Here is a 114,973-nt window from a genome sequence, read left to right on the forward strand (position 1 = left end):
GCCAGGCGCCCCGGCCCCGGGGGCGGCGGCGGCCGAGCACCAGGTCGGCCTCGCCGTCGGCGATCGTGCGGACGAAGCCGGTGAGCAGCCCGGGGTCGAGGGAGGCGTCGCAGTCGCAGAAGCACACGAACTCCGCCTTCGCGGCGAGGAGCCCTGCGTGGCAGGCGGCGCCGAAGCCGCGGCGGGACTCGGGCACGACCACGGCGCCGAGGGATCGGGCGAGCTCCGCCGATCCGTCGGTGGAGCCGTTGTCCACGACCAAGGCCCGCCAGCCCGCGGGGATGCGGGCGAGGACCCAGGGCAGTGCATCGGCCTCGTTCAGACAGGGAAGGACGACGTCCACGGCCGCGTCGACGGCGTCCGCGGCCGTGTCCGGGAGGTTATCGGTCACGCATGTCACCGTAGGGAGCGGAATCCGGGAACGAGGCGATCGACTCCTTACGAAACGCGGACGGCGAAGCCGGGGCGGCTGAGCGGGGGCGACGGAGCGGGGTCCTCCGTACGAGACTGGGGCGCATGAGCACGCCAGCATCTCCGGCCCGGATCCTCGTCGTGGACGACGACCCGACCGTTGCGGAGGTCGTCACCGGGTACCTCCGCCGGGCCGGGCACTCCGTCGGCCACGCCGCCGACGGCCCCACCGCCCTCACCCTGGCCACCCGCGACACTCCCGACCTGGTCGTCCTCGACCTGATGCTCCCGGGCCTGGACGGCCTGGAGGTGTGCCGCCGGCTGCGCGCCGACCAGCGCGTGCCCGTGGTCATGCTGACGGCGAGGGGCGGGGAGGACGACCGGATCGCCGGACTCGAACTCGGCGCCGACGACTACGTCACCAAGCCGTTCAGCCCCCGCGAACTGGTCCTGCGGGTGGAGTCCGTGCTGCGCCGCAGCCGTTCCGGCACACAGCAGCGAGGTGGGGAAGAGGAAAGGCAGGCCCCTCTGCGGGCGGCGACTATCGTCGTCGACCAGGTTACCCGGCGGGCTTCCAAGGACGGCCACGAGCTGGCGCTCACCCTGCGCGAGTTCGACCTCCTGGCCCACTTCATGGCACGGCCGGGCCGGGCGCACACGCGCGAGGAGCTGATGCGGGACGTGTGGGGCTGGGACTTCGGAGACCTCTCCACCGTCACGGTGCACGTCCGCCGACTGCGCGCCAAGATCGAGGACGACCCCGCCGCGCCCCGGCTCATCCAGACCGTCTGGGGCGTCGGATACCGTTTCGAGACCGGCGGGTCCTCATGACGGACATCCTGCTCATCGCACTTTTCGCACTCGGCGGTGCGGGATGCGCCGGAGCGGCCGGGGCGGTGGCCCTGCGGCTGCTGCGGCAGCGGTCGGTCGCCGTCTCCCTGACGGTGGTCGCCGCGGTGGCCGTCACGGCCATGCTGGCCGGCACCCTCGCGGTGGCCCGGGCCATGTTCCTCTCGCCGCACGACCTCACGGTCGTCACCCTGGTCGTGGCGATGGCCGCCGTCGTGTCACTGGCGACCGCTCTGACAATGGGCCGCTGGGTGGTCGCCCGCAGCCACGACCTCGCCGTCGCCGCCCGGGACTTCGGCGAAGCGGGTGACTTCGCGACGCCGTCCGCCCCCGCCACCGCCGAACTCGCCTCGCTGGCCCGCGAACTCGCCTCCACCAGCGCCCGGCTGGCCGCCTCCCGGGAACGGGAACGGGCCCTGGAGACCTCCCGGCGCGAACTCGTCGCCTGGATCTCCCACGACCTGCGCACCCCGCTTGCCGGACTGCGGGCCATGGCCGAGGCCCTGGAGGACGGCGTGGCGGCCGACCCGGACCGCTACCACCGGCAGATCCGCACCGAGGTCGAACGCCTCGATTCCATGGTCGGCGACCTCTTCGAGCTCTCCCGGATCCACGCCGGCACCCTCGCCCTGACGCCCAGCCGCGTCTCCCTCCAGGACCTGGCCGCGGACGCCCTGCTGGGCGCCGACCCCCTCGCCCGGGAGCACGGTGTACGACTCATCGGCGAGGACATCGCGCACGTGCCCGTCGAGGTCGACGGCAGGGAAATCACCCGAGTGCTGGCGAACCTGCTGGTCAACGCCATCAGGCACACCCCCGCGGACGGCACCGTGGCGGTCTCGGTGGCCCGCCGGGAGGACTCGGCCGTGCTGTCCGTGACCGACGCGTGCGGGGGCATCGCCGAGGACGACCTGCCGCGGGTCTTCGACACCGGGTGGCGCGGCAACCCGGCCCGCACTCCGCCGTCCGGCGCCGGGCTGGGTCTGGCGATCGTACGGGGCATCGTCGAGGCCCACGCCGGCCGTGCGCACGTCCGCAACGTCCCCGGCGGCTGCCGCTTCGAGGTGACCCTGCCCCTCGCCTGACCGCCTTCATGGACGAGCCCGCGGACCTGTACGCGTCCGGCCGATGCCGTGGATGCGGCCTCTCAGGCGCCGGAGGGTACGACGTGGTCCCGGTCTTCGGCGGGGTGGCAGCAGTTGGCTCAGGCCGAGAAGGAGGAGGCCCGAGAGCAGCAGTGCGTTCCCTCCGAAGAAGCGGGCCTCACCGGACACGCCGGGGATGCTGGGCTACGGCTGCGGGCCGACGCTGTCGCACCCACGGACCGGACCCCGCCTTCGCACGGTCACCGGCCCACCGCCGCGAGGCTGGAGGTGGGACCGACGGCCGCCGCGAGGCCCCGTATCAGGCGGGGCCGGCCGCCGCCCGCTGCTCCGCGACGGCGAACTCCGCCATCCCTTCGGCAAAACCGACCTCCGGCCGCCAGCCCAGTTCCCGTCGCAGCCGTGCGGAATCCGCCGTGATGTGCCGGACGTCCCCGAGCCGGAACTCCCCCGTCACCACCGGCGCCGGCCCGCCGTGGGCTCGCGCGAGTTCCGCGGCCATCTCCCCGACGGTGTGCGGTTCCCCACTGCCCACGTTGTAGGCGGTGTGCCGACCGGCACCGCGTTCCGGGGCCAACGCCGCCAGAGCGGCCGCGTTGGCCCCGGCCACGTCCCGGACGTGGACGAAGTCCCGCCGCTGGCCCCCGTCCTCGAAGACCTGCGGCGCCTGCCCACGGGCGAGGGCCGATCGGAAGAACGAGGCCACGCCGGCGTACGGGGTGTCGCGGGGCATCCCCGGGCCGTACACGTTGTGGTAGCGCAGCGAGACCGCCGACCCGCCGGTGGCCCGGGCCCAGGCCGCCGCCAGGTGCTCCTGGGCCAGCTTGGTGGTCGCGTACACGTTGCGGGGGTCGACCGGGGCATCCTCGTCAACCAGTCCGGGCAGCAGTCCGTTCCCGCAGTGCGGGCAACCCGGCTCGAACCGGGCCCTCCGTAGATCCTCGACCGTACGCGGGCCCGGTCGGACCACGCCGTGCTCGGGGCACTCGTACCGCCCCTCGCCATACACCACCATCGACCCTGCCTGCACCAGCGTCCGCACGTCCGCGTCCGCCATGCCCGCCAACAGCACAGCCGTCCCGAGGTCGTTGCACGACACGTAGTCCGGCGCGTCCGCGAAGTCCTTCCCCAGCCCTACCATGGCCGCCTGATGGCACACGGCATCCACCCCCCGCAGGGCACGCCGCACAACGTCGGCATCCCGCACGTCACCGTGCAGGAACTCGGTATCGGGGAGCACCGGCTCGACCGGATGCGCGGCCGGCAGCAACGCATCGAGCACCACGGGCTCGTAACCCTCGTCCCGCAGGACGTCCACCACCTGTGCGCCGATGAATCCGGCGCCTCCCGTCACGAGTACGCGCATCCCTGCACGCTACGCACAGAAGGACCGCACGAGGGGTCCCACACCGTCCCGTAAGACTTCCGTCATCCTCACGGCACTCGATCGCGGGGGCACCGATGGCAGCAGGACTCGGCCCTGCCCCACTACGCCTCGCCGAGTTCCGCCGCCCCGAAGGAGACGTCGAACCGGTCGCACCAGATGGCGACGCTGGAATAGTCCGCCAGCGTCACGTCCGCCGGAATCGCGTAGTTCTGGTCACCCTTGTTCCCCTTGAGCTTGCCCAGGCTCACGTACTTGCCGTCGTCGAACACCCGCCAGCCCGCGACGCCCTCCTTCACTGGGGCGTCGGTCAGCCACACCCGCAGGTCGGGCCCGTTGCTCGTGTCCAGGCCCTCCAGCCGCAGCACGCGGGAACCGTCGGCGAGCCGGAGGATCTTCGCCGTTCCCTTCGTGTCGTGCTCGTGGCTGATGAACGAGCCCTCGGTCAGGGTCTGCGGCCCGCCCGCCGGCGAGGAGCCCCCGGACGCCGGGGCCGACGGCACGGCGTTCGACGACGCAGTCGTGGGTTCGGGCAGCGATTCCTTCACCGTCTCGTCCTGCCACAGCTTCCACGGCTGGAACAGGTACAAACCCACACCCAGCGCGACCGTCACCACGAGTGCGCCGATCCCCAAGAGCAGCCCGCGCCGCCCACGCCCCAGCTTCATCCACGACTCCCTGTTCCGCGCCCTGAGGGCGGTGTGCCTTCCGACAGCATTCAACGCGACGGCGTTCCCGCAAGCCATTACGACCGCATTACGGACGGCGGCCCGGCGGCCCACGGCATTCCGGCCACTCCCTCGGCCGGGGTCGGCCATTCCGATGCCAGGTGCCTCCGAAGGACTACCGCTGGTACGGACCTTGCAGACGGGAACGCAGGCGAGGCGCCCGCGCCCTCGCAAGCGACCGGATACCGAGCGGCGCACCGGTGTGCGTCAGGGGCGCAGGTCCCTCAGGCGGTAGCCGATGACGCCGGCTCCTGCGGCGAACGCGGCGACCGCGGTCATCAGGAGGGCCGCCGGCCAGGCGGGGGGCGCGTCGGGGACCGCGGCGAGGTGCGAGAACGGTGACATGTGTGCGACCCACGGCGGCAGGCCGGAACCCTCGGCAATGACCTTGAGCAGGAATCCCCCCACTGCGGGAAGCGATCCGACGGCGGCGACCGCGCGCGGCGCCCACCCGAGGGCGAGTACACCGGAGGCCAGGCAGAGGAACACGATCGGCAGTACGTTCCAGGTTCCGGACAGGGCGGAAACAAGGCCGAGGCGGGCACCGACAGCCGAGGTCCCGCCCCAGGTGGCGACGGCCGCGGTGGTGGTGAGGACGACGGCGCCCGCCAGAACTGCGCAGGCTTCGGCGGTCAGCAGGGCCGTCCGGGTGAGGGGCTGGGCGTACAGGAAGGTGAGGCGTCCGCTGGATTCGTCTGCGGCGAAGGCGGCGAGCCGGACCGCGGCGAACAGGCCGACGGGTACGGCCAGCAGCGCGAACAGGGCCGCGGTGTACCCCTCTGCTGTGGCGAGTCCGGTGAAGCCGGCCCGCGCGGCGAGTTCGGCGAACCTCGGGTTGTCGGCCAGGAAATGCGTCATGGACACGGCCAGTACGCCGATCAGGAGGTAGTAGGCGCCGACGCCGACCGCCCAGGCGGCCAGGGGCCGTGCCACCCGCCGCACTGCGAAGGCGTGGACCGAGCCGAGCAGCCTCGTGCGCGGGGCCCGGCCGGAGGCCGCGCGCAGGTGTCCGCCGCGGACGTCACGGCTCCCGGCGGCCTTCAGGGCCCCGACACCGAGTGCCGTGCACGCTGCGAGCAGGACCAGCAGCGGACCGGTGTGGTTTCCGTCGTACGGCCGGCTCAGCGCCAGCAGGCCGAAGGGCGACAGCCAGAGCAGCCAGGACAGTGCGTCGAGCCCCTCTCCTGCCATCCGCATGAGCAGGGTGAGCCCCAGCAGGGCCGCTGCCGCGCCGCTGGCCGCGGGACGCGTCGCGAAGACCTGGGCAGCCGCCGTTCCGGCGGTGGTGAAGAACAGCGTGCACAGCGCGAGCCCGGCGCCGTGCACCGCGGCGCCGCTCGTGGCGGCGCCGGCCGCGACCAGCCCGGCGAAGGCTGCCGAGCCTGCAACGAGTGAGGCGGTTGCCAGGACTGCGGTGTGGGATGCCACCAGGGCCGTGACGGTCACCCGCCCGGCCAGGAGGACGTCCCACCGGCCCGCGTCCTCTTCACCGCGGGTGATGCGCGTCGCGGCGAGCAGGGCCCACACCGCGAGGATGACTGCCAGTGCCGTCCCCGTGCGCCACACGGCGAACCCGCCGGCCTCGTCCAGGGCGACCGGTTCGCCGAAGAGGGTGCGGATGGCGGGGTTCCCGGCCAGCGTGCGCAGGGCTGCCGCATCCGCCGGGGTCCTGACGGTGCTCGCGTAGGCGGCGACCGTCACCGCCGACATCCCTGCTGCCACACCGATCACAGCGAGCGCGCCGCGCCAGGTCTGGCGCAGGGCCAGGACTGCCACCGCCCGCTCCGCCGAGCCGCCGCGGTCGAACCGTCGGGGCGTAGCGCCGGCGGTCGTCACCGCTCCTCCCCGCCGTAGTAGCCGAGGAAGATCTCCTCCAACGAGGGCTCCCGCACCGCGAGGCTGAGCACGTCCGCTCCCGCCAAGGCCTGCAGGGCGGCCCCCGGCGGGCCCGAGAGGATGAACCTGACGGAGGCCGCACCCGTCACCTCGACCTCTGCCACGCCGGGAACGCGGGTCAGATCCGGGGGCGGCCCCTCGAAGGAGACCGTCACCTCCGAGCGGTGCAGGCGCCTCAGCTCCGCCACGGCGGCGACATCGACGAGCCGCCCGGCCCGCAGGATGGCGACCTTGTCGCACACCGCTTCGACCTCGGCCAGCTGGTGGGAGCTCAGGAACACCGTCTGCCCGTTGCTCTGCGCCTCGCGGACCGCGTTGCGGAACTCGCGCTCCATCAAAGGGTCCAGACCGCTGGTCGGTTCGTCCAGCACGAGCAGGGGCGCCCGGGTGGCGAAGGCCGCGACCAGCGCCACCTTCTGCCGGTTGCCCGTCGAGTACGCCCGGCCCGGCTTGGCGGGGTCGAGGGCGAACCGCTCGACCAGCTCGTCGCGATAGGCCCGGTCGGTGCCCGGCCCCGTGCGGGCCAGCAGCTCCAGGATCTCGGCGCCGGTCAGCTGCGGCCACAGTGCGACATCGGCCGGAACGTACGCGAGGCGCCGGTGGGTCGCGGCGACGTCGGCCGCGTCGGTGCCGAAGACCCGGGCCAGCCCCGCGGTGGGACGGGCCAGCCCCAGGAGCAACCGGATGGTGGTGGACTTCCCCGCGCCGTTGGGACCGAGGAAGCCGAACACCTCGCCTTCGGCGACGGACAAGTCCAGCCCGTCCAAGGCCAGAACGCGGCCGTAGCGCTTGGTCAGCGACTCGGTTCGAAGGGGGTACGAGACCATGCCGGCCTCCCTGTTCGATGCGGCGGGCACACGGCCCCTCACCGCCGACCAGGCTTCCCGGCACTCCGTCAAAAAACATACTCGCCGCTCCCGGCAGCGGACAAGAAGCGGGGCAGCGCCCTGCGGAACGCGCAGCGGCACGATGCCGGTGCGGGCGGCTCAGCCGAGCAGCTCTGCGAATGCCTCGACGTCGCGTGTCTTGCCGGTGACGATGATGACGTCGCCCTTCTCGACGACGGTGTCGGCCGTGGCGTGCGTGAAGGCCTCGCCCGGCCGCTTGATGCCGACGACCGTGGTCCCGTACTTGGTGCGCACGGCGCTGTTTCCCAGTGGGACACCTGTGACGATCGCCGGGGCCACGGTCTTGACCAGCGCATAGTCGTCGTCGAACTCGATGAAGTCGAGCATCCGCCCGGTGACGAGGTGGGCGACGCGCTCGCCCATCTCGTGTTCCGGCAGGACGACGTGGTGGACTCCGAGGCGTTCGAGGATCTGGCCGTGCTGGCGGCTGATGGCCTTGGCCCAGATGTTCGGGACCCCCTCTTCGAGGAGGTTGGAGGCGATCAGGATGCTGGCCTCGATGTCGGTGCCGATGCCGACTACGACGCTGGGGAAGTCGTGCACCCCCAGTTGCCTCAGGACCTCGGCGTCCGTGCAGTCGGCCACGGCCGTGTGGGTGAGGGCGTCACTGTGCTTCTGGACGAGTGACGAGTCGGTGTCGATGCCGAGGACGTCCCAGCCTCGGCGGGTCAGCTCGTGGGCCAGGGAGCTGCCGAAGCGGCCCAGGCCGATGACGGCCACCCGCTGGTCGCCACCGAGTCTTGCGCGGCCTTCGGCAGGGCTCTTGCGGCGGCGCCGGCGCAGGGAGTTCAGGTAGTCACCCAATGACGGGTCGCTCCTCGGGTAGCTGGTAGCGGCGGGTCCGCTCGCGCAGGGCGAGCGAGGAGACCAGGGTGATCGGGCCGAGGCGGCCGACAAACATCAGGCCGATCAGGATCAGCTGGCCGGCGACGGGGATGTCCGCCGTGATGCCGGTGGACAGGCCGACGGTACCGAAAGCGGACACGGCTTCGAACAGCACCGCTTCGGCGGGGGCTTTGACCAGGGTGAGCAGGGCGAGGGTCGCGGCGATCACCAGGCCGATGCCCAGGAGGGCGACGGTGAGGGCCTGACGCAGGGCGTGGGGGGCCAGGCGCCGTCCCATGACGGTGGAGTTCGGCTCTCCACGGACCTCGGCGAGCATGGCGGCGGCGAGCACGGAGAAGGTGGTGACCTTGATGCCTCCGGCGGTGCCGGCACTGCCGCCTCCGATGAACATGAGGGTGCAGGTGAAGAGCACGGTCGACGCGTTCAGAGCCGCCATGTCGACGGCGTTGAACCCGGCCGTGCGGCTCATCGCCGAGTAGAAGAATCCGTTGAGGATCTTCTCGTCCCAGTCGAAGGCCCCCAGAGTGCCGCCGTTGGTCCACTCCAGGAGACAGGTCATGACCGTGCCCACGAGGAGCAGCCCCGCGCTGGTGACCAGGGTCAGCCTGGTGTGCAGCGACCAGTTGCGCCGCCCCGTGGTCCGCTTGCGGTTGCGGTGGCGGAGCAGTTCGAGGAGCACCGGGAAGCCGAGGCCGCCCAGGATGACGGCCGCGGCGATGGGCATCGTGATCCACGGGTCCCTCGCGTAAGGCGTGATGCTGTCCGCGTGCAGACCGAAGCCGGCGTTGTTGAAGGCCGACACCGCGTGGAAGAAGCCCGAGTAGGCGGCTTCCGCGTACGAGCGGTCGTAGCCGAACCTCAGTCGCAGGGCGAGGAACGCGCCCACGGCGAGCTCCACGGCGAGGGTGCATCCGGCCACCCCGAGGAGCACCCGGCGTACGTCTCCGATGCCGAGACTCTTGGTTTCTGCTGCGGCCGTGAGCTGCATGCGCAGGCGCAGCCTGCCGGAGACGAGGAGCGCGAGGAGGGAGGCCATGGTCATGATGCCGAACCCGCCGACCTGGATGAGGGCCAGGATGACGCCCTCGCCGAAGCCGCTCCAGTGGGTGGCGGTGTCCACCACGACCAGTCCGGTCACGCAGACCGCGGACGTGGAGGTGAACAGAGCTGTGACGGGATCGGTGGCGGAGCCGCCCGTGGACGCGGCCGGCAGCATCAGCAGCCCCGCGCCGAGGGCGATGACCACTCCGAAGGAGGACACCACCGTGCGCGCCGGGTGCGTGGTGAACAGCGACTGCCACACCCTGGCCACGTGTCCAGCCACTCGTCGGCTCCCTCACCACGGTCCCGGTCCCTGCTCCGGGTGTCAGGAATGCGTCAGGGACCGCGGCGGCCAGAGTACCCGGGCGCGGACCGGGCGGACGGAGCCGTAGCGGCGGTGACCGCACGTGTCGTCCGCCGGGGGATGCCCTCGGTTGGTCAGGGGGCCGCCGACGAAGCCGATGGCGACGGCGAGGCTCACGATGGCGCCGGCTTTGACACGGAGGGTACTGTCGGTGCGCCGCCCTCCCCCCTGCCGCTCCAGGGGCCGCAGCCACTGAGCATCGTGTACTCGGTGAAGGCCATGGCCACCGCCGCCAGTACCAGTGCCGTCGGCCACACCCACATCCCAAGGCGCCCGGCCCTACCGGTCACGAAGGAAGTCACGCCCATCATGTGCATCTGCTTCTCCTTCCCGTCGTGGGAGGCCCAACTGCGAGTACGGCCCTTGCTGCGGAGATAGACGGGCGGGTCAGCGCCGGTGCGCTACGGCTACGGCTCTGTCAGACCAGCCCTGACGGCATAGCGGGTGAGCACGACGCCCTGCACGACTGGTCCATGGACCGACCCTACTGCGGGACTGATGCCAACAGCAGGAGGCAGCACCCGCCTCTTGCACTTGGAGAAGAGCACCAGTGACGACGACCCCCAGCAACGACATAGCCCTGGCGCTGATCGCGCAGGACATCATGTTCTTGCGACGCTTCGCCCGCAGCATCACAGCCGCCCCACAACTGGCTGTCGTCCCGATCTTCTGCATGCACAACTACATGTGCCTGATCATCCACGAGTCCCACCGGGCGCTTCGCCACATCGCTCCCGACCTCTCGGACGCACTTGCCTACGACTACGCACCTGCCATCGAGCGCGCTCGGCAATCGGTCAAGCTATACGACGACAAGTACAAAGAACTGGATGACATTGGCGCCGACTTCCGGCGCATCGTCGACGAGCACCGCGAGGAGTTCCTGAACAATACCTGGCTACCGCTGGCCCGGCCGCTGGAAAAGGACCTCGTCCTGTGGCGTTTTCGCGGCAGGCTCGTCTCCACCTCCCACACAGCCAGCTTCTTCCTAGCCTTCCCCCCGCAAGCTTTCAAGGATTCCGAGATGCTTGGCGCCAAACTCCACGCCATCGCCGTGGAACAGGGCAGCTATATCGCCACAGCGGCAGACGGACTTCCTTGGGAAGGACAGTCATTTTTCGACACCGTGCAGGAGACGGACCTGACCAAGACAGAGGTACGTGCAGAGAAGTATTACCGTCGAAGCTTCGATCCGATCCTGCCAGAGGAGATCAAGGCCTCCCTGACAGCCATGACCTGTGCGCTAAACACGACCAGTGTCCTCGTCACCGACGACCGCAACCCCTCCTCAGCAATCACCTTGTGGAAGCTGCGGTACATCACGCTCCACCACGCGCTCTCCAGTCTCCGCAAGCTCGATGAAGAGTACGGAGCCCAACTCCGCCCGCCGGACCGATCACTGCTGAAGGGCATCCTCGACTCCCCGACAAGCAACCTGATCCTCCAGGCCCACGGAGGGTTCCGGAACACTTTGGTTCACTACCGCCCCTCATGGCACGTGCAAGAACGGCTTTCCCTCCAGGCGCCGCTCTACGGTCTCCTAGACGCCTATTTCTCTGTGGATGAAGCACAAGCATTGTACGAGCAACTCGCGGACCACACGGCTCATGTTGCCAGCCGCATGAGCGCCTGGTGCGAAAACTAGGTAGCCGCCAAACTGCCATGCAGGTCTGCCCCAATCACCGATCCCTCCCCGGCCCGGGAACAAACCGCGGCGATAATCCGGCAGGAATACAGTGCAGGCCCCTGGCCAACCCTCCAGGTGGCTCTGGAACCGGTTCGGCCGCGTTCGAAACCGCCCGAACCGCCAGCGCTGAACTAAGGAGACGAGGGCTGTCGCCGCCGTCGTCGTCCGGTGGATGACTGCACCGGTGTCGCTGGCGAGGACGGCCGGGCGCGGCCTCACCGACGTCGGGTTCCACGTGACAGAGGGCCGTTACGACACACCGGCACGGCCCTGCGCCAGCAACACGCGCGACTGCCGACTGGTGTGCCCCGTGAACAACCCAAGGGGCTGATGCTGACCGTTTGCTGACCAAAGCCCCGCCACCATGCCGCTGACCTGCGAAAACGTCCAGATGTCAGATGTGGGACTTGAACATGGTGCGCAGCATGATGGACTCCTAGAGGTGGCTCCCTGCCTGCTTTCTGCAGGTCAAGGGCGCTACGCAATCTACACGGCCGCGCTCCGCTGCGACCGCCGATGGAGCGCCGCACCAGACAGCCCCTCCTCAATGTCGTCGGGAATCCCGTAGAAGTCCACGACGAGGCGCCGGTCCCGCTGAACTACGTACCCGAAGCAACAGGGGCACCCCCGCCGCTCCCGCACCCCGCCGGCGGTCTCTCCTGACCGGGCGCCGTCACATGCTCTTCATGTCCTGTGCATGGTCCCCGGGCGGTGCCTCGATCCATGATCAGCGCACGCCCCCACCCGCCGTCGAGGAGCAGTCGCCCATGTCCAGCCGCCGTACCTTCCTGACCGGTTCGACCGCCGTGCTCGGCCTGACCGCCCTCACTGCCACCGTTGCCGGATCAGACCCGGCGGCGGCCTCGGCGGCGGCTCCGGAGACGGGGGACACCCCGGCCGGCCGGCCGCCGAACTTCGTCGTCGTCCTCGCCGACGACCTCGGGTACGGCGAACTCGGTTCCTACGGGCAGAAGTTGATCAGCACGCCCCGCCTGGACCGGCTCGCCGCCGAGGGACTGCGCTTCACCGACGCCTACTCCACCGCCGCCGTGTGCGCCCCCTCCCGCTGCTCCCTGCTGACCGGACTGCACACCGGCCACTCCACGGTGCGGGCCAACCCCTCCGCAGGCGGCCAGGGATCGCTCACCTCGGCCGACACGACGTTCGCCCAGGTGCTCCGGGCCCGCGGCTACCGCACGGCGCTGATCGGCAAGTGGGGCTTCGGACCGGAGGCGGCGGGCCAGGAGAGCCATCCGGCCGCGCGCGGGTTCGAGGAGTTCTACGGCTACATCACCCACGGCCACGCCCACGAGTACTACCCCGAGTACCTGTGGCACAACGACGCAAGGGAGCCCATCCCGGCCAACGCCGACGGTGCGAAGGCGGTCTACGCCCCCGACCTGCTGGAGCAGCGCGCCCTGGGGTTCATCGACGCGCACGCCGCCGAGCCGTTCCTGCTGCTGCTCACGCCGAACGTGCCCCACGCACCCAGCGACGTACCCGACACCAGCGCGTACGCCGGCCGCGGCTGGAGCGCCGCGAACGCGGGCCACGCGGCCCAGGTCAGCTACCTCGACTCGCTGGTCGGCACAGTGGTCGACCGGCTCCGCGCCCACGGGCTGGAGCAGGACACGGTCGTCCTCGTCACCAGCGACAACGGCCCCCACGAGGAGGGCGGGGTCAACCCGGACCTGTTCGACGCGAACGGCCCGCTGCGCGGCTACAAGCGCAACCTCTACGAGGGCGGCGTACGCCTGCCCCTCATCGCCTGGGGGCCCGGCCGCGTGAGCCGGGGCACGAGCGACCGTCCGACCCCGCTGACCGATGTGCTCCCCACCCTGGCCGAGCTCGGCGGCGCCCCCTCCCCGACCGATGTGGACGGGCTGTCGGCCGCTCCCCTGCTCGCCGGCAGCCCCGACTCGGCCCGCCACGGACACCTGTACTGGTTCCGCGACGAATGGGGCGTCACCAGCCGGGCCAACGCACAGGACGACAAGCGCGCCACATGGCTGGCCGAGGCGGTGCGCCAGGACGACTGGAAGGCCGTCCGCTTCGCCCCCGAACGGGACCACGACCTCCCCGACGACAAGTGGCAGGTCGAGCTGTACGATCTGGCCGCTGATCCCGGCGAGAGCCGCAACGTCATCGACAGGCACGCGGCCAAGGGCCGCGAACTCGTGGCGCTGATGCGCTCCTCCTGGAAGGACGCCTATCCGCGCAAGCCGTTCGGCACCCGGCTGACCCTGCCCCGGCTGGCCGTCCCCGGTGAGGCGTTCACCGTGACCGCCACGCTGGACAACGGCTCCGCACGGCCCTGGGCCAACGCCGTGCTCGCCCTGCGCGCGCCCACCGGCTGGACCGTGGCCCCCGCCTCCCCGGCCACGGCGGACCAGCTCGCCGCCGGGGGCCGTCTCACCGCCTCCTGGCAGGTGACCCCGCCCGCGAACGCCACCCCGGCGACCGCGTGGGCGCTGGTCGCGGAAGGCACCGCCGACGCCCCGTCCGGGCGGGTCCGCTACCCGGCGACGGGCACCGTCCCGACCCCGCCCGCCGCTCCCGTCCGCGACGCGTACCTCTCCGACCTCACCTGGATCAGCGCCACCAACGGCTGGGGGCCGGTGGAGCGCGACGCCTCCAACGGCAGGAACGCCGCCGGCGACGGCCCCCTGATCTCCTTCGGCGGTACGGCGTACCCCAAGGGCCTGGGCGTCCACGCACCCAGCGACATCGCCTACCACCTCGGCGCCGCCGGCCTCCGGTTCACCTCCCTCGTCGGCATCGACGACTTCTCCGCCAGGCAGAGCAGCGCGGGGGCCACCCGCGCCAAGGTCTACGGCGACGACCGCCTGCTGCTGACCACCCCCGTACTCACCGCGGCCGCCGGCCCGGTCCGTGTCGATCTGGACGTCCGCGGAGTCCGCGTCCTGCGCCTCGTGGTCGAGGACGCCAACAACCGCACGTCCTTCGACCACACCTCCTGGGCCCTGGCCCACGTCACGGCGGGGTGAACCCGGCGGCGCACGGGCCGGCAGACGAGCTGAACGCACCGTACGCGCGCACCAGCGCGCACCACGGCCACCCCGTCGTCCACCATCTGGGCGGCGCAGTGGCGGATCTCGCCACTCTTCCTATGAAACCGCAGGTCAGGGCAGTACACGGGGCAGGACTGGTGGCGCAATACTGTGGCAACACCACCGGCCCCGCTCTGCCGGTACGTTCCCTTCCATGCCAGCCGAACCCGCCCCCGCCGCCCGACCGGTCGCCGCCGCGCGACGCCGACATCCGCGCCTACGCGTCCCGCGCATCCTCCTGACCACCACGGGGGGCCGGGCCGCCGCGCCGTGCGGACCACCGCCCCACCGGGCTTCCATCCCAACGGAGTTCCGCATTTCACAGGCCGTACATGGACCGGCCCCTCCCCCGCCCCTAACCTCGGGGCATGCCAGCAGGAAGCCTTCCCGCTGTTCGACGCCGCCCCGATCCGGGCAGGCCGGAGAGCGCGCGGTGTCCGCCTGTCCGGTGCGGCGGCGAACCCGCCTCTTCGCCCGGCATCCCCGCCCCGGCGGCTCAACTCGCTTAGGACCGCACCCCCTTGCGCAACCCGGCCGGGTGCCCGCGGCACCGCCCGCGAGGCACCCGGCCCCACCGACGGAGCCCCCATGCCTTCCTGCTGCACCCCTGGACACGGAGGCGCCGCCACCGTCACGCCCGCCCCGGCACCACGGCCGACGGCCGCCGCGCAGCGGGCCGCCCGGGGGCTGATCGAGCTTCCCGGGGGGAAGTTCCTCATGGGCACCGACGACCCGGACGCCTTCCCCGCCGACGGCGAAGGACCGGTGCGCGAGGTCGCCGTCGACCCGTTCCGCATCGCCCCCGCGACGGTGACCAACGCCCAGTTCGCCGCCTTCGCCGAAGCCACCGGCCACGTCACCGAAGCCGAACACTTCGGCTTCTCCTTCGTCTTCGGCGGTTTCCTCGCCGAGGACGTCGCCGCCGTGTCTGCGCCGGTGGCCGCCGTCCCCTGGTGGCGGGCGGTCTCCGGTGCGAGCTGGCGCCGCCCCGAGGGGCCGGGCTCGTCCGTCACCGCGCGCCAGGACCACCCGGTCGTCCACGTCTCCTGGAACGACGCCCAGGCCTACTGCGCCTGGTCCGGCACCCGCCTGCCCACCGAGGCCGAATGGGAGTACGCGGCCCGCGGCGGACTCGAGCAGCGGCGCTACCCGTGGGGCGACAGCCTCGCCCCGGGCGGCCGGCACATGTGCAATATCTGGAGGGGCGAATTCCCCACCCTGAACACCGCGGAGGACGGCTACGCGTCCACGGCACCGGCGAAGTCCTTCCGCCCCAACGGCTTCGGCCTCTACAACGCCGTCGGCAACGTGTGGGAATGGTGCGCCGACTGGTTCGCACCGGACACCAGCCGCGTGATGCGCGGCGGTTCCTACCTCTGCCACGACTCGTACTGCAACCGCTACCGCGTCGCGGCCCGCAGCTCGAACACCCCCGACAGCTCCACCGGCAACACGGGCTTCCGCGTGGCCGCGGACCGCACCAGGCCCGGCCCCTAGGCCGTCCCGCACCGTCTGCACGGTCTGGCGGACGTCGTCCCCACTGACATATCGCCTATATCGGCGCACATTTCAGCGCCTGCTCTGACGGTTCAACAGAAATGCTGCCGCACAGTCCAAAACGGATCCAACCCTCTCTCAACTAGCCGCAATCAGCCATTTTTTATAGGTCGTCAAGCCAGACGATCTTCTATATCCTGCGAATTCCAGACGGGGGAACGTACTGGATGCGCAAGGGCGATTTCGGCGTGCCCGGACATCGGTGGCCCCCGTATGTCCACTCTCCGAGGAGTCACTCCGTGACCGAGCCACTGCGCAAGCGCAGGAACTTGGCGATAGCCCGCCTGCTCCAGACCTTCCTGATCGGCGCCGCCCTCGTGGCTGCGAACGTCGTCACCGCTCCGCCGGCCCAGGCGTACACGCACCTGTGCGGCCGCTTCTACGGAGTCAGCGGCAACGACCCGATCTCCTACCGCTATTACAACGTCACCACTGCTTACTACAATGCCTTCAACAGCGCCCAGGGCAGCTGGGACGCCAGCAGGGCCACCGGCTTCTTCCGGTACGAGGCGAACAACGGCGACCCGCAGGTCGAGGTGCACGACGCGTCGTACTCCTGGGGCGACTGGGCGCGCGCCTCGTGGTCGGGGTGCACGTTCGGCTACTGGTCGTACGACGAGGTGAAGGTCTCGTTCAACACCCGCACCATGGCGGGCCTGACCGCCCGCGAGAAGAAGATCGTGGCCACCCACGAGCTGGGTCACGCCTACGGTCTGAACCATGTCTCCCTGACCTGTTCGAACCCGGGTCCGGCCGTGATGCGCCAGGGCCAGGGCAAATTCTCGTGCGGCAGCGACGGACCCTGGTACGACGACGTCCAGGGCGTCCTGGCCAAGTACTGACGGCGACGGAGAAGAACCATGAAGAAGACCATGCGCGTCCCTGCGGCCATCGCCCTGTCACTGGGATTTCTGACGGCCTGCTCCGGAGCCGGCACCTCCGCCGGCGGCGGTGACGGCCGGCTGCAGGTGGAAGCGGACTACGCCCACTACGCCAGTGCCGAAGAGGTGACCACCGTCTCCGACATCGGCATCATCGGATCCGTGGCGAGCGTGCACACCAAGGAGTGCGACGACGGCGGCGAGTCGGGCTCCCAGCCGTCGCCCGGCCCGACCGCATCGGACTGGGTCGACCCGAACCCCGACCCCTCGGCCGCCGCGGTGCCGGACCCCACCACGCAGCCCGACGGGATCGCGGGCGATGCTCCGGCGAACACCTCGTGCATGCCGATGGTGTTCTACAAGGTGTACGTGTCGAGCATGATGAAGCGCGGTGCCGGAGTCAGCGACGGCGACACGATCATCGTCGGCAACATCGACACCGACGTGGTGTCGATGGCGGGCACCACACCGCTCACGGTGGGCAAGCAGTACGTGTTCTACCTGACGCAGCTGGCGGCGGGCGACCACCCCGGGATCAAGACCGTCCCCACGTTCTTCATCCCGGTCGGCGGCAACCAGGGCATCTACAACGTGGGCAAGGGCACCGTCACCCCGTCGTCGGCCAATATCGTGGCGCTCACGGCCGACGAGGCGCGCAAGAAGAGCACCGCCGGCGGCAAGGCGCAGCCGGGCAAGTTCACGACCACGGTCGACGGTCTGCGGAAGGCCGCCGCGGTGGCAGCGGCCAAGGAGAGCAGCAACCAGAAGCCGCGCTGACCCCAACTCCGCGCGCCCGTAAGCGTCCCGGCCGCCGCTCGGCGGCCGGGACGCTGCCGTTCCCCGGCCGGGACCGCGGGAAGGGCGGCGGAGACGGCCGGATTCACGGCCGCGCCGCCCCGCAGGGCCCGGTCAGGCCGCGGACTCCGCTGCGGAGGCGGCCAGTTCGGCGGCTCCGGGAGACGGGAGGGCGCGGAAGAGGTGGGGGGCGGTGTGGCCGGCGCGGGCGAAGGCGGCGGTGACGGCCGCCTCGACCGCGGGCACGGACCCCTCCGGGACGAGGGCGATCACGGAGCCGCCGAAGCCGCCGCCGGTCATCCGGGCGCCGAGGGCCCCGGCGGCGACGGCGGTGTCGGCGGCGAGGTCGGTCTCGGGGCAGGAGACGCGGTAGTCGTCGCGCAGGGAGGCGTGGCCGGCGGTGAGGAGGGGGCCGAGGGCGGCGGGGTCGCCCGCCGCGAGCAGGGCCACGGCCCGGCCCACCCGGCCGTTCTCGGTGACCACGTGCCGCACCAGCGGCCGCAGGTGTCCGGGCAGGCGGCTCTCGGCCGCGGGCAGGGCGGCGGCGTCGAGGTCGCGCAGGGCGCGCAGGCCGAGCAGGGCGGCGGCCTCCTCGCAGCCGGCGCGCAGGGCGGCGTACGCACCGTCGGACAGGTCGTGGCTGACCCGGGTGTCGATGACGAGCAGCCGCAGTCCGGCGGCGGCGGGGTCGAACGGCACCTGTCGGAAGGTCAGTTCGCGGCAGTCCATGAGGAGCGCGTGGCCTGAGCGGCAGCAGACGGAGGCGGCCTGGTCCAGGATCCCGCAGGGCACGCCGACGAACTCGTTCTCGGCGCGCTGGGCGGTCCGTGCGGTCTCCAGGGGGTCGAGGCCCAGTCCGTACAGCCCGTTGCAGGCGGCGGCGACGGCGCATGCGAGGGCGGCGGAGGAGGACAGGCCCGCTCCGCCGGGTACGTCGCTGTCGATGCGAAGGTCGAGTCCGCCGACCGGGTGTCCGGCCCGGCGGAGGGTCCACACGACCCCGGCGGGGTAGCGGGCCCAGCCGGTCGCGGACTCCGGTGCGAGACGCTCGAGTTCGAGGGTGTGGACGGGTCCGCCGGTGCGCGTGGAGTACAGGCGCAGCAGGGTGTCGGCGCGGCGCCGGGCTTCGACGCGGGTGGTGTGCGGGAGGGCGACGGGCAGGACGAACCCGTCGTTGTAGTCGGTGTGTTCGCCGATCAGGTTGATCCGGCCGGGGGCCTGCCAGCGGCCCTCCGGGGCGGCGCCGTACAGCTCCTCGAAGGAGGCGGCGGCGTCCGGGCCGGGAGTGGCGTCCGGGCCGGTGGCGGGGGCGGTCATACGGCGGCCTCCCGGAGGCGTGCGGCGGCCTGTTCGGGGGCCACGTCGTTGACGAAGGCGTCCATGCCGGATTCGACCCCGGCGAGGTGCTTCAGCTTGTTCGCGGCCCGGCGGACCGTGAACAGCTCCAGGTGGAGCGCCAGTTCGGAGCCGCCGGCCAGGGGGGCCTGGTGCCAGGCGGAGATGTACGGGGTGGGGCCCGCGTCCGGGCCGAAGAGGCGGTCGAAGCGGCGCAGCAGGTCCAGGTAGAGGCCGGGGAACTCCTCGCGCTCGGCCCCGCTCAGGCCGGTGAGGTCGGCGGTGCGGCGGCGGGGGTAGAGGTGGACCTCGTACGGCCAGCGGGCGGCGAAGGGGACGAAGGCCGTCCAGTGGGTGCCGTCGAGCACGGTGCGGCCGGTGTCGGCGCGTTCGGCTGCGAGCAGGTCCTCGAAGAGGTTGCGGCCGGTGGCCTCGCGGTGGCGCTCCGCCCGCGCGGCGGTCCGGGCGGTCCGGGGGGTGGTGAAGGGGAAGGCGTAGACCTGGCCGTGCGGGTGGGCGAGGGTCACGCCGATCTCGGCGCCGCGGTTCTCGAAGCAGTACACCTGCTGGACGCCGTCGAGGGCGGAGAGGCGGGCCGTGCGGTCGGTCCACGCGTCGAGGACGAGCCGGGCGCGGTCCTCCGTGAGGTCGGCGAAGGAGGAGTCGTGCTCGGGGGTGAAGCAGACCACCTCGCAGCGGCCGGTGCCGGGGCCCGCGGTGTGGAAGGGGGCCGCGCGGTAGAAGGGGGCGTCGCCAGGGCGGCCGGCGAGGGAGGGGAAGCGGTTCTCGAAGACGACGACCTCGTAGTCCTCGTCGGGGATCTCGCTGGGGCGCCCGGGGCGGGAGGGGCACAGGGGGCACTGGTCCGCGGGCGGCAGGTACGTACGGGACTGCCGGTGCGCGGCGATGGTGACCCAGTCCCCCGTGACCGGGTCGAGCCGGACCTCCGCCCGGTGCTCGGCCGGGTCCAGGGGGCGGGTGTCCCGGCTGCCGCGGGCCGGGTTCGCCTTCCTGTCGAAGTACACGAGCTCCCGCCCGTCGGCGAGCTTGGCGGTGGTCCTGATCACGACGTCCTCTCCAGGGGCGCGGGCGGGCTGCTGACCGTACCTTCGCAGCGTTCCGCAAGATTCAACACAATCAAACACAAGTAATCAGTATCAAACAAGAGGGAGCGCCGGTCGGGTACGGGGGCGGCCGCGGCCGGCCCCCGGGCAGCCGAAAGCCCCGCCGGGCAGCCGAGAAGCCCCGCCGGGCGGCCCGGCGGGGCTTCTTCGGTACGGCGTCGGGCCCCGGGGCAGGGGCCCGGAGTGGCGGGGCGGGGCTCAGGCGGCGGGCCGGGGCGGGTACTCGCGGGCGAGGACGGCCCAGAGGCTGGTGTCGTAGCGGGTGCCGCCGTACGACCAGGTCTCCCGGCTCACCCCCTCCAGGGTCATCCCGAGCCGCTCGGCCACCGCCGCGCTGCGCACGTTGTCGGCCCGGCACTGCCATGCGGCGCGGTGCATCCCCCGCTCCCTGAAGGCGTGGTCGAGCAGGATCCCGCAGGCCTGCGTGACCAGCCCGCGGCCCTCGGTGCCCGGTTCGAGCCAGCAGCCCAGCTCGCAGGAGCCGGAGGCGGCGTCGAAGGCGGTGAACATGACCCCGCCGCGCAGGGTGCCGTCCGCCCAGATCCCGAACAGGCGGGGGCCGTCGGCGGCCTGGCGCTCGGCGTAGCGCAGGAGGGTGGCGCGGGCCGCCTCGGGGCCCTCCGTGACGAACGAGGCCCCCACCCACGGCCGGATGTGCTCGCGGGCCCGGTCCATATGGGCCGCGAACTCCTCGGCGTGCCGGATTTCGAGCGGGCGAAGGAGGGCGCCCCCGCGCAGCGGGAGGGAGAACACGGCGGCCTCTCGGTCGGTCCGCGGCCGGGCTCCGGCCGCAGGATGGGGGCATGCGCACCACGGTGGTGAGTGGTACGCACCGTACCGCCCCCGCAAACCGCGTGACTCCCGCACCCCCCGCCCCCGATCATGGAGACGGCTTCCGGGACGGTCCCGGAGCGGCGGGAGGTACGGGGCATGGCACAGGACCGGAGCACGGGACCGGAGCAGGGTGCGGGACCGGAGCGGGACGCGGGGCCGGGCCGGGGCAGGGAACTGCGTGTGGACGGGGAGCGGTTCACGGTGACGGAGCGGGACGGCAGCCCCGGGGTGTACGACTTCGCCTGGGAGTCCGGCCCGAACGAGGGGTACGGGTTCACCTCGGCCGTCCACGGCGCCGACGCCCTCGACACCGGTGAACTCATCGATGCAGCGAGGAACTTCCTGGAGCAGGTCGACCCCGCCACGGGCTACATCGGCGACTGAGCAGGCCCGCGCCCTACTCCCCGCCCGGGAACCGGGCAGCCGGCGCCTCGCCCGCGAAGAAGGTCTTCGCGCGCCGCATCGCCCGCTCGTCGTCGCGGACCTGGCCCGGGCGCGAGCCGTTGCCCAGCAGGACCCCGCCGAAGTTCATCTTCATGTACGCCGCGGTGTGGTGGAGGGTGCCGGTCAGGTGGTCGGCCCGGACCTCGTCGCGGTCGGCCATGACCGTCACCCCCCACAGCGTGCGGCCCGCCATCCGCGCGGCGAAGTCCAGGCCGGGCACCGCGAGCCAGCCCGACCAGTAGTCGAGGTAGCGCTTGGCCTGGCCGGACAGGCTGTACCAGTACAGGGGCGAGGCGATGACCACGTCCGTGGCGGCCATGGTGGCGTCGAGCAGCTCCGCCTCGTGGGCGACGGGCTGCCAGTCCCCGCTCTCGTGCCGCCCGTCCTGGAAGTCGGGCAGGGGGGTGGCGGTCAGGTCCACCCAGTGCTGGGAGACCCCGGGGGGCAGCTGCTCGGCGGCGGCGCGGGCCAGGATCTCCGTATTGCCGTCCGGCCGGGAGCTGCCGGCGACGAAGAGGAAGGAGCGGGGGTTCTGAGTGCTGGTCATGACTGCTTGCTCCGCTTCGTAACGACGTTCGACTGATGTGCGTGCAACCGGGGCGCGGTCGCCGTGTATTCCACGGCGCCCGCCCGATATGCGGAGCATGTTCTTCCGCCACCCGGCGGATCCTGACCCGCCGCCACCCCTCCGGTACCGCGCGTAACCGCCCGCAATGGCGCAAAACAGCAGGTCGGGACACCGGTCCGGCAGAGGGGTTCCGTAAGCTCGGGCTCCCGCCGGGGCCCCACGCCCCGGCGGCCGATGACCAATCGCACTCACGTACCAGTCAGCCGAGGAAGAACGTGCCCCTGCCCCACTCGCTTTACCGCCGTACGGCCGTCAGCGCCGCCCTGCTCGCCGCCGTCGCCGGAGTCGTCCCGGCCACCGCCGCCCACGCCGCCACCGCCGGCAACCGCACGATTCAAGCCACTTCGGCCGGTTCCGCGGAGGCCTTCACCGCGCCCGCGGCGGCCCCCGGTGCCACCGACCCCGAGCCCGACCTGGAGGGCCTGGCCCAGGTCCTGCGCAACACCCTCGCCGCCGGCTCCCCCGGCGCGCTCGCCCGGTTCACCGGCCCGGGCGGGGTCCGCACGGAGGCCCTCGGCGTGCGGGACCGCACCACCGGCGACCCCATGGACCCGAAGGCGCGCTTCCGCATCGGCAGCGTCACCAAGACCTTCTCGACCGTCGTCCTGCTCCAGCTGGTCGGCGAGAGGAAGCTCGAACTGGACGTTCCGGTGAACCAGTACCTCCCGGGTCTGCTGCCCGACGACCGGATCACCGTCCGCCACCTGCTGACCCACCGCAGCGGGCTCTCGGACTACACGAACGCCATGTTCGCGAACACCGTCCCGGGCTTCGAGGCCGTGCGCAACCGCACGTTCACCTACCAGGAGCTGCTGGAGCTCTCCCTCAAGGAGCCCCGCACCACGGAGCCCGGCCTCGCCTACAAGTACTCGAACACCAACTTCGTGGTCGTCGGCATGCTGATCGAGAAGATCACCGGCCGTCCGGTCGCCAAGGAGTACGCGAAGCGCATCATCAAGCCGCTCGGCCTGAAGAACACCTTCTACGTGCACCCGCAGACCGCCATCAAGGGCCTGCACACCCGCGGCTACCTGCACCCCGACGAGGCCGGCGCCCCGCTGGTCGACTCCACGGAGCAGACCGTCTCCTGGGCGCAGTCCGCCGGTGCGATGATCTCCAACCCGGCCGACCTCAGCACCTTCATGTCGGCGCTGGTCCGCGGCAAGCTCCTCAAGCGCGCGCAGCTCGACGAGATGCTGACCGTCACCCCGACCGACACGACGAACACCCGCTTCTACGGGCTGGGCCTGCGCCGCTACGACCTGACCTGCGGCACCCAGGTCTTCGGGCACACCGGTACGGTGCAGGGCTTCTACACGTACGCCTTCACGACCCGCGACGGCCGCCGCAGCCTGACGGCGATGGCGAACACCTCGAACCGCGGGGTGGCCAACACGGCCCTGGGCGGCACGCTGGAGGCGGCGTTCTGCGGCAAGAAGCCGGCCGCGGCCGCCGCGAAGTCGGCGCGCGGGTTCTCGGTGGACCCGGCGGCCCGCGGGGCCGCCCTGGCCCCGGCCGAGGCGGACCTGCCGGAGCGGCACTCCCGCTGAACCGGTAGCGCCGGGCCGGCCTGAGCCTGCCGGTAGCGCTGCCGCACCCCTGGAGGCTTTCCCCTGCGCGGCGCGCGACGCGCGGGGGAAAGCCTTCGCCGCAGGTGGACCGCGGGCGCATCATGGCTTCTCGTCCGGGCCGCGCCGCTGGGGGACGCGGCCGGACGGAGGAGTCCGGGGGGACCTGTGAGACCCGCAACACCTGCTTCCGTACCTGCTCCCATATCTGCTTCCGTACCTGCTCCCGCTCCGGCCGGGCCCGCCCGCGGCCGGGGCGTGCTCGAAGGGGCCTTCGCCCTGCTGGAGGCGCTGCGCCGGCACGGCGGGCCCGCCGGGGTGACCGAACTGGCCCTGGCCTGCGGGGTACCGAAGGCCACCGTGCACCGGCTGCTGGACCAGCTGGCCGCCCTCGGCGCCGTCGAACGGCACGGCTCCCGCTACCGGGTGGGCCCCGAGCTCTACCGCATCGGCCAGGCCTGGCAGCCGCACCCCGGGCTGCGGGAGGCCGCGCGGCTGCCGCTGCACCGGCTGCGTGCGGCGACCGGCGGCAGTGTGGTGCTGACCGTGCTGCACGAGGAGCGGGCCCTGACCGTGAGTTCGGTGCCCGGCGAGGTGGAGCCGCTGGTCCCCGTGCGCAACGGGATCGCCTTCTGCCTGGACACCGCGGCGGGCCTGGCGGTACGCGGCCCCCTGCGGCCCGGTCCGGTCCTGGACCGGGAGGACATGCTGCCCGGGGTGGCCTGCGCGGCCGTGCCGGTGCGCGCGCCGGACGGGCGGCGGGTCGGGGCGCTGGCCGCGGTGGTGCGGGCCGGGCGGCGGCTGGAGCCGGTGGCGCAGGCCGCGGCCGAGGCGGGCGCCGCGGTCACCCGGCGCCTGGGGCGCGGGCCGCGCGACCCGGAGGGGCTGCCACCGGGCCTGGTGCTGTAGCCGATGGCCCGTCAGAACACCTTGCGCTCAGAAGCGTTCCACTGAGCGGGACGCGCGTAGAGCGGGGTCGGGGCGGGCGGGCACTGTGGGGGACGTGCCGGGGGAACGGCACTCCGCTCACCAGACATCGGGGGAATCCTCATGAACCGCACGGCCCGCCTCGCCACCGCAGCCCTCCTCGCCCTCGGCGGCATCGCCGGCTTCGCCGGGGCCGCCCAGGCCGAGCCCGTCGACTACGTACGGATCGAGCTGCTGGAGCTGACCTGCCACCGGCAGAGCGAGGGCGACCACGACGAGGCCTACCTGAAGATCACCGACGCCAACGGCAACCAGGTGAAGGTGTGGCCCGGCAGCGCCAAGTACCAGACGATGGGCACGAACTACGTCCGCTCGCTGACCGACGGGAACGGGAACGCCGCCCTGGTCCTGGGCAAGCAGCAGGCGCGCACGCTGACGCTGTGGGACGACGACACCACGAGCGGGGACGACAAGCTCGGCGCGACGCTGGCCACCGGCAGCGAGTTCGGCGGCGAGGTGCAGTACCGCTCGCTGGAGGGCTCCGGCGGGGTGTACACGATCGCGTACCGCGTGATCGACATCTGACAGCACCTCAGTCATGCGGCCCCGGGCGGCAGTTCACCGCCGGGGCCGCACGGGCTGACGTACGGTCAGCCCAGGATGGCGTACACCAGGGAGGCGCGGGCCGCCGCCTCCGGTGAGCCCTCCGCCGTGAGGGTGGCCTCGGCGAAGGCCATCCGCCTGCCGAGTTTGGTGATGCGCACGTCGATCAGCACGTCCGCGCCGACCACCGGGCGCTGGAAGCTGGTGGACTGCTGGACGGTGGTCATGGGCCCGTAGCCGCCGCGGGCCGCCGAGACGGCGATCACCGTGGCGGTGTCGGCGGCGGCCATCATGGCCTGTCCGCTGAGGCCGCCGCCCTCCCGGGCCAGCCGGTCCGACCAGGGCAGTCGCAGCACGGCGTGCCGCTCCCCCGTCTCGGCCACGGTCAGGCCGAGGTCGAGGACCCAGGGGGCGAAGTTCTCGACGAGGACCTTCTCGGCGTCGGCGGGGCTCAGCACGGGTGTCGGCGCGGAGTCCTGTGCGGGGGTCTGCGCGGGTGTCGGTGCGTCGGCGTGCGCGGGGGTCTGCGCGGGTGTCTGCGTCACACCGTGATTGTGGCGGCCCGGTGGGGCCGCCACAACGGCTTCCGCAGCCTCCGGCTACAGGCGGGCGGCCAGTTCGGTGCCCTGGCGGACGGCGCGCTTGGCGTCCAGTTCGGCGGCGACGTCGGCCCCGCCGATCAGGTGCGCGCTGATACCGGCCTCGGCCAGGGCCTCGTACAGGTCGCGGCGCGGCTCCTGGCCGGTGCACAGGACCACGGTGTCGACGGGCAGGGTGCGGGCGGTGCCGTCCACGGTGATGTGCAGGCCCTCGTCGTCGATCCGGTCGTACGAGGCGCCCGCGACGGTGGTGACCCCGCGGTGCTTGATCTCGGCGCGGTGGATCCAGCCGGTGGTGGTGCCGAGGCCGGCGCCGACCTTGGTGGTCTTGCGCTGGAGCAGGTGCACGCGGCGCGGGGCGGCGGGCCGCTCGGGGGCGGTCAGGCCGCCGCGCTGCCCGTACGAGGTGTCGACGCCCCAGTGCCGGAAGTAGACCTCGGGGTCCTGGGCGGCGCCCTCGCCGCTGTCGGTGAGGAACTCGGCCACGTCGAAGCCGATGCCGCCGGCGCCGAGGACGGCGACGCTCGCGCCGACCGGGGCCCCGTCGCGCAGCACGTCGAGGTAGCTGACGACCTTGGGGTGGTCGACGCCCTCGATCTCGGGGATGCGGGGGGTGACCCCGGTGGCGACGACGACCTCGTCGTAGCCGCTCAGCAGCGCGGCGTCGGCCCGGGTGTTGAGGCGGACCTCGATGCCGTGCTCCTCCAGCTGGGTGCCGAAGTAGCGGATGGTCTCGTTGAACTCCTCCTTGCCGGGGATGCGGCGGGCGATGTCGAGCTGTCCGCCGATCCGGTCCGAGGCCTCGAACAGGACGACCTCGTGGCCGCGTTCGGCCGCGGAGACGGCGCAGGCGAGGCCGGCCGGGCCGGCGCCGACGACGGCGACGCGCTTCTTGAGCCGGGTGGGGGCGAGCACGAGCTCGGTCTCGTGGCAGGCCCGCGGGTTGACCAGGCAGGAGGTGATCTTCCCGCTGAAGGTGTGGTCGAGGCAGGCCTGGTTGCAGCCGATGCAGGTGTTGATGGTCACGGCCCGGCCGGCGGCGGCCTTGTTCACGAACTCGGCGTCGGCGAGGAAGGGACGGGCCAGCGAGACCAGGTCGGCTCGGCCCTCGGCGAGCAACTGCTCCGCGATCTCCGGGGTGTTGATGCGGTTGCTGGTGACCAGCGGCACGCTCACCGCGCCCATCAGCTTGCGGGTCACCCAGGTGTAGGCGCCGCGCGGGACGGAGGTGGCGATGGTGGGGATCCGGGCCTCGTGCCAGCCGATGCCGGTGTTGATGATGGTGGCGCCCGCGGCCTCGATCTCCTTGGCGAGGGAGACGACCTCGTCGAAGGAGGAGCCGCCGGGGACCAGGTCCAGCATCGAGAGCCGGTAGATGATGATGAAGTCCTCGCCGACGGCCTCGCGGGTGCGGCGGACGATCTCCAGCGGGAAGCGGACGCGGTTCTCGTACGAGCCGCCCCAGCGGTCCTCTCGGCGGTTGGTGGCCGCGGCGATGAACTCGTTGATCAGGTAGCCCTCGGAGCCCATGATCTCGACGCCGTCGTATCCGGCGCGGCGCGCCAGCCGGGCCGCGCGGACGAAGTCCTCGACGGTCTCCTCGACCTCGGCGTCCGTCAGCTCGTGCGGCACGAAGGGGCTGATGGGCGCCTGGAGGGCGGAGGGGGCGACCAGGTCCTTGTGGTAGGCGTACCGCCCGAAGTGCAGGATCTGCATGGCGATCCGGCCGCCCTCGGCGTGCACCGCGCCGGTGATCACCCGGTGCTCCTCGGCCTCCGCCTCGGTGGTGAGCCGGGACCCGCCCTCGAAGGGGCGGCCGCGGTCGTTGGGGGCGATGCCGCCGGTGACGATGAGCCCCGCGCCGCCGCGGGCGCGCTCCGCGTAGAAGGCGGCGAGCCGCTCGAAACCGCGCTCGGCCTCCTCCAGGCCGGTGTGCATCGACCCCATGATCACCCGGTTCGGCAGGGTGGTGAAGCCGAGGTCGAGCGGGCTCAGCAGATGCGGGTACTGGCTCATCGGGGGCGCCTCCTCGCGCGGTGGTCCTGAGCCTGTTGTACCGACCGGTAACTAGTTTTGCAACTAGGTGCAGAATCGAGGAGCCCCCGGTCTCGCCCCCGCTCCCGCCGAAGGGCCGCCGCAGCGCGCCCCCCGGCACACCGCCGCACCGACCCCTGTGGCGGGGTTCACAGCCGCGGCGGGGCGGACGGGAGCCGGGGGGCGCCCTCCGTGGCCCGTGACCACCTGTTGTTACGATGCGCCCCAGCTCGCTCCCTCCGGAGCCCCGGGCAGGTGGGGGCACCGTGCGCGGCGCCCCTGAGGCAGTCCGTACGCACGCACGTCCCGGGGGGACCATGCACCACCAGCCCATGTCCCGACGCCTGCTCACGGCCGCTGCGGTCGCCGCGCTCGCGGGCACGTCCGCCGCCCTGCCGGGCGCGGCAGCGGCCTCTCCGGCGGCCGGCAGCACTCCGGCCGTACGGCCCGCGGCCGTGCCGCGCATCGCCGCCGGTGCGGAGGTCCTCACGGCCGGGCGCACCGGCTTCCTCGCCCACGAGACCGGTACGGGCACGCTGGCCTGGACGCGCTACTCGGACGGCCGGCGCACCGCCGTCGGGCAGGTGCCGCGCACGAGCACCCTGTACCGGTCCGCGGGCCCCTCGGACCTCGTCGTCACCGGCGCGTCCGGCGCCCCGGCCTCCGACCGGGACACCGTGCTGACCGTCCGCGACATGGCCTCCGGCCGCAGGACCGCGGTGGACCTCACGGCCCTGGGCGGGTACCGCTACGTCGAGGCGGCCGGGTCCGTGCTGGTCGTGGTCCGCGCGGGCGCCTCCGGGGCCCCGGTCAACCTGGTCGACGTGTCCGGGGCCCAGCCCCGGCTGCGCCCCGTCGCGGGTGTGCCCGCGGGGGCCCGGGCCGTGCGCGCGGGCCAGGGAACCGACGGCGCCCTGGTCCTGGAACTGTCCATGCAGGCGGCCCCGGAGACCCGCTACGCCGTGGTGGACACGGCCACGGCCCGGGTGACCGAGACGCGCACGGCTCCCTTCGCCTGGGGCGATACGTCTCTTTCCGCCGGGCACCTCGCCTGGTCCGGTTCCCTCGAAGGGCGTTCGGACGCCGCGGCCCTGAGGGTTTCCGCCCGGGGTTCGACAGCGGTGGCGACGATTCCGACGGACAAGGCGCGGGAGCGGCTGCTCGGCTTCGCCGGGGACTGGCTGGTCCACGGAACCGAGTCCGCCGCGGACAGCTTCCACAGCGGGGACGCGCTGCGCGCCCGGCCCGCCGCGGGCGGCCGGGACCGGGTCGTCCTCGCACACGCGAGCTCGCTGACCGCGGCACCCGGCGGCGCCCTGCTGGCCGTCGGCGGTACGTACGACCGCGGTGAGGGCCTGTACCGGATCGCGCCGGGCCCGGACGGCGCCCCCGTCGCCACGCTCGTGGCCTCCTCCGGAGCGCCGACGGCCCTCGCCGTGACGGCGACGGAGTTCCCCTCCGGCGCCCGCTGGGACCAGGGCCCTTCGTGGCCGCTGCGCTGGCGCCTGTCGCGGACCCGCGCGGAGGGGGAGGTCACCCTGCGGCACACCGCTTCGGGGGCCTGGATGCAGTTCGGCTTCGACAGGTCGGACGTAGACGTCTCGAAGCGGGTGACCGTCGACTGGGACCGCACGGCGATCGGGCCCGCCGGCCCGGTCCAGGCCCCCACCGGAACGTACACGTGGACCATGAGGGCCAAGCCGCTGCCGGGAACCGGGCCCGAGCTCGTGACCTCCGGGTCCTTCACGCTCGACCGCCGGCCGACCGTGCACGACTTCACCGGCAACGGCTCGGCGGACCTGCTGGCCCGGGACGCCGCGGGACGGCTGTGGCGGCAGGACACCGTCGCCTGGGGCGGCGGGCTGACCCACGGGCCCGACCCCCGGCAGGTGCCCGGCCCCTGGGCCGGCCGGGAGGTCACCGCGGCCGGGCTGCTCGCCGGGGGTCCGGCCGCCGACCTGGTGTCCCGCGACCGCGCGGGCGTGCTGTGGCTGCACACCGGCAAGGGCCACGGCACCTTCGCCGCCGCCTCCCGGATCGGCGCCGGCTGGGGCGCCTACGACCGCCTCACCGCCGCTTCCGACCTCAACGGCGACGGGCGGACCGACCTCCTGGCCCGGGACCGGTCCGGCGTGCTGTGGCTGTACAAGGCCACGGGCAGGACCGCGGCCCCGTACGCCGCGCGGACCCGGATCGGCGCGGGCTGGGGCGCGTACGACTCCGTGACGGCCGTCGGGAACGTGGCCGGAGGGGCGGCGGGCGACCTCGTGGCCCGGGACAAGGCGGGGGTCCTCTGGCTGTACCTGGGCCGCGGGGACGGTTCCTTCGACACCCGGATCCGGGTCGGCGCCGGCTGGGGCTCCTTCCGGGACCTCGTGGGAATCGGGGACCACGACGGCGACGGCAGGGACGACCTGCTGGTCACGTCCGGGCCTTTCGAGGACCACCACCGCGACGAGGTGTCGTACGTGTACCGGGGCACCGGCAACTGGCGGGCCCCCTTCGCCCCGAAGGCGGAGGCGGACCGCTTCTTCGGCGGGGACCCGGACACCACGTCCGTGCTCTGAGGTCTGAAGCGTCCGGCCGGTGCGCCGGTCATGCGGGGGCCCGCCCCCGCCTGACCGGCGGTCCCCGCTCCCCGACCGGTCGGCGCGCTACATCCGGTACTGGACCTTCTCGGCGAGCCTGCCGTCCTTGAAGCAGAAGCGGAACACGTCCTCGCCGCCGGTGGCGCCCTCGGCGTCGGTCTCGGCCACGTACCAGGAGCAGGTGGTGCCGGCCGGCTGGGCGGGGCCGCCGTCCTTGAGGGCGCCCTTGATGAAGGACTCGCCCGAGGGGAGCTTGCCGCGGACCTCGGCCTCGGGGTCGCCGACCTTCACGGCCGCGTAGACCTTGGGGTCGATGAGGGTCTCCCCGACCGCGTCGACGGCCTTGAAGAGGCCGAAGCCGAGGAGGGCCAGGATGCCGAGGCCGAGGACCCCCGCCACCGCACAGCCGATCAGACACCCGTTACGCCGCTCAGACACGCCCGTTCCCCGTTCCCTCTGCTTCGCTCGTTCGCCGGACCGTCGTTCGGTTCCGACGCTCCGACTTTCGCAGGCGGGCGGGGGCGGGCGTGTTCTCGAAAGTCGCGGTCGGGCGCAACGAACGTCTTCGGCCGGTCAGACCAGGTCGCCGGGGTCGGTGTTGGCCCCGCACAGGACCACGGCGGTCCGCTTGCCGTACGGCTGCGGCGCGCCGAGGACCGCGGCGTAGGCGGTGGCCGCGGCGTGTTCGACGGCGATGCGGTGCCCGTCCCACAGCAGCTGCCGCGCCGCCCTGATCGCGGAGTCCGGTACGAGCACGGTCTCGACGTCCGGGTTGCCGAGGGCCGCGGCCAGGGCGGCTTCCGAGACGCGGCGGGCGCCGAGGGCGTCGGCGGCGACCGAGTCCACGGGGACGTCCACCGGCCGGCCCGCCTCGACGGCCGCGTGGAGGCAGCGGCAGTTCTCGGGCTCCACGGCGACGACCCGCACGCCGTGTTCGCGGGCGGCCGCGGCCACGCCCTCGAAGAGCCCGCCGCCGCCGACCGAGACCACGACGGCGTCGAGGCCGGGCAGCCGACCGCGGATCTCGTCGACCAGGGTGCCCGCGCCGGCGGCCACGAGCCGGTCGTCGTAGGCCTGGCCGAGCAGGGCCCCGCTGCCGGCCGCGAACTCCCGGCAGGCGGCGACCGCATCGGCGTACTCCGCACCGGCCCGGCGCACTTCGGCGCCGTACGCGCGCAGGGCCCGCACCTTCACCGGCGGGGCGCCCTCGGGCAGGAACACGGTGGCGGGCACCCCCTCGCCGCGGGCCGCCCAGGCGCAGGCCAGCCCGGCGTTGCCGCCGGAGGCGATGGCGACGCCGGCCGCGGGGAGGGTGCCGGCGGCCCGGTGGGCGGCGATGAAGTTGCGGGCGCCGCGGGCCTTGAAGCTGCCGGTGTGCTGGAGGTATTCGAGGGCGAACCAGGTCTCGCCGCCGGCTCCGCCTGCCGGGGCGGGGGCGGGGGCGAGGGCGACGGGGCGGATGCGGCCGGCGATCCGGTCCGCGGCGGCGCGTACGTCGGCGTAGCCGAGCTGTTCCATGGCGCTCTCCTGGGGGTGGGTGCGGGGGTGCGGTGGACCGCGGGCGGCTCGGGGCGGGGGCTTGCGGCGGGCGGCTGGCGGCGGGCCGGTTCAGGCGGTCGGGTCGGCGGCGCGGATCAGGGCGCGCAGGGCCTCGGCGTGGACCCCGTGGTCCGTGAGCGCGGGCAGCAGGGCGGCGGTGTGCCCGCCGAGCACGGGGAAGCGCGCCGGGTCGAGGGCGGCGAGCGCCGCCCGGGAGGCCTCGGCGGCCCCCTGCGGGTCCCGGTGGTCGACGAAGGCGGCGCAGCCGAGGGTGAGCAGGTACATCTGCCGGTAGACGGCCATGGCGCGGGCCGGGTCGAGGCCCGCGGCGAGGCTGTCGGCGAGGGCGGGCTCGACGAGCCGGGCGAGCAGGTTGCGGCCGAGCCAGGGGCGGCTGCCGCGCAGGGCGAGGAGGCCCGGGTGGGCGGTGAGCAGCCGGTAGAGGGCGGTGAAGCGCAGTTCGCAGCCCTCGGCCCAGCCGGTGCCCGGGGGTACCTCGGGCAGCCGGGCCGCCAGGTGGTCCGTACAGAGGTCGAGGAGTCCGGCGAGGTCGGTGCAGCGGCGCTGGACCGTGGCGTGGGAGACCTGGAGCCGCTCGGCGAGGGCGCGGAAGCTGAGGGCGGCGGGGCCCTCCTCGTCGATCAGACGGAGGGCTGCTTCGGCGATGGCCCCGGGGGTGGCCCGGTCGAGGGCGGGTGAGCTGCGCGGCATGAGATACAACGTATCTTACGTCGTATCTGAACGGAACGCCGATCCGCACCCGCATCCGCACCCCGGCGTGCGGGGCCGGGGCCGGATCCCGTTAGCCCAACGTTCCCCTTCCATGCACCCGATTGCATCCACTCCGCCGCGCGCGGGGCGTGTCCTGCGGGGACGCATTGGACACTGACGCAGCGTCACCTTCCCCAACCCTCCCCTCCCGCTTCCGCTCCCCCCTCCCGCCCACTCCCCCGCCGGACCATCCGCCCCTGCGGGATCCGGCCGACGAACGGTGCGATGCGTGCGAACGATCCCCCTGCACAAGGCCGTTGCGGCCTCGGTGCTCTCCCTGTGCTGTCTGGCCCTCGGCTCCGGTCCGGCGGCCCCCGCGGGCGCGGCGGCCGCCGCGGCGCCGGGGCCGGCCGCCGCGGGCCTCCCCGCCCCCCCGGGCGCCGCCGCCCGGCCCGCGGCCTTCGACGACTCCGCGGCCGGGGCCGCCCTCCGGCGGCTCCTGCCGCGGCACGCGGCGCAGTTCACCCTCCTGCCCGCGGTGCGCGCCCCGGGGGCCCAGGACTCGTTCACGGTGTCCGGGCGGGCCGGCGCGATCGTGGTCCGCGGCACCACCCCGGCCACCCAGCTGACCGGCGTCGGCTGGTACCTCCAGCACGTGGCCCGCGTGGACATCGGCTGGCCGGGCGACAGCCTGGACCGGCTGCCCGCCCTGCTGCCCGCCGTGCCCGCGGCGGTCAGCCGCACCGCACGGGTCCCGCACCGGTACGCACTCAACGACACCGACGACGGCTATTCGGGCGCGTACCGCGGTTTCGCCGCGCACCAGCGCCAGATCGACCTGCTCGCCCTGCACGGCGTCAACGAGGTGCTGGTGCAGGTCGGCGCCGAGTACCCGTACTACAAGGCGCTCCAGCGCTTCGGGTACGGAGCGGCCGAGCTGCGGTCCTGGATCCCGGCGCCGGCCCACCAGAGCTGGTGGCTGCTGCAGAACCTGAGCGGTTTCGGCGGCCCGGTCACCGAGCGGCTCCTGGCCGGGCGGGCCGCGCTCGGCCGCCGGGTCGCGGACCACGTCCGCTCGCTGGGCATGACCCCCGTGCTCCAGGGCTTCTACGGGACCGTGCCCGCCGGGTTCGCGGAGCGCAACCCCGGGGCGCGGACCGTTCCCCAGGGCGACTGGGCCGGTTTCGAGCGGCCCGACTGGCTGGACCCGGCCGGGCCGGTCTTCGCGGAGCTGGCCGCCGCCTACTACGCCGAGCAGCGGGCGCAGTTCGGCGACAGCGCGATGTACCGGATGAGCCCGCTGCACGAGGGCGGGGCCGTCGGGACCGTGGACGTGAAGGCCGCGGCGGGGGCGGTGCAGGCGGCGCTGGACGCCGCGCACCCCGGGGCGCTGTGGGCCGTCCTGGGCTGGCAGGACGACCCGGTGAAGGAGCTGCTCGCGGGGGTGGACACGAAGCGGCTGCTGATCCTGGACGGGCTGTCGGACCGGTACAACAAGATCGACCGCGAGGAACGCTGGGGCGGGGTCCCGTACGCCCTGGGGACCATCTACAACTTCGGCGGGCACACCACGATCGGCGCCAACACCTCGGTCTGGCTGAGCCGTTACGAGGACTGGCACGCCAAGCCCGGCAGCGCGCTGCGCGGGACCGCGTACATGCCGGAGGCCACGGGCACCAATCCGGCGGCCTTCGACCTGTTCACCGACCTGGCCTGGGAGCCGGGGCCGCTGGACCAGAAGGCCTGGTTCGCGGACTTCGCGGCGCGGCGCTACGGGGGCGCGGACCCCCATGCGGCGGCCGCCTGGGACGCGCTGCGGCGGGGGCCGTACAGCAGTCCGGCGGGCTGGTGGTCGGAGGCGCAGGACAGCCTGTTCTCGGCGCGGCCGTCCCTGACGGCGGAGACGGCCGGGCACTGGAGCCCGAAGGTGATGCGCTACCCGCCGGCTACGGTGCGCAGTGCGCTGGGCTCCCTGCTCGCGGTGGCGCCGGAGCTGCGCGGGTCCTCGGCGTACCGGTTCGACCTGGTGGACGTGGCACGGCAGACGGTGGCCAACCGGTCGCGGGTGCTGCTGCCCCAGATCCGGGCGGCGTACGGGGCCGGGGACCTGGCGCTGTTCCGGGCCCGGGTCGCGGACTGGCAGGAGTGCGAGCGGCTCCTCGCCCGCATCACCGCGGCCGACCCGGAGTTCCTGCTGGGGAGCCGGCTGGCGGCGGCGCGGTCCTGGGGCTCCGACCGGGCGGAGCAGGACCGGTACGAGTACGACGTGCGCTCGCTCCTGAGCACCTGGGGCACCCGGAGCACGAGCGAGGGCGGCTTCCTCCACGACTACGCGAACCGCGAGTGGTCCGGCCTCGTGGAGGAGTTGTACGCCCCGCGCTGGGCGGCGTACTTCGCTTCGCTGGACCGGGCGCTGGCGACGGGGGCGGCGCCGCAGGAGATCGACTGGTTCGCCTTCGAGGACGCCTGGGCGCGGCGGACGACTGCGCACGCGACCGTCCCGCGGGGGGACGCCTACGCGATCGCCCGTTCGATCGCCGATGCGATCAAGTGAGGGGAGGTCACTCCTCCGTGGGAACTTCCGCTTCTGGCGCCGGAGTTGGCGGGGCCGTGCGGTTTGACTGTCGGACGGCAGGCTGCGGACGGCAGGTGGCGGGCGACGGACGGCGGCAGGGAGCGGGCATGTCGGAACAGCAGGGTCGCACCCCGGGGACGGGCGGCGCGGCGGACGAGCGGGCCGGGCGGGTCGTGGCCGACGCCCTGGAAGGCGTCATAGGCCTGCACAAGCGGGGTCCGCTCCCGCGGCCGGCCGCGGACCGGATCCCGGCCCAGCTGGCCTCCCGCCAGGCCCGCCGCGCGGCCGCCTTCCGCTCCGCGCCGCGCCAGGCTCCGTAGGCCGTCCCTTCCGGATCCCGGCGGGCCGGGCTGCGCACGTACGCGGCCCGGCCCGGCCGGGATCTCAGCACGCCGGGCCGCCGGCGTACCGGCGGCCCGGGTTCCAGGGCAGGGCGCTCCCGGGGGCTGTCCCGACCCCCGGACCCCGCCCCCCCCGGGGGGATTCCGAAGACGGGGTGACCAACCCCTACCCATGACCTGTCACATGTGAAATATTACCTGCGCTTCGCACGTCCCACGCACCGAAAGGACACGTACGTTGCGCAGACTCCTCGCGGCAGGAGCGGCGATATCCCTCGCCCTGCTCACCGCTCCCGCGCTCGCGGCGACCCAGGAACCGCCCGCCGCGGCACCGCCGCAGGCACCGGCGGCCTCCGGCCCCTCCCACGCCGAGGCCCCGCCGCCGGCCCCGCAGGAACTCCAGCGCCAGGCCCTGCGCCGGCAGGCGCTGGAGCAGGTCGCCGCCGGACGCCTGAAGAAGGCCTCCGCGAACGGCGCCCTCCCGCAGCGCGTCAAGGTCGGCAAGCAGTACGTCGAACTGGCCCAGCAGCGCAAGGACAAGATCTTCGTCATCCTGGCGGAGTTCGGCGACAAGGTGGACAACACCACCCAGTTCGAGGGCAAGCCGCGCTTCGGCGGCACCCCCGGCCCGCGCCACAACTCCATCACCCGCCCGCCCAAGGCGGACAACCACACCATCTGGCGCAAGGACTTCGACCGGTCCTACTACCAGAAGCAGTTCTTCTCCGCCGAGGCCGGCGCCCCGAGCCTGCGCAACTACTACCGGCTGCAGTCCTCGGGCCGGTACGACATGGACGGCTACGTCTCGGACTGGGTGCGGCTGCCCTGGAACGAGGCCCGGTACGGCACCGACAACTGCTCCGAGCCCGGCCAGTGCCGGACCAACTGGGACATGATCCGCGACGCCACCAACGCCTGGTACCACGGCGAGCGCGCGAAGGGCCGCACCCCCGCCGAGATCAAGGCGGAGCTCGCCGAGTACGACGTGTGGGACCGCTACGACGCGGACCGCGACGGCAACTTCAACGAGCCGGACGGCTACCTCGACCACCTGATGGTCGTGCACGCGGGCAAGGACCAGACCTGGGGCGGCGGCGACCAGGGCAAGGACGCCGTGTGGGCGCACCGCTGGTTCGCGTACTGGAACCAGGCCGGCGCGGCCGGTCCCGAGGGCAACAAGTCCGGCGGCACCCCGGTCGGTGACTCCGGGATCTGGGCGGGCGACTACCTCACCGCGGGCGAGAACAGCGGAGTGGGCCTGTTCGCCCACGAGTTCGGCCACGACCTCGGCCTGCCGGACCTGTACAGCTCCGACGGGGACAACAGCGTCAACTACTGGTCGCTGATGTCCGCCGGCTCGTACCTCGGCAAGGGCCGCAACACCACCGGCGACTTCCCCGGCGACCTGGACCCGTGGAGCAAGCTCCAGCTGGGCTGGCTCGACTACACCGAGGCGGACGCGGGCCGCAGGACGCGGGCCGTGCTGGGGGTCTCCGGCTACAACACCGAGGACCCGCAGGCGCTGCTCGTGCACCTGCCGCCCTCGGTCACCCGCACCGACCTCACCGACCCCGCCGAGGGCGGCAGCCAGTGGTGGAGCGGTACCGGCGACTTCATGGACAACACCCTGAGCCGGACCGTGGACCTCACCGGCGTGCCCGCTTCGGCCGGGACCCGGCTGGAAGCCCGCCTGTGGCACGACATCGAGCAGGACTTCGACTTCCTGACGGTCGAGGCCTCCACGGACTCCGGCCGCACCTGGACGGCGCTGCCCGGCACGGCCGGCGGCTCCCCCATCCCGGCGAAGGGCATCAGCGGCACCTCGGCCGGCTGGACGCAGCTCTCGGTCCCGCTGGACGCGTTCGCGGGCGCCCCGGTGCAGCTGCGGCTGCGCGTGACCTCGGACAGCAACACCCACGGCAAGGGCGTCACCTTCGACGCGCTGAAGATCGCCTCCGGCGGCCGCGAGCTGTTCGCGGACGGCGCCGAGCAGGGCGCCAACGGCTGGACCGCGGTCAAGTGGTCGCGCACCCAGGGCCGTACGGGCATCGCCGAGCACCCGCGGGCGTACTTCGTCGAGAACCGCCGCCACGTCGGCTACGGCGCGTACCTCAAGACCGGCCCGTACAACTTCGGCTGGGGCTCCGACCCGGTCCGCAAGGACTCCGTGGAGTTCTACCCGTACCAGCAGGGCGTGCTGATCTGGCTGTGGGACACCGCCTTCAGCGACAACACCACGAAGGCGCACCCCGGTTCGGGCATGCTGCTGCCGGTCGACGCCCGGCCCGAGGCGCTGCGCTACACCGACGGGACCCCGCTCAACGCCCGCGCGCAGACCTTCGACGCGACCTTCTCCCTCCAGCCGAGCGACGACGTGGTCTTCCACCGCAACGGAGTTCCGGTCCTGGTGCCGGAGCGCGCCGGGGTCCCGGCCTTCGACGACCGCAACGGCGTGTACTGGAACGCCGACCTGCCGCAGGTCGGCGTGAAGGTCCCCGACACGGGCACCCGCATCACCGTGGTCAAGGAGGCCGCGGGCGGCAGGGTCACCACGGTCCAGGTCGGCCCCTCCCGCTGACCCCCGCACGGCCCGTACCGCAGCTCTGAGCCCCTCCGGGGCCCCCGCCGCAGCCCGCGGCGGGGGCCCTGCCGCGTCCCGGCCGCCCGGCGCGGGCGCGCGGCCGGTCAGCCGTCCGCGCGGGCCGCCCGCACCCCGGGGTCGCGGCGCATCAGGGCGGCGTACAGACCCGCGGAGACGAGCATGCCCGCGGGCAGGGACAGGTCCGTGCCGCCGAGGGCCGCCGCGACCGGGCCCGTGTAGAGCGTGTTCACGCAGAGGGCGGCGGCGGTGACCCCGGCGGTGAGGGCGAGGGCGCCGGCCGGGTTGACCCCGCCCCGGTACCAGTACGGGCTGCCGCGGGTCTCGTCGCCCAGCGCGTCCCCGTCGTAGCGGCAGCGGCGCAGCAGGACGTCCGCGGCGTACACCGCCGTCAGCGGGCCGACCAGGACGACGATCAGCCGCAGTGCGCTGCCGACGGTGTCGAGCAGGCTGGAGGCGAGCAGCCCGTACAGGGTGAGGGCGACCGCGGCGGCCCCGTCGAACAGGACGCTGACCGTGCGGCGCACGCGCAGCCCGACGGCCTGGAGGGCGAGCCCGGCGCTGTACGCCGTGAGTGCGTTGATCGAGACGGTGCCGAGGACCAGGGCCAGCAGGAAGAGGGGGTAGAACCAGCCGGGGAGCAGGGCCTGCAGTGCGCTCTGCGGGTCGGTCATGTCGACGGCGGTGGCGGCGAGGGCGCCCGCGGAGCTGACGGCGATGCTGGGCAGGAAGGCACCGAGGGCGGTCCAGCCGGCCACGGCCCGCCGGGGTGAACTCCGGGGCAGGTAGCGGGAGAAGTCGGCGCTGGTGGTGTACGAGAGCGGGCCCGAGGCGGTCAGCGTGGCGCCCGCGACGAGCACGGCCCACAGGGCGGTGCCGGAGAGCGGCTGCGCGGGCCGGTACCCGAAGTCGGCGCGGCCGAGGACGCCGAGGGCGACCACGGCGAAGGCCGCGGCCAGGACCAGGGTGATCGGCAGGTACAGCTTCATGATCGTGGCGTGGCCGTAGACGCTGATGGCCAGCGTGAGGGCGGCGATGACGATGACGACCAGGACCTTGACGGCGGTGGTGGGGACCGCGCCGGCCTGCTCCACGAGGGCGAAGGCGGCGGCCGCGGCGGCGGCCAGGTTCAGGGCGAAGTAGCAGACGGAGACGAGCCAGCCGCCGACCGCGTTGTTCACGCGGTTGCCGACCACCCCGTAGACGGCCCGGGTGATCACCTCGCTGGGGGCGCCGGCGGCCGGGCCCGAGGTGGCGAGCAGGCCGGTGAGCAGCCAGAAGAGGTTGCCGACGACGATCACCGACAGGGCCTGCCAGAGGGTCAGGCCCATCAGGACCAGCGCGCCTCCGACGACGAGGCTGAGGTAGTTCACGTTGGCCGCCGCCCAGACGGGGAACAGGTCCCGCGGCCGGCCGTGCCGCTCGCCGTCGGGGATCCGGTCGATGCCGTGGGCCTCGATGCGGGCGGCCGGGCGGGGGAGCTGCGGGGCGGCGGCCGCGGCGGGGTCCGGGTCCGGGCCGGGAGCCGGCGGCCTGCCGGGGTCCGGGGGTATCGGGCCGGGGTCCGGGGGCGTCCTGCGGCACGGATCGGGAAGCGCGGACTCCATGGGTACCTCCGGGTGCTGGGCGGGCCCGTCTCACTTGCTTATTGGTCGCACACTCAATAGTGTCGGCAGCATGCCGTCAAGCGTCCCGCGCAAACGAGTTCGCAAAACCCCGGAGGCCCGGCGGGCCGAGATCACCGCCGCGGCCGCCGCCCTGGCCCTGGCCGAGGGGCTGGAATGCCTCACGCTGCGCCGGGTGGCCGACGAACTGGCCGTGCAGCCGGGGCTGATCAGCCACTACTTCCCCGCCGTGGAGGACCTGGTGGCCGAGGCCTTCGGCGCCGCCGCCGGCTCCGAACTCGACGCCCTGCTCCCAGCGGCCCCGGGGAGCGCCCCGGGGGACAGCCCGGGGGCCGCCGCGCCGGCGCCCACCGCCCGGCTGGCCCGGTTCCTCGCGCTGACCTCGGGCGAGGCCTACGACGGCATCAGCCGGCTGTGGCTCAACGCCCGGCACCTCAGCCGCTACCGCCCGGCGCTCCAGGAGCGGGTCGCGGTGCAGGAGGCCGCCTGGCGGGGCCGGATCGAGGAGGTGCTGCGCGAGGGCGTCGCACGCGGCGAGTTCCGTACGGACGACCCGCACGTGACCGCCATCCAGATCCTGGTGGTCCTCGACGGCCTCAGCGCCCGCGCCAACTCCGCCGACCCGGCCGGCGGCCGCGACCACGACCGCCCCGCGGCCGTGGCCCGGATGGCCGTCACCACGGCGGAGCGCGAACTCGGCCTGCCCTACGGCGCGTTGACCGCCGGTCCGGACGGCACGGACTGACCGCGCCCGGACCCGGACCGCATCCGCCGTACCCCGTCCCGACCCCGGACCCCCGACCCCGGACCCCCGACCCGGGGCCCCCGACTCAACCCCTCCCCCGCCCCGTACCCGGAGGCCCCCGTGCCCGCGCACCACCCCCCGCTCGTCCTGCTCAACGCCCGGCTGCTCGACCCCGTCACCGGGACCCTCCTGCAGGAGACCGCCCTGGCCGCCGCCGGGGGCCGGATCACCGCGCTGGGCGGGGACCGGGACGTCCGCACCCAGGCCGGTCCCGGCGCCACCGTCGTCGACCTCAAGGGGGCCGTGGTCACCCCCGGTCTGGTCGACGGCCACATCCACCCGGTGACCGGCGCCGAGCTGACCCACGGCCTGGACCTGTCCGCGTGCACCGACGTGCCCGCCGTACGGGAGGCCCTGGCGGGGGCGGTCCGCGGACTCGGGCCCGGCGACTGGCTGACCGGCTGGGGCCTGGACCCGAACGCGTTCGGTGACGGCCCCGTCTCCACCGCGCCCTTCGAGGCGGTGCTCGACGGCGTCCCCGCCCTGCTGCTGCTCTTCGACGCCCACTCCGCGCTGGCCAGCCCCCGCGCCCTCGCACTGGCCGGGGTCGACGGCCCCCGCCGTTTCGACCAGGCCTCCGCCGAGGTGGTGTGCGGTGCCGACGGCCGCCCCACCGGGCTGCTGCTGGAGGACGCCGCATGCGAACTGGTCGAGCGGATCGCCCCGCAGCCCACCCGCACGGAGCGCCTCGACCGGCTCGCGGCGGCCCTGGACCGGATGGCGGCCGCCGGGCTGACCGGCGGCCACGCCATGGACGCCAACGGCGACAGCCTCGACTTCTACCGGGAGCTGGACACCGTCGGCCGGCTGCCGCTGCGCCTGCGGGTCTCCCCCTGGTGCCAGCCGGGCACCGACGCCGACGGGGTCCGCGCCCTGATCGCCGGACAGGGCGCGGGCGGCGCCCTCTGGCGCACCGAGGGCGTCAAGATCTTCATGGACGGGACCATCGACAACGGCACCGCCTGGCTCGAACAGCCCGACTGCCACGGCGAGTCCGCGCACGCCTTCTGGCCCGATCCGCAGGTGTACACCCGGATCGTCGGCGAACTGCACCGCGCCGGGGTGCCCACCGCCACGCACGCCATCGGGGACGCCGCGGTACGGCACGTCCTGGACGCCGTCGCGCAGGCCCGGGCGGGCGACTCACCGGGCGCGGCCCCCGTCCGGCACCGGGTCGAGCACATCGAGACCGTGCCCGACGACACCCTCGCCCGCTTCGCGGAGCTGGGCGTCACGGCCTCCATGCAGCCCACCCACTGCTGCGAGTTCACCCGCGCCGACCACACCGACAACTGGTCGCGGCGGCTGGGCGAGGAGCGGGCCTCGCGCGCCTGGCGGTGCCGCGACCTGTGGGACTCGGGGGCGAACGTGGTCCTCGGCTCGGACTGGCCCATCGCCCCGTACCCGCCGCTGGGCGTGATGGCCGGCGCCCGGCACCGGCGCCCCGGCCGCGACCTGACCCGCGAACCCCACGGTCCCGAACAGGCCCTGACGGCTCTTCAGGCGCTCCAGGGCATGACCGTGAACCCCGCCCGGGCGGCGGGCGAGGAGCACGAGGCCGGGCGGCTGGCCCCCGGGTACCGCGCCGACCTGACGGTGTTCGCCGACAGCCCGCTGACCACCCCGGCCACCGAACTCGCGGCCCTGCCGGTGCTGTTCACCGCCGTGGCGGGCCGCCCCACGCACCGGGACCCGTCGCTCTGACGGGTGGGGTGGCCCGGCCGGTCCACCGCGCCCGCGCCGCCGAACCGGCTACAGGAGGAGCGGGTTGGGCAGCGGCAGGTAGTGCGGGGCGATATCGCGGGCGTCCAGCCAGCGCGAGAGCAGGTTCGCCTTGCCGGGGACGGTCGGGGTCCGCAGCAGGGCGTCGAGTTCGGGCCGTGCGGCCCGGCGGGCGCTGCGGGCGAACTCGGCGCGGGCGGCGGGCCACAGCCGTCCGGCCGCCGCCGGGTGCCGCCGGGCCAGGGCGCCCGCGATCTCGGTGAGGTTGTTGACGACCAGGCAGTACACGAGCCGCTGCCAGGCCTCCTCGCGGGGGTTGCGCGGGACCGCCCGGACGCCCTCCCCGTCGCGGAGGACCACGTGGACGGGCAGGCCGTCGGCGTCGACGGCGACCAGGGTGTTCTGGAGGTGGCACTCGACGGCGATGCCGTACCGGGCGTAGGCCCCGAGCACGGGCCGGACCACGCAGTGCAGGTACGCCGCCCACCAGCGCAGCGGGTCGGCGGCGCGGTCCAGGGGGCTGCCATCGAAGCCCTCCGCGAGGGCCGCAGCGAGGACGGCGGAGGTGCCGGGGGCGAGGCGGCCGCCGAGCCCCTCGCGGATCAGGACGGGGAAGGTCTCCTCCAGCCCGGCGACGGTGCGGTGGCCCGGCTCGTCCAGCCAGACGGCCGCCCCGGGGGAACCGGCTCCGGCGGGGTCCCGGTCCGGGCGGGCCGCCAGCTCGCGGAAGGCCCGGGCCGCCAGCGGGCCGGTCTCCCGGACGTGCCGCAGCTCGTACTGCGCGATGCGCCGCACGGCGTTCGTGATCTGCACGTCGAGGCTGAACTTGAGGAACAGGTCCGCGCCGGGCGCGGCCCCCGGCCGCTCGGGGCCGCCCGGCACGTGGACGGTGCGTACCGAGGCGGTGGCGGCGGCCTCCCACGGGGTGGTGCCGAGCCGGACCAGGCGGCCCTCGGCGAAGGCGCGCCGGACCTCGGGGCGGTGCCGGTTGAGGGCGAGCTGCCAGGGGTGGGCGGGCAGCAACCGGTACCCGGGCGGGGCCTGGCCCAGGCCGTCGAGGGCGCTGGTGTCGCCCGCTTCGGCCGCGCAGTCCTCGCGGACCCCCAGCAGGACCAGGGGGAAGCGCCCGCGGGCCTCGGGGGCGTAGCGCAGCCAGCCGGCGGGCGGGCCCGCAGTGGAGGCCTTGGGGGCAGGGTGGCAGGGGTGGCCCATGAGCAGGGCCTGTTCGGAGCGCAGCCACAGGTCGGCGGGCGGGGTGGTGCGGGCGCGGGCGGCGAGCAGGGCTTCGAGGACCTCCCGGCTTGCGGCCATCTCCGCGCCCATGGAGGGGTTCTGACGGCCAGTCAGTGCGGACATCTCGCGTGCGGCGACTGCGACCAGGTCCGGATGGGCGAGGGGCCGCCAGCGCCCGCCCTCCCACAGCTCGGGCCCGTACGGCCGTACTCCGCCGTGCACCCTCAGCAGCCGGCCCGTGGCCCGCAGCCGGTACACGGGCCGCGGGTCCGGGAGCCCGCCGCCGACCGGCCCCCCGCCACCCCGGGCGGGCGGGGCGCCTGCCGGGGCGCGGGCCGGCGCCGTCACCGCGCCCGCTCCCGCAGCCGCGCCCGCACCCGTCACCGACAGCGGCACCGGCCCGCGCTCCGCCAGGCCGGGCAGCGCCGGGGGCGCGGGATCCGGCAGCAGGTCCGCGGATTCGCGCAGGAGGCAGTTGAGCAGGGGCGGGAGGGCCAGGGCCTCCGCCCCGCGGGCGAACTCCGTCTCCATCGTGTCCTCACAGTAGGTGTGACCGGAAGCTGGTGCGGTAGGACTCGCGTATGTCGCGCACGTGCAGCACCGACGCCGAGCAGACCCTCGCGGCGGAGCTCGCCGCCGTCCGTCCGGACCTGTCGGACGCCTACCTGGCCGGGCTGCCCGCGGCCCGGGCGGCCGTACTCGCCCGGCTGTGGCGGGCCCTCGTCCACGAGCCGGTGCCGTGGGTCGCGCAGCGGGCGGCCGGTTCCGGTGCGGTGCGCCTGCGGCTGGCGGACGGGCGGTGGCTGGCCGGGCCGCCCCCGGACCCGTGGGCGACGGGCACGTCGGTGGCCGCGGTGGAGCTGGGCGGTACGGCGTACTCCGATCCGGTGGGGCTGCTGGCGGCCCTGGAACTGCCGGGCGGCGGGGGTGCGTTCGCCGCCGAACTGGCGCACAGCGTGGCCTCCCTGTCCCTGTCCCGGGCCTCCGCCGCGGCTGCCGCCGTGACCGCGCCCGGGGCCGGCGCCGTACCGCCCGCGGAGCCGTGGCAGTGGGAGCAGCGGTCCGCCGACGGGCACCCGTACCACCCCTGCTGCCGCTCCCGCCCCGGCTTCTCGGCCGCCGAGCAGCTGGCGTACGCCCCCGAGCACCGGCCCGTGGTCGCCCTGCTGCTGGCCCCGGTGGCCGGGGCGGCCGTGCGGGGGGCCTGGCCCGCGGAGCTGCGGGAGGGGGCGGCGGTGCTGGTCCCGGTGCACCCCTGGCAGGCGGCGCACGTGCTCGCCGGGCGGACCCTGCGCCCCGGGCCAGCCGCGCACCCCCTGCTGTCGCTGCGGACCCTGCGGACCGGCCCGGAATCCGGCTGCGGGCTCGGCCCGGACCTGCATGTGAAGACCTCCCTGAGCACCCGGCTCACCTCCTCCGTGCGCGATATCTCCCCCTACTCCGTCGAGCACGCCATGGCCACCTCCGAGGTGCTGGAGCGGGTCGCGGAGCGGCTCGGCGGGCGGCTGCACATCGCCCGCACCCTGGCCGCGGCCGGTGCCGGGGACCCCGCGCTCGCGGCGGTGCTGCGCGAGTCCCCGTACCGGTACGCCGATCCCGCGGCCGGGGAGGAGGTGGTCCCCGTGTGCGCCCTGGCCGACCGGCTGGCGGCGTACCCGCCCGGGGAGCGGCTGGAGCGGATCGCCGGATTCGCACGGCTGGCCCTCGGGACCTGCCTGGAGCTGCTCGGCCTGGGGGTGGCGCTGGAGGCGCACGGGCAGAACCTCCTCGTCGTGCTCGGCCCCGACGGGCGGGCCCGCCGGCTCGTGTACCGGGACCTCGCCGACGTCCGGATCAGCCCGGCCCGGCTGGCCCGCAGCGGCCTCCCGGCGCCGGACCTGACCGGCCGGCTGCTGGACGACGACCCGGCCGCGCTGCGCCGGCAGTTCCTCGGCTGCCTGGTCGGCGGGGCGCTGGCCCCGCTGGCCGGGGACTCCGCGACGCTGGGGGCGGTGCTGGCCGCGGCCGTCGGGGACCTCGGCGCCGGGTACCCCGGGGGCGCCGAGGACCTGCGGGCGCTGCGCGGCGGGCCGCTGCCCGCGAAGGCCCTCACGCTGAGCCGGCTGGACCCGGACGGCGGGATGCGGTGGACGGCGCTGCCCAACCCGCTGGCGCCGGACGCCGGGGGGCGGGGCGTACCCGCGGGCGCGGCGCGCGGCCGGGGATAGGGCGCCCCTCCCGGCCGGGGTCCGGGTGGCAGGGCCCGGTCCCGCGGCTCCCGCCCGGCCGCCGGTGCCCGGCGCTCAGGAGGCGGCCCGTCCGGGGCGGACCGGGAGGGTGTCCACGCTGTTGCCGATGAAGCTCGGCTGGTGGACGAGCTCCCCGTCGGGCACGGCGAGGTCGAGGTCCGGGAAGCGCTCGAAGAGGCGCTCCAGGGCGACGGCGGCCTCCAGGCGGGCCAGCGGGGCGCCCGGGCAGTAGTGGGCGCCGTGGCCGAAGCCCAGGTGGCGGGCGGTCCCGGGGGCGCCGGCGCCGCGGGTCACGTCGAAGCGGTCGGCGCCGGGCCCGTACGTCCTCGGGTCGCGGCCGGCGGCGGTGTAGCCGGCGAGGACGGGGGTGCCCGCGGGGATGACGGCGCCGCCCAGTGCGAGGTCCTCGACGGGGTAGCGGAACGGGAACCAGCTGACGGGCCCGTCCCAGCGCAGCGTCTCGTCCACGGCGTCGTACCAGTCCGCCGCGCCGGAGCGGATCAGGTCGAGCTGGTCGCGGTGGGTGCACAGGGCGCGGACGGCGTTGGTGATCAGGTTGAGTGCGGTCTCGTGCCCGGCGACGAGCAGCAGCCGCAGCGTGCCGGCGAGTTCGGCCTCGGAGAGCCGGTCCCCGTCGGCCTCGCGGGCCGCGATCAGGGCGCTGGTGAGATCGTCACCGGGGGCGGCGCGCCGGGCGTCGGCGATGGCGCCGACCAGGCTGACGAGTTCGCGTACGGCGGCCGCCGCCTCGGCGGGGGCGGTGTCCGTGGCGACGATGACCTTGTTCGACAGCTCGTGCAGGCGGCCGCGGTGCCCGGGGTCCACGCCGAGGAGTTCGCAGATGACGGCCATGGGCAGGGGCAGCGCGAAGTGGCGGCGCAGGTCCGCGGTGCCGTCGGGGGACGCCCCGGCGGCCGCGGCGAGGCCGTCGAGCAGTCCGGCGGTGAGCTCCTCTATCCGGGGGCGCAGCTCCTCGGAGCGGCGGGCGGTGAAGGCGTTGCCGAGGAGGGCGCGCAGCCGCCGGTGGTCGGCCCCGTCGGCGGTGTGCATGCCCTGGGCTCCGGCGAAGGCCCGCAGCGGCCAGTCGGCGGGTACGCGGCCGTCGTGCAGTGCGGTGAAGTGCCGGGCGGCCTTGGCGGCGCCGGGGTGCGCGAGGAACTCGCGGAGCTCCTCGTACCCGAGGACGAGCGCCCCGGGCACCCCGCCCGGGAGGACGACCCGGGCCACGGGGCCTTCGGCGAGGAGGCGCGCGTTGAGGGCGTGCGGGCAGCCGCCCGCCGGGTCGATGCGGTGCGGCGCGGGTGCGGATTCGTCTGTCACTCCATCAACAGTGCGGCCTCGGCGGGGGATTCATCAAGACCCGCTCCGGTCTGCGACGGTGTTCCCATGGAGTCCCTGCACGTGGTCCTGGCCACCCCGCTGCGCACGGTCTGGTCCGGTGAGGCGCGATTCGTCCTCGCCCGCACCCTCTCGGGCGATCTCGGCCTGCTGCCCGGGCACGAACCGGTCGTGGCCCGTCTCGCGGACGGCGGCCGGGTGCTGGTCCGGCCGGTGGACGGGGAGGCGGTACGGGTGGCGGTGAGGGACGGGGTGCTGTCCCTGGACGGGGACCGGCTGTCCGTACTCGCCCTGGAGGTCTCGGCGGCGGCGGACGGCGGGGCGGGAGACGGCGGGGCGGCGGGCTGAGTCCCCCGCCGCTCCCCTGTGCCCTGCGCCCTGTGTCCTGCGCGCCGCGCCCTCAGACCGTGAAGGGCCGCTGCCGGAGGAAGGCGGTGCCCGGCTGCCCCGCCAGGTAGAGGTTCGGGCTCTGGGTGGCGGGCAGCCGCTGCTGGATCCTGCGGTGGAAGGAGCGGTGGCCGCCCCGGAAGGCGCCCTCGTCCCAGACCTCGAGCAGCGCCCCGGTGAAGGCGCCGTTCACCGGGCCGTCGGAGGCCACCTGGTTGTCCTGGCAGGCGGAGATCAGGAGGGCGGCGGGCTCGGCGGCCCCGTCGCGGCCGCTGCGCAGCCCCCGCTGCACCTCCGCGAAGAACTCCCGGTCCCGCTCCCAGATCCGCTGCTGGCGCAGCTCCGGCATGAGGCGGACGGCGGCCGGCAGCTGCTCGGGGTCGCTGGTCTGGAACTGGGCCTCCATCGCCACCGGGTTCATGATCTCCCGCAGGGACTCGATGCCGGTGCCGCTGTGGCAGCAGTCCAGCAGGGCGAGGATCCGGACCCCCTCCGCGAAGCGGCCGAACTCCGCGTACAGCTCGTCGTCGAGGAACTGCCGGTCGTAGAGGACGAGCGTCTCGTCGAAGGAGTCGGCCTCCTCGTCCGGTCCGGGGGCGTCGGGCACCTGGCCGCCGTGGCCCGAGTAGGTGAGCAGCAGGATGTCCCCGCTGCCGAGGGCCGCGGCCGCCTTGCGCAGCTCCCCGGTGATGTTCTCCACCGTGCCCTCCGCGCCCGTGACCACGGTGTCGGAGAAGCCCGCGGTGCGCGCCAGGGCCGCCATGTCGCGGGCGTCGTTCTCGCAGGCCACGAGCCTGCCGTCCCAGCCGTCGTACTGCGCGGGGTCGACGGTGTTGAGACCGATGTGCAGGGAGAGTCCGGTGGGCACGGGGTGCCTCCTTGGGGGGCGGTGCGGTTGCGGGGGTCACGGGATGGGTTCCGTGGCCGGACCGGAGCCGAACCCGCCCGCCGCCGGTGCCGCCCGATCGGGCCTGCGGGGGCGGCGGGGCCCGTCCTACGGGGCGGCGCGCACCCGGCCGGTGCGGGGCGGGGCAGCCGGGCGGCCGCTGATCGGGTGGCACGGGCGGCGCGGCCGTGAGCGGGCCGGAATGCGCGGTACTGCAATCCTATGAACGCATCCGACCCCGCTCCCCGGAGCGCCCCGGCGGACACCCCGGACACCTCCCCCGCCGCGCAGCCCCGCGCGGCGCTGGCCGACCGCACCGGCTACGACGAGGGCTTCCTCGGCCCGGTCGTCCCGCTGCCGCTGCCCGCCGACCCGTCCGTGGAGACCGTCCTGCTGCCGTACACCCACTTCACGGTGGCCCTGCGCCCGGACCGGCGGCTCGCCGCCGCCACCGGCGTGTGCATCGAGGGGTCCCGGCTCCTGGAGGACGTACCGCGCGACGACGTGTGGGAGTTCGACCCGCGGCTGCCGAAGGCGCAGCAGGCCGGGAACGACGTCTACCGGGACAACTCCCTGGACCGCGGGCACCTGGTGCGCCGCCTGGACCCGGTCTGGGGCGCGGCGGCGGTGGCCCGCCTCGCCAACACCGACACCTTCTACTTCACGAACGCCGCGCCCCAGGCCGACGTCTTCAACCAGGGCAAGCAGCTGTGGCAGGGCCTGGAGAACCACCTCCTCGACCACGCGGCGCAGTTCGACCGCAAGCTGAGCGTGTTCACCGGCCCGGTGCTGCACGACTCCGATCCGCCCTACCGCGGGATCCGGGTGCCGCTGCGGTTCTGGAAGGTCGCCGCCTTCCTGCAGGACGGGGCCCTGGCCTCCGCCGGGTACCTCCTCGACCAGAGCCCCGACCTGACCCGGGACCGCGAGCGGGACCCGGCGGGCGCGAGGGCCGGCGACCCGCCGCCGCTGGGGCCCTTCCGGACCTTCCAGGTGCCGGTGGCGGACATCGCCGAACTGACCGGGCTGGACCTCGGCCCGCTGCCCGCCGTGGACCTGATGCCGGCGGTCCGGGCCCCGGAGCGGCGCTGGCGGCAGCTGGAGTCGTACGGGGACATGGACCTGGGGGCCCGGGGATGACCGAACCGCGCATCGTGTACGTGCACGGCAACGGCAACAAGATCCGCAGCGGGCTGCTCAGGGCCCAGTGGGACCGCGCCCTGTTCGGCACGGACATGGGCACGGCCTCGCGGATGGCCTACTGGGCGCCCGTACGGTACGGCAGCCCGCTGCCCGATCCCGCGCCGGACCCGCTCGACGGCGGGCAGGCCCCGCTGGAGGAGTCCCCGGGCGGCGGGCTGTCGGCCCCGCCGGAGGAGTTCGCGGCCCGGGTACTGGCGGAGGCGCGGGAGGAGGCCGGGGCAGGGGCAGGCGGAGCCGGGGAGGTGGCGGCCGGGGGCGGTGAGGAGGCGGCCGGTGGCGGGGGGGCCGGTGGGGAGCCCGGCCGGGCGGCGGGCGAGGAGGCGCTCGCGCAGTGGCTGCTGCGGATGACGTACTTCGCCGACACCCTGGCCGCTCCGCCCGGCGGGGATGCCGGGCTGGAGGCGCTGCCGCTGCCCCGCTTCGCCCGCGGGGAGGTGTTCCGGCTGCTGGTGAAGCACACCTTCAAGGACGTGCACGCCTACTTCTTCGGCGGGGCGGGCGAGGCGATCCGGGAGGTGGTCCGCGCCGAGCTGGACGCCGCCGCCGGGGGGCCGCTGGTCGTCCTCGGCCACAGCCTCGGCTCGGTCGCCGCGTACGAGGTGCTGCGGGAGGCCCCGCGGCCCGTCGAGCTGCTGGTCACGGTCGGCTCCCCGCTCGGGATCACCGAGATCCGGGACCTGCTGCGGCAGCCGCCGGCCGTGCCGCGCGGGACGGCGGTCTGGCACAACGCCTCCGACCTGCGGGACCTGGTCGCCCTCGACCACACCCTGCGCCCGGAGTTCGCCCCCGCGCACCTGGTCACCGACCACCTCGTCACCAACAGCAGCGGCAACCACCACGGCATCCGCGAGTACCTGTCCGCCGCCCCCGTGCGGGGGCCCGTACGGACCCTTTTCGGCCGCCTTGCACCGGAACAGACCGAGTGAAACCATGACAGGTATCAGTCAGTCCCCCTCCCCGCTCCGCTGGGGCGGCCGGGCAGGTGCGGTATGCCGCTCACCGATACCGAGTGGGACCTCGTCAAACAGTGGGTGCGGGACCATCTTCTGGACACCCCGGACCCCTACGTCCCGCTCCGGCAGTTCGCGTTCCCCGAGGAGTTCATCGGCGACCTCCCGCTGACCATGAGGAGCGGTGAGAACGCCGCGGCCCTCGTCCGGGCCTCCCGCCGCGATATCGGCGGGCAGTGCCGGCTGCTCGGGGCGCTGGTGCGGGTGGACGGGCTGAGCGTGCTGCCGGAGGGGCTCCAGGCGAGGGCCTTCCTCGACCGGCTGACCGAGGACGCCCGGCTGCACGACTCCCCCGCGGACTTCTACCTGACCTCGGTGCTCCGGGGCGGCTCGGAGGTCTTCATCGACCGCGCGGACCTGCGCAGGCGGCTGCGCGAGTTCACGGCCGACCCGCAGAAGACCGTCCTCGCCGTGGACGGCGAGCCGGGCAGCGGGCGCTCCTACACGTACGCGCTGATCCGGCACGTCGGACAGCACGCGGGCTTCCGGCCGGTCCGGGTCACGCTCTCGCCCACCTCGACGGCGGCGGGGGTGGTGCGGCGGCTGGCGGAGTTCGTGACGGACCACGATGCCGGCATCTCGCCGTTGAACCCGACACAGTTGAACGATCCACTGCCCTCGATCGACGACGCCGTGCACCGGATCGTGGCCCGCGCCACGGACGCCGACGAGGCCTTCTGGCTCGTCCTCGACGAGTGCGACAAGCTCGACCCCGGCTCGGACGTCTGGGACTGCATCGGCAAGCTCGCCCTGGCCATCTACGAGCACGCGCCGCGCCGCGAGCGGACGGTGCCCCGCCTGGTCCTGCTCGGCTACTCGGCGACGATGCGCCAACTCCCCTACGACATACGGAAGAACGAGTGCCGGGACACCGCCCGTCCGGTGGGCGGGCAGGATCTGCGGGAGTTCTTCGGGCAGTTCTTCGCCGGCGAGCCGCAGCCGGGCGCGGGACCCGCCCCCGCCGGACCCGGCCGGATCGCCGACCTGGTGGACCTGACCGTGCCGGCCGTGCTGGAGGCCGCCGCGGCCCCGGGCCCGGACGGCTACATGCGCAAGGTGTGCACGGCCGCCGAGGCCGCCGTACGGGCGTACCGCGGGCTGCGCGGGGACGAGGAGTACCCCGACCGGCTGCGCGCGGAGCTCGGCGCGGCCGCCGGCAGCGCCGCCCCGCCCTCCGCCCTGCGGCGCGGGTACCGCGAAGCCGCCTGCCTGCTGGCCCAGTTCGACCCCGTGGGGCTGCGCCTGCCCGGGGAGCCGGCCGCCACCGGCCGCGCCGCCCTCGAACTCGTCGACGACTGCCGGGCGCTGGGCGGCACGGACCGCGGCAGCGCCTGGGCGCTGCGCCAGGACGTGCGCGAGGAGGCCCTGCGGAGCCTGGCGGGTCCGGCGGCGGCCCGGCTGGCCCTGGAGGCGAACCTCGCCCAGAGCCCGCCCGGCCCCTGCCCCGAACGGGCCGCGCTCGCCCTCCTGTCCGGGAACCCGCCGCATCTGGAGGAGGCCGGGGTCGAGACCCTCGCCGACACCCTCCAGGCCGTCCTGTGGCTGTCCCTGGTCCCCGGCACCGCCGGGCTGCCCGCGGCCGGGGAGATCCGGCGGCTGCTGGAGCGGGCCCGGCTGGTACAGCCCCTCCAGCGCCTGGCGGCGGGCGCCTTCCACGGCCGCGCGGCCGAACTGGACGCCCTGCGCTCCTACGTGGGCCTGCCCCCGGACACGGGACCCCGGGCGGCGACGGGGGCGGAGGGCGGGCCGGCCGCCGACGGTGCACCCGGAGCCGGGGCGCCGGGAGCCGGGGAGGCCGCGGCACCCGTCCGCACGCACCCCGCGCGCCTGGGCTTCGTCCGCGCCGCCACCAGCGGCCCCGAGCCGCCGCTGGTGGTCCACGGGCTCGGCGGGATCGGGAAGAGCACCCTGCTCGCCCGGTTCCTGCTGGACGGGCTGCGCGACTTCGGGCCCGGATTCCCCTTCGCCTACGTGGACTTCGAGCGCCCGACGCTCTCCGTCCACGAACCCGTCACCATGATCGCGGAGATCGCCCGGCAGTTCGGGATGCAGCACCCCGCCCACCGCGCGGCCTTCGACGCGCTGGCGCACGAGTGCGAGGCCGCGGCGGCGGCCCAGCGGGCCGAGCAGAACGAGGTCGACGAGCTGTACCGGCTCTCCGCCACCCGCTCCGCACTGGGCCGGCTCTCCTCCTCGGGCCTGCACGCGGAGGCCGCGGGGCGCGAGGGCGATCTCGTGCGGCGGGTCGCCGCCCTGCTGGTGGAGGCCGTGGCCGCGCCCGCCGACCGGCCGGGCCCGCCGCTGGTCGTGGCGGTGGACTCATTCGAGGAGGCCCAGTACCGGGGCTCCCCGGTGATCGGCCGGATGTGGGCGATCTGGGCCGCTCTCCAGGAGGTGTACCCGCGGCTGCGGTTCATCGTCTCGGGCCGCGCCCCCGTGGAACACCCCGCCCGGCTGGCCGAGTTGAAGACCGTCGAGCTGGGCGAGCTGGACCCGCAGGCGGCCGTGGACGTGCTGCTGTCCAGCGGGGTGGAGGACCCGCAGACCGCGCGGGCCCTCGCCGAGCGGGTCGGCGGGCACCCGCTGAGCCTCAAACTCGCCGCGCGCGCCGCCGTGCTCGCCCGCGCCGACGGCACCCCCCTGGGCGAGCTCGTCGACGGGCTCCCGGCCCGGCGCCGCTTCTTCCGCACCGTCGACCGCCTGCTCGTCCAGGGCACCCTCTACGAGCGCATCCTCAAGCACATCGCCGACCCCGACGTCCGCGAACTGGCCCAGGCGGGCCTGGCCCTGCGCACCGTCACCCCGGCTCTGGTCCGCGAGGTGCTCGCGGAGCCCTGCGGGCTCACCGTGCCCGACGAGGCCGCGGCGCGCCGCCTGTTCGGGCTGCTGTCCCGGCTCGACCTGGTCGAGCCCGCGGGCCCCGAGGCCGTACGCCACCGGTCCGACCTGCGCGCCATCACCCTGCGGCTGGCCGACAACTCCCGTACGGATCTGATGCGGGCGGTGGGGCGGCGGGCGGTCGCCTACTACGCGGCCCGCGAGGGGCCGCAGGCGCGGGCCGAGGAGGTGTACCACCGGCTGCGGCTCAACGAGAACCCGCGTGAGGTGGAGCGCCGCTGGATGCCGGGGGTGGAGCGCTACCTGATCGGCGCGGAGCAGGACATGACGGCCCGTTCGGCCGCCTTCCTCGGCGGCCTCCTCGGCGGCCACACCCCCGACCGGGTCATGGAGGAGGCGGACCAGGAGGACTGGGAGCGGATCGCCGCCCGCGAGGTGGAGGACCTGCTCGTGCAGGGGTTCGTGGACGCCGCGGCCGCGCGGCTGGCCGAGCGCCGGCCGTGGACCCCCGGCAGCGCCCTGCACCCGCTGCTGGTCGAGACCCTGACCCGGCAGGGGCGGCGGGCGCAGGCGCGGGCCGGGGCCGAGGAGGCCGTGGACCGGGCCGAGGAGGCCGGCTGCGCCGAACTCCAGCTGGAACTGCTCCTGATGGCCGCGAAGCTGGCCGAGGAGGACGGGGACCTGGTGGATGCGGACCGGGGGCTGGCCGAGGCCGAGGACATCGCGGGGCGGCTGGGCCGGGACTTCGAGGCGATGGGCGTCCTGCTGGCCAGGTCCCGGCTGGCGGCCGCCTCCCGGGACGGGGACCCGGAGGCCGCCGCCGGCCGGCTCGCGCAGCGGCTGCGCGGGATCCCGGACGAGGAGCTGGGCCGCCAGCCGGCGCTGGTGCGGGCGGTGGCCGCGGAGGTCTCGCGGCAGGACCCGCAGGCACTGGACCACACCCTCCAGGTGGTGGGGCTGCCCGCGGCCGACGACGCGGTACTGGGCACCCTGGCGGAGGCGATCGGGCGTGCGGTGCAGGAGCAGCCGCAGCTGCGGATGGCGCTGCTGCGGATCCTGGAGGAGGCAGTGGACACCCCGGCCGCCACCCCGCACCCCCGGCCCGCACAGCCCAAGCCCGTCCAGCCCGTGCAGCCCGTGCAGCCCGTGCAGCCCACAACGGCGTTCCCCGCCCCGCCCCCGCCGGCCCCGGTCCGCACCGCGCCCCCGCCCCCGTACCCGACGGCGGCCCCGGCCGCACCCGCACCCGCCGCACCCGGCGCACCGAACGCGCCCGCACCCGCGCCGGTCTCCGCCCCGTACCCGTACCCCGCCCCCACTGCCGCCCCCGCTCCCGACCGGGACGGGCCGATGCCCGGGACCGCCGGGATCCTGCGGGAGGCCCGGCGGCTCGGGACGCTCGACGGGCTGGCGCGGCACCTGCTCGTGGTCCGGGACCACAGCGGGGCCCTCGCCGCCGCGGTGGCCGCCGCGATGGGCTCGGGCACCGCGCCCCCGCCCGCGACCGCGGCCCGCGCCGCCCCCGCCCCCGTCCTGCACCCCGCCGGAGGGAGCGGCCCTCGCGCGGCCTGATCCGAGATGGCAGGGACACCAGGGATGTTCGAGATGAGCGACGACGTGCGGTACCTCTCCCCCGACGAGGTCCTCCAGGTGCGCGACGCGGCCCTGGCGGCGGACCTCGCCGACCCCCTCGTGCGCCGCCTCCTGCTGGACGGGATCCTGCCCGCGTACAAGGGCGTCCTGCCCCACGTGCCCGCCCCGGGGCAGCAGGTGCACTCCGACCTCAACGAGATGAACCGCGTGGAGCGGCTCGTGGACGGGACCGTGCCGCTGGAGGTCTGGCTGCGCAACGCGGTGGCCCAGACCCCGGCCCGGGCCCCGCGGGCCGTCTTCCAGCAGGCCCTGGACAAGGTGGCGCGGGCGGCGGCCGGGGAACCGGACGTCCCGCTGCCCGCCGCCGCGGGGCCGGAGGCCAAGGAGGCCGTCGTCCACCTGGACGACACCGTGCCCTTCGCCTTCCTGCGCGGCGGGGAGCTGGCGGGGGCCTCGGTGGCCCGGATCAGGGTGCTGCCGTACCAGGGCGGTGCCCCGCTGCGGCCCGCCCTCCCGCACACCGGCACCGGCTGGCTGGCCGCCCCCGGGCTGCTGGTGACCAACCACCATGTGGTCAACGCCCGTTCGGCGACCGGCGCCGTACGCCCCGAGGCCGACCCCGTGGACCTGGAGCTGCAAGCCCTGGGCGCCCGGGCCCGGTTCGACTACACGGACGAGGAGGCGGACGGGGACACCGGGCCCCCACCGGGCGTGGAGTGCGCGGTGAGCGCCCTGCTCGCCTGGGACCGGGAACTCGACTACGCCGTCCTGCGGGTGGTGGACCCGGCGGCGCGGCCCGGACTGCGCGTGGCCGCCGCCCCTCTCGTAGCGGCCGGCGCGCCGGTGCCGGTGAACATCATCCAGCACCCCCTGGGCCGGCCCAAGCGGGTCGCCCTGCGCAACAACCTCGTGCACGAGGCCGACGAGCGGGACGTGTACTACTTCACGGACACCCGCGGGGGCTCCTCCGGGGCCCCCGTCCTCACGGACGACTGGACGGTGGTGGCCCTGCACCGGGGCACCCGGCGGGTCGAGGGCGTCGCCTTCCAGGGCCGGGACGCGGCCTTCGTGAACGTCGGCACCCAGATGAGCGCCGTCCTGCGGCACCTGGCGCAGCACTGCCCCGCGGTGCACGCCGAGATCACGGCGGCGCAGAGCGCGCCCGCCGTCACGACTGCGGCGGAGGTGGACTGACATGTGGCGCGGATCCCCCGTGGCGACCGGCCCCGAACAGGTCTTCTCGGACCTGCTGGAGGTGGCCGACCGCGTGCGCAGGAACCTGGACGCGGAGGTCGAGGAGTCCGGGCAGGAACTGCCGCCGGACGAGGAGGCGGCCGGGGAGATCGCCCGGTTCGCCCGCGAGGAGCGGGCCCGGGTGCTGCGGGCCGGGGCGGGCGGCCTGGAGAAGCTGGCCGCGGGCCGGCCCGGGGACGTGGACGAGGACGAGTCCTTCGGGATGGAGGCGATCGTCCTGCTGGAGGGCCGGCCCGCGATCCTGGTGCAGGGGCAGGACTTCGCCTCGCAGGAGGGCGACTGGGCGGTGCTCGACGGGGAGCGGGAGGCCATCCGGTCCTCGATCGCGCGCGTCGGGCGGGTGGAGGTGGCCGGGCACCCCGAACTGGACTGGCTGGGAACGGCGTTCCTCGTCGGACCCGACACGGTGATGACGAACCGCCACGTGGCGGCGGAGTTCGCCCGCGGCGACGGCTCCGGCGGGAGCTTCCGCCAGGGCATGTCCGCCCGGGTGGACACCCGCGAGGAGTTCGGGCCCGCGGCGGCGGCCGGGGCGCCGGAGTTCGCGGTGACCGAGGTGCTGGGCATCCACGCGGAGGTGGACCTCGCCCTGCTGCGGGTGGCCCCCGCGGCCGCCGACGGGAGCCCGCTGCCCGGCCCGCTGGAGGTGGCGGCCGATCCCCCGGAGGGACTGGAGGGCCGGCCGGTGTACGTGGTCGGGTACCCGGCGGCGGACGGCCGGCGCAACGAGCCCGAGGCCATGCGGCGGATCTTCATGGACGTGTTCAACGTGAAGCGGCTCCAGCCGGGCGCGGTGACCGGGCTGGCGGACGGGCAGCCGGTCCTCGGCCACGACTGCTCGACCCTGGGCGGCAACAGCGGCTCCCCGGTCTTCGACCTCTCCGGCCACCGCGTGCTCGGCCTGCACTTCGGCGGCCGCTTCCGGGTCGGCAACTCCGCCGTACCGCTGTGGCAGTTCCAGGACGACCCGCTGCTGGTCCGCGGCCGGGTCAACTTCGTCTGACCGGCCGGACGGCGCACAGGACACCGCCGGACGCCGCACGGACGCCACACGACGCCGATCCGCGCCGGAAGCGGAACACCGCCCCGGCCGGATGAACATCAGGTGGCGGGACCGCACGGGCGGGTCGCGCCGGGCTACGTTGGCGCCATGGCTGCTGTCAGCACCGGCCGCTCCGGCGGCCGCATCGGGGAGCTTGTGGAGGCCGGGGTCCGCGCGGGGGTGCACGGCGGCGCCGTGTGGGCCGTCGGGCGCGCCGGGGGCGTGCTGGACCGGGGCGCCGCGGGGCGGCTGCCGCGCGGGCCGGGCACGGAGTTCCGGTTCGGGGCGTCCGGCGGACTGGGGCAGGTCCTGGCCGTGTGGTCGGCTGCGGGCGCCCTCTTCGAGGAGGGGGCGCTGCGGCTGCACACCCCGCTGGCCCGCTCCTGGGAGCTGTTCCGCGGCCATCCGCTGGGGGCCGTGACCCCGCACCACCTGTTCACGCACACGGCGGGGCTGCGCGGGCCGGCGGAGGACGGCCTGCCGGGCGGGCCGCCGCACCGGCGGCCCAGCGAGGCCGTGGAGTACAGCGACCGCTCGGGGCACCTGCTGGGGAGGCTGGTGGAGCACCTGGCGGGGCGCCCGGCGGGCGAGGTCGCGGCCGAGCGGGTCTGGCGCCCCCTCGGCATGGCGGGCACCCGCTGGCACCCGGGCCCGGCGGGCGGCCCGTACGGCGGGGGCGGCAGCGGTACGGACCGCGGGCCCGCCGCCCCCGGGGCCGCGGGCGGCGCGCCGGGCGTGGCCACCGTCCTGGACGACCTCGGCCGCTTCCTCGCCCACCTGCTGTCCCCGCGTACGCCCTCCGCCGCCCCGGATGCGGATCCGGGCACGGTCACGGCGGCGATCCCGGACACGGACCCGACGGCGATCCCGACGGCGATCCCCGCCGCGGACCCGGCGGCGGGCACGGCCGCCCCCGCCCCCGGCCCGCCGGTCGGTTTCGGCGCCCCCTGGATCGCCGAGTCCCTGCGCATCCGCACCGGCGAACTCGCTCCGGCCCGGGGGCTGTTCTGGCATCCCGCGGCGACCGGGGGCGGCCGCCGGCCGGACCTGTGGGTGCACCACGGCAGCGGCGGGGCGGGCCTGTGGGTCCGGCCGGCCGCGGACCGCTGGGCGGTCCTGCTGACCGTACCGCCGCCGGGCGGGCACGACCCGGGTCCGGGCCGCGCGGCCCGCAACCGGCTGCGGGCGGACTTCCGGACCCTGGCCTTCGCCTGATCCACCCGGACGACCGGGCCGGGCCTCCAGGATCACCGGGATCCGGCGGCCCGGTCCCCCTCTCAGGCCGTGAGCACCGCCTTGCCCCGGACCCGGCCGCCCTGCACGTACCGGATGGCGTCGGCGGCCTCCGCCAGGGGGAAGGAGCGGTCGACGGCGGGGACGAGCACGCCCTCCTCGGCGAGCCTGCGCAGCTCCTCGATGTCCGCCGCGGACTCGGAGGAGACGAGCCCGCGCAGCCGCTGGGCCGTGAACAGCCCGAGGAGCACCGCCCGCAGGGTCCGGTCGGTGCCGCCGAACCAGCGGCCCTCCCCCTCTCCCCCGACGACGACCAGCGTCCCCTTCGGGGTGACGGTGCGGCGCAGGACGGGCAGCGGGCGGTTGCCCGCGATGTCGAGGACGAGGTCCCAGCGGCGGGAGCCGTCGGTGAACTCCTCGCGCGTGTAGTCGACGGCCTCGTCCGCGCCGAGTTCGCGGACGAACCCGGTCTTGGCGGTGCTGCACACGCCGGTGACGTGCGCCCCGTAGGACTTGGCGAGCTGTACGGCGTACGCGCCCACACCGCCGGCCGCGCCGATGACCAGCACCCGCTGCCCGGCCCGCACCCGGCCCGCGTCGCGCAGGGCCTGGAGGGCGGTGAGGCCGGAGATCGGCAGGGCCGCGGCCTGTTCGAAGCCGAGCGCCGCCGGTTTGCGGGCGAACCGGTCCTCGGGGGCGCAGGCGTACTCGGCGAACGAGCCCTCGCAGATGCCGAAGACCTCGTCGCCGACCCCGAAGCGGGTGACCCCCGCGCCGACCGCCGCGACCCGGCCCGACACGTCGCGCCCGCGGATGCGGACCTTGGGGGCGCGCAGCCCGTAGCCCATCAGCCGCAGCAGGTACGGGAGCCCGGTCATCAGGTGCCAGACCCCGGGGTCCACGCCCGCGGAGTGCACCCGCACCAGCACCTCCCCCGGTCCGGGGCTCGGCTCGGGCACCTCCCGCAGCTCCAGGACCTCGACCGGGCCGTAGCGGTCGTGCAGCACTGCCTTCACGGTGACTCCTCTGCGGGGCGGGCGGCACCGTCCGGGGCTCCGGGGTGCTCGGGGCTGTCGGTGTGGACGGCGTCCTCGGGACTCTCGGGGTACTGGAAGACCTGTTCGAGCGGGACGCCGAGGGTGCGGGCGATCTGGAAGGCCATCTCCAGCGTGGGCGAGTACCGCCCCTGCTCGATGGCGATCACGGTCTGGCGGGTCACGCCGATCCGGCGGGCCAGCTCCGCCTGCGTCATCTCGGCGCGGGCGAAGCGCAGGGCGCGGATGCTGTTGGTGACCCGGGTCGGCCTGGGCTTCACCACGGGTGGAAGCCCTTCCGGTAGGCGGCGATGCGGGCCAGTGAGGAGACGACCGCGGAGAGCGCGAAGGCCAGGTAGACGGCGTTGGCGATCCAGAAGTGGTCGGCCTCGGCGAGGGCCAGCACGAAGGCGGCGATGGCGCCGATGACCACGAGGGACTGCCCCGTGTACTCGGCGAACCGGCCGATCTCGCGGTCGCGCTGGTCGGGCCGCTGCCGCCCGTCGGGGTCGGTGAGGGAGACGGCGATGTGCAGGGCGGCCGCAGCGGCGGCGGCGCAGCCGATCGTCCACAGCAGGGCGGGTACGTACGCCGTCTCGGTGAGCGGGGCGCCGTCCGCCCCGCCGAGGACGACGGCGAGGTAGGCGCCGTACGCGACGACGGTGACGAGCGCCATGATCCAGGCGCGCTTCTCTTCCAGAGCCATACCGGGAATGTAAAGCGAGACAGACACCGTGTCAAAGATTCTTTACACGGGCACGGAAGCGCCGTCCGGGGGACGATGGACGCATGGGCCGCCCGGTCCCGGGCTGCCGACCCGCGGAGAGGAGTGACCATGGCCGGCTCCTACTGGCTGGACAGCGCACCCGCACCCGCCCCCCGCCCGCCGCTGCGGGAGGACGCGCGGACCGGGGTGGCGGTGGTCGGCGCGGGCATCGCCGGCCTGTGCACCGCCCGCGAGCTGGCCCGCGCCGGCCTCGACGTGCTCGTCCTGGAGGCGGGGCGCATCGGCTCCGGCACCACCGGGCACACCACCGGCAAGGTCAGCTCGCTCCAGGGGCTCTGCTACGCCCGGCTCACCGCGGACCGGGGCCCGGAGACCGCCTGGCAGCACGCGCGGGCCCAGCAGCAGGCCGTCGAACGGCTGCCGGAGCTGTGCGCGGAGCTCGGCGTGGACGCGCAGGCCGAGCGCTTCCCCGCGGTCGTGTACACGCAGGACCCCGACCGCGCGGAGGAGTTCCGGGCCGAGGCCGAGGCGGCGGTACGGGCCGGTCTGGACGCCCGCTTCCTGCCGGGCCCGGACGCGGGCCTGCCGTTCCCGGTGGCGGCGGTGGCCCTGGCGGGCCAGTACCAGTTCCACCCGCAGCGGTTCCTGCTCGGCGTGGCCGCCGACCTGCTGGCCCGCGGCGGGCGCATCCACGAGCACACCCGCGTCACCGCCGTCCACGACGGGGCCGCCTGCCGGCTGACCCTCGAAGGGGGCGCCACCGTCACCGCGGACGACGTGGTCCTGGCCACCCAGATGCCGGTGGCCTGCCACGCCTCGCTGCTGGCCCGGCTCTCGGTCCGGCGCGAGCTGGTGGTGGCCGCGGCGGTGCCGGAGGGCACCGCACCGCCCGGGATGTACCTGACCCCGGACCACCGCACCCGCTCGGTGCGCAGCAGCCCGTACGGGCCGGGGCGGCGGCTGCTGGTGGTGGCGGGCGAGGCCGGCGAGCCGGGGGCCGGCGGTACCGGGGCCCGCTTCGGCCGGCTGGAGGCCTGGGCCCGGACGCACTTCCCCGGCTTCGGCTCGGGGGCGGAGGGGGCGGCGGGCCAAGGAGCGGACGCAGCGGAGGACGGGGCGGCGGGCGGGGTGCGGCACTGGTCCGCGCAGGACGTGTTCAGCGCCGACGGGCTCCCGCTGATCGGGCACGAGCACCCCGGCACGGAGCACGTGTACGTGGCGACCGGGTTCGGCGGCTGGGGCCTGAGCGGCGGTCTGGTCGCCGCGGAGCTGCTGACCGCCCATCTCGCGGGCGGCCCGCGGCCCTCCTGGACCGTGGTGCGACCCGCGGCGGGTCCTCCCCCTGCGCGAGCTGCCCGGGGTGGTCCGGGCCCAGACCGCGGTGGCCCGGCACTACGCGGCCGGGTTCCGCCGGATGCACTGCCCCCACATGGGCTGCGAGCTGGGCTTCGACGAGGCCGAGCGGACCTGGGAGTGCCCCTGCCACGGCTCGCGGTTCGCCGCTGACGACGGCCGGGTGCTCCAGGGGCCGGCGACGCGCCCGCTGAACGTAGACGGAGCGGTCGGAGCGGTCGGTGCCGACGGAGCCGTCGGAGCCGACGGGCCCGCATCCGGGGGCACCGGCGGGGGCGGGGCCGCCCGGCCGGGGTAGGGAGTCCGTGACGGTGGCGGTCCGGCCACCGCGTACCGGAGGAAGGGGTGTGCACGCGTGCACGCAGACGAGGGGAAGCGCACCGTCTCGGCGGCGGAGCTGTTCGACGGGCTGGGCGCGGAGTACGAGGAGGCCTTCGCCGCCCTGCCGGGCCAGCACGAGGCGCTGGACTGGCTGACGGCCCGGCTGGCCCCCGGCGCCCGGGTGCTGGACGTCGGCAGCGGGACGGGGCGGCCCGTGGCCGACCGGCTGGTCCGGGCGGGCTGCGGGGTCACCGGGATCGACGTGTCGGCGACGATGGTCGCGCTGGCCCGGGAGCAGGTGCCGGGAGCCCGGTTCGAGCAGTGCGACGTACGGGAGTACCGGGCGCCGGAGGGCGGGTTCGAGGCGGTGTGCGCGTTCTTCCCGCTGCTGATGATGACCCGCCGGGAGGCGGCGGAGTCCCTGCGCCGGATGGCGGGCTGGCTGGCCCCCGGCGGGTACCTCGTGGCGGCGACCGTTCCGGCGGACGTGGACGGGGTCGAGATCGAGTGGATGGGCCGCCGCGTGGAGGTGTCGAGCTTCTCCGTCGAGGACTGCCTGCGGCGGCTGCGCGAGGACTGCGGCCTGGAGGTGCTGCACCACGCGGTGTCGGTGTTCCAGCCGGAGAGCGGGATCGCCGGCCCGGAGGAACACCTCTTCTGCTACGCGCGCCGCCCGCTCCCCGCGCCCTGACCCCCGGCGCCGGGCCGGGCGCGCGGCCGGGCACGGGCGGCCGGGCACGCGGGCCCGGCCGTCGGGCCGCGGCCCGGCGGGGGGAGCCGTACGGGCCTTCCCCCGCCGGGACGGTTCAGCTCGCGGTGCGGAACTCCTCCATGCGGTCGATCTCCGCGGACTGGGAGGTGACGATCGCCTGCGCCATGGCCTTCGCGGCCGGGTAGGAGCCCTTGGCGAGCTCGGTACGGGCCATCTCCACCGCGCCCTCGTGGTGCTTGATCATCAGCCGGGTGAAGGCCGCGTCGAAGGCCGGGCCCGTGGCCCCGGCCAGGTCGGCCATCTCCTCGGCGGTCATCATCCCGGCCGCCCCGCCCCCGTGGGCGGAGTGGTCGGCGGCGCCCGGTGCGGGCACCTCGGCGCCCCACTCCTCCAGCCAGCCGGTCAGGGTCCGGATCTCCGGGTCCTGGGCCTTCTTGATCTCCGCGGCCAGGGCCTTCACCTCGGGGGATCCGGCCCGGGTGGCGGCCAGAGCGGCCATCTCCACGGCCTGCCGGTGGTGCGGGACCATGCCCTGGGCGAAGGCGACGTCGGCCGCGTTGTGCCGTGCGGCCGCCCCGGCGGGGGCGGAGACGGTCGCGGTGGCGCCCGGCCGGGCCCCGTGGGTGCTGTGCCCCTGGCCCCCGCCCCCGGTGGTGCCTCCGCAGGCGGCCAGGACGAACACGGCCGCACCGGCGGCTGCGAGCGCTGCGGTCCTGCGGGCGGCGGTACGGCGGTCAGGGGTACGGCGGTCAGAGGTACGGAATCGGGTCGTGCTCATGGTGGTGGAACTCCTCGCTGCGCAGCCCGCCGACAGCGGGCGTGCGCGGGGTACGGATCACAGGTGCCGGAGCACGGCGGCCGGCCCGGAGGCGTCCGAGAGGGCCCGGCCGTGCGGGCGGTCCTATATCCGCAGGAGCTGGAGTTCCGACAGGTCGGGCGGCGCCCGGCCGGCCGCGGCCCCCTCCGGCACCGCGCCGGCCGCGGGCGCGGAGGCGTCGTCCGGGGCGGGCAGGGCGGGGAGCGGGGCGGGCGGGGAGTAGGGGGCCGCGACCCCGGTCGCGGCACAGGTGGCGTCGGCATGCCGGGCGTGGCCCGCACCGCCGGCCGGGTGCGCGCAGTCCCCGCCGGAGGACGCGGCCGGCGCCCGGAACGCGGAGTGCCCGGCGCCGTCGGGCGCGGCGTGCCCTGCCGGGGCGGCGGGGGCGGCTCCGGCCGGGCGCGTGCCCGGGCCCGAGGGGGCCGGGCCGAGGGCGTGCATGCCGAGGACCCCGGCCAGGACCAGGAGCACCAGCAGCACGAGGCCGGGCCCGGCGGGGCGTCGGCTCGTCGGCTGCACGGCGGTGGTCACGGGCCCATCGTACGAGCCGGGCCGCAGCCCCTTTCGCGTACCCCCCTCCCGTACCCCCCGCGCACCCGCGGGCCGGGGCCGCCGCCGGAGGGGTCAGGAATGGAGAAGCACGTCCGCGGCCGCCCGGATAGCGTGGCGGGGTGGGGCGCGTGCCGGCCGGGAGGGGCGGGGCGGGCCCAGGGCGGCGGAGGGCCGCCGGAGGCAGTTGCGGACGCGGATGGAGAGACGATGAGCAGCAGGGCCAGGGGCACGGGGACGCGGTCGGGCGGACCGCAGGTCGCCGACAGCCACGACATGATCCGGGTCCACGGAGCGCGCGAGAACAATCTCAAGGACGTCAGCATCGAGCTCCCGAAGCGCCGGCTGACGGTGTTCACGGGGGTGTCCGGCTCGGGCAAGAGCTCACTGGTGTTCGACACCATCGCCGCGGAGTCGCAGCGGCTGATCAACGAGACCTACCCGGCCTTCGTCCAGGGGTTCATGCCGAACCTGGCCCGGCCCGAGGTGGACGTGCTCGACGGCCTGACCACGGCGATCATCGTGGACCAGCAGCGGATGGGCGGCGATCCGCGCTCGACGGTCGGCACGGCCACCGACGCGAACGCCATGCTGCGGATCCTCTTCAGCCGGCTCGGCAGCCCGCACATCGGCCCGCCGAGCGCGTACTCCTTCAACACCGCCTCCGTGAAGGCGAGCGGCGGCATGACCGTGGACCGCGGCGCGGCGAAGACCCGTACGGAGAAGGTCACCTTCAGCCGCACCGGCGGCATGTGCACCCGCTGCGAGGGCCGCGGCTCGGTCTCCGACATCGACCTGACCCAGCTGTACGACGACTCGAAGTCGATCGCGGAGGGCGCGTTCACCATCCCCGGCTGGAAGTCGGACAACGTGTGGACGGTCGGCATCTACGCCGAGTCGGGCTTCCTCGACCCGGACAAGCCGATCCGCCGCTTCACCAAGCGGGAGATGCAGGACTTCCTCTACCGGGAGCCCACGAAGGTCAAGGTCAACGGGGTCAACCTCACCTACGAGGGCCTGATCCCCAAGATCCAGAAGTCCTTCCTGTCCAAGGACAAGGAGGCGATGCAGCCGCACATCCGCGCCTTCGTGGAGCGGGCGGTCACCTTCACCACCTGTCCCGAGTGCGACGGCACGCGGCTCAACGAGGGCGCCCGCTCCTCGAAGATCAAGAAGATCAGCATCGCGGACGCCTGCGCGATGGAGATCAGGGACCTCGCCGAGTGGGTGCGCGGACTGTCCGAGCCCTCGGTGGCCCCGCTGCTGGAGTCCCTGCGGCAGACCCTGGACTCCTTCGTGGAGATCGGCCTCGGGTACCTCTCCCTGGACCGGGCGGCCGGCACCCTGTCGGGCGGCGAGGCGCAGCGCGTGAAGATGGTCCGCCACCTCGGCTCCTCCCTGACCGATGTCACGTACGTCTTCGACGAGCCGACGATCGGCCTGCACCCGCACGACATCCAGCGCATGAACGAGCTGCTGCTGCGGTTGCGCGACAAGGGCAACACCGTGCTGGTCGTGGAGCACAAGCCGGAGACGATCGCGATCGCCGACCACGTGGTCGACCTCGGCCCGGCGGCGGGCACGGGCGGGGGGACCGTCTGCTTCGAGGGCACGGTGGCGGGGCTGCGCAAGGCCGGTACGGTCACGGGCCGGCACTTCGACGACCGGTCCGTGCTCAAGGAGTCGGTGCGCACGCCCACGGGCGCCCTGGAGATCCGCGGCGCCGACCGCAACAACCTGCGCAAGGTGGACGTGGACATCCCGCTCGGGGTGCTGACCGTCGTCACCGGGGTCGCGGGCTCGGGCAAGAGCTCGCTGATCCACGGCTCCGTACCGGCGGCGGAGGGGGTGGTCTCGGTGGACCAGAGCCCGATCCGCGGCTCCCGGCGCAGCAACCCGGCCACGTACACCGGGCTGCTGGAGCCGATCCGCAAGGCCTTCGCCAAGGAGAACGGGGTCAAGCCGGCCCTGTTCAGCGCGAACTCGGAGGGTGCCTGCCCCACCTGCAACGGCGCCGGGGTGGTCTTCACCGACCTGGGCATGATGGCCGGGGTGTCGAGCACCTGCGAGGAGTGCGAGGGCAAGCGGTTCCAGGCCTCGGTACTGGAGTACCGGTTCGGCGGCAGGGACATCAGCGAGGTGCTCGCGATGCCGGTGTCGGAGGCGGAGCGGTTCTTCGCCGAGGGCCCGGCCCGCACCCCGGCCGCGCACCGGATCCTGGAGCGGCTCGTGGACGTGGGCCTGGGCTACCTGAGCCTCGGCCAGCCGCTGAACACCCTCTCCGGCGGGGAGCGGCAGCGGCTGAAGCTGGCCACCCACATGGGCGACAAGGGCGGCGTGTACGTGCTCGACGAGCCGACGACGGGTCTGCACCTGGCCGACGTGGAGCAGCTGCTCGGGCTGCTGGACCGGCTCGTGGACTCCGGGAAGTCCGTGGTGGTCATCGAGCACCACCAGGCGGTGATGGCGCACGCCGACTGGATCGTGGACCTCGGCCCGGGGGCCGGGCACGACGGCGGCCTGGTGGTCTTCGAGGGCACCCCGGCCGAGCTGGTCGCGGCCCGCTCCACGCTGACCGGCGAGCACCTGGCGAAGTACGTGGGCGCCTGACGGGGCCGCCGTGCGCGGGGCCCGTACCGCACGGCGCGGTACGGGCCCCGCGCCGTGCGGCGGTTCAGTGCCGCCCGGCGGGTGCGTCGCCCGGGGCCCGGGCCGGGGCGGGCACGGGTCCCTCCTCCAGGAAGCCGCCGGACTGGTGCTGCCAGAGGCGGGCGTAGGCGCCCCCGGCGGCGAGCAGCTCGTGGTGCGCGCCCTGTTCGAGGATGCGTCCGCGGTCGAGGACCACGAGCCGGTCCATCCGGGCGACCGTGCTCAGCCGGTGGGCCACGACCAGGGCCGTGCGCCCCTCCATCAGCCGCCACAGGGCTTCCTGTACGAGGATCTCGCTCTCGGAGTCGAGGGCGCTGGTGGCCTCGTCGAGGAGCAGGACCGGGGCGTCGCGCAGGATGGCGCGGGCCAGTGCGACCCGCTGGCGCTGGCCGCCGGAGAGCTTGATGCCGCGCTCGCCGACCATGGTGTCGAAGCCCTCGGGCAGCCCGTCGGCGAACTCCGTGACGTGCGCGGCCTCCGCGGCCCGCCGGATCTCAGCCCCGGTGGCCCCGGGCCGGGCGAAGGCGATGTTCTCCCGCAGGGTGCGGTGGAACATCGCCGGGTCCTGGGGGACGTACGAGATCATCCCGCGCAGGTCGCACTGGCGGATCCGGCTGATGTCCTGGCCGCCGATCAGGATCCGGCCGGATTCGACGTCCGTCATCCGCAGCAGCAGCCGGGTGAGGGTGGTCTTGCCACCGCCGGAGCGGCCGACGAGCCCGATCCGGGTGCCGCCGGGCACGTCGAGGTCCAGTCCGTCGAAGAGGGGCGGCGCCCCGGGCCCGCCGCCCGCGTGGCCGAAGACCACCTTCTCGAAGCGGACCCCGGCGTCCCGCGGGCGCAGCGGCTCGGGCTCGGGCGGGTCGAGCACGGTGGGCGGGTGCAGGAGCAGCTCCGTGAACTGGGCGGCCTCCGTCATGGAGCCCTCCAGCCGGCGGTAGATCTGGTTGAACTCGAACATGATGCGGGTGGCGTTGGCGTAGTACGTGAAGGCGACGACCACGGCCTCCACCCCGTGGCTGCCGCCGGCGAGGACGACGGCGAGCAGCAGGCCGAGGCAGTTGGCGGCCACCGACATCGGGGCGACGAGGGTGTCGATGCGCAGGTTGCCGTAGTCCCAGGAGCGCAGCGTCAGGCGGCGGGACTCCGCGACCCGCGAGCGGTGTTCGGCGGCCTCGCGCCGCTCGGCGGCGAACGCCCGCACGGTGTCCATGTTCATGAGGCTGTCGGCCACGTGCCCCGACACCCGGGCGATGGCGGCCTCCCGCTGGTCGACGAGGGCCTGGCGGCGGCGGATCAGGGGGAAGACGCAGATCCCGGTGAGGGTGATGAGCGTCAACAGGCCGACGACGAGGAGGGGTTCGTACTGCCAGAGCACGACCGAGCCGAAGAGCAGCGGGACGAGGCTGCCCACCACGGAGAAGGTGAGGGTGTCGACGAACTCCTCGAAGCGGGAGGCGAAGCTGAGGACCCGCTTGGTCAGGGATCCGGCGAAGTTGTCGTGGAAGAACGAGGCGTCCTTCGCGAAGAGTTCGTCCATGCCGGCCACGTACAGGTGCTCGATCCCGCGGGCGTCGAGCCGGTTGAGGCAGTGGAAGGCGAGCCGCCACACGGCCTCGGAGACCAGCAGGACGGCCGCGAAGCCGAGGACGTACGGCAGGACGGCCCCCAGCGCGGTGCCGCCGCCGTCGGCGAGGCGGCCGGCGAGCTTGGCGACGAGGAGGGGGGCGATGTAGTGGATGCCGATGTTGCCGAGGGCGGGGAGCAGCATGGCCGGTACGGCGAACCGGCGCTGGCGGGCGAGCTCCCGCCCGTAGGAGCGCAGGGCGAGGAGCACGGGCCCCCTGCCTGGGGGACCTTCGGATTTTTCTGGCATTCCCGTCCGACTCCTGTTCTGTCGTGAATGTCCGGCAGGCCAGGAACGGCAGTGTCCCGCGCCGGGGCGGGCGCGGTCCACGGGTTTTCGACGCACGGGCGCGCCCCCGGAGCCGTGTCGGTACGGCCCCGGGGGCGCTGCGCGCGGCGGGCGTCAGACCCGGTCGGCGGCGATCAGCACGTACTGGAAGGAGCCGTCCTTGTACGAGTTGATGAAGGCCTCCTCGATACCGGTGACCAGGGAGGAGGTGGCCCGGAGCTCCCAGTAGGGCAGGGTGTCGGGGGTCAGGTCGATGACGGCCTGGGGGACGAGCCGGTTGTCGGCCATGGCGCGCAGGTACTCGCGGCGGGAGTGGATGTTGCACTCGAAGTGGGCGTTGATCTGGGAGACCCACTTGGAGGGCTGGCCGTAGCGCGGGTTCCAGCAGCCGGTGATGGTGACGTAGCGGCCGCCGACGGAGAGCACCCGGGAGTGCTCGGCCATCAGGTCGTCCAGGTCGACGTACATGCTGGACTCGTTGTTCCACGAGCCGGCCGCCTGGCCGGTCTCGAAGGGCATGTCGAGCATGTTGCAGACGCGGGAGCGGACGGATGCGGAGATGCCGAGCTCGGCGGCGCGGTTGTTGCCGAACTCCGCCTGCTTGGCGGAGAGGGTCACGCCCTCGACCTTGCAGCCGAAGCGCTGGTGGGCCATGACCATCGAGCCGCCGCGGCCGCAGCCGGCGTCGACGAGGGTGTCCTCGCGGCGGATGCCGCCGAGGTGGTCGAGGAGCACCTCGGCCTGGGCGGACTCCAGCCGGTGGAGCTCCGCGATCAGCTTCTTCTCGTACTCGCTGTCCTCGGTGTCGCCGAGGGCGGCGTGGTCGATCGCGCCGATGCCGTAGTGGTGGTGGTACAGGCCGTCCACGTCGCCGAGGCGGAGGTTGACGGGCCGGGCCTCGTGGTCCCAGTAGCGGGCGATATCGCCCTGGTAGGGGGTGGAGGGGGCCGCGGCAGGGGCGGGAATGAACGAGGAGGTGCTGACGGTGCTGGTCAAGGAAGGTCCCATCTCTACCAGAAGTCGGGCAGGCTGTATCGGTACGTGTTGCTGCTGTGCCAGTAGTGGTTGCCGTCGACCCAGACGGCCACGCCCCGGAGGAAGCGCAGGACCCGCGGGTCGGGGCAGGAGGCGGCCAGTTCGGCGGAGGCCGCCTCGAACTCGTGCATGAGGTCGTTGTGGACCACGACCGCCTTCAGGTAGGCGTCCTTGTCGGACAGGCCCTCCCGTCGGGCGATCACCACCGGCAGGTTGAGGTGCAGGCCGGGGCTGTCGAGTTCCTTGGTGTACGAGTAGAGGTCGTTGGCGAGGGTGGTGGCGTTGCCGGCGAGGGCGATGATCCGCTGCATGGCGGGCAGGGCCTGGAGGTCCGCCGGCAGTTCGTAGCCGCCCACCGTGTCGGTGATGGTGGGGCAGGGCCGGAAGTTGTTGAACTGCCGCATGGCCAGGTACTCGTGGACCTCCGGCACGTACTCCGTCTGCGCCCACGCCGCCTCGGCGAGGTAGCCCAGGTGGAGCCGGGCCATATCGTGCCGGTAGCGGTCGGCCTGTGCGGGCGTGGCCAGTTGGAGGAAGTACTCCATGGCCGAGCGGTACGCGCGCCGGGGGGCGTCCGAGAGCAGCGATGCCGCCCAGGCGGGGGCGTACTCCTTCGTGGTGTGGACCGGGTCGAGGGCGGTGTGGGCGAGCAGCAGCCGGCCGCCGAGTCCGACGGGGCTGCCGCCGTGGTCCTCGCAGTAGCAGTCGTCGACCACGTTCTCGGCCACCATCAGCCGGGTCGCGGCCATCAGGTGCTCGATCGTGGGCGCGTCCGGGTGGCAGGCGACCATGTACCGGCTGACGGAGAACCCGTCGAACTGGTCCTCCCACTCCGGCGGGTACGCCTGCACCTCGTCCACGGCCCAGCGCTTGATGCGGCGGCTGACCTCCTCGACCCGGACCGGGTCGGGTTCCGCCACCGGGTGGAAGTAGAGGCCGGGGATCGGTCGGCACTCCGCGACGGGCGGGGCCCCGGGCGGGTCTGCGGTGCTGAACTCCGCTGGTGGGGGCGGCACTTCGCACGGTCCGAAGTGCAGGCTCGCGGTTCCCAGGCCGCTGGGGCCGCGCAGGATCCGCTCCAGCGCGGGGTTCCCGGCGAGGGCCCGCGGAGCCGCGGCGGGCGCCCCGACGGGGGGTGCCCCGGGGTCCGCGGCGGGCGCCGCCGCCTCCGCGGCCGGGTCCCCGGCGGCCGGATCCGGTGACGGATCCGGATCCGGCGCCGGGGACGGCGACCCGGCCGGGGCCGGGATCCGGGTGCCGAACAGCATCGCGGACGAGGGCAGGCTCGATGGACGGGGGGAGAGCCCAGGATCGGGCATCCGTAGCTCCTAGAAGGGTGGTGGGCCGGCCCGGACCCCCGGGGTCACCGGGGGTGCCCGGGACGCCGGGCTCCGGGCCGGCTCGGCCGACCCGGGAGCTCCGGGCCCCGGGCGCACGGCCTGCGGGCGGGTCCGTCAGTCGCGGCGGCGGGCGATCTGGACGTTCTCCAGCACCCCGAGCGCGTCGGGCACGAGGATGGCGGCGGAGTAGTACGTCGTCACGAGGTACGACATGATCGCCTGCTCGCTGATGCCCATGAACCGCACCGACAGGCCGGGCTCGTACTCCTCCGGGATGCCCGTCTGGCGCAGGCCGATGACGCCCTGGTTGTCCTCGCCCACGCGCATGGCGAGGATGGAGCTGGTGTTCTCCTTGGAGATCGGGATCTTGTTGCACGGCAGGATCGGGACCCCGCGCCAGGCCGGGACCTGCTGGCCGCCCACGTCCACGTGGTTCGGGTAGAGGCCGCGGGCGTTGAACTCCCGTCCGATCGCCGCGATGGCCTTGGGGTGGGCGAAGAAGAACTTCGTGCCGCGGCGGCGGCAGAGCAGCTCGTCCAGGTCGTCGGGGGTGGGCGGGCCGGAGTGGGTCTGGATCCGCTGCTTGAAGTCGGCGTTGTGCAGCAGGCCGAACTCGCGGTTGTTGACCAGCTCGTGCTCCTGGCGCTCGCGCAGGGCCTCGATGGTCAGCCGCAGCTGCTCCTCGGTCTGGTTGTGCGGGCCGTTGTAGAGGTCGGCGACCCGGGTGTGCACGCGCAGCACGGTCTGCGCGATGGACAGCTCGTACTCGCGCGGGTTGAGCTCGTAGTCCACGAAGGCGCCGGGGAGTTCGGCCTCGCCCACGTGCCCGGAGGACATGGCGATCTCGGCCTCGCCGTGCTTGTTCTGCCGCTGGAGCGGCAGTGAGCTGAACCGCTCGATGTGGGCGTCCAGTTGGGGGGCCGTGGCCCGGATGGCCTCGAAGTCGGCGCGGGACAGGCTCAGCAGGGTGCCGGAGGTCTCGGCGGTGGCCGTGTAGTCCCAGACGGCGTCGGTGTCGAGCAGGGCGTTCTCGCCGTACTGGTCGCCGTCGGCGAGGACGGCGACGGCCACCTCGTCCCCGTACTTGCCCTCGGAGGTCTGGCCGATGCGGCCGTGGGCGATCAGGTGGACCTGGTCCGCGGGGGCCCCGCGCTGCACCAGCACCTCGCCCTGCCGGAAGTCGCGCTGCACGCAGCGGGCGGCGAGGGCGCTGAGCACCTCGTCGTCGTCGAAGCCGCGCAGCAGGGCCAGTTCGCCGAGCTCCTGGGGGATGACCCGGACCTCGGCGCCCTCCTGGACGAACTCGATGCGCCCGTCGCCGACGGTGTAGCTCAGCCGGCGGTTCACCCGGTAGGCGCCACCCTTGGTCTCCACCCAGGGGAGCATCCGCAGCAGCCACCGGGAGGTGATCTCCTGCATCTGGGGGGCGGACTTGGTCGTGGTGGCGAGGTTCCGGGCGGCCGCGGTCCCGAGGCTGGTCTGCCGGAGGGTCTCCAGCTGAGCCTCGGGGCTGGTGTCTACGGTCATCGGATGAGCTCTCCTTCATGGGGGCAGGGTCGGGCGAACCCGGGCAACACCGGTTAACTACAAGGAACTTGCTGGTAGTCGGCTGTGCGGGAAGAAGGAGGCGATGCCTCGCATTCCCTCCAGATCCTGAGGAACAGTAACGGCGGCTTCACCGCCAACTCCCGGAGAACAGAGGGCATTACCTCGATGCGGTGATCTTGGGTCCCGGAGGGTTTGTTTCGGTTTTCGTCAGGTTCCGGACAAGGCCGGATAGCGCCCTCGGCAGGCCGGGGCGCCCGGGAGTGCGCGGACCGGTCCGCGCGCAGGTCAGCGGGGTGCGGAGGCCGGCAGCAGCCGGGGCACGAGCCGTACGAGGACGACCATGGCGACCACCTCGACCAGGGTCTGCGTGACCACCGCCACGGCCGCGGGGGCGGCGAGGGCACCGGGCAGGGCGAGGGCGAGCGGGAGGACGACCAGGGAGTTGCGGGTGGCGCCGGTGAAGAGCACGGCGCGGCCGTCGGGGGCGTCCAGCCGGAAGGCGCGGGCGAGGGCGGGCCCCGCGCCGGCCATGGCGGCGGCGAAGAGCACGTAGACGGGGACCACGCGGGCCACCTCGGCGAGGTGGCCGCCGAGCCGCGGGGCCTGGGAGGCGACCACGGTGAACAGCGTGGCGGCCATCAGCGGGACCATGGCCGAGGTGGCCGTGGCGGCGGCCCGGCGGCCGGCCGGGCGGCGGGCGGCCCAGCCCTGGGTGAGCCAGGCCAGGGCGAGCGGGAGGGCGATCAGCAGGGCGAAGGCCTCCAGGAACGGCCCGGCGGCCACCACCCCGCCCGCCTCCGGGCCCGTGAACAGCCACAGCAGCGGGGGCAGGAGCAGCATCTGCCCGATCAGCAGCACCGGGGTCGCGGCCAGCAGCCGCCGGCTGCTGCCGCCCGCCAGCCCGGTGAAGACGATCACGTAGTCCACGCAGGGGGCGAGGAGCACCAGGAGGGCGCCGGTGCGCACGGCCTGGTCCTGGGGCAGGGGCCCGTCCGGGAGCAGCGGCAGCAGGGCGGCGACCACGGCCGGCACCACGGCGAAGTTCACGGCGAGGACGGCCCCGAGGAACCGGCCGGCCCGCAGCGCGTGCAGCAGCTCCCCGGCCGGGACCTGGAGGAAGGTGACGTACAGCAGGGCCGCGAGCACGGGGTTGACCGCGTGCTCCAGGACGGGCCCGGCGGCCGGGAGGCCCGCCCCGGCCGCCGCGCCCGCGGCGATGGCCCCCAGGTAGACGGCGACCTGGTGGCGCTCCAGCCAGGGCACGGCGCCCGGGGCAAAGTCCTGGTGCCGGTCCGGGTCCTGGTGCTCTGCCACTGGTGTCGCTCCGTGCGGTGCCGTCTCGCGGCCCGGTGCGGACCGCCGTACTCCGCACCGACCCTACGCGGCCGGGATCAGAAGAGGTGCCCGTAGTAGGTGGTGATGTTCGGCAGCGCGGCGAGGTCCTGGCGGCGGTTGCCGTGGTGGGTGAGGAGGTAGGTGATCCGCTGCTCCAGATCGTCCTTCCGCCCCGGGTGGAAGCCCGCGGCCCTGAGGATCTGGCAGAACTGCGCGATGTGCAGGAAGTGCGGGTGGACCCCGGCCCGGGGGCCCAGGGTGGCGACCGTGTCGGCCCGCCAGCTCGCCGGGAGCTGTTTCGGCTTGCAGTCGCCCACGCCGCCCTTGAGCCAGGCGCTGCCCGCCGTGTGGACGGCGTGGACGTTCTGGCCGAGGCTGGCAGTGGCTCCGCCGGGGACGGCCACGGTGCCCGGGGTGAGGAGGGTCGCCGTCAGCGACTGGACCCAGCCCGCCGTGCAGTACGACGCCCCCCACACGACGGACGGGAAGGCGCTGCTCTTCGCGAGGGCGGTGACGAGTCCGGTCGGGGTGCTCAGGTCCCCTCCGTACGAGAACTGCCAGGTCGCGACGCCCTGGGCGGCGAAGGCCGTGTACCCGCCGTTCTGGGGGTCGGCCACGAGGGTGTGGATGCCCTGGAGCGTGGTGTCCTTGCCGCCCTGCTGGAGCCAGCGCTTGACGGGGTGCTGGGCGTGGGAGACGTACAGCAGCCCGCCGGGGCCGACGCGCAGCCGCTCGCGGACGCCTTCGACGGTTCCGAAGACCGAACCGCCCTTGTACCGCAGGACCCCGTCGCCGTTCCACAGGTGCTGCGGGTTGAAGCGGTCCCGCGGCTCGCCGAGGGCGAGGGAGTTGAGGCAGGCCTGCGCCCCGGCGGCCAGCGAGGGCGAGGCGAGGGACGGCAGGGGCTGCTGGGCCGCGGTGAAGTCCGGCTTGGCGGGGTCGAGCTGCGGGAAGGCCTCGTGCAGGACCTCGTCGAGGCCGTTGCGCTCGTCCTCCAGGTCCAGCAGGAACCGCTGGAAGTGGTCGCACGCCGCCATGGCGCGCAGCTCGGTGGTGATCTTCGCGGTGTCGGGGGCCTCCCCGCCGAACCAGCGCAGGAGGTGGGGGTACGGGGTGGGCGGGGCCTGCGTGCTCATGGAGTTCCCTTCGGTCGGGGCGCGGCTGGGCGGCGTGGATCCGCAGCAGGCGGACTACGGGACCGTGTGGGGGGCGGAGCAGGGCGGGACAGTCGGTCACGCTACCGGGCGCGGCCGGGTCCGGGGGGCGGATCGGTCGGAACGGTCCGTCCGCGGGAGCAGGTACGCGAAAGGGCCGTGTCCGGAAGACTCCGGACACGGCCCTTCGCCACCGTGCGCCCCGCCGGTCACACCAGTTCGGGCTCCTTCTCGCTGCGCTGGCCGGGCAGCCGCGGCGCCGGTCCGGCGTCGGCGGGGGTGCGGTCCCAGCGGCGGGTGAGGCGTACGTACCCGTAGACCACGGAGGCGGTCGCCAGCAGCACCAGCGGGCCGAAGACCCACGGGTGGGAGGCCATCTCGGTGGACAGGTAGCGGGTGGCCGCGAGGACGGCGAGGAAGACGGCGGCGCCCCAGGCGACCAGCCGGATGCCGTCCCGGTCCCCGGCCCGGTCGAGGGTGCGCAGGGCCACCTCGATGGTGAGGGTGAAGACCACGCCGGTGACGATGTCGATGCCGTAGTGGTAGCCGAAGCCGAGCGTGGCGCCGAGGGTGGTGACCATCCAGAACACGCCGAGGAACTTGAGGGCCCGGGGGCCCTTCACGGCGTGGATGAGGATCGCGGTCGCCCAGGCGGTGTGCAGGCTGGGCATGCAGTTGCGCGGGGTGAACTCGTCGAAGGGGATCGGCTGCGGGGACGGGATCGAGGGCACGGTGTGCGGCCAGAGGTCGGCCACCGCCCACTGCCCGCCGTCGGCCCCGTAGGCGAAGATCGGGCCCACGACCGGGTAGACCATGTAGACCGCCGGGCCGACCAGGCCGATCACGAGGAACGTGCGCACCAGGTGGTGGACCGGGAAGGCGCGCTCGGCGGCCACGTGGCGCAGCTGGTAGAGGGCGACGGCGACCGCGGCCACCGCGAGCTGGATGTAGACCCACTCGAGGAGGTGGAAGCCTACGGTTCCGGTGGCCTCGACGATCCGGCCGACGACCCAGGAGGGGTTGCCGAGGGCGTTGTCGGCGGCGGCCACGTACGGGTCGAGCACCTGGGGGCGGGTCTTGGAGGTGATCAGCAGCCAGGTGTAGCCGGTCTTGCGGCCGGCCACCAGCAGCAGGGCCAGCCCCACCCCCTTGAGCAGCAGCATCCGTTCGCGGCCGGTGCGGCGGGTCAGGGCCACGACGGCGACGCCGAGGGTGACCAGCAGCGCGCCGTTGCCGAACATCATCTCGGCGCCGACGGCCCAGCGGACCAGCCAGAAGACCAGGTCGATGCCGACGGCAGCGCCGAGGGCGATGAACCGCTCGCGCCAGGTGAGCACCACCATCATCAGGGCCATGCTCGCGTAGAGCACCGTGCCGGACTGGGGTGCGAAGACCACTTCGCGGGCCTGCACGGTGAGCGGGCCGGGCTGCCCGTACCGCCGCGCGGCGATCTCCAGCGCCACGAAGAACCCGAGGGCCACCACGGCCACCGCGGTCCAGAGGACCACCCTGGTCCGCTTCGCCGCGGCCGTGCTCTTGTCGTCGCGCTCGCCGCTCTCGCCGTCTATTCGCGGAGCGTCGCGCGGTGCCTTGGATATCAATGCTTCAGCCGATGGTTGATTCGAAGATGATCACAATGAACCCGGACATGATATCGGGGGCGGCCCGGGAGGGGCCCGCGTCTGCCGGGGCCCTGTCCGGAAAACGACCGAGGGGCCGTTTCAGATGCTTCTGAAACGACCCCTCGGACCACGACTCTCACAAGTCGGGACGACAGGATTTGAACCTGCGACCCCTTGACCCCCAGTCAAGTGCGCTACCAAGCTGCGCCACGTCCCGATGCCTCACTGACCTGGGGTTTCCCCCGGACCGGCGGTGCAGGAAGAACATTACCCCACGGAGCGGGGTGCCCGGGCACCGGTGATCGTTCCCGTCCCGGAACGGGTCCCGCGGGGGCGGCGGTGCGGGGTGGATGATGGGGGCGTGGACGAGATCACGGGGACGGGCCGGGGGCCGGCCGCCGGGCGGGACCGGGACGGGGACGGGCGGGCGCGCAGCGCGCGGCCGCGGGACGGGCTGGGGCGGCCGCTGCCGTACGGGCAGCCGGGGGTGGCCCGGCAGCCCGAGGGGGTGGTGCGCAGTCCGCGCGCGACGCTGCGCGAGGCGCAGCGGCTGCTGGACGCGGGGATGCCCTTCCATGCGCACGAGGTGTTCGAGGACGCCTGGAAGTCCCGGCCGGCGGCGGAGGCCCCGCTGTGGCGGGGGCTGGCGCAGCTGGCCGTGGGGCTCACGCACGCGGCGCGGGGCAATGCGGTGGGCGGGGCGCGGCTGCTGCTGCGCGGGGCCGCGGGGCTGGAGGCGTACGCGGGCGGCCCGGCGCACGGTACGGACCCCGTCCTGCTGGCCGGGTGGGCGCGGGAGCTGGCGGGGCGGGTCCCGGCCGCTGCGGATCCGGTGGACGCAGCGGCCGAGGCTCCTGATCTGGGGCGTGCCTTCCGGAGTTAGGCCGTCCCCTCGGAGTTGGGCCGCCCCTTCCGGGGCCGGGCCGTCCGGTCCGGGGCCGGGCCGTCTCCCCTGGGGTCAGGCCGGGGTTTCGGCGGGCTCCAGCAGGTCCCAGCGGTTTCCGTAGAGGTCCTCGAAGACGGCGACGGTGCCGTACGGCTCGTGGCGGGGCTCCTCCAGGAAGCGGACGCCGGCGCGGGTCATGCGGGTGTGGTCCGTGGCGAAGTCGCGGGTGTAGAGGAAGAAGCCGACGCGGCCGCCGGTCTGGTCGCCGATCCGGGCGCGCTGGGCTTCGTCCTTGGCGCGGGCGAGCAGCAGGCCCGTCTCCGCGGCGCCCGGGGGCCGGACGACCACCCAGCGGGAGCCGTCGGGGCGCGGGGCGTCCTCGGCGAGGTCGAACCCGAGGGCGCGGGTGTAGAAGTCGATGGCCTCGTCGTAGTCGGTGACGACGAGGGCGGTCAGGGCGATATGCGAGGGCATGGGCCCATTGTGGCGGTACCCGGTCCGGGGTGCGGCGGCGGGCCCGCCGGGATCCGGACGGGGCGGCCCGGCGGTCCGGGACCTGGCGGCGGGGGGCCGGGCGGGATGGGGCAGACTCGGCCGGGTGAGAAAGTTCTATGTCATCGGCATCGGTGCGGGCGACCCCGAGCACCTGACCCTCCAGGCGATCAGGGCGATCCGGGCCACGGACGCCTTCCTCATCCTGGAGAAGGGCGAGGAGAAGGCCGGTCTGACCGGTCTGCGGCGGGACATGCTGGCGGAGCACGGGCGGCCGGGGCACCGGCTGGTCGAGGGCCGGGACCCGGACCGGGACCGCACCCCCGCCGCGTACGCGCCGACCGTGGACGGCTGGCGCAGTGCGCGGGCCGAGATCTTCGAGCGGTTCATCGCGGAGGACCTCGCCGAGGACGGCACCGGTGCCTTCCTGGTGTGGGGGGACCCCTCCCTGTACGACTCGACGCTCGCGATCCTGGAGGAGGTGACCGCGCGCGGCCGGGTGCCCTTCGCGTACGAGGTCGTCCCGGGCATCAGCAGCGTGTCGACCCTGCTGGCCCGGCACCGGACCACGCTGAACCGGGTGGGGCGGCCCGTGCAGATCACCACCGGGCGGCGGCTCGCGGAGGGCTGGCCCGGGGACGCGGACGACGTGGTGGTGATGCTGGACGCGCGGCACGCCTTCACCCGGTACCTCGACCAGGACCTCTACATCTACTGGGGCGCGTACGTGGGCACCCCCGACGAGATCCTGGTGCAGGGGCCGCTCTCGGAGGTCTCGGAGGAGATCGAGCGGGTCCGGACCGAGGCGCGGGAGCGCAAGGGCTGGATCATGGACACGTACCTGCTGCGGCGGCGCTGAGGCGGCTGCCGCGCCCTCCGGGTCCGGAGGGTGCGGCAGCCCCGGCGGCAGCGGCCGGCGTCAGCGGCCGGCGAGGATCTTGGCGAGGCCCGTCGCGAGGTGCTCGTACTCCCCGGGGCTGTTGTAGACCTGCCCGCAGATCCGCACGGCGCCGCCGCCCGGCCACCCGAAGCTGTTGATGCGGGTCCGCAGCCGGTCGAAGACCTCGATGCGCAGGGCGCGGGCCGCGTCCTGGTCCTCGGCGACCCCGGCGGGCAGCCGCAGGGTGCGCATGGCGACCCCCTCGCTGTACGGGAGCGGGACCAGTCCGGCGGTCTCGGCGAGGAGGGCGCTGCCGTAGGCGGCGAGGGACTCGTTGTGGGCGCGCACCCGGTCGGCGCCGAGCCCGGCGAGGAAGTCGAGTCCCTCGGGGGCGGCGAGCCAGTTGGTGTAGTCGGCGGTGGCGCGGTTCTCCACGGAGCGCGGGAAGCCGTGGTGGTCCTCCCAGGAGGGGACCAGGGGGCGGATCTTCGCGCGGTGCTGCGGGGCGACGGCGAGGACGGCGCTGCCGGAGGGGGCGAAGCCCCACTTGTGGAGGTTGCCGAACCAGAAGTCGGCGCCGCCGGCGAGCGGGTCGGGGAGCATCCCGAGGGCGTGCGCCCCGTCGACGACGGTGGTGACGCCGCGGTCGGCGAGGGCGGCCAGCAGCCGGGGGCCGGCGACGATGCGGGCGGTGGGCGAGGTGATGTGGTCGAGTACGGCGACCCTGGTGCGCGGGGTGACCCCGGCGAGCACGGCCTCGCAGACGGCGTCCTCGTCCGGCAGCTGCGGGTCGAGGACGACGGTCCGCAGGGGGGCGTAGCGGGCGGCGGCGGAGCTGACGGTGCCGTAGCCGTGGTCGGTCACGAGGATCTCTTCGCCGGGGGCGAGGTCCAGGGAGCCGAGGACGGTGTTGGCGCCCTCGGTGGCGTTGGAGACGAACGCGATGCCCGCGGGGTCGGCGCCGAGGTGGGCGGCGACGCGGCCGCGGGCCTCCTCGATGCGGTCGGGGGCGGTCAGGAAGAACTCGTCGGGGTCGGCGTACAGGCCTGCGCGCAGCCGGTCCTGGACCTCGCGGACGGGTATGGGGACGGCGCCGAAGGAGCCGTGGTTGAGGTGGCGGACGCCGGGGTCGAGCCGGAACAGTTCCGGCCCGCCGGGGAAGGCTGCGGGCGGCGTGGGGCCGGGGGTTGCTGCGGGCACGGGGTCTCCTGCCGGTTGCGGGGCGTGGTCTGCCGCAGACGATCATGCCCCGGCGCGGGCCCCGCGGGAAGGGCGGGCCGGGTCCGGGGACTGCCCCCGGACCCGGCCCGCCGTCACTGCCCGGCGTACGGGCTACTTCCGGCCGCTGGTGGCCGCGTAGTACTGGAGGTCCTGCACGCGGACGGCGTGCGAGGCCGGGTAGCGCAGGGAGACGGCCGCGGTCTGGCGGGCGCCGCGGACCACGGTGGCGGAGCTGGTGCCCGCGCGCAGCGGGTAGAGCCTGGCGTGCAGTCCGGCGGGGGCGTCGTGGGTGGCCCGGGCCGTGCCGACGGCCGTGCGGACGGTGGCGGGGGCGGTCAGGAAGCTGAGCACCTCGACCCGGTCGCGGGCGGCGGCGGAGCCGCGGCGCAGGGCCATGACGAGGGACTGGCCGCCGGTGGGGGCGGTGGCGGCGAACTGGACGCGGCCGCTGAGGTACACGGTGTCCCGGACGATCCTGGGCCAGCTGCCGGTCTTGAAGCGGGTGAGGTAGTACGAGGTCAGGTCGAGGTAGGCGTACCCGTTGTGCAGGGAGGGGGCGAACTGGCTGCCCTCGGAGTAGTCGTTCCAGGTGGTGAGCTGGACCCAGTCGGCGCCGTCGGCGATGGCGCGCTTCCAGGTGGCGCGCAGGGTGGCGGTGTTGCCCGCCTCGTCGTAGATGCCCTGGTTGGGGCGGGCGTCCTGCACGGAGACGGGCTGCATCCACTTCTTGCCGAGGGCGTGGGCGCGGCGGACGTCCTTGGTGACGCTCTCCTGGCCGACGTAGCTGCGGCTGCCCCATTCGGAGAACCCGTAGCTGATCGGGGTGAAGGCGTCGTGGTGGGCGCCGAAGTCGAGGAAGAGGGGCACGAAGGCGGTGCGGATGCCGTGCCGCTGCGCCAGCTGGCCGATGACCTGGGACCACCAGGCCGGTTTCTTGGCCTCGGCCTTGAAGGGGGAGACGACCAGGCGGCCGTCGGGGAGCCGGTGGGCGGCCGGTGAAGCGGCCAGCTTGGCAAGGGAGTCGGCGAGGGTGGCCGGATCGGTGTTCAGGGAGGTCATGTCCGGCATCAGCATGATCTTGAAGCCGGGGTCCACGGCGCGGGCCGCGGCCAGCAGCATGGTCGAGCGCTCCCAGTTCTTCCCCGAGAGGGAGAGCAGGTCGAGCGTGAACCCGTCGAGTCCCGCGGCGCGGGCGGTGCGGACCTCCTGCTTGAGGTTGGCGAGCTCCCAGTTGCCCGCCCTGGGGGCGGCCACGGGCAGCGGGCGGTCGCGCAGGAGGCCGCCGTAGCGCTGGTGCTTGCCGTTCTCCCCCGCGGGGTTGAGGTAGTTGCGGGAGTAGTAGTCGCGCGCCGTGGGGGCGTTGTCCAGGGAGAGCGGGTACGGGGTGAAGTAGTGCGCGAAGACGAGGCGCTTGCTCGCGCGGAGGGTGGCCGCGGCGGGCATGTCGAAGGGCAGGGTGCCGGCGGGGCGGGCGGTCTCCTCCGGGGGCGGCCCGCCGGGGTCGGGCGTGGCGCCGGGCCGGGCGGGGGTGCTCGGGGCGGGCCTGGCGGGTACGGGCTTGGGGGTGGCCCGGCCGCCGGAGCGGGGCGGGGGCTGCTGCGGGGTGGCCCAGGCCTCGCCTATCTCCGGTGCGGCCAGGCCGCGTTCGGCGCCCGCGGAGAAGGGGTTCCAGACCGTTCCGACGGCGGTGCACAGTCCTGCGAGGAGGAGGGCCGAGACCAGGAAGGCGGGCAGCGGCCGTCTGGCGCGCGAACCCCTGCGGCGGTGCGGCCGGGGCCTGGTCCGTCGTTTGACCGGATCGGCGGTCATCGTTCCTCCCGGGGGTGCTGTGAATATGCCTGCGTCGCCGGCATGTGCAGCAGTAGAGCGGATGCGCGCCGCCCGGACAACCGTTCTCCTGCGGGCCGGGCTTCGGCACGTACGTCACACGGACCACGGGGACTACGTCGGCCCCGGGGGTCGCGCGCCGGCCCGGCGGTGCCGGGACGGGCGCGTGATCAGCAGTTTACGGGCGGCGGGCGCGCAGGTATCCGGGGTGTCTACTGCCTTAGTGCGGTGGCCAGTTGGGCGCGGGAGCGGACGTCGAGCTTCTGGTAGATCCGGGTCAGTCTGGCCTCCACGGTCTTCACGCTGAGGAAGAGCTTGTCGGCGGCCTCCTGGTTGCTGGCGCCCTGGCTGACGAGGAGGGCGAGCTTGGCCTCGGCCTCGGTGAGGGCGGCCGTGCCGGCCCCCTGGGCGGCGCCGGGGCCGGCCGGGGTCTCGCGGGCCAGCTCCTCCCAGGGCCGGGCGCCGGCCTGCGCGAAGAGGTCGGAGGCGGACTGCAGGGCGGCGCGGGCGGGGGCGCGGCGCCGGCGCCTGCGCTCGACCCGGGACAGGGCGAGGAGGGTGCGGCCGCGCTCCAGGGGCAGTTCGAGGGCGGCGAAGCGGCCGGCGGTGTCCTCCAGCAGGGCGACGGCGGCGGCCGGGTCCCCGCAGGCGGACAGCCACAGGCCGCGGGCCCGGTCGAGGGCGGCGACCACGGGGGTGCGGCCCAGTTCCACGGCCACGGCCCGCACGTCCTCGATGAGCCGGGCGGCCTCGTCGGGGGCGTCGGCGGCCACGAGGGCCTCGGCGAGTTCGCCGTGCCAGCGCAGGATGGAGGGGTCGACGACCTGCTGGGCGGCTTCGAGGTCGGCCACGCGGCGCAGGGTGGCGACGGCCTTGGCGGTCTCCCCCAGGGCGAGTTCGACGAGTCCGAGTGCGTACAGGCTGCGGGAGAGGAAGACCTGGTCGCGCTCCTCCTCGGAGGCCTGGATCCCGCGCCGGGCGTAGGCGGCGGCGCGCGGGAAGCTGCCGCAGGTGGCCTCGGCCATGGCGGCGACGTACCAGGCGGGGCCGGGCGACAGGCCCGCCTGGATGGTCAGTTCGAGGGCGCGGCGGGCGTGTCCGGCGCCGGCGGCGCACCGGCCGCGGCGCAGCTCCACCTCGGTGAGGCTGCGCAGGACCTCGAAGACGTCCTCTGCGGAGCCGGAGCGCTCCACGGCGGGCAGCAGGGCGAGCAGCCGGGTGCGGGCGTCGGTGAGGCGGTCGTCGAAGAGGGCGTGGCGCACGGCGAGGTACTGCGGGGCGTTGCGCATGACGAGGGGGACCTCGGGGGCGGGCAGGGCGAGGGCCTCGGCGAGGATGTCCTCCGCCCCCGGGTCCCCGAGGATCCGGCCCATGCGGGCCCGTACGGTCAGGGCCATGGCCTCGGCGACGGTGTCCCCGCCGACGGCCGCGAGCGCCCCGGCCTCCGCAGCGGCGGCGCAGGAGCGGACGGGGTCCCCGTCGCTCAGGTTGAGCTTCCAGGACACCCGCAGCTGTACGGCGGCCAGCAGGGAGGGGTCGCCGGCGGCGTCGGCCATGGCGTGGGCGAAGGTCTCGTCGAGGTCGGCGAGGGCCTGCCCGGCGGCGTCGATGACGGCGAGGCGGGCGCGGACCCGGTCGGCGGGCGCGGCGTCGCGGGCCAGGACGGCGCGGGTGGCGCGGCGGGCCAGGTCGGCGCGGCCCGCGCAGCCGGCGTCCTCGGCGGCGCCGACGAGCCGGGCGAGCTCGTCGGCGGCCCGGTCCACGGGGGTGCGCTCGGCGGCGAGGAGGCCCAGCTCGGCGGCGAGGGCGCGGTTGCCGCGGCGGCGGCAGGCGGCCGCGGCGCGGGCGACCTCGTCGGCGAGGGCGGCGTCCGGGGCGTCGACGGCCAGGGCGCGGTGGCGGACGGCCTCCACGGGGTCGTCCGCGGCCGCGGCGAGGGCGGCGTGCCCGGCGGCCCGCTCGGGCCAGCCGGCGTCCGCGGCGAGGGCGGTGGGCAGGGCGCCGGCGGTGAACTCGACCCGGCCGTCCTCCCCCACGGTGACCAGCCCGGCGGCTTCTGCGAGGGCGAGTTCCGCTTCCGCTTCGGGGCGGCCGGCCCGGCGCAGGAGGGCGGTGGTGGGGCGGGCGGCGAGGGCGGCGAGCAGCAGGGTGGGGTGGGTGGCGGCGGGGGCTGCGGCGAGCAGCCTGCGGGCCACCTCGCGGGCCTGTCCGCCGACGGGCAGGGTGTCGGCGTGGTGGACCCCCTCGCGGGTCTCGGCGAGGGTGCGGCCGAGGGCGAGGGCGAGGCGGGGGTTGCCGCCGCTGGCCTGGTGGATGCGGCCGGCCAGGCGGGCCGGCAGTCCGTGGCGTACGAGCAGCTCGGCGACCTCGTCGGCGCCCAGCGGGGGGACCCGCAGGGCGGGGGTGGCGGGTCCGCAGAGGGACTCGGCGACCGGGGTGCCGCCCTGGACGCACTCGGCCGCGAGGACCCGGACCCGCGGCGGGGTCAGGCGCAGGGCGAAGCGCAGCAGGTCGGTGGTCTCCAGGTCGAGCCACTGGGCGTTGTCGACGACGATCAGGACCGGGTCGGCGGCGGCGAGGGTGCGCAGGACGGCGACCACCGCCAGGCGCAGGGCGACGTGGTCGCGCCCGCCCGCCCTCGGTGCTTCCGTTTCGCGCCGCAGCAGGGCGATGGCGGTCCGCTGGGGCCCGGCGAGGCGGTCGAGGGCCTCGGCGGGCACGGAGGCCATCAGGGCCGCCGCCGAGGCCTCCGGTATCCAGCGGTCCGCGGCCTCGGGGGCCAGTCTGAGCACCCGTTCGCCGCGGGCGGCGGCAGCGGCTGCCACCGCCGCGGCGACGGCGGTCTTGCCGGCTCCGGCCGGCCCGGTGAGGATCGCGCGGCCGTGCGTGGTCAGCGCATGCCCGACGGCCTCGATGAGGTCGCTTCTTCCGACGCTCGTGTCAGCGTTCCCCGTCGCCGCCACGCACAGCCACCAGCCTCTCCGGTTCCCTGTGCCGTTCCTGTGAGCGCTGAGGATACGAGGTCGGCCGCCGGGCGGGTCCGGATTGTGACGCAGAAATCAGTCGGGCGACCGGAAACGCCGAGGGACCTGCCGATACCGGGCGGTATCGGCAGGTCCGCTGGGGCTGTTGGTCCGTACTAATCCTGGATCAGACCTGGTCAGAGGTACGACTGGAAAATGATCACGGTCTGGCCGGGAAGGTGCGGCCGGGTGCCGTCCGGGCTCAGAAGCCGAGGCTCCAGGCGTCGATGTAGCCGGTGTCGGCGGCGGCGACGTCCTGCACCCGCAGCTGCCAGGTGCCGTTGGCCGGGATGGCCGAGGCGTCGACGGTGAAGGTGGTGATCACGTTGTCGGCGGCGTCGTTCGAGGAGTTCTGCAGGCGCTTGACGGTGCCGTTCGGGCCGACCAGGTCGATGACGAGGTCACCGCGGTAGGTGTGCTTGATGTCGACGTTGACCTTGAGCGCGGCCGGGGCGTTGCCGGTGCGGCCGGTGACGGCGATCGAGGAGGTGACCGCGGCACCGTTGTCCGTGATGTTCACGTTCGTGGTGTTCTCGAACGTGGGGGTGACCGGGCCGGAGGTCACGGCGTTGACCGTCGCGGCGGCGTCGGCCAGACCGGTGCCGCAGCCGCCGGTGCAGGTGCCGGCGAGCGGGCGGGTGTTGGTCTTGATGGCCGACTCGATCTGGGCCGGGGTCAGCTCGGGCTTGACCGACTCCAGCAGGGCGGCGAGGCCCGCGACGTGCGGGGCGGCCATGCTGGTGCCCTGGTAGGGCTCGTAGTTCTCGGCACCGGGGGTGGTGGCGCCCGCGTTCAGGGTGGACCAGATGCCGTTCTCGGGCGTGGTGATGGTGCCCGGGGTGTCGGTGCCGCGGCGGGTCTCGCCACCGGGGGCGGCCACGTCGATGACGGCGCCGTAGTTGGAGTAGAAGGAGCGGTCGCCGGTGCGGTTGCTGGAGGCGACGTTGATCACGTTGTTGCAGCTGGCCGGCGAGAAGTTCGCGGCGTCGGCGTTGCTGTTGCCCGCCGCGACGACGACGGTGGTGCCGCGGCCGACGGCGGCGTTGATCGCGTTCTGGTACGTGGTGCTGCAGGCGCCCGAGCCGCCGAGGCTCATGTTGATGACCTTGGCCGGGGTGGCGTTGGCCGGGACGCCGGAGACGGTGCCGCCGGAGGCCCAGGTGATGGCGTCGACGATGTCCGAGGTGGCGCCGCCGCACTTGCCGAGCACGCGGATGGGCTGGATCTTGGCGCTGTAGGCGATGCCCGCGACGCCCTTGGAGTTGTTGGTCGCGGCGGCGATGGTGCCCGCCACGTGGGTGCCGTGCCAGGAGGAGTCGCTGGCCTTGGAGTTCAGGCCGCACTCGCCGGCGGCGCTCCAGTCACCCGCGTCGGCGGGGTTGTTGTCGCGGCCGTTGCCGTCGCGGGCCGCGGAGGAGGAGCTGATGAAGTCGTAGCCGGCGACCACGTTCGAGGCCAGGTCGGAGTGGGCGACGTAGCCGGTGTCGATCACGGCGACGGTGACGCCGGAGCCGGTGGTCTTGTCCCAGGCTGCGGGGACGTTCATGCCGGCGGTGGGCTCGAAGAGGTCCCACTGGCGGGCGTACTCGGTGTCGTTCGGGGTCGCGGCCATGGCGTAGGCGCGGGTGTCGGGCTCGACGTAGGCGACGTCCGGGTCGGCCTTGAAGGTGGCGACCAGGTCGGCGACGTCCGCGGCGGACTGGGCGCCGCCCAGGTCGACGAGGGCGGCACCGGTGCCGAGGCGGCGCTCGAAGGCGACGTCCTCGCCGGCCTTGGCGCCCTTGGCCTCGGCGTCGGCGGCGGCGGCGGTGTTGGAGCGGGCCTCGGTCGCGGTGGACTTGTAGCCGACGATCAGGCCCTCGACGGGGGCGGTGGGCAGCGGGGTGACCGCCGCGGAGGCCGCACCGGGGGCGGCGGCAGGGGCAGTGGCAGGGCGGGACAGGGCCATGGAGGTGGTGGCCGTGCCGCCGATCAGGGTGGCGGAGACGGCCACCGCAGATATCAGCCTACGTCGTGATGCGTGCACGATGTTCCCTTCGCGGCCGTTTCCGGAACTGGCCGGAGCGGCCGGTTGGTGCGGTGTGGGAGGTGTGGTGCGGCCGGGGGGACCGGGGGCGGGCTCCTCCTCAGGGCCCGTCCCCGGTCACCGCTGGTCGCAGCGCTGCCCCTGCCGCATCGGCGGGGCGGGGGCAACGGCGGTACCGGGACCCGCGCCGGGCGGGGCATCCCGCCATGTGGGGTTGGCGGGTGTCCCGTTCGGCTGGAAAAGATCGCCGGTGCGCAGACAGTAGGCAACGCGCAGATGAACCCGATACAGGGAAAACCCTTGCCCGGCCCCTGCACCGACCCCTCGCGACTCCGACGGGGGTACGCATCTCCCGTGCCCCAACTGGGCTTCGGGGCACTCCTGTTGGACGGGAAGTGCCCGGAATGCGGACAACGGCGTCCGGTGATCGGACGCCGTTGTCTCCTTTCGCACACATCCGCGCATTGAGCGCGGATTTCCGGCCAGGGCCGGGGCGGGGCCGGCCCGGTCCCGGATCAGCCCTGCGGCGGCTGGAGCCGGCCGCCCAGCCAGGGCAGCACCTCGGGGTACATGCGCTGCCAGGTGTCGAAGTTGTGGCCGCCCGTCGGCAGGACGAGGGTCTCGACGGTCACCCGGGTGCCGCGGGCCGCCGCCGCGAACTGCGCCAGGTACGAGGGCGGGCTCAGCCGGTCCTGCCGCGAGGTCGCCAGGAACAGCGCGGCCTCGGGCGCCGGGCGCGCGTTGCGGACCAGCCACAGCGGGCTGTTGCGCTCCCTGAGCACGGGATCGGCCAGCACGTCGGGGTCCCCGCTCAGCGGATCGGGGTCGAGCGCCACCCCGGCCCCGAAGACCTGCGGGTACTGGAGGGGCAGCTTGGCCGCGCAGAACCCGCCCGTGGAGAAGCCCATGAGGGCGCGGGAGGCCGGCCCGTCGAGGGTGCGGAAGTGGTGGCCGACGAGGTCGGGGACGTCCTTCGCGAGCCAGGTGGCCACCTTCCGCTGCGGGGTGTCGCTGCAGTCCGTGTCCACCCCGCCCGGGTCGACCACCGGCATCACCAGCAGGGCGGGCGGGACCGCGCCCTGCGCGACGTACCCGGCGAAGGCCTCCGGCATGCCGCCCGCGTCGAGCCAGCCCTGCGGGGCGCCCGGTACGCCGTGCAGCAGCATCACGACCGGGAAGCGGGTGCGCTCCGCGCCGGGCGCGTCGTACTGGGGCGGGGTCCACACCAGCACCTGCCCGGCCAGCTTGGAGTGGGTGCCGCGGAAGGAGGTGGTGAGCACCCCGCCGCCGCTCGGGGTGAACCGCGCCCGGCCCACCGGCGGGCCCGTCATCGCCCCGGCGGAGCCGTCCCCGGGGGTGCCGAGCAGGTCGTCCCAGGAGGCGTAGAGCCCGTAGCTGTTGTTCATCCAGGTGGCGACGGTGGCGATGGCGGTGGCCTGGCAGACCAGGATCATCAGCAGGCGCACCGGCCAGCGGACCCAGCCGGGGCCCCGCAGCCGGCCCCACAGCAGGAGGGTGGCGAGCACGGCGAGGACCGTCGCGACGATGAGGAGGGCGAAGAACCCCGTGCTCGTCAGCTCCACCGCCGCCGCTCCCCTGCCTGTGCCGCCGTCCGCGTCTCCCCCGCACCCTGGCATCCGCGGGCGGCCCCGCGGCGGCGGCGCGCTGGAGGGGGCCGCCGCGGATGCCGCCGGGCGGGTCAGGCCTGCCGGGCCGCGGTGTACCGGTTGGCCGGGCGCGGCAGCCCGTAGTGTTCGCGCAGGGTGCGGCCCGTGTACTCCGTACGGAAGAGGCCCCGGCGCTGGAGCTCCGGCACCACCTGGTCCACGAAGTGCGCCAGTCCGCTCGGCAGCAGCGGCGGCATGATGTTGAACCCGTCCGCGGCGCCCTCGGTGAACCACTCCTCCAGCTGGTCGGCGATCTGCACGGCGGTTCCGGCGAACACCCGGTGGCCGCGGCCGCCGCCGAGCCGGGCGATCAGCTGGCGGACCGTCAGCCCGTCCCGCCGGGCGAGCTCGGCCACCAGGGTGAACCGGCTCTTGTTGCCGTTGATGTCCCGCTCCTCGGGCAGTTCGGGCAGCGGGCCGTCGAGGGGCAGGCCGGTCAGGTCGGTGCCCAGCATCCCGGACAGCTGGGCGAGCCCGTACTCCGGCACCTGAAGCTCCGTCAACTGCGCTTCGAGGTCACGCGCTTCGGCTTCGGTGGCGCCGATCACGGGGCAGATGCCGGGCAGGACGAGCAGCTCGTCCTCCGTGCGCCCGTAGCGCGGCAGCCGGGACTTGAGGTCCTTGTAGAAGGTCTGCGCGTCGGCGAGGGTCTGCTGCGCCGTGAACACGGCCTCCGCGTACTGGGCGGCGAACTCCTTGCCGTCCTCGGAGGATCCGGCCTGGACGAGCAGCGGGCGGCCCTGCGGGGAACGGGGCACGTTCAGGGGTCCGGCCACCTGGAAGTGGGTACCGCGGTGGGCGGCAGGGTGCAGCCGGTCGGTGTCGGCGTAGATGCCGTTCTCCTTGTCGAGGACGATCGTGTCGTCCTCCCAGCTGTCCCACAGCTTGAGCGCCACGTCGACGAACTCGCGGGCCCGCTCGTAGCGGACCCCGTGCGCGAGGTGCTCCTCGCGGTTGAAGTTACGGGCCTCGTCGACGGTGCCGGAGGTGACGATGTTCCAGCCCGCGCGGCCCCCGCTGAGGTGGTCGAGCGAGGCGAACTTGCGGGCCGTGTGGTACGGCTCGTTGAAGGTGGTGGAGACGGTGGCCACCAGTCCGACGTGCTCGGTGACCGCGGCGAGGGCGGACAGCAGCGTCAGGGGCTCGAACCCGCCGAGGGCGTTGTACCGGGCCTTGCCCCAGAGGGCGAGCCCGTCGGCGAGGAACACGGAGTCCAGCTTGCCGCGTTCGGCGGTCTTCGCCAGCTCCTGGAAGTAGCGCAGGTCCGTGACCCGCTCGGGGCGGGTGTCCGGGTGGCGCCAGGCGGCGTCGTGGTGGCCGGCGTTCATCAGGAAGGCGTTCAGGTGCAGGGTGCGGCGGGGGGCGCGGGCGGGGGCGGCGTCGGGGGTCGCGGTGGCGGCTGCGGTCATGGCGGGTCCTCGGGGTGTGCGGGGGCGGGGGTATCGGGGCGGGCCGGGGCGGCCGGGTGGAGGTGGTGGTCAGGCGCCGGCCGGTACGCGCCAGCTGCTCAGGCGGCGTTCGAGGCCCACCAGCACCTGGTTGAAGGCCACGCCGATGGCGGAGATCGTGATGATGCCCGCGTACATCTCCGGGATCGCGAAGTTGAACTGCGAGGCGTTGATCAGGTAGCCGAGTCCGGCCTTGGCGCCGATCATCTCGGCGGCGACGAGCACGAGGATGGAGACGGCCCCGGCCAGCCGGATCCCGGTGAACACCACCGGTACGGCCGCCGGGAGGATCACCTTGCGGAACAGGCTGGGCGTGGAGAGGTCCATCGAGCGGGCCAGTTTCAGCAGCGTGGGGTCGGTGTTGCGGACGGCGCTGATGGTGTTCAGGAGGACGGGCCAGAGGCAGGCGTACACCACGATCGAGATCTTGGACGTCTCCCCGATGCCCAGGAGCAGCACGAACACCGGCAGCAGGGCCAGGGCGGCGGTGTTGCGGAAGACCTCCAGCAGCGGGCCGAGGAGGTCGGCCAGCGGCCGGTACCAGCCGATGAGCAGGCCGAGCGGGACGGCGACGGCCACGGCGATGGCGAAGCCGCCGAAGGAGCGGACCAGGCTGGCCTGCGTGTGCTCGGCGAGCTGCCCGTCGCCCAGCAGGGCCCACCAGGCCCGCAGCACCTCGGAGAAGGGCGGCAGGAAGGTGGCGTCGGCCAGCCCGAGCCGCGGGGCGGCCTCCCAGAGCAGCAGCAGTGCGAGCACGGCCGCGGACTTCAGCCCGGCGGCCCCGAGGAGCCGGCTGGCCCGGCGCACGGGCGAGGGCCTGCGGTCCCGGGCGGGGGCGGCGTCGGTGCGAAGGCCGTTCGCCGCCGGGCCGGTGGCGGGCGCGGGGTCCGCCTCCGGAGCCGGGGCGCCCTCCGGCGTGCGGACGGGGTAGGCCGCTGCGGCCGGGCCGTCGGCCAGCCGAACGGAGTCGGGGGCCGGCCGGGGCGGAATCGCCACCGGATCCTCGGTGCGCACGGGGTCCTCGGTCCGTACGGGGTTCTCCGCCCGTACGGGGCTATCCGGTCGTACGGGGGCCGGGGAGCGGACCGGGTCGCGCTCCGTGCTCCCGGTCAGGTCGGTCAGGTCGGTCGGCTCCGTCAGGCCGGCCCGCTCGTCGCCGTCGGTCCGGGCGTCCGCCAGAACGGTGTCGGATGTGCTGCTCATACCGCTGCCTCCTCCTTCTCCAGCTGCTGGGCGCGGGCCACCTCGTCGTGGAGGAGGCCCCATATCTCGCGCCGGTAGCGCGCGAACTCCGTGCTCGACCGCAGGTCCCCGGTGGTGTCGCGGGATCCGAAGGACACCGGCACCACCTCCTTGATCCGGCCGGGGCGCGAGGTGAGCACGGCCACCCGCTGCCCGAGGTACACGGCCTCCTCGATGCCGTGCGTGATGAACACCACCGTCTTCCCGGTCCGCTCCCAGATCCGCCGCAGCTCGTCCTGGAGCGATTCGCGGGTCTGCGCGTCCAGTGCGGCGAACGGCTCGTCCATGAGCAGGACTTCGGGGTCGTACGCGAGGGAGCGGGCGATGGCCACGCGCTGGCGCATCCCTCCCGACAGCTCGTGCGGGTGCCGGTCCTCGAAGCCGGTCAGGCCGACCAGGTCGAGGTACTCGCGGGCCCGTCCGGTGCGCTCGCGGCGCGGTACGCCCGTGGCCTCCAGCCCGAACTCGACGTTCCCCAGGGCGGTGCGCCAGGGCAGCAGCGCGTACTGCTGGAAGACGATCCCGCGGTCCAGCCCGGGACCGGTGACGGGCCTGCCGTCGAGGAGGATCCGGCCGGTGGAGGGCCGGGTGAGGCCGCCGAGCAGGTCGAGCAGGGTGGACTTGCCGCAGCCGCTGGGGCCCACGACCACCAGGAACTCCCCCGCCGCGATCTTCAGGTCGATGCCCTCCAGAGCGGTGAACTCGCGCGGGGTGCCGCCATGTTCGGCCGGGCGGCGGTTCCTGCGGAGGCCGCTGCGGCCGCCGGCCGCCTTGACGGGGAAGGTCTTCCCCACGTTCTCGAACACGATCTCGGCCATCCGGTCAGCTCCCGCCCGCGCCCGCGGCGCCGTTGAACTCGTTGGTGTACAGGTCGGCGGGCTTCAGGCGGCCCTTCTTCACGTCGCCGCGCTCGACCAGCCAGTCGATCCACAGCTGGAACTCCTTGTCGGCGATGCGCCCGCCGCGGCCCGCGACCCCGTAGGAGCGCCAGTACTTGAGCGCCGAGGCGTCCTCGCTGCGGCCGCGCTTCTCGACGATCTGGGTCATCCGGGCGACCACCTGCTCGCGCGGGGTGCTGCGGGACCACTCGATGGCCTTGCCGACGCCGGTGACGAAGGTGCGCACGGTGTCGGGGTTGGCCTTGATGAAGCGGTCCGTCATGACGTACGTACCGGCGCTGAACGCGCCCAGCAGCTCGAAGTCGTTGAACAGCGGGCGCAGTCCGCCGGAGGCGAGGGCCTTGTCGCGGAGGATGCCGCCGAGGGAGCCGACCTGGATCTGGCGCTGGCGCAGGGACTGCTCGGTGTTGACGGGCGGAACGACGAGCGGTTCGACCCGGTCCACGTCGGAGCGCGAGAGGCCGCCCCGGGTGAGCCAGATCTCCAGCATGGCCTCGGCGTGCGCGCCGAGGGTGTTCATGCCGACCTTGGCCCGTGCGGAGGCCAGGTCGGCGGCGGTGCGCAGCGGGCTGTCCTCGCGGACGAAGAAGCCGTTGTACGCGTCCTTGTCGGAGCCGTAGTAGCTGATGACGGCCTTGACCGGGGCGCCGCTGGCGGCCAGCTTCACCACGGCGCCGTTGAAGGCCCCGCCGAAGTCGGTCTGGCCGGTGGCGGCGGACTGGATGTCCTGGGGGCCGCTGATGGTGTTGCCGACCCATTCGAGGGTGACGTCTCCGAAGTATCCGAGGTCCTGGGCCAGTTCGGGCAGGGTGACCGATCCGACGGCGCCCTGGTAGCGGAGCTTCTTCGTCTGCCCCTTGCCGCCGGAGCCCCCGGTGGCGGTGGCCTGGCCGCAGCTCACGGCGGCCGCCGAGAGGCCGAGGAGGGTGAGGAACTGGCGTCGGGAGGACGGGGTCAACAGGGGCGAGGGCATGGCGTTCCTTGTCGGGGCTGGGCGGGGCGTACAGGGGAGGTCGGGCGGTGGCGGTCAGGCGGTGGCGATCAGGCCGGAGCCCGCGTGGAGGGCGTCCGCGAACTCGTCCACGGCCTGGTACAGCTGGAGTTCGGCCTCGGGAGCCAGCACGGCTCCGTCCGGGCCGTGGGCCACCGCGGTGTCGAGGACGAACCGCCCCGAGACCACGTGGCGGGCGCCGAGCGCGCTGAGGACCGGCCGCAGCGCGTAGTCGATGGTCAGGACGTGGGCGAGGCTGCCCCCGGTGGCCAGCGGCAGGACGGTCTTGCCGGCCAGCCCGTGCTGCGGGAGCACGTCGAGGAAGGCCTTGAGCAGACCCGTGTACGAGGCCTTGTAGACGGGGGTGGCGATGACGATCCCGTCCGCCTCGGCCACCGCCGCCAGGGCGCTGCGCAGCTCGGGCTGCCCGGTGCGGGCGGCGAGGAGGTCGGCGGCCGGGAGCTCGCGGACGGCGAGGTGGCGGGAGTCGAAGCCGGCCAGCGGCGGCAGGCCGAGGACGTGTTCGGCCACGAGGGCGGTGCGGGAGGTCTGCGAGGGGCTGCCGGTGAGGGCGAGGAGTCTGGGCACGGGGACGGGCTCCTGGTTCGGAGGGCGCACGGCTGGCGGGCCGGCTGCGGGCACGGGGAGGAAGCGGGGAGGGGCGGGAGAACGGGAGGGGCAGGGCAGACGGGCGGGGCCGACGGGGGCGGGACGGCCGCCCCCGCCGGGGGCCGTCAGGCCTGCGCCGCCCCGGCGCCCGCGCCGACCGGCTCCGGCTCCCCCGCCGTGGAGGCGCCGGACGGGATCCCGAAGGACGGCTCGGGGACGGTCTCCGGCTTGAGGAGCACGGACGGGCGGCCGTCGGGGCCCACCGCGGTCTCGCCGTCGACGGTCACCCGGCGCAGGATGCGCTCGTGGTCGTCGGAGTCGTCCACGCCGTAGTGCTGGGTGGCGCGGTTGTCCCAGATCGCCACGTCGCCCTCCTGCCACTGCCAGCGCACCGTGTTCTCCGGGCGCTCGATGTGGGACTGGAAGAGGCCGAGGAGGGCGCGCGAGTCGGATCCCGTGAACCCGGCGATCCGCTGGACGAAGTTGCCGAGCAGCAGGGTGCGTTCGCCGGTCTCGGGGTGGACCCGGACCACGGGGTGCTCGGTGAGAAAGGCGGTGGAGGTGAAGACCTCGCGGTACTGCGCGAGCGCCTCGGGGAGGGCGTCGGGGCGCAGGGCCGCGTAGTCGTACTCGTTGGAGTGGACGGCGCGCAGCCCGTCGGAGAAGGCGCGCAGCGGCTCGGGGAGGTGGTCGTAGGCGGTGGCGGTGTTGGCCCAGAGGGTGTCGCCGCCGTACGGCGGGATGGTCACGGCCCGCAGGATGGAGAAGGCGGGGTAGGCGGGCACGAAGGTGACGTCGGTGTGCCACTGGTTGGCGCGGCCGCCGTGGTGGGAGTCGATGGCCAGGGCGTAGCGGCCGTCCGCGGAGGGGACGGTGGGGTGGGCGACGGGGGTGCCGAGGAGGCGGGCGAAGCCCTCGTGGGAGTCCTCGTCGAGGTGGTGCTGGCCGCGGAAGAAGACGACCTTGTGGCGCAGGAGGGCCCCGCGGACGAAGGCCACCTCCTCGGGGGAGAGGTCCGGGCCGAGGACGATGCCCTCGATGACGGCGCCGATGCGGCCGCCGACCTTGGTCGCGGTCGGTGCGGGGGCCCCGGGCTCGGGGGAGGCGGGTGCCGTGGGGGCGGGGGCGGGTGCGGTGGTGGTCATTTCCGTTCCTTTCAGGAGGTATCGCCGGGCGGTGGGCGTGCACCGCCGGGGTTCGTTTCGCTGCGGAAGTAATCGGGTGCCGCGGGACCCGGGCCGCGGCCCGGCGGATCTCGCCGGGGGTGCGGGTACGGGTACGGGGAAGCCGGTGGGCCGGGTACGGGGCTGCTGGAGTGCGGTCGTACGGGGCGGGTCTTCGTACGGGGCGAGTCTTCGTACGGGTCAGGACTTCGTACGGGCTGGTCGCCGAGCCCGGGGTGCGCCGCGTGCCGCGGAAGGGCGGCCTACGGCTGTTCTCGGACATTTCCGGCTGGGGCGGACGACCGTACGGACGCCCGCAGGGGCTGCCGTGCGGCGTCCCGTACCGGAGGTCACCCCGGTGGGGCGGCGGCGCAGGTAAGGGGCGGAGCCCCGGTGCGCTCAGCTACAGCGCGGGGCCGGACAGCGACGGCCCGGACACGCGGCCGGCGGGCGGAACTCGGCGCACCGGCGCTGTGTGTGGAGCCGCGGAAGGGAGGAGAACGTCGCGGACATGGCTCGGAGCGTGTCAGCGGGGCGGTTTCCGGTCAAGGCCGTTCCGGGGCCCCGGAAGGCGTCCCGCGGTGGTTCAATCGACTCGCGCACCACCGGGCCGCGAGCCCCCGGGCGGACCGTTCCGCACCCGGGTTGACCTGCGCGTTCCGCCCGGTCCGCCGGCTCCTGTCGGCCGGTTCCGGGCGGCCCCGCGCCCGGCCCCCACCCCCGCCGCCGATTTCACGGCGCCGCAACACCGCCGCCATCGCGCAACACACAGGCCATCGCCCCGACCGGAAGGAACACCGTGACGCTTGCCCCGCCCGGCCCCGGAACCGCCGGGGACCGCCGGCGCGAGACCAATGCCGCCACCGTCCTGCGGACCGTCCTGGACCACGGCCCGGTGGCCCGCAGCGCCGTCGCGCGCCTGTGCGGGCTCAGCCCGGCGGCCGTGTCCCGCCAGACCGCGGAGCTGCTGCGGCTGGGGCTGGTCCGCGAGCTGCCCGAGCAGGCGCCCGCGGGCGGGGTGGGCCGCCCGCAGACCCCGCTGGACCTGCACACGGGGGCGCTCGGCGGCGCGGTCGCCGCCGGGGTCCACATCGGCGTGCCCGCGTCCACGTTCGGGCTGGTGGACCTGCGCGGCCGGGTGCTGGCCCAGCGGACCTTCCCGCACGCGGGGTACGGGCCGCGGGACCTGCCGGAGCGGGTGTCGGGCGCGCTGGCGGGCTTCCTGCGGGAGTTCGGGGGCGACCGGCCGGTGCTGGGGGCGGGCGCGGCGCTCGGCGGCTGGGTGCGGCCCGCCGAGGGGACGGTCGTGCGGCACGAGTCGCTGGGGTGGCGGGACCGGCCCCTGGCCGCCGAGCTCTCGCGGGGGCTGGGCGGGCTGCCCGTACGGCTGGACAACCACGCCCGCGCGGTCGCCGAGTCCGAGATCCTGTTCGGGCGGCCGGAGGCCCGGCACAGCCTGGTGCACCTCTTCGTGGGCACGGTCGTCGACGCCGCGTTCGGCATGTCCGGGGTGATCCACGAGGGGCCCGGATCCGGGGCGGGCGAGGTGGCGCACCTGCCGGTGCCCGGCTCCCCGGCAGCCTGCCCGTGCGGCCGTACGGGCTGCCTGGAGGTGACCGCGTCCGACGCGGCGCTGGCCTCCGCGGCGGTGCGCCGGGGCATCGTGCCCGTGGCGGACCCGGCCCTGGTGGTGGACGCGGCGGCGGCCGGGGATCCGCGCGCCGACCGGCTGCTGCGCGAGCGGGCTCGGGCGGTGGGCCGGGCGGCCGCGCTGCTGCTCGACGTGTTCAACCCGGGGCTGCTGCTGGTCACCGAGCGCGCCAGCCTGGCCGACGCCGGCTACCTGGACGAGATCCGGGCGGCGGCGACGGGCCTGTCCCACGTCTGCACCGACCCCGGGCGCATCGCGGCGCCCCACGCGGGACCGGCCGTCCTGCCCGTCGCCGCGACCACCGTGCTGCTCGCGCCGCTCTTCCGCGATCCGGTGCGGATTTCCAGAGAGGTCAAGGTCACACCAGTGCGCTCTGCTGCGGCTTTAGTGCGCTGCCCTACAGTCTGAGCCATGACGGTCCTGCCTGACGACGGGCTTTCGCTGGCCGCCGAGTTCCCTGAAGCGACGCATGAGCAGTGGCAGCGCCTTGTTGAAGGCGTCCTGCGAAAGTCGGGCAAGGAAGCTTCCGGCGAGGCTGCCGAGGAGGCTCTGTCCACGACGCTCGAGGACGGGCTCAGCACCCGGCCCCTGTACACCGCGCGGAACTCCGCGCCCGATGCCGGTTTCCCCGGATTCGCCCCCTTCGTACGGGGCGGTCGGGCGGAGGGCGGTGCTGCGGTCGGCTGGGACGTGCGCCAGCGCATCGCCGGCTCCGACCCCGCCCTGGTCAACGAAGCCGCACTCGCGGACCTGGAGAACGGGACCACCTCGCTGTGGCTCCCCGTCGGCCCCGCCGGCCTCCCGGTCTCCGGGATCTCCCGCGCCCTGGAGGGCGTGTACCTCGACCTCGCCCCGGTGGTGCTCGACGCGGGCGCCGACACGGCGGCCGCGGCCCGCGAGCTGCTGCGCCTCTACCAGGAGCGGGGGGTGGCGCCGGAGGCGGCGCGCGCCGTGCTCGGCGCCGACCCGCTGGGCCACGAGGCCCGTACCGGCGAGGCCCTGCCCCTCGACGACGCGGCCGCCCTGGCCGCGGAGTGCGTACGCGACTGGCCGGGCGTGCGCGCCCTGGCCGTGGACGCCCTGCCGTACCACGAGGCGGGCGGCTCGGCCGCCCAGGAGCTCGGGCTGTCCCTGGCCACGGGCACGGCCTACCTGCGGGCGCTCACGGAGGCCGGGATCGGCCTCGAAGAGGCCTTCGGACAGCTGGAGTTCCGCTACGCCGCCGGCGCCGACCAGTTCCTGACCATCGCGAAGCTGCGGGCCGCGCGCCGGCTGTGGGCCCGGGTCGCGGAGGCCTGCGGCGCCCCCGCCGCGGGCGCCCAGCGGCAGCACGCCGTGACCTCGCCGGTGATGATGACCCGCCGCGACCCCTGGGTGAACATGCTGCGGACCACCGTGGCCACCCTGGCGGCGGGCGTCGGCGGCGCCGACTCCGTCACCGTCCTGCCCTTCGACTCCGAACTGGGCCTGGCCGACGCCTTCTCGCGGCGCATCGCCCGCAACACCTCCACGATCCTGCTGGAGGAGTCCCACCTCGCCCGGGTCGTGGACCCGGCGGGCGGCTCCTGGTACGTGGAGCGGCTCACCGACGAACTGGCCGCGGCCTCCTGGGCGTTCTTCCAGGAGGTCGAGCAGGCGGGCGGGATCGCCGCGGCCCTGCGCTCGGGCCTGGTCGGCGAGCGGCTCGCGGCCACCTGGGCCGAGCGCTCCAAGAAGCTGGCGAAGCGCCGCGAACCGGTCACCGGCGTCAGCGAGTTCCCGCACCTCGGCGAGAAGCCGGTGGAGCGCGAGCCCGCCCCGGCCGCCCCCTCGGGCGGGCTGCCGCGGGTACGCCGCGACGAGGCGTACGAGGCCCTGCGGGCCCGCTCGGACGCGCACCTGGCACTGACCGGGGCCCGGCCGCGGGTCTTCCTGGCCGCCCTGGGCCCGGCGGCCGCGCACACGGCGCGCGCCACCTTCGCCTCCAACCTCTTCCAGGCGGGCGGCATCGAGCCCGTGCACGACCCGGTGTCCGTGGACGCCACCACCGCCGCCGCGGCCTTCGCGGCGAGCGGGGCGGGCCTGGCCTGCCTGGTGTCCAGCGACGCCCTGTACGAGGAGCAGGCCGCCGGGGTCGCCGAGGCCCTGCGGGCCGGCGGCGCCCCTGCCGTGTACCTCGCGGGCAGGCCCGGCACCGGCGAAGGGGCCGTGGACGCCTACGTGTTCGCGGGCTGCGACGCCGTCGCCGTGCTGTCCTCCGTCCTCGACCGCATGGGAGTGGCGTGATGCGGATCCCCGATTTCTCCGGCATCGACCTGAACTCGGGCGCGGGCGCGTCCGGTTCCGAGGACCTGTGGCGGGCCGCGGTCAAGGAGGCCACCGGCACGGCCGCCGAGGACCTGCTCTGGGAGACCCCGGAGGGCATCGGCGTCAAGCCGCTGTACACCGGGCGCGACCTGGAGGGCCTCGACTTCCTGGACACGTACCCGGGCGCGGCCCCCTTCCTGCGGGGCCCGTACCCGACGATGTACGTGAACCAGCCCTGGACGATCCGGCAGTACGCCGGCTTCTCCACGGCCGAGGAGTCGAACGCCTTCTACCGGCGCAACCTGGCCGCCGGCCAGAAGGGCCTGTCGGTCGCCTTCGACCTGCCCACGCACCGCGGCTACGACAGCGACCACCCGCGGGTGACCGGTGACGTCGGCATGGCGGGCGTGGCCATCGACTCGATCTACGACATGCGCCAGCTGTTCGACGGCATCCCGCTGGACAAGATGTCGGTGTCGATGACGATGAACGGCGCGGTCCTGCCCGTGCTGGCCCTCTACATCGTGGCGGCCGAGGAGCAGGGTGTCTCCCCCGACAAGCTCGCGGGGACCATCCAGAACGACATCCTCAAGGAGTTCATGGTCCGCAACACCTACATCTACCCGCCGCGGCCGTCGATGCGGATCATCTCCGACATCTTCTCGTTCACCTCGCAGAAGATGCCGCGGTACAACTCGATCTCCATCTCCGGCTACCACATCCAGGAGGCCGGGGCCACGGCCGACCTGGAGCTCGCGTACACCCTCGCCGACGGCGTGGAGTACCTGCGGGCGGGCCGGGGGGCGGGGCTGGACGTGGACGCGTTCGCGCCGCGGCTGTCCTTCTTCTGGGCCATCGGCATGAACTTCTTCATGGAGGTCGCGAAGCTGCGCGCGGCGCGGCTCCTGTGGGCCAAGCTGGTCCGGCAGTTCGACCCGCAGAACCCCAAGTCGCTGTCCCTGCGCACCCATTCGCAGACATCGGGCTGGTCCCTGACCGCGCAGGACGTGTTCAACAACGTGACGCGCACCTGCGTGGAGGCCATGGCCGCCACCCAGGGCCACACCCAGTCCCTGCACACGAACGCCCTGGACGAGGCCCTGGCCCTGCCGACGGACTTCTCCGCGCGCATCGCCCGCAACACCCAGCTGCTCATCCAGCAGGAGTCGGGCACCACCCGGGTCATCGACCCGTGGGGCGGCAGCGCGTACGTCGAGAGGCTCACGTACGACCTGGCGCGCCGGGCCTGGCAGCACATCCAGGAGGTCGAGGCGGCCGGCGGCATGGCGCAGGCCATCGACGCGGGCATCCCGAAGCTGCGCGTGGAGGAGGCCGCCGCCCGCACCCAGGCGCGCATCGACTCCGGGCGCCAGCCGGTGATCGGCGTGAACAAGTACCGCGTGGACAGCGACGAGCAGATCGAGGTCCTCAAGGTCGACAACTCCTCCGTGCGGGCCCAGCAGATCGCCAAGCTGCGGCGGCTGCGCGAGGAGCGCGACGAGGACCTCTGCCAGGACTCGCTGCGCCGGCTGACCAGCGCCGCCGAGCGGGGCTCCGGCCCCGGCCTGGACGGCAACCTGCTCGCGCTGGCGGTGGACGCGGCCCGCGCCAAGGCCACCGTGGGCGAGATCTCGGACGCCCTGGAGAAGGTGTACGGGCGGCACGCGAGCCAGATCCGTACCATTTCCGGTGTGTACCGCACCGAGGCAGGGGAGTCGCCGTCCGTGGAGCGCACCCGGGGCCTGGTCTCCCGCTTCGAGGAGGCGGAGGGCCGCCGCCCGCGCATCCTCGTCGCGAAGATGGGCCAGGACGGCCACGACCGCGGCCAGAAGGTGATCGCCACGGCCTTCGCCGACCTGGGCTTCGACGTGGACGTCGGCCCGCTGTTCCAGACCCCGGCGGAGGTGGCCCGCCAGGCCGTCGAGGCGGACGTCCACGTGGTGGGCGTCTCGTCGCTGGCGGCCGGCCACCTGACCCTCGTACCGGCGCTGCGCGAGCAGCTGGCGGAGGAGGGCCGCGAGGACATCATGATCGTCGTGGGCGGGGTGATCCCCCCTCAGGACGTGCCCACGCTGCTGGAGATGGGCGCGGCGGCGGTGTTCCCGCCCGGTACGGTGATCCCGGACGCCGCCTACGACCTGGTGACGCGGCTGGCCGCGGACCTGGGCCACGAGCTGTAAGAGGCTGCGGATGCCACCGAGGATCGATCTCGATGCGTACGTGAAGGGTGTGCTCGACGGGAAGCGCGCGTTCATCGCCCGCGCGGTCACCCTCGTCGAGTCCACCCGCCCCGACCACCGCGTGCTGGCGCAGCAGTTGCTGACGCAGCTGCTGCCGCACGCGGGCAGCGCCCGGCGGATCGGCATCAGCGGGGTGCCGGGCGTGGGCAAGTCCACGTTCATCGACGCGTTCGGCACCCTGCTGACCGGGCGCGGGCACCGGGTCGCGGTCCTGGCCGTCGACCCGTCCTCCACCCGCACGGGCGGCTCCATCCTGGGCGACAAGACCCGGATGGAGCGCCTGGCGGTGGACCCGTCGGCGTTCGTGCGGCCCTCGCCCTCGGCGGGGACCCTGGGCGGGGTCGCCAAGGCCACCCGCGAGTCGATGGTCGTCATGGAGGCGGCCGGGTACGACGTGGTGCTCGTGGAGACGGTCGGCGTCGGCCAGTCCGAGACCGCGGTCGCGGGCATGGTCGACTCCTTCCTGCTGCTCACGCTGGCCCGGACCGGGGACCAGCTCCAGGGCATCAAGAAGGGCGTGCTGGAGCTCGCCGACGTCCTCGCCGTGAACAAGGCCGACGGCCCGCACGAGCGGGACGCGAAGTCCGCGGCCCGCGAACTGTCCGGCGCCCTGCGGCTGATGCACCCGGCGGACGCCTCCTGGACCCCGCCGGTGCTGACGTGCAGCGCGCGGGAGTCCACGGGGCTCGAAGGGGTGTGGGAGCGGCTGGAGCAGCACCGGGCCGTGCTCGACTCCACCGGCCGGCTCGACGGCAAGCGCCGCGATCAGCAGATCGAGTGGACCTGGGCCATGGTCCGCGACGAACTCCTGGACCGGCTGCGCAACGACCCCGCCGTACGGGCGGTCGCCCCCGGGCTCGAACAGCGCGTCAGGGAGGGCGCCCTGACGGCCACTTCGGCGGCGGAGGGGATCCTCGCGGCGTTCCGGGAGGGGCTGGGGGCGGTTGCGGGGACTGCGTCGGGGGCAGAGGCAAGAGCAGAGGCCGAGTAGTTCGTCCGCAGGCGGGGGGCCGGGGTGCGTGCACCCCGGCCCCCCGTTTCCTGCTGTCCGACCGCCGCCGCCCCTGCCTCAGGGCCTGGTGTCTGCCCCGGCGGCGCCGCCCGGCGGGCTCGCGCCCGCCTCCGCGTCCCGGAGCAGTGCGACCAGGGCCGTCCGGGCCCGGGCCACGCGGGATCTGACGGTGCCGACGGGGCAGCCGCCGATCTCCGCCGCCTCCGCGTACGGCAGCCCCAGCACCTGGGTCAGGACGAACGCCTCCCGGCGCTCGTCGGGGAGCAGCGCGAGCAGTTCGGCCAGGGCCACCCCGTCGTCGAACCCCGGCAGGCCGCGGGCCTGCGCCCGCTCGGCCGCCGACTGCCAGTCGTCGGTGTCGGAGAGCCGGGGGCGGGCCGCGACGTGCCGGATGCTGTCGATGACCGTGCGGCGGGCGATCGTCAGCAGCCAGGTGCGGGCGGAGGAGCGCCCCTCGAAGCGGTGGAGGCTGCCGAGGGCCCGCAGGAAGGTCTCCTGGGTGAGGTCCTCGGCGGCCTGGTGGTCCGAGCTGAGGTAGGTGACGTACCGGCGCACGTCGCGCTGGAGCGCCCGTACGAACCGGTCCACCGCCACGGGGTCCCCGCTGCGGGCCTCCAGCGCCCACCGGGTGACGGTCTCGTCGTCGGGGCGCTCCCGGAATCCGGCGGGGGTGGGGGTGCGCGTGGCGGTGAGCGTCGGGGCGAGTGCGCGGCCGGTGGGGCTGGGGGGTACGGCGGGGGCGCGTACCGGGACCGGGACAGGGTCGGGGGTGGTCACCGGTCCGGGGGCGGCGGGGGCTAAGCGGGTGTGCGGCCTGGTGGAGAGCAGGGCAGGGGTCATCGCCTGGTGTCCTTCACGGAGTTCCGGATCCGGACCGGTGCTGCGCGCGCGGGCGCGACCGCCGGCACGGGGTGCCGGGCGGCTGCCGCAGCGGCTGCGCAGTCGGTCCGGTGAGGGGTGTCGTGTCTTCGTCCGCGGGACGGGCACCCGGCCGCCGGGGCGGGGTACGGGTGTCCGGCTGCGGACCCGGCGCGGGTGTGCGTACGAGGGTGCGCGGGTGCGTACGCGGGTGCGGGCGTACGCGGATGCGCGTGCGCGTGCGCGGCGGCGCCGGGGATCCTGCCGCCGGATTCAGCCGGCGGCGGGCTCCACGGGCGGACCCCGGAAGGTGAGGGCGCTGGTGAGGAGGAGGCGGCGCGGGGCCGGGGCACGCCGGGCGCGGCGGCCGTGGACCCGCGGGCGGTGCGGAGTGAGCGCGGGGGCCGGGCGCAGCGGCGGCCTCAGGGGGGCCGCGAGCCGGGCCGCGAAGGCCCGCAGGATCCGGAACGCGGCCCTTTCGCCGTGGGCGAGCCAGAGTCCGCACAGGAGGGCGGCGAGCAGGTGGACGGCGAGCATTCCGGCGCCGCTGACACCCGTCCCGCCGAGCGCGGCGTCCGCGCCTGCGGGGGCGGACATGAGGTGGTCGACGAGGGAGTGGCCCGCGGAACCAGCCTCGGAGGCAACGGAGTTCACGGCGGTCGCGGATAACGCATCCCCGTGGCCGTGGTGGGCCGCGGCTGCGACGGCGACTGCGTCGGCGGCGGAGTCGGCACGGGTGCCCGCCGTGGTGGCGGACGGCCCGGGTGGGCGGTGCAGGAGGGTGAAGCAGGTGTGCAGGACGGCCTGGGCCGCGAGGGCCGTCAACAGGACGTGTCTCGGGCGCCGTTCCCGTCCGGCGAGGAACCAGGAGGGGAGGCCCACGGCCGCCACGGCCAGGGCCAGGGCCCAGCCGGGCACCGAGGTGTCCGCCATCCGGGCGTGGCCGAGCCCGGTGAGCAGCACGCAGACAGCGGCGAACACCGCTGCCCGTACCGTGCGGATCCCCCACCCTGCGCTCATGGCGGCCCATCCTCGCACTCCCGGCGGCCTGTTCGAAGAGGCCGACGGTGAAAGTCCGGTGGTTCGGGGCTACTTAGCCACCTGTGTCCTGTGCCACACCCGCCCCGCGGAACTCACCCCGCCCGCGGTACGACTCCTGTGCGGGCCGGAGTCCTGCCGGCCCCGCCCCATCCCCCGCACAGACCGCCCCGCCCGCCGACCGAGAGGAAGGGCCCCGTGGCCGCCGAGCCCGGCCCGCAGCACCCCGGCACCCCGCCCCCGCCGTCAGACACGGCCCGCTCCGCCACCCCCAGCACCCTGACCGCGCTGCTCACCTGCGCCATGGCCTGCTCCATGATGCAGCTGTTCCTGCTCGGCGCGCTGGGACCGCGACTGGTGGACGAACTAGGCCTCGGAACAGCTCTGTTGGGCCTCACCACCACCCTGGGCTTCGGCGCCGCCGCCGTCCTCTCCCCCGCCGGGGGCCGGGTCGTCGACCGGGTCGGGCCGCGCCGCTGCCTGATCGCACTGTTCGCCGTGTCCGCGGTGGCCCTGGCGCTGATCGGGGCCGCGCCAGGCCCGGGTGTGCTGCTGGCGGCCGTGGCCCTGGGAGGGCTCCCCCAGGCGCTGGCCAACCCGGCCACGAACCGTGCCGTGCTGGCCTGCGTACCGCCTGCGCGGCGGGGTGCGGTGACCGGACTCAAGCAGTCGGGCGTGCAGTTGGGCGCCTTCGTCGCGGGCCTGCCCCTCGCCGCCCTCGCCGGCCCGGCGGGCTGGCGCACCGCCGTCTGGGTGGCGGCCGGCGCAGCGCTGGCCTGCGCGGTGTGGACGGTCCGGGTCCTGCCTGCGGACGCCGCTGCTGGGGCGGGTGGCGCGGGTAGGGCAGGTGGGGTGGGTAGGGCGGCGGGTGGGTTCCTCCCCCGCGGGGCCATCGCCTGGCTCGCCGGCTTCTCGCTCCTCCTGGGGTGCGGGATCGCGTCGGTGAACACGTACGTCGCGCTGTACGGCACCCAGCGGCTCGGGTGGGGGCCGACGGCAGCGGCGGCCCTGGTCGCGGTCCTCGGCCTCGCCGGGATCGCGGGGCGGATCGGCTGGTCGCGGGCGGCCGGAAGGCCCGAGCGGGCGGTGTGGCTGCCCGGCGGGCTGGCGTACGGAGCCGTACTCGCGGCCCTGCTGCTGGCAGCCGCGGCCCGCGAGCCCTGGCTGGCCTGGGCGGCGGCCGTCGGCATGGGCGTGTTCGCGGTGGCGGGCAACGCGGTCTCGATGGTCCTGGTCATGCAGCGCGCCGCCCCGGGCCGGGCGGGCCTGGACTCGGCCCTGGTCTCAGCCGGTTTCTTCGCCGGATTCGCCCTGGGCCCCCCGCTGTTCGGCCTCCTCGCGGACGCGGACCGCTACGGGGCGGGCTGGCTGCTGGTGGCGGCCGAGTTCGCGGGGGCGGGCACCGTAGCCCTCCTCTGGGCCTGGCGCGACCACCGCCCGTCCAACCGCCCGGAAGCAACGGAAACGACGGAAGCAAAGGCATCCGGCCATGGCACAGCATGAGCCCCACTCCCCGGCCGCCGACGCCTTGCACGTGCCCGCTCCACAGGATCCGATCGGCGACTGGCGGACCGTTCGGTCCGGCGACCAGGACGACGGCGGGAACGACCGGCGGGCCGGTCACGAGGCGGGCGGTCGGGCCGGAGGCCGGACTCAGGGGCGGGCTGGCGGCCCGGGCGAGGGGCGGGCCGAGGGCCAGGCAGCTACCAGTCGGTCCGAGGGACGGGCTGGTAGTCAGGCGGGTGGGCTGTCAGGTGGGCAGGCAAGCAGCCAGCCAGGCGGGCAGGCGGGCGGGCAATCCGGGGGGCAGGCGGGCGGACAGTCAGGGGGGCAGGGCAGCAGCCAGACAAGCGGCTGGTGCGGCGGTCAGGCTGGCCGTCCGGCCGATTGGAATGCTGGCAGTACGCCCGGCGGTCCGGCCGACAGCCAGACCGGCCGTCAGGCCTGCGGCAGCGAACAGGGTACGCGCCGCGTGGGCCACTCGGGCCGCCTGCTGTCGGCCACGACCGATGACAGTGGATGGCGCTTCCGGCCGGAGGCGGTGCCTGCCGCCGGGGCTGGGACGGAGGGCGGAGCGGAGGCCCATGCCAGGGCAGAGGCCGGAGTCGGGTCGGGGGCCGGGGCCGGGGCGGAGGCCCCTGGCGGGGCGGAAGTAGAGACCGGGGCGGACTCCGGGGCCGGGGCGGAGGCCCGTGCCGGGGCGAAGGCGGACCCCGGTGCAAGGGCAGAGGCACGTACCAAGGCAGAGGCCCGCGCCGAGCCCGGTGCCGGGCCGGCTCTCGACGCCGTCATGGGCCGGGTGGGCCGCACCCTCCAGGCCGTCGGGGACCGCTTCCCCCTGTACGCCGATCCCGCCGACGGCGCCTGGACCACCAGCGCGCGCGGCTCGTGGACGGGCGGGTTCTGGGCCGGGCTGCTGTGGCTGCGGGCCCGCTACACCGGATGCCCGGCCGACCGGGCGGCCGCGGTGCGGGTGACCGCGTCGCTGGCCCGCTGGTGCGGGGCCGATACGGCGACCCGCGGGCTGATCCTCTGGTACGGCAGCGCGCTCGCCGACGACGAGGACTCGCAGCGGCTGCGCCGCCGGGCCGCGCTGGCCTGCCTGGACTCGTTCGACACCCGCCTCGGGCTGGTGCCGTGGGGCGCCGCCTTCGGCGGGCCCCGGCTGGTGGCCCGGGCCGACGCGGCGCCGGGGATGGTCCCCCTGCTCGCCACCGTCTCCCCGCAGGCCGCGGCCGACCACCTCCGGACGCACCTGCGCCTGTGCCGTGACCACGCGGCCCAGGCCCACACCCCGGACACGGGCTGGACCCCCCTCAACGACCCCGCCCCCGGCTGGTCCCGAGGCCGCGCCTGGCTCCACCTGGCGGCCACCGACGCAGACTGGCTGCCAGGAGGCGGAGGGCCCGGGGGGCTACCGGCCCACACCGCCGGTACGGCCAGAGACACCCTCCTCGCAGTCCCCCTCGCCGACACCGCCCACCCGAACGGCCCCGTCGACACCTCAGCCGCTGCCATCACCGCAGCGGCCCTGCTCAAATCCGGCGACCGGCCCGGCGCCACCTCCCTGGCCTCCACCCTGGTCGACCACCACCTGACCCCGGACGGCCGCCTCCTGAACGGCTGCTACGACCTCGCAGGCGCAGTGGCCGTCCGACACGAGCTGATCTGGGGAACCTTCTTCCTCGCCTTCACCCTCGCCTCACTCACGGGCCTGGCAGCGCCGGGGGAACTCTGACCACCCCACCCGGCACACCCCCGAGCCGGTTTGAGGCGAAGGGTCCGAGCCACCCCGAGTCCCACCCGACCCTGGCTATCCAGCCTCGCCGGCGTTTGAGGCGCGGGGTCTGGGGCGGAGCCCCAGTTTCGGGAAGGGGCGGGTAGGGGAATCAGCACCGCGCAGCGGCCCCCGCTATCCCCGGCCCACCTCTCTGACCCCTTACCCGGGTCGGGAAGGTTCTCCGGTGCCTGCTCGCATGTCTGAGGGTGCGGCCGTCCCGCGGCACCCTGTCAAGGGCGCTGCGCGTCGCTGCGCGATGGCCCTGCGGGCCACCCTTGACAGGCCACCACGGGACGTCAAGTCCCAGACTTGCCAGCAGCCACAGGAGAAACGCAGCAGGGGGACCAGGACCCCAGCCGGTCCGAATCGCCAGGCGAGCCAGAGCACCGGCCGACCCCCGCCCTCCGGGCGGAAAGACCACAAGCCGCGACGGAACGCTACACAGCCGCGGCCGTCTCAGCGGCCTCCGGGCCGCCTCAGGCTGGGGATAGGCCGCCACCGATCGCTACGCGCTCCGGCCAGCCGGCGGCCGCCAGACCGCCTCCGGCTGAGGTCAGTGCATCCGGACCGGTCGCCGCCCGGCTACCCGTGCTCTGCGTACCGCTGGCCGGAACTCCCGGTACGGGAAGGCCCGTTCAGCCCCGCAGTACCCTCCGCGCCACCGACGTGATGTGGAGTTCGTCCGGGCCGTCCAGGATCCGCGCCGCGCGGCCCGTGCGGAAGAGGGACGGGAGGGCCGTGTCGGGGCCAAGGCCGGCCGCGCCGTGGACCTGGATCGCGGCGTCGGCGACCCGCTGGAGCGTGCGCGCCGCCGCCACCTTCGCCAGGCCCACTTCCACGTGCGCGTCCTGCCCCGCCTCGATGCGGGCGGCGGCCTCGAAGACCAGGGGGCGGGTCGTGCGCAGGGCGAGGAGGGACTCGAACACGTGCTGCTGCACGAGCTGGAGGCTGCCCAACGGCCCGCGCGAGGTAGTGCGCGACATCGCGCGCTCGCACATCAGGTCGTACGCCCGGCCGGCCTGGCCCAGCCAGCGCAGCGCCCTCAGGGTGCGGCCGAGTTGGAGGCGCTCCCCCGCTACGGACAGGGCCTTGCCGCGGGTGCCGACGAGGTGGTCGGCGGGGACCTCGGCGCCGTCGAGGGCGATCTCGTACTGGCCGGTGGTGCCCAGGTACGGGAGTTCGCGGACGATGCGGAAGCCGGGGGTGGTGGTGGGGACCAGGAGGAGGGACAGGCCCTCGCGGTCGGCCGGGCTGCCGTCCGTGCGGGCGAGGACCGTGACCAGGTCGGCCGCGGCGGCCCCGCTGGTGAACCACTTGGTGCCGGTGATCCGCCACCCGTCCGCCACCGGCTCGGCGCGGGTGGCGGTGAGGAAGGGGTCCGTGCCCGGGGTGTCCGGTTCGGTCATGGCGTAGCAGGCGCGCAGGTCCCCGGAGACCAGCCGGCGGGCGTAGCGGTCGCGGGCCTGGGCGGTGGCGTGGCGGTCGAGCATGAGGGCGTCCAGGAGGGGGGCGGAGCCCAGGGCGGCGGGGCCGTGGTCGCTGGCCCCCTCGGCCTCCGCGATGTGGGCGTACGCGCCGAGGGGGAGGCCCTGGCCGCCCAGGTGGGCGGGGAGCGGGAGGGCCCAGAGGCCCGCCGCGCGGGCTTCGGACTGGAGGGTGGTGAGGGCCGTGGCGGCGGGCGGGCCGCCCGCGTCCAGGACGGGTTCCTGGGGGATGACGCGGGTGTGGATGAACTGCCTTACCTCGTGCAGGAGTTGTTCTGCTTGCGGCGGGCAGTGCGGGTGGCCCGCGTTCGCTGACATCTATTCCTCCAGCCTCCCGGGAACCCACGGGAACGCCTGTCCGACTGCTTGTTCCGTGGAACTGGTCGGGGCCACCGCCTCCCCGGTTCCCACCTGCCCGTACTTCCGGCTTCCCACGAGGGAGAGGCATGGCATCAGCAGCCACCACCCGTATCGTCCGCCCGCTCGACGGGCTGCGCCTGGGTCCCGCCCCCGCCGGGTCCGCCGCGGTCCGCCAGCTGGTCCGGCTCGGCGCCGCGCCCACGGGCGAGGGCGGCGGGGCAGAACTCCTGCTGGAAGGGGCCGGGTTCGGGGCCGTGGGCGCGCTCTGCGGGTGGGCCGACACCCCCGGCGAGCTGTGCGACGAGGCCACCGTGCAGGCGGCCACCGGGATCATGGAGGTGCACGGGCGGCGCGACGGCTCGCCGCGCGGGCTCGGCGTCGACTACGCCGCCACGGCCGCCGGGGTGCTCACCGCCCAGGGCCTGCTGGCGGGCCTGCTGGCGCAGGCGCGCGGCGGGCGGGTCGCACAGGTCCGCACCAGCGCGGCGCGGGCGGGGCTGCTCGCGGTGTCCCAGTACCTGGCTGCTGCGGGGGCCGAGGAGGGCGAGGCGGCCGAAACGGGGCCGGGCGGGCCGCCGTTCGTCTCGGCGGACGGGGTGCTGTTCGAGCTGGAGACGCTGGATCCCGGGGGGTGGGCCGGGTTCTGGCGGGCGCTGGGGGCTCCCGAGGCGTCCGTACGGGCCGGGTGGCGGCCCTTCCAGTTCCGGTACGCGACGGCCTGCGCGCCCGTACCGGCGGTGCTGCACGAGACGGCGCGCGGGGTGCCGTGGGAGCGGGTGCGGGAGGCCGCGCGGGCTGCGCGGGCCGACGTGTGTCCGCTGTACCCGCTGGGTGGGGGGATTCCCGAAGGGGGCGGGCCGTACGTCGAGTTGTGCGGGGGCGGGGTGCGGGAGGCGGGTGTGGGCGGGGTTGCCGCGCCCTCCGCCGGGGCGCCGTTGGGCGGGGTCACCGTGGTCGAGGCCGGACGGCGGATCCAGGCTCCGCTGGCCGCGCACCTGCTGGGGCTGCTCGGGGCCCGGGTGGTCCGGATCGAGCCGCCGGGCGGGGATCCGCTGCGGGGGATGCCCCCGGCCTGCTCCGGGGTCTCCGCCCGCTGGCTGGCCCTGAACCGGGGCAAGGACGCCGTCGAGGCCGACATCACCACCCCCGCGGGGCGCGGGCGGGTGCGTGAACTCGCGGCCGGGGCCGATGTGTTCCTGCACAACTGGGCCCCCGGCAAGGCGGCGGCGCTCGGGCTCGACCGGGACGATCTGGCGGCTGCGAACCCGGCTCTGGTGTACGCGTACACCAGCGGATGGGCGGACCGGGTGCCGGAGGCGCCCATGGGCACCGATTTCATGGTGCAGGCCCGTACCGGGGTGGGGGCCGCGGTCAGGCCCGCGGACGAGCCGCCCGCCCCCTCGCTGATGACCCTGCTGGACGTGCTCGGCGGTCTGCTCGGGGCCCAGGCGGTGCTGGCCGGGCTGCTGCTGCGCGAGCGGGCCGGCCGGGGGGTCCGCGTCGGGTCCTCGCTGCTCGACGCGGCCGACCTGCTGACCGCCGCGGCCCGGGAGCGGGCCGCCGCCGGGGCGGACCCCCGGCCCCCGGCCGGCCTGCGCCGGCCGCTGCGGACCGCCGACGGCTGGGTCGCGGCCTCCGACCGCTGCGCGACGGCGGCCGGAGCCCACGACCTGCGCGGTCTCGGCACCGCGGACGCGGTGGCCCTGCTGCGCGGGCAGGGCCTGGAGGCCACCGCCGTCACCACCGACCTGTCCCGGCTGCTCCGGGACCGGCGGCTGCCCGGTCCCATCGGCCGCGACCTGCACGGCGCCCCCGTCGTACCCGACCCCTGGAGCTTCACGTGACCGTGGAACTGCACGACCTCCTGCCCGCGGCCCTGCGCCGGTCCTGGGCCGTCGACGGCACCTGCCCCGACCTGGACCTGTACAGCCTCTACCGGGCCCGGCAGATCGCCGACCCGCACCGCACCGCCCTGATCGACGCCAAGGGCACGCTCTGCTACACGGCCCTCGACCGGAAGGTGCGATGTCTGGCCGCCGGGCTCTCCGGGCTCGGCATCGGCCCCGGCGACGTGGTCGGGGTCCAGCTGGCTGCGGGGCGGACGGCGGTGACGGCCGATCTCGCGCTGGCCGCGATCGGCGCGGTGGCGCTGCCCTTCCCCGCCGGGCGGGGCATCCGCGAGGCGCGCTCCCTGCTGGGGCGGGCCGAGGCGGTGGCCGTGATCGCGGCGGGTGAGCACCGGGGCTGCCGTCCGGCTGCCGAACTGCTGCCGCTCGTGGCCGAGTTGCCCGCGCTGCGGACCGTGATCGCGGCGGGTCCGCCGCAGGACGTGCCGGAGGGGGCCGTGCCGCTGGGGCGGCTGCTGCGCACGGACGCCGGGAAGTTCACCCCGGCGCGGCCGCACCCGGACTCGGCGGTGCGGATCCTGGTCTCCTCGGGCTCCGAGGCGGAGCCGAAGATGGTCGCGTACTCGCACAACGCCCTCGCGGGCGGCCGGGGGAACTTCCTCGGCTCCCTGATGCGCGAGGGCGAGGCCCCGCGCTGCCTGTTCCTGGTGCCGCTGGCCTCGGCCTTCGGCAGTACGGGGACGGCCGGGGCGCTGGCCCGGCACGGCGGGACGCTGGTCCTGCTCGACCACTTCACCCCGGACGCGGCGCTGGACGCCATCGCCGCGCACGCCCCGACGCACGTGCTCGGGGTGCCGACGATGATCCGCATGATGCTGGACCGGCTCGCGGAGGAGCCGCGCGAACTGCCCGCGCCCACCGCCCTGGTGCTCGGCGGGGCCCCGCTGGACGCGGGGACGGCGGAGGAGGCCCGCAAGGCCTTCGGCTGCCCGGTGGTGAACCTGTACGGCTCGGCGGACGGGGTCAACTGCCATACGGGGCTGGGCGGTACGGACAGCGGGGAGCGGGATCCGGGGCCGGGGGTGCTCACGGGGCGGCCCGATCCGCGGGTGGCGGAGATACGGATCGCGGTGCCGGGTGCCGAGGATGCGGCCGAGTGCCCGGCGGGCGCGGTCGGGGAGATCCTGGCGCGGGGTCCGATGACCCCCCTGTGCTACGTGGGCGATCCGGCGCTCGACTCCCGGTACCGGACCGCGGACGGCTGGGTGCGCACCGGGGACCTGGGGCGGCTGGAGGCGGACGGGAGTCTGCGGGTGGTGGGGCGGCTCAAGGACGTGGTGATCCGCGGCGGGGCCAACATCAGCCCGGCGGAGGTGGAGTTGGAGCTTGCGGCGCATCCGGCGGTACGGGACGTGCTGTGCGTCGGGGTGGCCGATCCGCTGATGGGCGAGCGGCTGGCGGCCTGCGTGGTCGTGCGGGAGGGGGCCGCCGCCCCCGGCCTGGCCGAGCTGGGCGCCTTCCTGGCCGGGCGGGGCCTTGAGCCGCGCAAGCACCCGGAGCGCCTGCTGGTCCTGGCGGAGCTGCCGCTGACCCCGGCCGGGAAGCCGGACCGCGCCGCCTTGAAGGAACGATTCGGCACCCTGGTGACGCAACCGGTCTAGAAGGGCCCGGAGGGGGCCGCCCGGACTGTTCCCGGGCGGCCCCCTTCCGTACCGGCTCCAGGAGCCTGATCTCCGTACCGGCCTCAGGAGCCCGAGCCCGCCAGGGCCTCCTTGATCTCGGCGGCCGCGTTGCGGTACACGGGCAGCAGGTCCAGGTCCGCGCCAGGGTAGTTGACGATGCCGATCTGCCGGGCGCCGGAACCGGGAAGTACGTCACCGGCGGACATGTGCGCATTGTCGAAGACGAACTGCGGCTTCTTCGAGGAGAGTTCGGCGAGCTGTCCGGGGGTGACCGCCTCGGGCCCGTACGTGCCGACGAGTGCGGCCCCCGCCAGCTTCGCGGACCAGGCCGTGAACACCTGGGCCACGGCCTGCGGCTGCCTGCCGCCCGGCCAGGCACCCTTCAGTTCGGCCTGGAGCCTGGCGTACTCGGCGCGGAAGGCCTTCTCCCACTGTGCGGCGGCGGGCGCCGTGCCGAACTCGGCACCCAGCTTCCCGACCTCGGCGGCCGTCTTCTCCACGTCGTTGTCGAGGTTCACCTCGATCAGCTCGGCCTGGGAGCCCGCCGCCTCCTTGATCTTCCCGGCGTACGGCTCGAAGGGCGCGTACAGCACGAAGTCGGCCTTCGCCACGGCCGCGAGGTCGGAGGGCTTGGGGTCGTAGTCGGGGGCGTGCTGCACCGACTGCGGGACGATGACGGTGACGTCCTTCGCCCCGGCGGCCTTGGCGAGCGCGCCCTCCCAGGTCGTGGTGGCGACGACCACCGGGGCCCCGGCGGAGCCGCTGCCCGCGGAGCCCTTCGCGCCGGAAGTGCCGCCGTCGGACTCCGCGCTGCTGCCGCCGCAGCCCGCCAGCAGGGCCAGGCCGGCGGTCAGTGCGAGGAGGGGAGCGATGCGGACGCGGGTGCGCGCCATGAGGTGGTTCTCCGTTCGGGTACGAGGTGGACGGCGAGGACCACGGCCCCGGCCGTCAGGACGAGGACCGGGCCGGGCGGCCAGTCCAGGGACAGGGCGAGGAGGAAGCCGCTCGCGTTCACGGCCACTCCGATCGCGACGGCCCACAGGGTGATCGAGCGCAGGGTGGTGCCCAGCCGGCGGGCGGCGAGCGCGGGCAGCAGGGTGAGGGCGTCGACGAGCAGCGCGCCCGTCAGCTTGATGGCGCCCGCGACGGCGACGGCGACGAGGACCAGCAGGATGAGCGTGAGCCGTTCCACGGGCACCCCTGCGGACAGGGCGAGTTCGCGGTCGTAGAGGAGCAGCGCGAGGTCGCGGCGGCGCCACCAGAACAGCGCGGGGACCAGCACCGCCAGGGCCCCGACCACGGCGAGGTCGGCGGTCCCCACGGCCAGGATGGACCCCCACAGCAGGGCGAAGGCCCCGGAGGCGTTGACCCCGGAGACCGCGAGGAGCAGCAGGGCGGCGGCGATGGCGAGGCTCATCAGCAGCCCCATGGCCCCGGAGAGCCCGTCGGGGGTGCGGGCCAAGGGGGCCACGCCCGCGCCGGACAGTGCGCAGGCCAGCAGGGCGCACAGCATGGGGTCGAGGCCGGTGAGCATGCCCACGGCGATGCCGAGGAGGGCCACGTGCATCATCGCGAAGCGGACCGGCATGATGTCGAGCCCGACGATGACCACGCCGACCACGGGCAGGGCGACGGCCGCCAGCAGCAGGGCGGTCCCGGCGCGCTGGACGGGTACGAGCTGGAGCAGTTCGGCGAGGTCGGCGGCCCGGGCGAGGGGGGCGGCGGTGTTCACGCGACCTCCCGCAGGGATCCGGCGGCCATTTCGAGGACGCGGTCGCAGCGCTGGGCGAGGGAGCGGTCGTGGGTGACGACGAGGAGGGTGACGGGCAGGGCCAGCAGGACCCCGGCGGCCTCCTCCTGGCCGTCGAAGTCGAGGGCGGCGGTGGGCTCGTCGGCGAGCAGCACCCCGGCCCCGGCGGCCACGCAGCCCACGGCGCGGGCCAGGTACATCCGCTGGAGCTGGCCGCCGGAGAGGGTGTGCAGGGAGCGGCCGGTGAGTTCGCCGACGGCCAGTTTGGCGGCGGCCTCGCGGGCCTCGGCCGGGGCGCCGGAGCTGTCGAGGAGTTCCCCGGCGCCGAGCGGGAAGCGGCCCGCGGCCGGCTTCTGGGGGATCCAGGCGCAGGCCCGGCGGCGCCAGGCCCATTCGGCGGCGGTGCCGGCCGGGCGGCCCGCCACCTCGATGCGTCCGGCGGCGGACCGGTGCAGGCCCAGGACGGCGCGCAGCAGGGTGGTCTTGCCCGAGCCGTTCGTGCCGGTGAGGGCGACCCGCTCGCCCGCCGCGATGTCGAGGTCGACGCCGCGGACGGCGTCCACGCGCCCGTGCCGGCAGCCGACCCCGCGCATCCGTATGTCCATCCCGCCGGCCCAGCCGGGGCCGGTGTCC

Annotated in this window: 89 protein-coding genes and 1 tRNA gene (1 of these 90 only partly in view); 39 read left to right on the forward strand and 51 right to left on the reverse strand. The window is 74.7% G+C overall.

Translation table 11 applies throughout. From position 1 onward, the window contains the following. Window positions 1-391, reverse strand: the 5' portion of a protein-coding gene (locus tag ACZ7JZ_RS12505; protein WP_470936943.1) for a glycosyltransferase family 2 protein. 344 nt of this gene lie to the left of the window's left edge; only the first 391 of its 735 coding nucleotides appear in the window; it begins with the start codon at window positions 389-391; its stop codon lies off the left edge, out of view. 125 nt (window positions 392-516) lie between these two features. On the opposite strand from ACZ7JZ_RS12505, the gene ACZ7JZ_RS12510 reads away from it, so the two are divergent. Both ACZ7JZ_RS12510 and ACZ7JZ_RS12515 read left to right on the forward strand, forming a co-directional pair. Continuing rightward, window positions 517-1,242, forward strand: a complete 726-nt coding sequence (locus ACZ7JZ_RS12510) for a response regulator transcription factor (RefSeq protein ID WP_470936946.1) — start codon at window positions 517-519, stop codon at window positions 1,240-1,242. Next, on the forward strand, window positions 1,239-2,345 hold the full coding sequence (locus ACZ7JZ_RS12515; protein ID WP_470936949.1) for a sensor histidine kinase: 1,107 nt from the start codon (window positions 1,239-1,241) through the stop codon (window positions 2,343-2,345). The genes ACZ7JZ_RS12510 and ACZ7JZ_RS12515 overlap by 4 nt, the downstream gene beginning before the upstream one ends. Window positions 2,346-2,664: 319 nt before the next feature. Here the strand turns inward: ACZ7JZ_RS12515 and ACZ7JZ_RS12520 are convergent, their stop codons facing one another. From ACZ7JZ_RS12520 to ACZ7JZ_RS12545, 6 genes are all read right to left on the reverse strand, one after another. After that, a complete protein-coding gene (locus ACZ7JZ_RS12520; protein ID WP_470936952.1) occupies window positions 2,665-3,729 on the reverse strand; it encodes an NAD-dependent epimerase/dehydratase family protein in 1,065 nt (354 codons plus the stop codon). Between the two features lie 122 nt (window positions 3,730-3,851). Continuing rightward, window positions 3,852-4,415 carry a DM13 domain-containing protein gene (locus ACZ7JZ_RS12525; protein WP_470936955.1) on the reverse strand — a complete coding sequence of 188 codons (564 nt, stop codon included), beginning with the start codon at window positions 4,413-4,415 and terminating at the stop codon, window positions 3,852-3,854. A 267-nt stretch (window positions 4,416-4,682) separates the two neighbouring features. Further along, window positions 4,683-6,311: a hypothetical protein gene (locus tag ACZ7JZ_RS12530; RefSeq protein WP_470936958.1), complete on the reverse strand. Its 1,629-nt coding sequence runs from the start codon at window positions 6,309-6,311 to the stop codon at window positions 4,683-4,685. After that, window positions 6,308-7,198: an ABC transporter ATP-binding protein gene (locus tag ACZ7JZ_RS12535; RefSeq protein WP_470936961.1), complete on the reverse strand. Its 891-nt coding sequence runs from the start codon at window positions 7,196-7,198 to the stop codon at window positions 6,308-6,310. Before ACZ7JZ_RS12535 ends, ACZ7JZ_RS12530 begins: the two co-directional genes overlap by 4 nt. Before the next feature lie 159 nt (window positions 7,199-7,357). Continuing rightward, complete coding sequence (locus tag ACZ7JZ_RS12540) at window positions 7,358-8,083, reverse strand: potassium channel family protein (RefSeq protein ID WP_470936964.1); 726 nt, start codon at window positions 8,081-8,083, stop codon at window positions 7,358-7,360. After that, window positions 8,076-9,449 carry a TrkH family potassium uptake protein gene (locus ACZ7JZ_RS12545; protein WP_470936967.1) on the reverse strand — a complete coding sequence of 458 codons (1,374 nt, stop codon included), beginning with the start codon at window positions 9,447-9,449 and terminating at the stop codon, window positions 8,076-8,078. Before ACZ7JZ_RS12545 ends, ACZ7JZ_RS12540 begins: the two co-directional genes overlap by 8 nt. A gap of 631 nt (window positions 9,450-10,080) precedes the next feature. On the opposite strand from ACZ7JZ_RS12545, the gene ACZ7JZ_RS12550 reads away from it, so the two are divergent. From ACZ7JZ_RS12550 to ACZ7JZ_RS12570, 5 genes are all read left to right on the forward strand, one after another. Beyond that, complete coding sequence (locus ACZ7JZ_RS12550) at window positions 10,081-11,175, forward strand: hypothetical protein (protein WP_470936970.1); 1,095 nt, start codon at window positions 10,081-10,083, stop codon at window positions 11,173-11,175. A gap of 809 nt (window positions 11,176-11,984) precedes the next feature. After that, window positions 11,985-14,225 (forward strand): sulfatase-like hydrolase/transferase, encoded by a 2,241-nt coding sequence (locus ACZ7JZ_RS12555; protein WP_470936973.1) that lies wholly within the window; start codon window positions 11,985-11,987, stop codon window positions 14,223-14,225. 651 nt (window positions 14,226-14,876) lie between these two features. Then, a complete protein-coding gene (locus tag ACZ7JZ_RS12560; RefSeq protein WP_470936976.1) occupies window positions 14,877-15,785 on the forward strand; it encodes a formylglycine-generating enzyme family protein in 909 nt (302 codons plus the stop codon). Between the two features lie 299 nt (window positions 15,786-16,084). After that, complete coding sequence (locus ACZ7JZ_RS12565; protein WP_470936979.1) at window positions 16,085-16,687, forward strand: zinc metalloprotease; 603 nt, start codon at window positions 16,085-16,087, stop codon at window positions 16,685-16,687. 18 nt (window positions 16,688-16,705) lie between these two features. Continuing rightward, complete coding sequence (locus ACZ7JZ_RS12570; RefSeq protein ID WP_470936982.1) at window positions 16,706-17,503, forward strand: hypothetical protein; 798 nt, start codon at window positions 16,706-16,708, stop codon at window positions 17,501-17,503. Between the two features lie 132 nt (window positions 17,504-17,635). Here ACZ7JZ_RS12570 and galK read toward each other — a convergent pair whose 3' ends face one another. The 3 genes from galK to ACZ7JZ_RS12585 form a co-directional block, all read right to left on the reverse strand. Next, window positions 17,636-18,838 (reverse strand): galactokinase, encoded by a 1,203-nt coding sequence (gene galK, locus ACZ7JZ_RS12575; RefSeq protein ID WP_470936985.1) that lies wholly within the window; start codon window positions 18,836-18,838, stop codon window positions 17,636-17,638. Further along, the gene (gene galT, locus ACZ7JZ_RS12580; RefSeq protein ID WP_470936988.1) at window positions 18,835-19,923 is read right to left on the reverse strand and encodes a galactose-1-phosphate uridylyltransferase; all 1,089 of its coding nucleotides are present in this window, start codon (window positions 19,921-19,923) and stop codon (window positions 18,835-18,837) included. Before galT ends, galK begins: the two co-directional genes overlap by 4 nt. Window positions 19,924-20,178: 255 nt before the next feature. Beyond that, window positions 20,179-20,733 (reverse strand): GNAT family N-acetyltransferase, encoded by a 555-nt coding sequence (locus tag ACZ7JZ_RS12585; protein WP_470936991.1) that lies wholly within the window; start codon window positions 20,731-20,733, stop codon window positions 20,179-20,181. Window positions 20,734-20,910: 177 nt separating this feature from the next. Between ACZ7JZ_RS12585 and ACZ7JZ_RS12590 the strand changes: the two genes are divergently transcribed. Then, entirely contained in the window at window positions 20,911-21,198 is a 288-nt protein-coding gene (locus ACZ7JZ_RS12590) for a hypothetical protein (protein WP_470936994.1), read from the forward strand. A gap of 13 nt (window positions 21,199-21,211) precedes the next feature. On the opposite strand, the gene ACZ7JZ_RS12595 is transcribed toward ACZ7JZ_RS12590, so the two are convergent. Beyond that, on the reverse strand, window positions 21,212-21,805 hold the full coding sequence (locus ACZ7JZ_RS12595; protein ID WP_470936997.1) for a flavodoxin family protein: 594 nt from the start codon (window positions 21,803-21,805) through the stop codon (window positions 21,212-21,214). A 302-nt stretch (window positions 21,806-22,107) separates the two neighbouring features. Between ACZ7JZ_RS12595 and ACZ7JZ_RS12600 the strand changes: the two genes are divergently transcribed. From ACZ7JZ_RS12600 to ACZ7JZ_RS12610, 3 genes are all read left to right on the forward strand, one after another. Then, window positions 22,108-23,436: a serine hydrolase domain-containing protein gene (locus ACZ7JZ_RS12600; protein ID WP_470937448.1), complete on the forward strand. Its 1,329-nt coding sequence runs from the start codon at window positions 22,108-22,110 to the stop codon at window positions 23,434-23,436. 276 nt (window positions 23,437-23,712) lie between these two features. Continuing rightward, on the forward strand, window positions 23,713-24,363 hold the full coding sequence (locus ACZ7JZ_RS12605) for an IclR family transcriptional regulator (RefSeq protein WP_470937000.1): 651 nt from the start codon (window positions 23,713-23,715) through the stop codon (window positions 24,361-24,363). A 141-nt stretch (window positions 24,364-24,504) separates the two neighbouring features. Continuing rightward, on the forward strand, window positions 24,505-24,966 hold the full coding sequence (locus ACZ7JZ_RS12610) for a hypothetical protein (protein WP_470937002.1): 462 nt from the start codon (window positions 24,505-24,507) through the stop codon (window positions 24,964-24,966). Between the two features lie 65 nt (window positions 24,967-25,031). Here ACZ7JZ_RS12610 and ACZ7JZ_RS12615 read toward each other — a convergent pair whose 3' ends face one another. Next, window positions 25,032-25,442, reverse strand: coding sequence for a PaaI family thioesterase (locus ACZ7JZ_RS12615; protein WP_470937451.1), 411 nt, complete (start codon window positions 25,440-25,442; stop codon window positions 25,032-25,034). 141 nt (window positions 25,443-25,583) lie between these two features. Then, on the reverse strand, window positions 25,584-27,599 hold the full coding sequence (locus tag ACZ7JZ_RS12620) for an FAD-dependent oxidoreductase (protein WP_470937004.1): 2,016 nt from the start codon (window positions 27,597-27,599) through the stop codon (window positions 25,584-25,586). A 350-nt stretch (window positions 27,600-27,949) separates the two neighbouring features. On the opposite strand from ACZ7JZ_RS12620, the gene ACZ7JZ_RS12625 reads away from it, so the two are divergent. Then, on the forward strand, window positions 27,950-30,184 hold the full coding sequence (locus ACZ7JZ_RS12625; RefSeq protein ID WP_470937006.1) for an FG-GAP repeat domain-containing protein: 2,235 nt from the start codon (window positions 27,950-27,952) through the stop codon (window positions 30,182-30,184). An 87-nt stretch (window positions 30,185-30,271) separates the two neighbouring features. Here ACZ7JZ_RS12625 and ACZ7JZ_RS12630 read toward each other — a convergent pair whose 3' ends face one another. The 3 genes from ACZ7JZ_RS12630 to ACZ7JZ_RS12640 form a co-directional block, all read right to left on the reverse strand. Then, window positions 30,272-30,643 (reverse strand): hypothetical protein, encoded by a 372-nt coding sequence (locus ACZ7JZ_RS12630; protein WP_470937008.1) that lies wholly within the window; start codon window positions 30,641-30,643, stop codon window positions 30,272-30,274. Between the two features lie 135 nt (window positions 30,644-30,778). Then, entirely contained in the window at window positions 30,779-31,723 is a 945-nt protein-coding gene (locus tag ACZ7JZ_RS12635) for a serine/threonine dehydratase (RefSeq protein ID WP_470937010.1), read from the reverse strand. A gap of 90 nt (window positions 31,724-31,813) precedes the next feature. Beyond that, a complete protein-coding gene (locus tag ACZ7JZ_RS12640; protein ID WP_470937012.1) occupies window positions 31,814-32,455 on the reverse strand; it encodes a TetR/AcrR family transcriptional regulator in 642 nt (213 codons plus the stop codon). A gap of 289 nt (window positions 32,456-32,744) precedes the next feature. Between ACZ7JZ_RS12640 and ACZ7JZ_RS12645 the strand changes: the two genes are divergently transcribed. The 3 genes from ACZ7JZ_RS12645 to ACZ7JZ_RS12655 all read left to right on the forward strand — a co-directional run bounded on the left by ACZ7JZ_RS12645 (window position 32,745) and on the right by ACZ7JZ_RS12655 (window position 37,949). Further along, window positions 32,745-35,009, forward strand: coding sequence for an alpha-N-acetylglucosaminidase (locus tag ACZ7JZ_RS12645; protein WP_470937014.1), 2,265 nt, complete (start codon window positions 32,745-32,747; stop codon window positions 35,007-35,009). A 128-nt stretch (window positions 35,010-35,137) separates the two neighbouring features. Then, a complete protein-coding gene (locus tag ACZ7JZ_RS12650) occupies window positions 35,138-35,350 on the forward strand; it encodes a hypothetical protein (protein ID WP_470937016.1) in 213 nt (70 codons plus the stop codon). 259 nt (window positions 35,351-35,609) lie between these two features. After that, complete coding sequence (locus tag ACZ7JZ_RS12655; RefSeq protein WP_470937019.1) at window positions 35,610-37,949, forward strand: immune inhibitor A domain-containing protein; 2,340 nt, start codon at window positions 35,610-35,612, stop codon at window positions 37,947-37,949. A gap of 107 nt (window positions 37,950-38,056) precedes the next feature. On the opposite strand, the gene ACZ7JZ_RS12660 is transcribed toward ACZ7JZ_RS12655, so the two are convergent. Next, window positions 38,057-39,577 carry a purine-cytosine permease family protein gene (locus ACZ7JZ_RS12660; RefSeq protein WP_470937022.1) on the reverse strand — a complete coding sequence of 507 codons (1,521 nt, stop codon included), beginning with the start codon at window positions 39,575-39,577 and terminating at the stop codon, window positions 38,057-38,059. 70 nt (window positions 39,578-39,647) lie between these two features. Between ACZ7JZ_RS12660 and ACZ7JZ_RS12665 the strand changes: the two genes are divergently transcribed. Continuing rightward, complete coding sequence (locus ACZ7JZ_RS12665; RefSeq protein WP_470937025.1) at window positions 39,648-40,340, forward strand: TetR/AcrR family transcriptional regulator; 693 nt, start codon at window positions 39,648-39,650, stop codon at window positions 40,338-40,340. A gap of 120 nt (window positions 40,341-40,460) precedes the next feature. Next, window positions 40,461-42,104 carry an amidohydrolase gene (locus ACZ7JZ_RS12670; RefSeq protein WP_470937028.1) on the forward strand — a complete coding sequence of 548 codons (1,644 nt, stop codon included), beginning with the start codon at window positions 40,461-40,463 and terminating at the stop codon, window positions 42,102-42,104. Between the two features lie 48 nt (window positions 42,105-42,152). Here the strand turns inward: ACZ7JZ_RS12670 and ACZ7JZ_RS12675 are convergent, their stop codons facing one another. Further along, window positions 42,153-43,886: an IucA/IucC family protein gene (locus ACZ7JZ_RS12675; protein WP_470937031.1), complete on the reverse strand. Its 1,734-nt coding sequence runs from the start codon at window positions 43,884-43,886 to the stop codon at window positions 42,153-42,155. Window positions 43,887-43,936: 50 nt separating this feature from the next. Between ACZ7JZ_RS12675 and ACZ7JZ_RS12680 the strand changes: the two genes are divergently transcribed. Beyond that, window positions 43,937-45,562, forward strand: coding sequence for an IucA/IucC family protein (locus ACZ7JZ_RS12680; RefSeq protein WP_470937034.1), 1,626 nt, complete (start codon window positions 43,937-43,939; stop codon window positions 45,560-45,562). A gap of 75 nt (window positions 45,563-45,637) precedes the next feature. On the opposite strand, the gene ACZ7JZ_RS12685 is transcribed toward ACZ7JZ_RS12680, so the two are convergent. Next, a complete protein-coding gene (locus ACZ7JZ_RS12685; protein ID WP_470937037.1) occupies window positions 45,638-46,903 on the reverse strand; it encodes a cytochrome P450 family protein in 1,266 nt (421 codons plus the stop codon). Window positions 46,904-46,969: 66 nt separating this feature from the next. On the opposite strand from ACZ7JZ_RS12685, the gene ACZ7JZ_RS12690 reads away from it, so the two are divergent. Next, entirely contained in the window at window positions 46,970-47,269 is a 300-nt protein-coding gene (locus ACZ7JZ_RS12690; protein ID WP_470937040.1) for a F0F1 ATP synthase subunit epsilon, read from the forward strand. Window positions 47,270-47,321: 52 nt separating this feature from the next. Here the strand turns inward: ACZ7JZ_RS12690 and ACZ7JZ_RS12695 are convergent, their stop codons facing one another. Next, window positions 47,322-48,176: a caspase family protein gene (locus ACZ7JZ_RS12695; protein ID WP_470937042.1), complete on the reverse strand. Its 855-nt coding sequence runs from the start codon at window positions 48,174-48,176 to the stop codon at window positions 47,322-47,324. A gap of 240 nt (window positions 48,177-48,416) precedes the next feature. Between ACZ7JZ_RS12695 and ACZ7JZ_RS12700 the strand changes: the two genes are divergently transcribed. From ACZ7JZ_RS12700 to ACZ7JZ_RS12725, 6 genes are all read left to right on the forward strand, one after another. Continuing rightward, window positions 48,417-49,334, forward strand: a complete 918-nt coding sequence (locus tag ACZ7JZ_RS12700; protein ID WP_470937045.1) for a DNA/RNA non-specific endonuclease — start codon at window positions 48,417-48,419, stop codon at window positions 49,332-49,334. Then, complete coding sequence (locus tag ACZ7JZ_RS12705; RefSeq protein ID WP_470937048.1) at window positions 49,331-50,323, forward strand: hypothetical protein; 993 nt, start codon at window positions 49,331-49,333, stop codon at window positions 50,321-50,323. Before ACZ7JZ_RS12700 ends, ACZ7JZ_RS12705 begins: the two co-directional genes overlap by 4 nt. Before the next feature lie 63 nt (window positions 50,324-50,386). Continuing rightward, window positions 50,387-54,817 carry a hypothetical protein gene (locus tag ACZ7JZ_RS12710; RefSeq protein ID WP_470937051.1) on the forward strand — a complete coding sequence of 1,477 codons (4,431 nt, stop codon included), beginning with the start codon at window positions 50,387-50,389 and terminating at the stop codon, window positions 54,815-54,817. Window positions 54,818-54,850: 33 nt separating this feature from the next. Beyond that, window positions 54,851-56,032, forward strand: coding sequence for a trypsin-like peptidase domain-containing protein (locus tag ACZ7JZ_RS12715; RefSeq protein WP_470937054.1), 1,182 nt, complete (start codon window positions 54,851-54,853; stop codon window positions 56,030-56,032). A gap of 1 nt (window position 56,033) precedes the next feature. Beyond that, a complete protein-coding gene (locus ACZ7JZ_RS12720; RefSeq protein WP_470937057.1) occupies window positions 56,034-57,095 on the forward strand; it encodes a trypsin-like serine peptidase in 1,062 nt (353 codons plus the stop codon). A 147-nt stretch (window positions 57,096-57,242) separates the two neighbouring features. Further along, on the forward strand, window positions 57,243-58,349 hold the full coding sequence (locus ACZ7JZ_RS12725) for a serine hydrolase domain-containing protein (RefSeq protein ID WP_470937060.1): 1,107 nt from the start codon (window positions 57,243-57,245) through the stop codon (window positions 58,347-58,349). A 62-nt stretch (window positions 58,350-58,411) separates the two neighbouring features. Here the strand turns inward: ACZ7JZ_RS12725 and ACZ7JZ_RS12730 are convergent, their stop codons facing one another. Genes ACZ7JZ_RS12730 through ACZ7JZ_RS12740 form a run of 3 tightly spaced genes read right to left on the reverse strand, consistent with a single transcriptional unit; the run spans window position 58,412 to window position 60,107 of the window. Further along, the gene (locus ACZ7JZ_RS12730) at window positions 58,412-59,383 is read right to left on the reverse strand and encodes an NAD(P)-dependent alcohol dehydrogenase (protein ID WP_470937063.1); all 972 of its coding nucleotides are present in this window, start codon (window positions 59,381-59,383) and stop codon (window positions 58,412-58,414) included. Continuing rightward, the gene (locus tag ACZ7JZ_RS12735; protein ID WP_470937066.1) at window positions 59,380-59,685 is read right to left on the reverse strand and encodes a helix-turn-helix transcriptional regulator; all 306 of its coding nucleotides are present in this window, start codon (window positions 59,683-59,685) and stop codon (window positions 59,380-59,382) included. Before ACZ7JZ_RS12735 ends, ACZ7JZ_RS12730 begins: the two co-directional genes overlap by 4 nt. Then, on the reverse strand, window positions 59,679-60,107 hold the full coding sequence (locus ACZ7JZ_RS12740) for a hypothetical protein (protein ID WP_470937069.1): 429 nt from the start codon (window positions 60,105-60,107) through the stop codon (window positions 59,679-59,681). The genes ACZ7JZ_RS12735 and ACZ7JZ_RS12740 overlap by 7 nt, the downstream gene beginning before the upstream one ends. Before the next feature lie 129 nt (window positions 60,108-60,236). Between ACZ7JZ_RS12740 and ACZ7JZ_RS12745 the strand changes: the two genes are divergently transcribed. The 3 genes from ACZ7JZ_RS12745 to ACZ7JZ_RS12755 are packed head-to-tail and all read left to right on the forward strand — an operon-like array spanning window position 60,237 to window position 62,493. Continuing rightward, window positions 60,237-61,634 (forward strand): NAD(P)/FAD-dependent oxidoreductase, encoded by a 1,398-nt coding sequence (locus ACZ7JZ_RS12745; RefSeq protein ID WP_470937072.1) that lies wholly within the window; start codon window positions 60,237-60,239, stop codon window positions 61,632-61,634. Continuing rightward, complete coding sequence (locus tag ACZ7JZ_RS12750) at window positions 61,558-61,779, forward strand: Rieske 2Fe-2S domain-containing protein (RefSeq protein WP_470937075.1); 222 nt, start codon at window positions 61,558-61,560, stop codon at window positions 61,777-61,779. Before ACZ7JZ_RS12745 ends, ACZ7JZ_RS12750 begins: the two co-directional genes overlap by 77 nt. Window positions 61,780-61,836: 57 nt before the next feature. After that, window positions 61,837-62,493, forward strand: coding sequence for a class I SAM-dependent methyltransferase (locus ACZ7JZ_RS12755; RefSeq protein WP_470937078.1), 657 nt, complete (start codon window positions 61,837-61,839; stop codon window positions 62,491-62,493). 115 nt (window positions 62,494-62,608) lie between these two features. Here the strand turns inward: ACZ7JZ_RS12755 and ACZ7JZ_RS12760 are convergent, their stop codons facing one another. Together ACZ7JZ_RS12760 and ACZ7JZ_RS12765 are read right to left on the reverse strand one after the other, a co-directional pair. Then, a complete protein-coding gene (locus ACZ7JZ_RS12760) occupies window positions 62,609-63,292 on the reverse strand; it encodes a DUF305 domain-containing protein (RefSeq protein ID WP_470937081.1) in 684 nt (227 codons plus the stop codon). A gap of 123 nt (window positions 63,293-63,415) precedes the next feature. Next, the gene (locus ACZ7JZ_RS12765; RefSeq protein ID WP_470937084.1) at window positions 63,416-63,862 is read right to left on the reverse strand and encodes a DUF6153 family protein; all 447 of its coding nucleotides are present in this window, start codon (window positions 63,860-63,862) and stop codon (window positions 63,416-63,418) included. A 228-nt stretch (window positions 63,863-64,090) separates the two neighbouring features. Here ACZ7JZ_RS12765 and ACZ7JZ_RS12770 point away from each other — a divergent pair, with 228 nt between their 5' ends. Then, window positions 64,091-66,490 (forward strand): ATP-binding cassette domain-containing protein, encoded by a 2,400-nt coding sequence (locus ACZ7JZ_RS12770; protein WP_470937087.1) that lies wholly within the window; start codon window positions 64,091-64,093, stop codon window positions 66,488-66,490. 64 nt (window positions 66,491-66,554) lie between these two features. Here ACZ7JZ_RS12770 and ACZ7JZ_RS12775 read toward each other — a convergent pair whose 3' ends face one another. From ACZ7JZ_RS12775 to ACZ7JZ_RS12810, 8 genes are all read right to left on the reverse strand, one after another. Further along, a complete protein-coding gene (locus ACZ7JZ_RS12775) occupies window positions 66,555-68,405 on the reverse strand; it encodes an ABC transporter ATP-binding protein (RefSeq protein ID WP_470937090.1) in 1,851 nt (616 codons plus the stop codon). 153 nt (window positions 68,406-68,558) lie between these two features. Next, a complete protein-coding gene (locus ACZ7JZ_RS12780) occupies window positions 68,559-69,452 on the reverse strand; it encodes a geranyl diphosphate 2-C-methyltransferase (protein ID WP_470937093.1) in 894 nt (297 codons plus the stop codon). A 2-nt stretch (window positions 69,453-69,454) separates the two neighbouring features. Then, on the reverse strand, window positions 69,455-70,798 hold the full coding sequence (locus tag ACZ7JZ_RS12785; RefSeq protein ID WP_470937096.1) for a family 2 encapsulin nanocompartment cargo protein terpene cyclase: 1,344 nt from the start codon (window positions 70,796-70,798) through the stop codon (window positions 69,455-69,457). Between the two features lie 135 nt (window positions 70,799-70,933). Further along, window positions 70,934-72,346, reverse strand: a complete 1,413-nt coding sequence (locus ACZ7JZ_RS12790; protein ID WP_470937099.1) for a family 2B encapsulin nanocompartment shell protein — start codon at window positions 72,344-72,346, stop codon at window positions 70,934-70,936. Between the two features lie 306 nt (window positions 72,347-72,652). Next, window positions 72,653-73,681: a bile acid:sodium symporter gene (locus ACZ7JZ_RS12795; RefSeq protein WP_470937102.1), complete on the reverse strand. Its 1,029-nt coding sequence runs from the start codon at window positions 73,679-73,681 to the stop codon at window positions 72,653-72,655. Window positions 73,682-73,758: 77 nt separating this feature from the next. After that, window positions 73,759-74,838, reverse strand: a complete 1,080-nt coding sequence (locus ACZ7JZ_RS12800) for a hypothetical protein (protein ID WP_470937105.1) — start codon at window positions 74,836-74,838, stop codon at window positions 73,759-73,761. Between the two features lie 227 nt (window positions 74,839-75,065). Then, entirely contained in the window at window positions 75,066-76,364 is a 1,299-nt protein-coding gene (locus ACZ7JZ_RS12805; RefSeq protein ID WP_470937454.1) for a DUF5933 domain-containing protein, read from the reverse strand. 257 nt (window positions 76,365-76,621) lie between these two features. Further along, a tRNA-Pro gene (locus tag ACZ7JZ_RS12810) sits at window positions 76,622-76,695 on the reverse strand. A gap of 144 nt (window positions 76,696-76,839) precedes the next feature. Here ACZ7JZ_RS12810 and ACZ7JZ_RS12815 point away from each other — a divergent pair. Further along, window positions 76,840-77,361, forward strand: a complete 522-nt coding sequence (locus tag ACZ7JZ_RS12815) for a DUF309 domain-containing protein (protein WP_470937107.1) — start codon at window positions 76,840-76,842, stop codon at window positions 77,359-77,361. Window positions 77,362-77,436: 75 nt separating this feature from the next. On the opposite strand, the gene ACZ7JZ_RS12820 is transcribed toward ACZ7JZ_RS12815, so the two are convergent. Beyond that, entirely contained in the window at window positions 77,437-77,838 is a 402-nt protein-coding gene (locus ACZ7JZ_RS12820; RefSeq protein ID WP_470937109.1) for a VOC family protein, read from the reverse strand. 124 nt (window positions 77,839-77,962) lie between these two features. Between ACZ7JZ_RS12820 and cobF the strand changes: the two genes are divergently transcribed. Then, the gene (gene cobF, locus ACZ7JZ_RS12825; RefSeq protein WP_470937111.1) at window positions 77,963-78,715 is read left to right on the forward strand and encodes a precorrin-6A synthase (deacetylating); all 753 of its coding nucleotides are present in this window, start codon (window positions 77,963-77,965) and stop codon (window positions 78,713-78,715) included. Window positions 78,716-78,775: 60 nt separating this feature from the next. Here cobF and ACZ7JZ_RS12830 read toward each other — a convergent pair whose 3' ends face one another. From ACZ7JZ_RS12830 to ACZ7JZ_RS12880, 11 genes are all read right to left on the reverse strand, one after another. Further along, a complete protein-coding gene (locus tag ACZ7JZ_RS12830) occupies window positions 78,776-79,936 on the reverse strand; it encodes an aminotransferase class V-fold PLP-dependent enzyme (protein ID WP_470937113.1) in 1,161 nt (386 codons plus the stop codon). Window positions 79,937-80,068: 132 nt separating this feature from the next. After that, complete coding sequence (locus tag ACZ7JZ_RS12835) at window positions 80,069-81,766, reverse strand: glycoside hydrolase family 71 protein (protein ID WP_470937115.1); 1,698 nt, start codon at window positions 81,764-81,766, stop codon at window positions 80,069-80,071. Window positions 81,767-81,996: 230 nt separating this feature from the next. After that, window positions 81,997-84,747 carry a helix-turn-helix transcriptional regulator gene (locus ACZ7JZ_RS12840; RefSeq protein ID WP_470937118.1) on the reverse strand — a complete coding sequence of 917 codons (2,751 nt, stop codon included), beginning with the start codon at window positions 84,745-84,747 and terminating at the stop codon, window positions 81,997-81,999. A 262-nt stretch (window positions 84,748-85,009) separates the two neighbouring features. After that, window positions 85,010-86,755, reverse strand: coding sequence for a S8 family peptidase (locus ACZ7JZ_RS12845; RefSeq protein WP_470937457.1), 1,746 nt, complete (start codon window positions 86,753-86,755; stop codon window positions 85,010-85,012). Window positions 86,756-87,348: 593 nt separating this feature from the next. Further along, window positions 87,349-88,416, reverse strand: a complete 1,068-nt coding sequence (locus ACZ7JZ_RS12850) for an alpha/beta hydrolase (RefSeq protein WP_470937121.1) — start codon at window positions 88,414-88,416, stop codon at window positions 87,349-87,351. Between the two features lie 116 nt (window positions 88,417-88,532). Further along, the gene (locus ACZ7JZ_RS12855) at window positions 88,533-89,909 is read right to left on the reverse strand and encodes an LLM class flavin-dependent oxidoreductase (protein WP_470937124.1); all 1,377 of its coding nucleotides are present in this window, start codon (window positions 89,907-89,909) and stop codon (window positions 88,533-88,535) included. A gap of 69 nt (window positions 89,910-89,978) precedes the next feature. Further along, entirely contained in the window at window positions 89,979-91,151 is a 1,173-nt protein-coding gene (locus tag ACZ7JZ_RS12860) for an ABC transporter permease (protein WP_470937127.1), read from the reverse strand. Beyond that, window positions 91,148-92,008, reverse strand: a complete 861-nt coding sequence (locus tag ACZ7JZ_RS12865) for an ABC transporter ATP-binding protein (protein ID WP_470937129.1) — start codon at window positions 92,006-92,008, stop codon at window positions 91,148-91,150. Before ACZ7JZ_RS12865 ends, ACZ7JZ_RS12860 begins: the two co-directional genes overlap by 4 nt. A gap of 4 nt (window positions 92,009-92,012) precedes the next feature. Further along, window positions 92,013-93,062 (reverse strand): ABC transporter substrate-binding protein, encoded by a 1,050-nt coding sequence (locus tag ACZ7JZ_RS12870; protein ID WP_470937132.1) that lies wholly within the window; start codon window positions 93,060-93,062, stop codon window positions 92,013-92,015. A 54-nt stretch (window positions 93,063-93,116) separates the two neighbouring features. Next, the gene (gene ssuE / locus ACZ7JZ_RS12875) at window positions 93,117-93,668 is read right to left on the reverse strand and encodes an NADPH-dependent FMN reductase (RefSeq protein WP_470937135.1); all 552 of its coding nucleotides are present in this window, start codon (window positions 93,666-93,668) and stop codon (window positions 93,117-93,119) included. 146 nt (window positions 93,669-93,814) lie between these two features. Next, window positions 93,815-94,834: a TauD/TfdA dioxygenase family protein gene (locus ACZ7JZ_RS12880; protein ID WP_470937138.1), complete on the reverse strand. Its 1,020-nt coding sequence runs from the start codon at window positions 94,832-94,834 to the stop codon at window positions 93,815-93,817. Between the two features lie 817 nt (window positions 94,835-95,651). Here ACZ7JZ_RS12880 and ACZ7JZ_RS12885 point away from each other — a divergent pair. From ACZ7JZ_RS12885 to meaB, 4 genes are read left to right on the forward strand one after another with little or no spacing between them, the layout of a single operon-like run. Next, window positions 95,652-96,911: an ROK family protein gene (locus ACZ7JZ_RS12885; RefSeq protein ID WP_470937141.1), complete on the forward strand. Its 1,260-nt coding sequence runs from the start codon at window positions 95,652-95,654 to the stop codon at window positions 96,909-96,911. 3 nt (window positions 96,912-96,914) lie between these two features. Next, entirely contained in the window at window positions 96,915-98,768 is a 1,854-nt protein-coding gene (locus tag ACZ7JZ_RS12890) for a methylmalonyl-CoA mutase family protein (RefSeq protein ID WP_470937143.1), read from the forward strand. After that, the gene (scpA, locus tag ACZ7JZ_RS12895; RefSeq protein ID WP_470937146.1) at window positions 98,768-100,969 is read left to right on the forward strand and encodes a methylmalonyl-CoA mutase; all 2,202 of its coding nucleotides are present in this window, start codon (window positions 98,768-98,770) and stop codon (window positions 100,967-100,969) included. Before ACZ7JZ_RS12890 ends, scpA begins: the two co-directional genes overlap by 1 nt. Window positions 100,970-100,979: 10 nt before the next feature. Continuing rightward, window positions 100,980-102,020 carry a methylmalonyl Co-A mutase-associated GTPase MeaB gene (gene meaB / locus ACZ7JZ_RS12900; RefSeq protein ID WP_470937149.1) on the forward strand — a complete coding sequence of 347 codons (1,041 nt, stop codon included), beginning with the start codon at window positions 100,980-100,982 and terminating at the stop codon, window positions 102,018-102,020. A 78-nt stretch (window positions 102,021-102,098) separates the two neighbouring features. Here meaB and ACZ7JZ_RS12905 read toward each other — a convergent pair whose 3' ends face one another. Together ACZ7JZ_RS12905 and ACZ7JZ_RS12910 are read right to left on the reverse strand one after the other, a co-directional pair. Continuing rightward, entirely contained in the window at window positions 102,099-102,818 is a 720-nt protein-coding gene (locus tag ACZ7JZ_RS12905) for a sigma-70 family RNA polymerase sigma factor (RefSeq protein WP_470937152.1), read from the reverse strand. Window positions 102,819-103,172: 354 nt separating this feature from the next. After that, window positions 103,173-103,919 (reverse strand): hypothetical protein, encoded by a 747-nt coding sequence (locus ACZ7JZ_RS12910; RefSeq protein ID WP_470937155.1) that lies wholly within the window; start codon window positions 103,917-103,919, stop codon window positions 103,173-103,175. A 216-nt stretch (window positions 103,920-104,135) separates the two neighbouring features. Here ACZ7JZ_RS12910 and ACZ7JZ_RS12915 point away from each other — a divergent pair, with 216 nt between their 5' ends. After that, window positions 104,136-105,440, forward strand: a complete 1,305-nt coding sequence (locus tag ACZ7JZ_RS12915) for an MFS transporter (protein ID WP_470937157.1) — start codon at window positions 104,136-104,138, stop codon at window positions 105,438-105,440. Window positions 105,441-106,227: 787 nt separating this feature from the next. Continuing rightward, on the forward strand, window positions 106,228-107,175 hold the full coding sequence (locus tag ACZ7JZ_RS12920) for a sugar ABC transporter permease (RefSeq protein ID WP_470937160.1): 948 nt from the start codon (window positions 106,228-106,230) through the stop codon (window positions 107,173-107,175). Between the two features lie 677 nt (window positions 107,176-107,852). Here ACZ7JZ_RS12920 and ACZ7JZ_RS12925 read toward each other — a convergent pair. Beyond that, window positions 107,853-109,019 carry an acyl-CoA dehydrogenase family protein gene (locus ACZ7JZ_RS12925; RefSeq protein ID WP_470937163.1) on the reverse strand — a complete coding sequence of 389 codons (1,167 nt, stop codon included), beginning with the start codon at window positions 109,017-109,019 and terminating at the stop codon, window positions 107,853-107,855. Window positions 109,020-109,147: 128 nt separating this feature from the next. Between ACZ7JZ_RS12925 and ACZ7JZ_RS12930 the strand changes: the two genes are divergently transcribed. Both ACZ7JZ_RS12930 and ACZ7JZ_RS12935 read left to right on the forward strand, forming a co-directional pair. After that, window positions 109,148-110,905 carry a CoA transferase gene (locus ACZ7JZ_RS12930; protein WP_470937166.1) on the forward strand — a complete coding sequence of 586 codons (1,758 nt, stop codon included), beginning with the start codon at window positions 109,148-109,150 and terminating at the stop codon, window positions 110,903-110,905. Next, on the forward strand, window positions 110,902-112,569 hold the full coding sequence (locus tag ACZ7JZ_RS12935) for a class I adenylate-forming enzyme family protein (RefSeq protein WP_470937169.1): 1,668 nt from the start codon (window positions 110,902-110,904) through the stop codon (window positions 112,567-112,569). Before ACZ7JZ_RS12930 ends, ACZ7JZ_RS12935 begins: the two co-directional genes overlap by 4 nt. Window positions 112,570-112,652: 83 nt before the next feature. On the opposite strand, the gene ACZ7JZ_RS12940 is transcribed toward ACZ7JZ_RS12935, so the two are convergent. From ACZ7JZ_RS12940 to ACZ7JZ_RS12950, 3 genes are read right to left on the reverse strand one after another with little or no spacing between them, the layout of a single operon-like run. Then, window positions 112,653-113,483, reverse strand: a complete 831-nt coding sequence (locus tag ACZ7JZ_RS12940) for a metal ABC transporter solute-binding protein, Zn/Mn family (protein ID WP_470937172.1) — start codon at window positions 113,481-113,483, stop codon at window positions 112,653-112,655. Then, window positions 113,441-114,322, reverse strand: a complete 882-nt coding sequence (locus ACZ7JZ_RS12945) for a metal ABC transporter permease (RefSeq protein ID WP_470937175.1) — start codon at window positions 114,320-114,322, stop codon at window positions 113,441-113,443. The genes ACZ7JZ_RS12940 and ACZ7JZ_RS12945 overlap by 43 nt, the downstream gene beginning before the upstream one ends. Continuing rightward, window positions 114,319-114,945 carry an ATP-binding cassette domain-containing protein gene (locus ACZ7JZ_RS12950; RefSeq protein WP_470937460.1) on the reverse strand — a complete coding sequence of 209 codons (627 nt, stop codon included), beginning with the start codon at window positions 114,943-114,945 and terminating at the stop codon, window positions 114,319-114,321. The genes ACZ7JZ_RS12945 and ACZ7JZ_RS12950 overlap by 4 nt, the downstream gene beginning before the upstream one ends. Between the last annotated feature and the right edge of the window lie 28 nt (window positions 114,946-114,973).

Source organism: Streptomyces sp. NPDC038213, assembly GCF_055600495.1.

What these genes read in the sequence shown, in the direction of transcription:
- ACZ7JZ_RS12640 (WP_470937012.1), bottom strand. Translation starts at nt 32,455, where the DNA reads ATGCCGCGCAGCTCACCCGCCCTCGACCGGGCCACCCCCGGGGCCATC.
- ACZ7JZ_RS12930 (WP_470937166.1), top strand. Translation starts at nt 109,148, where the DNA reads ATGGCATCAGCAGCCACCACCCGTATCGTCCGCCCGCTCGACGGGCTG.
- ACZ7JZ_RS12520 (WP_470936952.1), bottom strand. Translation starts at nt 3,729, where the DNA reads ATGCGCGTACTCGTGACGGGAGGCGCCGGATTCATCGGCGCACAGGTG.
- ACZ7JZ_RS12715 (WP_470937054.1), top strand. Translation starts at nt 54,851, where the DNA reads ATGAGCGACGACGTGCGGTACCTCTCCCCCGACGAGGTCCTCCAGGTG.
- ACZ7JZ_RS12665 (WP_470937025.1), top strand. Translation starts at nt 39,648, where the DNA reads ATGCCGTCAAGCGTCCCGCGCAAACGAGTTCGCAAAACCCCGGAGGCC.
- ACZ7JZ_RS12940 (WP_470937172.1), bottom strand. Translation starts at nt 113,483, where the DNA reads ATGGCGCGCACCCGCGTCCGCATCGCTCCCCTCCTCGCACTGACCGCC.
- ACZ7JZ_RS12745 (WP_470937072.1), top strand. Translation starts at nt 60,237, where the DNA reads ATGGCCGGCTCCTACTGGCTGGACAGCGCACCCGCACCCGCCCCCCGC.
- ACZ7JZ_RS12675 (WP_470937031.1), bottom strand. Translation starts at nt 43,886, where the DNA reads ATGGAGACGGAGTTCGCCCGCGGGGCGGAGGCCCTGGCCCTCCCGCCC.
- ACZ7JZ_RS12925 (WP_470937163.1), bottom strand. Translation starts at nt 109,019, where the DNA reads ATGTCAGCGAACGCGGGCCACCCGCACTGCCCGCCGCAAGCAGAACAA.
- ACZ7JZ_RS12785 (WP_470937096.1), bottom strand. Translation starts at nt 70,798, where the DNA reads ATGCCCGATCCTGGGCTCTCCCCCCGTCCATCGAGCCTGCCCTCGTCC.
- ACZ7JZ_RS12760 (WP_470937081.1), bottom strand. Translation starts at nt 63,292, where the DNA reads ATGAGCACGACCCGATTCCGTACCTCTGACCGCCGTACCCCTGACCGC.
- ACZ7JZ_RS12700 (WP_470937045.1), top strand. Translation starts at nt 48,417, where the DNA reads ATGAACGCATCCGACCCCGCTCCCCGGAGCGCCCCGGCGGACACCCCG.
- ACZ7JZ_RS12570 (WP_470936982.1), top strand. Translation starts at nt 16,706, where the DNA reads ATGAAGAAGACCATGCGCGTCCCTGCGGCCATCGCCCTGTCACTGGGA.
- ACZ7JZ_RS12595 (WP_470936997.1), bottom strand. Translation starts at nt 21,805, where the DNA reads ATGACCAGCACTCAGAACCCCCGCTCCTTCCTCTTCGTCGCCGGCAGC.
- ACZ7JZ_RS12680 (WP_470937034.1), top strand. Translation starts at nt 43,937, where the DNA reads ATGTCGCGCACGTGCAGCACCGACGCCGAGCAGACCCTCGCGGCGGAG.
- ACZ7JZ_RS12770 (WP_470937087.1), top strand. Translation starts at nt 64,091, where the DNA reads ATGAGCAGCAGGGCCAGGGGCACGGGGACGCGGTCGGGCGGACCGCAG.
- ACZ7JZ_RS12650 (WP_470937016.1), top strand. Translation starts at nt 35,138, where the DNA reads ATGTCGGAACAGCAGGGTCGCACCCCGGGGACGGGCGGCGCGGCGGAC.
- ACZ7JZ_RS12845 (WP_470937457.1), bottom strand. Translation starts at nt 86,755, where the DNA reads ATGGCCCTGTCCCGCCCTGCCACTGCCCCTGCCGCCGCCCCCGGTGCG.
- ACZ7JZ_RS12555 (WP_470936973.1), top strand. Translation starts at nt 11,985, where the DNA reads ATGTCCAGCCGCCGTACCTTCCTGACCGGTTCGACCGCCGTGCTCGGC.
- ACZ7JZ_RS12525 (WP_470936955.1), bottom strand. Translation starts at nt 4,415, where the DNA reads ATGAAGCTGGGGCGTGGGCGGCGCGGGCTGCTCTTGGGGATCGGCGCA.
- ACZ7JZ_RS12920 (WP_470937160.1), top strand. Translation starts at nt 106,228, where the DNA reads ATGGGCCGGGTGGGCCGCACCCTCCAGGCCGTCGGGGACCGCTTCCCC.
- ACZ7JZ_RS12780 (WP_470937093.1), bottom strand. Translation starts at nt 69,452, where the DNA reads ATGGGACCTTCCTTGACCAGCACCGTCAGCACCTCCTCGTTCATTCCC.
- meaB (WP_470937149.1), top strand. Translation starts at nt 100,980, where the DNA reads ATGCCACCGAGGATCGATCTCGATGCGTACGTGAAGGGTGTGCTCGAC.
- ACZ7JZ_RS12620 (WP_470937004.1), bottom strand. Translation starts at nt 27,599, where the DNA reads ATGAGCCAGTACCCGCATCTGCTGAGCCCGCTCGACCTCGGCTTCACC.
- ACZ7JZ_RS12560 (WP_470936976.1), top strand. Translation starts at nt 14,877, where the DNA reads ATGCCTTCCTGCTGCACCCCTGGACACGGAGGCGCCGCCACCGTCACG.
- ACZ7JZ_RS12790 (WP_470937099.1), bottom strand. Translation starts at nt 72,346, where the DNA reads ATGACCGTAGACACCAGCCCCGAGGCTCAGCTGGAGACCCTCCGGCAG.
- ACZ7JZ_RS12720 (WP_470937057.1), top strand. Translation starts at nt 56,034, where the DNA reads ATGTGGCGCGGATCCCCCGTGGCGACCGGCCCCGAACAGGTCTTCTCG.
- ACZ7JZ_RS12855 (WP_470937124.1), bottom strand. Translation starts at nt 89,909, where the DNA reads ATGACCGCAGCCGCCACCGCGACCCCCGACGCCGCCCCCGCCCGCGCC.
- ACZ7JZ_RS12800 (WP_470937105.1), bottom strand. Translation starts at nt 74,838, where the DNA reads ATGAGCACGCAGGCCCCGCCCACCCCGTACCCCCACCTCCTGCGCTGG.
- ACZ7JZ_RS12515 (WP_470936949.1), top strand. Translation starts at nt 1,239, where the DNA reads ATGACGGACATCCTGCTCATCGCACTTTTCGCACTCGGCGGTGCGGGA.
- ACZ7JZ_RS12870 (WP_470937132.1), bottom strand. Translation starts at nt 93,062, where the DNA reads ATGCCCTCGCCCCTGTTGACCCCGTCCTCCCGACGCCAGTTCCTCACC.
- ACZ7JZ_RS12725 (WP_470937060.1), top strand. Translation starts at nt 57,243, where the DNA reads ATGGCTGCTGTCAGCACCGGCCGCTCCGGCGGCCGCATCGGGGAGCTT.
- ACZ7JZ_RS12710 (WP_470937051.1), top strand. Translation starts at nt 50,387, where the DNA reads ATGCCGCTCACCGATACCGAGTGGGACCTCGTCAAACAGTGGGTGCGG.
- ACZ7JZ_RS12705 (WP_470937048.1), top strand. Translation starts at nt 49,331, where the DNA reads ATGACCGAACCGCGCATCGTGTACGTGCACGGCAACGGCAACAAGATC.
- ACZ7JZ_RS12750 (WP_470937075.1), top strand. Translation starts at nt 61,558, where the DNA reads ATGGGCTGCGAGCTGGGCTTCGACGAGGCCGAGCGGACCTGGGAGTGC.
- ACZ7JZ_RS12510 (WP_470936946.1), top strand. Translation starts at nt 517, where the DNA reads ATGAGCACGCCAGCATCTCCGGCCCGGATCCTCGTCGTGGACGACGAC.
- ACZ7JZ_RS12635 (WP_470937010.1), bottom strand. Translation starts at nt 31,723, where the DNA reads ATGGAACAGCTCGGCTACGCCGACGTACGCGCCGCCGCGGACCGGATC.
- ACZ7JZ_RS12740 (WP_470937069.1), bottom strand. Translation starts at nt 60,107, where the DNA reads ATGGCTCTGGAAGAGAAGCGCGCCTGGATCATGGCGCTCGTCACCGTC.
- scpA (WP_470937146.1), top strand. Translation starts at nt 98,768, where the DNA reads ATGCGGATCCCCGATTTCTCCGGCATCGACCTGAACTCGGGCGCGGGC.
- ACZ7JZ_RS12625 (WP_470937006.1), top strand. Translation starts at nt 27,950, where the DNA reads ATGTCCCGACGCCTGCTCACGGCCGCTGCGGTCGCCGCGCTCGCGGGC.
- ACZ7JZ_RS12835 (WP_470937115.1), bottom strand. Translation starts at nt 81,766, where the DNA reads ATGACCGCCGATCCGGTCAAACGACGGACCAGGCCCCGGCCGCACCGC.
- ACZ7JZ_RS12660 (WP_470937022.1), bottom strand. Translation starts at nt 39,577, where the DNA reads ATGGAGTCCGCGCTTCCCGATCCGTGCCGCAGGACGCCCCCGGACCCC.
- galK (WP_470936985.1), bottom strand. Translation starts at nt 18,838, where the DNA reads ATGACCGCCCCCGCCACCGGCCCGGACGCCACTCCCGGCCCGGACGCC.
- ACZ7JZ_RS12865 (WP_470937129.1), bottom strand. Translation starts at nt 92,008, where the DNA reads ATGGCCGAGATCGTGTTCGAGAACGTGGGGAAGACCTTCCCCGTCAAG.
- ACZ7JZ_RS12890 (WP_470937143.1), top strand. Translation starts at nt 96,915, where the DNA reads ATGACGGTCCTGCCTGACGACGGGCTTTCGCTGGCCGCCGAGTTCCCT.
- ACZ7JZ_RS12860 (WP_470937127.1), bottom strand. Translation starts at nt 91,151, where the DNA reads ATGAGCAGCACATCCGACACCGTTCTGGCGGACGCCCGGACCGACGGC.
- ACZ7JZ_RS12910 (WP_470937155.1), bottom strand. Translation starts at nt 103,919, where the DNA reads ATGAGCGCAGGGTGGGGGATCCGCACGGTACGGGCAGCGGTGTTCGCC.
- ACZ7JZ_RS12775 (WP_470937090.1), bottom strand. Translation starts at nt 68,405, where the DNA reads ATGCCAGAAAAATCCGAAGGTCCCCCAGGCAGGGGGCCCGTGCTCCTC.
- ACZ7JZ_RS12820 (WP_470937109.1), bottom strand. Translation starts at nt 77,838, where the DNA reads ATGCCCTCGCATATCGCCCTGACCGCCCTCGTCGTCACCGACTACGAC.
- ACZ7JZ_RS12535 (WP_470936961.1), bottom strand. Translation starts at nt 7,198, where the DNA reads ATGGTCTCGTACCCCCTTCGAACCGAGTCGCTGACCAAGCGCTACGGC.
- ACZ7JZ_RS12950 (WP_470937460.1), bottom strand. Translation starts at nt 114,945, where the DNA reads ATGGACATACGGATGCGCGGGGTCGGCTGCCGGCACGGGCGCGTGGAC.
- ACZ7JZ_RS12880 (WP_470937138.1), bottom strand. Translation starts at nt 94,834, where the DNA reads ATGACCACCACCGCACCCGCCCCCGCCCCCACGGCACCCGCCTCCCCC.
- ACZ7JZ_RS12610 (WP_470937002.1), top strand. Translation starts at nt 24,505, where the DNA reads ATGAACCGCACGGCCCGCCTCGCCACCGCAGCCCTCCTCGCCCTCGGC.
- ACZ7JZ_RS12690 (WP_470937040.1), top strand. Translation starts at nt 46,970, where the DNA reads ATGGAGTCCCTGCACGTGGTCCTGGCCACCCCGCTGCGCACGGTCTGG.
- ACZ7JZ_RS12590 (WP_470936994.1), top strand. Translation starts at nt 20,911, where the DNA reads ATGGCACAGGACCGGAGCACGGGACCGGAGCAGGGTGCGGGACCGGAG.